This is a genomic window from Actinoplanes sp. NPDC004185 (assembly GCF_053603475.1).
The window spans coordinates 1-111,242 of sequence record NZ_JBSGFR010000031.1 but is presented as its reverse complement, the minus strand read 5'-3'; the positions used below and the strand labels follow the sequence as shown (position 1 = coordinate 111,242).

The following is a 111,242-nucleotide window of genomic DNA, read 5'->3' as shown; positions in this document are numbered from 1 at the left end:
CCGGCGTCGCGTTCGGCTTCGGCGTGCCGGTTCTGCAGGCTGTCGCGTCCGTGGGCGCGCCAGCCGCCGCCGTCGCGGATCCGGCCGATCTTCTTGACGTCGACGTGCAGGAGTTCGCCGGGCCGGTCGCGTTCGTAACGGCGGATCAGCTGGCCGGTGGGCCGATCCAGCCATGCCAGCCGGTGCAGATGATGGCGCGTCAGCACGGCATGGATGGTTGAGGCAGGCATGTCCAGCAGCGCGGCCAGCCGTCGTGGGCCTCGTTTGAGCTTGGTACGCAGAGCGCAGATCCGCGCCTCGACATCCGGCGGTGTTTTACCCGGTAACCGATGCGCGGTGCTGGGACGATCGATCAGACCGGCGTCGCCTTCGGCGCGCCACCGCGCCACCCATTTGTAGCCGGTCGCGCGGGAGCAGCCCAGTTCCTCGACGACATGCGCGACTGGGCGTCGTTGACCTATGACACGCTCGATGAGCAGGCGTCTGCCATGCAGGGTCAGCCGGGCATTACGGTGGGCCATGAAGACCTCCGGTCTCGGTGGAAGCGTCGCAACTCCCACCTCGCCGGAGGTTTTCTCACATTCCAAGCCGCCACGCCGTACTCAACAACGGTCATGGGCACTACACCTAGCGGGCGGACTCGACCGCCCGGCGCTCGGTGTTGATCCGGAGAAGTCCCTCGATCCCGCTGAGGAAGGTCTCGGCCACCAGTGCGGAGTCGAAGAGGCATCCGGCTGCCATCGCACCGTCGCGGAGCATGACGAAGTGGCGGGCGGCGGGATCCGCTGTTTCCTCGTGGACCTGCGCCATCAGCGTGGTCAGCGTGTCGAGGAACCATTGCCGGTGGGCGATGATCTCCCGGTGCACGGGGTGGGCGGTGTCGGGATACTCCGCCGCGGCGTTGAGGAAGGCGCATCCGCGGAAGTCGGGGGACTGGATGCCCTGCGCGATGGAGCCGGCGATGTCCATGAGTGGTTCGACCGGCGAGGCCGCGTCGGCGGCGACCGCCGCGTCGACCCGGCCGCGATCCATCTCGTGGACCTGGCGCAGGTAGGCCAGGATGAGGTCGTCCTTGCTGGGGAAGTGCCGGTAGAACGTTGCCCGGGTCACCTTGGCCTCGGCGATGATCCGGTCGACGCCGACGGAGTGGATGCCCTCCGCGTAGAAGATCCTGGTCGCCGTGTTGAGGAGCCGGAGTCGCGCCTCCGAGGGCCGGGATTCGATGTCGCCGCGCGTCATCCGGCCATTCTAGTGATAGAACGTTCGTTCTGCTTGGCTGGGCGGGTTGCCGAGCGTGAGCACAGCGCCCGGCGGTCGGATGTGATTCCCTCGGCAAGCGGGGGTACTCAGCGCCGCATGACGCCGGTGAAGGTAGGCCTGTGCGGGGCCAGTATGGCGCTGACGTCGTACGCACAACGCTTCCGCGTGCTTGAGGTGCAGCAGACGTTCTACGAGCCACCCCAGGAAGCGACGCTGCGCCGGTGGCGGGCCGGCGTTCCACCGGCGTTCGAGTTCACCATCAAGGCGTGGCAGTTGATCACGCACGAGGCGAAGAGCCCGACCTACCGGCGGTTGCGCACACCGTTGACCGCCGAGGAACGCACTGAGGTCGGCGGTTTCCGGTGGACGCCCGTCGTCGCGCGCGCCTGGGAGACCACACTCGGGTGCGCCGCGATCCTGGGGGCGACCGCGATCCTGCTCCAATGCCCGGCGAGCTTCCGGCCGACCGAGCCCGCGATCGCCCGGCTGCGCGAATTCATGTCCCGGGCCCGCCGGCCGGCCGGTGTCCGGCTGGTGTGGGAACCGCGCGGCCCGTGGCCGGACGAGGTGGTCCGGGGACTGTGCGAGGAACTGGATCTGACCCACGCCGCCGACCCGTTCCTGCGACCCAGCCTGACGCCGCTGGCCTACTACCGGCTGCACGGCATCACCGGTGCGCGCCATGTGTACACGGATGCTGAGCTGGCCCAGCTTGCCGGCCTCGTCGACGCCGGCCCGGCGTACGTGATGTTCAACAACCTGCCCCGCGCCGCCGACGCCGGCCGGTTCGATCGGCTGGTGCGTCCGGACGCAGACGACGCCCGGCCGGCGCCGGCGGGCGCAGACGTACTGCCGCTCTCATAGCTGCCCCCGAAGGGCTCTTGATGCCGCTGTCGTCATGCAATATATTGCACATCAGAGCGGGCGGGTGACGTCGGCGCCGACGGAAGGAAGTGCCTGATGAGCACCACCGATCGAGAGATCAAGAACGTCGTGCTGGTGCACGGTGCGTTCGCTGACGGGTCGGGCTGGCGGGGTGTGTACGACAAGCTGACGACGCTGGGCTACCGGGTCGCGATCGTGCAGATCCCTCTCACCTCGCTGGAGGACGACGTCGCGGCGACCACCAGGGTGCTCAACCGGCAGAGCGGCCCGGCGATCCTGGTCGGCCACTCCTGGGGCGGGACGGTCATCACCGAGGCGGGAGTGCACCCGAACGTCGCCGGGCTCGTCTACGTTTCCGCGCTGGCCCCCGATGCGGGCGAGACCACCGCCCAGCAGTACGACGGGTTCGCCCCGACGCCGGACTTCGTCATCGACGTCGGCGAGGACGGGTACGGGTTCCTCAACCACGACAAGTTCAAGGCCGGGTTCGCCGCGGACGCCAGTGACGCCGACGCCGCCTTCCTGCGGGACGCGCAGGTGCCGATCAACATGGCGGTCTTCGCGACGCCGGTGAAGAACGCCGCCTGGCGCGACAAGCCGACCTGGGCCGTCATCGCGACCGAGGACAAGGCCTTCGATCAGGCCATGCTGCAGCACATGGCCGGGCGCGCCGGCGCGGAGATCACCACCGTCCCGGCCAGCCACGCCCTGTTCACGACCCAGGCCGGCGTCGTGGCCGACGTGATCGTCACCGCAGCTTCGACGGGAACTCTCCCCAGCAGCAAGCGGAGTCTTTGACTTCCCCCTTTGTGCGGTGTGGAATATATTGCATGCCGATTCCTCCACGCGTGGGCGTGATCTCACGATCCCTGTTGCGGGAGAACGCCTACCGGTGGATCCGGGACGCGATCGTCGACGGCACGTTGGCGCCGGGGGAGCGACTCAACGACGCCGAGCTGGCGGAATGGCTCGGAGTGAGCCGCACCCCGGTGCGGGAGGCGCTGACCCGTCTCGAGGAGACGGGTCTGGTGCAGACCAAGCCCGGCCGCTACACCATGGTGAGTCCACTGGACGCCGGCGCCGCGCGGTCGGCGCAGTCGGTCACGGCCGCGATGCACGAGCTGGCCGTACGGGAAGCGGTTCCCCGCCTGACCGCCGACGAGATCGAGGCCATGCGGGCGGCCAACGGTCGTTTCGCGGCCGCGCTGCGGGCCGATGACGTCGATGCGGCCATCGCTGCCGACGACGAGTTCCACGGCGTAGCGGTGGGGGCCTCGGCCAACGCGGCGCTGCGTTCGGTGCTGGAGCAGTTCACCCCGGTGCTCCGACGGCTGGAGAGGTTGCGTTTCTCCTCCCTGAACGGGCGCACCTCGGTGGCCCTGCATGACCGCATCATTCAGTTGTGCGAGGCCCGCGACGTGGAGGGCGCCGCGGCGGCTGCCCGGGACAACTGGATGAGCCTCGACGAGGTCTTCACCCGGGAAGCGACGTTGCCGACGTGACAGGGACGCTTCTGCTCATCATCGGCCCGCCGGCCGTCGGCAAGATGACCGTGGGAGACGAGATCGCCGCCCGGACCGGTCTGCGGCTTTTTCACAACCACCTGGCGATCGAGCCGGTACTGCGCTTCTTCCCCTTCGGTAGCCCGCCGTTCGGACGGCTGGTCGATCGTTTCCGTCGTGACCTCATCGAAGAAGTGGCGGGCAGCGATCTACCCGGGCTGATCTTCACCTACGTCTGGGCGTTCGACCTGCCGGAGGACGAACGGGCAGTGGACAGCTTCGCGGAGCCGTTCAGGCGACGCGGTGGCCGGGTGCTCTTTCTGGAACTGGAGGCAAGCCAAGAGGCGCGGCTCCGGAGGAACCAAGGCCTTGCCCGCCGGCCGTGAGCCGCCCGCGGTGATCAGGGGGTCAGGGCGTGCCGGGTCCGGTCCCCGGTCCAGGCCGCCTCGAGGATCGCGGTCAGGCTGGCGGTGTCGGTCGGGCCCGGATGGTTCTGGATCAGGCGGGTGACGCCACCGGCCATCTCCGCGAACCGGGGGAGGTCGGCGCGGTCCACGCCGATGTCCGCCAGCGTCGCAGGGATGCCGATGTCGGCCAGGAGGCCGTCGAGCCAGGTGAGGAACGCGTCTGTGGCCTCGGCCTCCGAGGCGTCGGTAACGTCGAGCCCGCACACCCGGGCGAGGATGGCCAACCGGTCGCCGATGGCGTCCCGGGCCGCGTCCAGGGCGTAGGGGAGGAGCAGCCCGACGCCCAGGCCGTGCGGCGTGTGCGTGGCCGCGCCGATGGGGTACTGGAGGGCGTGCGGGGCCGCGTTGCCCGCGTGGGCGAAGGCGAGCCCGGCGAGCATGGACCCGTACGACATGTCCGCGCGCGCGGCCGTGTCGCCGCCGTCCCGGACGGCACGGCGCAAGCTGCGGGCGATGCGCTCCGCGGCCCTCAGCGCGTAGTGGTCGGTGACCGGGTTGCGGCCGAGGAAGACCTGCTCCACCGGGTCGCGGGGTCCGTGGGGCCGGGGTCGCGCGGTGTAGCTCTCCACCGCGTGGCAGAACGCATCGATGCCGGAGTGGGCGGTGACGGTCGCCGGGCAGGTGTAGGTGAGCTCGGGGTCGACGATGGCGAAGTCCGGCACGATGTGGACACTGGAGACGCCCACCTTCAGCTCGCGGTCCGGGTCGGTCAGCACGGAGACGGGTGTGAGCTCGGAGCCGGTGCCTGACGTCGTCGGGACCGCGACGAGGGGAATCGTCGGCCCCGGCACCTTCGACTCGCCGTAGTAGTCGCTCGGCGTCCCGCCGTGGCGCCGGATGACGCCGACGATCTTGGCCAGGTCGATCACCGTGCCACCCCCGATGGCGAGGATGACGTCGGCGTCCATATTGGCGGCGACCGCGACGGCCCGGGCGACGTCGGCGAGTGGCACGTCCGGAGTCGCGTCGGAGAACACCCCGACCACCTCGACCCTCCGCCGTACGGCGGCCACGATCGCGGCGACGCCCGGCTGCCCCAGGAGAACCCGGTCGGTGACGATGAGGACTCGCGTGCCGCTCTCGGCCACCACTCGTGGGATGTTCTGCGCGACTCCTTCGCCCACTATCAGCTGGCGTGGTCCGCGGACGGTCTCAAGCATGTCAGTGCCTTCCTGGAACGTCGGCGGGCGGCGCCGGCCGGGGCCGGTCAGGGCAGGTCGATCGCCGCATAGGTGAGGTCGAGGTACTCGTCGATGCCCTCGTGCGATCCCTCCTTGCCGATCCCGGACTGCTTCACGCCTCCGAACGGGGCCGACGGGTCCGAGATCAGGCCGCGGTTGATGCCGAGCATCCCGGTGTCCAGCCCTTCGGCGAACCGGAGCGCCCGCTGGAGGTCCCGGGTGAAGACGTATCCGACCAGGCCGTACTCGGTGTCGTTGGCCTTGGCCAGCACCTCGGCGTCGGACGTGAACGAGATGATGGGCGCCACCGGGCCGAAGATCTCCGTCGCCAGCATCCGCGCGTCCCCGGGCACGTCGACGAGGACCGTGGGCGGGTAGAAATGGCCCGGCCCGGCCGGACGTTCGCCGCCCACCACGACCCGGGCGCCGCGACCGACCGCGTCGGTGACCAGGTCGTCGAGCTTGGTGACCGAGGCTTCGTCGATCAACGCCCCGACGTCCACGCCGTCCTCGAGACCATGGCCCATCGACAGCGCGCCCATCCGTTCGGCGAAGCGCGCCGTGAACTCCTCGCGCACCGGTTCCTCGACGTAGATCCGGTTGGCCGCGATGCAGGACTCCCCGATGTTGCGCATCTTGGCCACCATGGCCCCGTCGACCGCGACGTCCAGGTCAGCGTCGGCACACACGATCAAGGCCGCGTTGCCGCCCAGTTCCATCGAGGTGCGCAGCACGTTGTCCGCGGCCTGGCGCAGCAGCACCCGCCCGACCTCGGTCGACCCGGTGAACGAGAGCTTGCGGGTCCGCCGGTCGGCCAGCAGCGCCGAGACCACCGCGCCGGCCCGCTGGGTGGTCACCACGTTCACGACGCCCGGGGGAACGCCGGCCTCCTCCATGATGAGGGCCAGGAACAGCATGGTGAGGGGGGTCTGGGATGCCGGCTTGGTGATCGTCGTGCAGCCCGCCGCCAGCGCGGGAGCGATCTTGCGGGCGCCCATGGCCAGCGGGAAGTTCCAGGGGGTCACGAAGACGCACGGTCCGACCGGCTTCGGCACGGTGAGGATGCGGTATCCGCCGGCCGGAGCGACGCTGTAGCGCCCCTCGACGCGTACCGCCTCCTCGGCGAACCAACGGAAGAACTCGGCGCCGTAGGCCACCTCAGCCCGGGCCTCGGCCAGCGGCTTGCCCATCTCGAGCGTTATCAGCCGGGCGACCTCCTCGGATCGCTCGATCAGGGCCCGGTACGTCGCGGTCAGCAGCTCCGACCGTCTCCGCGGTGGGGTCGCCGCCCACTCCGGCATCGCCTTGCTCGCCGCGTCCAGTGCGGTGAGCCCGTCGACGACGTCGGCGTCCGCCACCTCGGCGATGGTCTTGCCGGTGGCCGGGTCCTCGACGGCGAAGGTGGCTCCGCCGGCGGCGTCGCGCCAGGCGTCGCCGATCCGGAGCCGCCGGTGTTCGGTGGCCAGGACGTTCATCGGGTCACTCATGCGTCCCCTCCTGCGATGTGCTCGGTGCTGTCCGCGCCGGCCGGCGCGATCACCGCCCGGCGTCGGACAGCGCCAGCCCGGTGCCCGCATCGAACAGGTGCGCCCGGTCCAGATCGACCGAGACATGCAGCCGTTCGCCCGGTGTGCCGGTGACGGTGGGCCGGGCCTTGACCTTGAGGATCTCTGTCCCCACCCGGACGTCGACCACCGTCCGGTCACCGAGCGGCTCAAGGCCGTAGAGCTCACCCGGCAACGAGGCGTTCCCGCGCTGTTCGACGGACAGGTCTTCCGCGCGCAGGCCCAGCAGCAACGGACGACCGTCCTCAGCTGTGGTCCAGCGGGGCCGCGGAAGCGTCCAGCCGGCGGCACCGACCAGACGATCACCCTCGGCGTGGCAGGCGAGCAGGCTGATCGGGGGGCTCCCGACGAACCCGGCGACCCACTGGTTGGCCGGCCGCTCGTACACCTCGGCCGGTGTGCCGACCTGTTGCACCTTTCCCTCCCGGAGCACCGCGACCTGGTCGGCCATGGACAGGGCCTCGACCTGGTCGTTGGTCACATAGACGAAGGTCGCGCCCAGGCTTCGGTGGATGCGGGTGAGCTCGGTGCGCATCTCGACGCGGAGCTTGAGGTCGAGGTTCGTCAACGGCTCGTCCATCAGGAACGCGCGCGGCCGACGAACCAGCGCCCGGGCCAGGGCGACACGCTGCATCTCACCGCCCGACAATTGCGCGGGGCGACGCTGGAGCAGGCGTTCGATGTGCAGCAGGCTCGAGATCCGCTCGACGGCAGCGGCGATCTCGCTCGAGGACCAGCGGCGTGCCCGCAGCGGCGAAGCGATGTTCTCGTACACCGTGTGTCGCGGGTAGAGGGCGTAGCTCTGAAAGACCATGGCCAGATCCCGTGCGGCCGGGGCGTCACCGGTCGCGTCGTTCCCGTCCAGATGCACCGACCCGGCGTCGAGCTTCTCCAGGCCGGCGATCGCCCGCAGGGTCGTCGTCTTGCCGGCCCCGGAGGGCCCGAGCACGACGAAGAACGAACCGTCCGGCACGTCCAGCGTCACCCCGTCCAGGGCCCGGACCTTGCCGAAGGACTTGCACAGCCCGTGCGCTGCCACGGTTCCCATCAGGCCACCAGCTCTTCCGTGCTCACGTCATAGACCGCCGGGGCCCGGCCGCTGTGCCGCAGCCCGACCTTCGCGTCAGCGGCGAACCGGACAGTCGAGGGCATGCGCACCCGTACGTCGCGCCGGCCGCCGTGGTCGACCACGTAGATGATCTCGTCACCCAGCCACTCCGCCGAGACCACGCGGGCCGGTACCGAATGGTCCGCCCCCGGTGCCGCGACCTCCAGCGCCTCCGGCCGGACGCCGGCGACCAGGCGACGGTCGCGCGCCAGGCCCGGCGGTGCGGTGAGGGTCAGCCCGCCCTGACCGCGCAGCTTCCCGTCGGCCACCTCCACCTCGATCAGGTTCATCGGCGGTGAGCCGATGAACGCGGCGCAGAACAGACTCACCGGACGGTCGTAGACCTCCAGCGGCGTACCGATCTGCTCGACGCGGCCCTTGTTGAGGATGGCGATCCGGTGACCGAGCGACATCGCTTCGACCTGGTCGTGGGTGACGTAGACCATCGTCGTCCCCAGCTCTCCCTGCAGGTGCTTGATCTCCGTCCGCATGTCCGCCCTCAGCTCCGCGTCCAGGTTGGTGAGGGGCTCGTCCATCAGGAATGCGCGCGGTCGTCGCACCAGGGCGCGAGCGAGCGCGACACGCTGCTGCTCTCCGCCGGACAACTGGCGCGGTCGCCGGTTCAAGAGCGGAGCCAGCCGCATCAGCCGGGCGGCCTCGTCGACCCGCTCGCGTACCTCCGCCTTGGGCAGTCCCTCGGCCCGCAGCGGGAACGCCAGATTGTCGCGGGTCCTCAGATGCGGGTAGAGGGCGTAGAACTGGAACACCATGGCGATGTCGCGCTCGGCGGGCGGCAGGTCGTTGACCAGCGTGGTGCCGATGCGGATGTCGCCCGTCGTCTGCCTCTCCAGGCCGGCTATGGCCCGCAGCGTGGTCGTCTTGCCGCAACCCGAAGGGCCCAGCATCACGAACAGCTCCCCGTCAGCGATGGACAGGTCCACGTGCTCGACCGCGACGGTCCCGTCCGGGTATCGCTTGTGCAGCGCGGTCACCTCGATGCCGGCCATCAGCGTCGCACCGCCCCGAGCGTCACACCGGCGACGAGATGCTTGCGCACCAGAAAGGCGAAGACGAGCACCGGCAGGGCGAACACCACGGAGGAGGCGGCCACGAGACCCCAGTCCACAGTGGTGCCGCCGATCAGACCGGCGATGGCGGGTGGCGCCGTCCGCACCTCGTCGCTGGAGGTGAGGAAGATGGCGAACACGAACTCGTTCCACGAGAAGATGAGCGCGAAGACCGCCGTAGCGGCGATGCCGGGCACGAGCAAGGGCAGGGTGAACTTCCGGAACGCCTGCAAGCGGGTGTAGCCGTCGAGCATGGCGGCGTCCTCGTACTCCGCGGGCACCTCGTCGACGAATCCCTTCATCATCCAGATCGTGAACGGGACGTTGAACGCGGTGTAGATGAGGATCAGCCCGAGCGCGCTGTCGATGAGTCCGACCTGGCGGTACATGAGGAAGATCGGGATCACGACCACCACGGGCGGCATGAAGCGGGTGGACAGGATGAAGAACAGCTGATCCTTCTTGGCCCGTACCGCGAAGCGGGAGTAGGCCCAGGCCGCCGGGACCCCCAGCACGGTAGCCAGCACCGTGGAGACCCCGGCGACTATGACGGAGTTGAGGAACGAGACGGACAGGGACGAGCGACCGCCGCCGGAGGCGACGAACACATCTCTGTAGTGGTCCAGCGTGACCTTGAAGTCGAAGAACTTGGCCGGTACGGCATAGACGTCCCGGCTCTCCTTGATGGACGTCTCGATCATCCACAGCACCGGGAAGAGCATCACGACGGCCAGCACGGTCAGCAGCGCGATCTCCAGCACGGAGCGGCCCCGGCCGGCACGGCGGCGTGTGGGCGGCGTGTGGTCGCGGACCGGACCGGGGGAGACGGCCTCGTTGACGGAGACGGCCATCAGTCCTCCTTGAGCTTGTTCAGGTAGCGCAGGTAGAGCTGCGTCAGGACGATGACGACGAGGACCATGAGGATTCCGTACGCCGAGGCCGTTCCGGTGTTGAAGCCCAGGAACGCGACCTTGTAGACGTGGAACGACAACGTCTCGGTGGAGACCCCCGGGCCTCCGCTGGTGAGGATGTAGACGAGGTCGAACAGCCGGAAGGCCTCGATGGCCCGGAACAACACGGCGATGAGCAGCAGTGGCCACACCAGCGGGAGGGTGATGGTGCGGAACCGGAACCACTCGGACGCCCGGTCGATCGAGGCGGCTTCGTAGAGGTACCTGGGCACCGCGGTGAGGCCGGCGAGCGCGATGAGCATGATGAACGGCGTCCATTGCCAGGTGTCGACCACGATCAGGGAGATCAGCGCCGTCCGCTGCCGGGTGAGCCACTCGACCTGCCCGAGGCCGAGCGAGCCGAGCATGCTGTTGACCACGCCGAACTGCGCGTCGAGCATGAACCGCCAGAACAGCCCGACCACGACCGGGGACAGCATCATCGGGACCAGGAACAGAGTGGTCAGCAGTCCACGCCCGTGCCGGCGCCGTGAGATCAGGTAGGCGATGGTGAAGCCGAGCACGGTCTGCAGACCGACCGCGCCGACCACATAGACCAGCGTCGTCAAGGCCCTCAGGTGGACCTGGGCCGACGTCAGGATGGCGGTGTAGTTCCCGAACCCGACGAAGTTCGCGGGCCCTCCGCGGGTGGCCGAGTAGTCGGTGAAGGACAGGTACAACGCCCACAGCAACGGAAACACCGACATTGCGAGCAGCAGCAGCAGGGCCGGGGCGATGAAGGCCACGGCCAGCCCGCGGTCGCTCAACCGGCGGGACCGGCCCCGGGCAGGCGGCGCAGCCGCCGGCGCCACCTGCCCGGGGCGGTCGGTCGTCAAAGGGACGGTGTCACTCACAGTCCGCCGCCGCCCTTACGGCCGCTGGAGTCGAGCACGCTCTGCTGCTCCTTGGCGATGGCGTCGAGCGCGTCCTTCGGCTTCTTCGCGCCGTTGAGAGCCGCGTTCACGTTGGTGTTCTCGATGTCGACGAGACGCGCGTACTCGGGCACGTTCCACATGTCCCGCATCCGCGGCACCGAGTCGGCGTACACCTGGTTGAACGGCCCGGCATTGAGGAACTCGGGAGACTCAAGCGCGTCCGTACGCGATGGCACGCCGCCCGCCGCGGCCCACTTCTTCTGGATGTCCGCCCGCTCGAACCACTTCATGAAGTTGAGGGCCTCGGCCTGGTTCGCCTTGGCGGAGTAGGCCGACACGTGCATGCCCATGCCGCCCAGAGGTACCAGGTTCGTCTTCTGGCTCGGCAGGGTGGCGAAACCCAGCTTGTCGAGGATCTGCTTCCGCGTGGTGCCCAGCGTCGACTGCTTCGGGTCGAGCAGACCGCCGCTCGCGGCGATCCAGTTGAACGCGATGCAGGCCTTGCCCTGGGCGACCGTCGCGTTCACCTCGTCGATGAACCAGTTGCCGGAGCCCTTGGCGGTCAACGGCTTCATCTTGTTGACCAGGACGTCCATCGCCTCCTGGCCGGCGGGGTCGTTGAGGACGCCGTCGATCTTTTTCGTCTTGGCGTCCCAGAGGTTGCCGCCGTAGACGCCGTTGACCGTGTTGTAGGTGACGGCCGCGGCGTCGGAGCCGTTGGCCTGGTGGAAAGCCAGCCCGCTGACGCCGGGGTTGTCCGCCTGGCACTTCTCGGCGACTGAGAGCATCTCGTCCCAGGTCTGCGGTGGCTTGTCGCCGATCAGGTCCTTGCGGTAGATCATCGTCCAGGTGTCACCGAGCAGCGGGAGCCCGTACAGGCTGGCGTTCTCGTCGCGCTTGCCGGTCTCCGCCTGGGGGAACTGGCCGTAAGCCGCCAGGAGGTACGGGTTGTAGGCCTTGACGTCGATGTTCGCCTTGACGAAGTCGGTGAGGTCGACGATGTTGCCGTTCGTCACGGCCTCGCCGATGTGTTGCGAGTCCAGGATCGCGATGTCGAAGTCGGTCTTGCGCGCGGCGAACTGGGTGAACATCGCGTCGTGCCAGTTCGCGTTCGGTACGGTGTTGACCTTGATGGTCGCGTTGGGTCGCTCTTTCTTGTACTCGTCGTTCGCGAAGGCTTCCAGCGCTTGGGCGGGGGGCCACTCGAACCAGATGAAGCTCAGGGTCAGCGGGTCCTTGGTGAGTTCCGGGATGGTCGCCGGTGCCTTGGGAGCGCTCGCCTTCGCGGCGTCGTCCTGGCCGTCGCTGCAAGCCGCCGTGGTCATGGTCACCAGCAGCAGGGCCGCCGTCGCCAGCCGCGCCCTTCGACCGGGAACGGGCGGTCGTCCTGTTCGCTTCGGATACCGCATCTTCTTGCCTGCTTTCTGGGTAAGGACTTCTAGAGCCTCGCTAGGGGCATCGCTGAGCAGGTGCTGGGTTCCAGGGGTGTGGCGGGCTGTCGCGGGGGCCGGCCCGTGGACCGGGAGGGAGCTCCAGGCGATCGAAGTCAAGCGATGGCGGGCGGTTCCGCGCTGGCGAGCGACCGCCACGTTTCCTATACGATCCGGTGAGGGCGTCAGCATGTCGCAGCGTTGTGATCGATGTCAACAGGTTCGCCGGCACGTAAGAAAGGACCTCACGTCACGATGGACGACGAAGCGGTGGTCGCGCGCGACCGTGGCGCCATGACGAGCGGGATGCCGCCGGCCAGAGCTCATGGCCGACTGGCCGACGAGGTCTACGACACGCTGCTCGGGCAGCTGATGTCGCTCCGGATCGAGCCTGGTTCCCGCGTGACGATCGACGTCCTGGCGCGCGAGCTCGGGGTCTCGCAGACGCCGATCCGGGACGCGCTGAACCGGATGGAGGCCGAGGGCCTGGTCGTACGCGTGCCCCATGCCGGCTACCGCATCCCCCCGCAGATCACCCGGCACCGATTCGAGGACATGCTCGAGGTCCGCCTGCTCCTGGAGCCGGCAGCGGCGCGCAGATCCGCCGAGCGTGCGTCCCTGCAGCAGGTGGACGGTCTGCGACGAATGCTGGAGGAGATGGCCGAGCTGGAGGGCGGCAGCGGGCCCATGGCCTACGGCGCCTTCGGGCTCCGCGATGCCGCCTTCCACGATCTGGTCGCCCTGAGCGCGGAGAACCAGATCATCCGTGAAGCGCTCGCTCGCCTGCACAGCCACGTGCACCTCTTCCGGCTGCACCACGACACCCAGGTCACCCACCTGGCCATGGCCGAGCACGAGGAGGTCGTGGCCGCGATCGCCGCGCGTGACCCGGACGCGGCCGCCTACGCGATGCGTCGTCACATCCTGCGGTCCGGCGAGCGGTTCCGGCGTTTGTTCGACGAGGTCAAGGACGCGGACGGGATGACGGCAGAGGCTTGACGGGCTCGCCGGCCCGGACGATGCTGGCTCCACCGGATCGGATCGGATTGGATCTACCTCACACGCCCCACCCAGATGCGAGGAGAAGCAGGTGCCCAGAGCGCTGCTCCTGACCGGCGACGCCGCCGAGGAGCTCGACACCATGTATCCCTACTACCGCGTGCAGGAGGGCGGCTGGGACGTCGACGTCTCGTCACGGACGATGCGTGACGTGCAACTGGTCATCCACGAGTTCGACCCCAACTCCGACGCCTACGTGGAGAAGAACGGCAGGAAGCTGCCGGTCGACGTGCCCTGGGCCGACGTCGACGTCGAGCGCTATGACGCCCTGATCATCCCCGGGGGACGTGCTCCCGAGTGGATCCGGGTCGACGCCGACGTCAGGCGCATCACCGAGCACTTCTTCGCGCGCAACCTCCCCATCGCGCTGGTGTGCCACGGCGCCCAGGTGCCGGCGGTGTACGGGCTGCTGAAAGGCCGGAAGACGGCATGTTTTCCCCCCATCACAGGTGACATGGAGAACGCGGGCGCGACGGTCATCGATGCTCCCGACGTCGTGGACGGCAACCTCGTCTCCTGCCGCGGGTGGCCCGACATGCCGCAGTTCGGCCGGGCCATGATGGAGCTCTTCTCGAAGTCCGTAAACAACTGATCTGCGCCCGTGTCGATACATCAGACCGTCACAGTCGACGGATCTCCCGTTCACGTCCTGGAGAGCGGCACCGGGCCCGCGGTGCTGATGCTGCACGGCTCCGGACCCGGCACGACCGGGTCCGGCGCCTGGACGACAACCGCGCAGGCGCTGGGCCCGTCCTGGCACGTGGTTGCTCCTGACCAGGCGGGGTTCGGCCGTACGCCGATCCCGGCGGGCTTGCGGGGTGGGCTCCGGCTGTGGACGGAGCAGGCCGCCAGCCTGATGGACGCTCTCGGTCACGAGAGCTACGCCGTGGTGGGCCACTCCATGGGCGGCGCCGTGGCGCTGGCGCTGGCGGCCGCGCGCCCCCAGCACGTCACCCGGGTCGTGGCGGTCTCGACGATGGGCGCCCCCGGGGCGCCGCTGTCCGCCGGGCTCGACGCGATCTGGGCCGCCCCCGCCGGCCCGATCGGAGCACGAGACATGCTGGGTCGCCTCGTCCTCGACCAGGCGCTCGTGACCGATGCGGCCGTCGATGCCCGCGCGGCGGCGATGCGAGCGGGGGAAGCCGCATTCGCGTCGTTGTTCCCGCCGCCCCGGGCCCGGTGGGTCGACGACCTCACCCTCTCGGCGCGGACGCTGGCAGCGGTCCGCGCGCCCGTGCTGCTCGTTCACGGTGCCGACGACCGAGTGACCCCGCTCAGGACGGCAGCCCTGCCCTTGCTCGGACACCTGGCCGATGTCCGTCTGCACGTGCTCGGCCGATGTGGTCACGTGCCGGCGATCGAGCACCCGTACGAGTTCAGGCTTCTCCTGTCCTGCTTCCTCCGCGTGGCCGATTGAGCATGGACCGGCCCCCGTCCAGGGGCCGGTCCATGTCGATGCCGAGCGCTGTTACCGGCTGGGGTGCTACTCGACGATCCAGATGCCGTAGTCGCGGGTCGCGGTGCCGAAGTCCTGGAAGCCCAGGATGGTGTTGTTGCCGACGTAGGTGTAGTTGTTGATGCCCTTGGCGATCACTGTGCCGTTGGCGCCCGGACCGTAGACGGGCCCGCCGCTGTCGCCGCCGCGCACCGCCGGCTGGCCGTCGACCTGGCGGGCCTCGACGGCGTCGCCCGGGTCGGTGTTGTACTTCTCGACCCGCAGCCCGCACACGGGACCGCCGATGTCGCGGGCGGAGGAACCGCCACTCTGGCAGAGGTACTCGCCGGGGAACGTCCAGTCCCACCCGGCGACGGTGGCGACGGCGTTGCTGTCCAGCCCGCCGACGTACATGACGTTGTCCACGTTGCCCGGGGTGCTGATCAGGGCGATGTCGTGGCCGTCGTTGTCGGCGGTGAACGTACCGATGAATTCGCCGGCGCCGTCGCGGATCTGATTGCCGTTGCTCCCGCAGTGCCCGGCGGTCAGGATGAACCGTTCGTTGTTGCCGTTGCGCACGGGGAAGCCGGTCGTGCAGCGCGAATTACCGTTGATCTGATCGGCGCCGCTCTTCCAGGGCGCCCAGTCGTCGCGCCTGCTGGTCAGCACCTTCGCGCCCTGGTCGACGACTTCGACCGGTACCCCGACCTCCGGGGCCAGCCGGGTGGCGCCCGTCCGCACGCTCGTGGCGACGACGACTTTGCTGCCGTCCACGGCGTACTTGATCCGTGGCTGCTGTGCGGCGTACGCCGAGCGCAGTCTGGCGCCCGCGGCCCGCAGCTCCTGCAGGGAGTGCTCGGCCACGCCGATGCGTACGGGGGCGATCGACCGGGAGGTGGCGATCGTCTGCCTGATCCGGGTGGGCGGTGTGCCCTTCCACCACACGACGACCTGCTTGTCCTGAAGCTCGATCCCGGCGTATCCGGGGTAGGCGTTGCGCTCGATCTCCTGACGGATGGCGCCGGCCGCTTGAACGAGCGGAATCTGCCGGCGGGCGTTCTCGGGGAACGGGAAGGCGGTGGGGGAGGAGGCGGTGGCGGGGGCAGCTGCCAGGACGGTGGCCGCCAGAACGGCGACGCTGACAGCTGCGCCGAGGCGCTTGCTACGTGTCATCCGAGTGCCTTTCGCTGGGCACGCGTGCGGGACGCGCACCGGTGGGGATGGTGACGCCGAGGGATTGCGTCGACAGCGCTGGGGAAGAGACCTCCTCTTGTCGACCGAATGGGGGAAGGCGGCAAGAAACGCTGCGGGGCTTACTGCGATCCATTGACTGACATCGTTGTCAACGGTAGAGCGTCAGGGTGTTGTTAACAACCCTTTACATCGACATCGGCAAATGGAAGCGTGGGTGGGCCGATCGCGGTAGATCGGCCCACCCGCGTACGTGGTGACGGTCGTCAGGACAGGAAACCGGCGAACGGGCCGTTGAGGATGCCGTTCTTCTGGGTCTGGCTGAAGGTGCAGTTGGGGTAGTCGTAGAGCGAGGCCGACATGCAGGTGCCGTCGGTCGAGGTGGCGTCGGGCAGGCCGAAGGCGTGGCCCAGTTCGTGGACCATTCCGCCGTACCAGCGGTTGATCGGGCCGTTGACGCCCGCGGCGCCGTCGGCGTCGTGGCCGCTGAGCAGCACCCAGCCGTTGCCCCCACCGCCGCCGGACCGGTTCGTCTCCTCGGCGCTGACCTCTTCGACGTTGATCCATCGGCTGTCGGCGCCGAACCGCTGCTGCAGCTCGCGCTGACCGTTCTCGACCACGCACCAGTAGTGGTCACTGCCGGTGCAGTTGTTGGTGACGTACCAGTTCGTGTCGTGCAGGCCGTTGACCACCTCGACCACCGGGTCGTTCAGGGTGAACGTCTTGCCGAGCTGAGCCTTGAAGAACCGTTGCGCTTCCTTCATGACGCTGGTGATGCCGTCGGGGTACCGCTGGTCGAACGCCTTGTCGGTGGGCTTGAGCCAGTAGACCCGGACAGTCCGGGCCGGCGGCGTTCCGGTCGGCGGCTTCGTGGTCGGAGCGGTCGGCGGCGTCGTGGTCGGCTCGGCTGGAGGCGGAGTCGTCGCGGTGGTGCTGCCGGTGCAGGCGACGTTGTTCAGAGTGAAGCCGGTCGGTATCGGGTTCGACCCGGTCCAGGTTCCGTTGAAGCCGAACGACGCGCTCGCGCCGGTGGCCAGTGCCGCGTTGTAGCTCATGCCGGCCGCGGTGACCGCCGCCCCGGACTGGGTGACTGTGGCGTTCCACGCCTGGCCGACGGTCTGCCCGGCGTCGTACGACCAGCGCAGCGTCCACCCGTTGATCGGGTCACCGAGGTTGGTCACTGCCACGGAGGCGCCGAAACCGCCCTGCCATTGCGAACCGACCGTGTACGACACCCGGCAGCCGGCGGCGGCGGCGTGCGCCGTCATCGTCATGACCGAGAGTGTCGCGCCCAGGCCGACCGCGAGCACGACTGCCCAAAGGCGCCGAGTGCGTCCAGGTGCCATCTTGTTTCCTTCCTGATCGAGGCCAGTGCAGGGCTGGCGAAATCGTTTTCGGAAGGTAGCAGCTATCGACGCTTGTCGATAGGGTCTGGCGGGCATTCTGCTGGTTAGAGCCGATGCCAGTACGCCGAAAGTTTTCGGGACGCCTTGCCGCGCTCATGGTGGTGAGCTCCGGCCGGCGGCAAGCGAACCGGACCGGGTGGAAGGCGCTCAGCGGTTGATCCCCACGCCGGCCGACGACAGGGCTGTCCGGCGGGTGCCCGGGGTCTAGAGTGGACGCGTGCTGGGAGTCGTCGCGGCCGCACTTGGCGGTCCTGAGGTGTTGCAGGTGACCGAGCTCCCCGAGCCCGAGGCCGGGCCGGGGCAGGTTGTGGTCCGGATCTGTGCGGTCTGTGTGCACCCGGCTGACGTCGCTGCCACCACCGGAGAGATCCCTCTCGGGCCGGATGTGCCGCCGTTCTCGCCCGGGTGGGACATCGCCGGCGAGGTGGCCTCGGTCGGCCCCGGCACGGCTGAGTTCGGCGTCGGCGACCGTGTCGTCGGGATGATTCCGTGGTATTCGACCCGGGGTGCACCGGGTGGCTACGCCGAGTTGGTGGCGGCTGACACGGACTGGTTGGTGCGGTTGCCGGACGGGCTCGACTACGTGTCCGCAGCCACGGTGCCGCTCAACGCCCAGACCGCACACCAGGGGCTGTCCCTGGTGTCATTGGCCATGCTTCCGGCCGGCAGCAGCATTCTGGTCACCGGCGCCAGCGGCGGTGTCGGCGGCTTCGCCACCCAGCTTGCCGTTCAGAGCGGCTACCGTGTTCTGGCGCAGGCCAGCCACGAGGATGAGCGGTGGGTGCAAGGGCTCGGCGCTCACGAGGTGGTTCCCCGATCCGTCGACCTCGCCAAGGTGGGGCCGGTGGCCGCGGTGTTCGATGCCGTCCCGGTCGGCGAGGCGGCGGCCGCTGCCGTCGAGGACAGGGGAATCGTGGTCGTGACCCGGCCGACGCCGGCCATCGTTCCGGCGCGCGGGGTGCGCCAGGAGCTGCAACTCATCCGGCACGACCGCGAGCTGTTGGCCGACTTGGTGGGGCAGGTGGCGACGGGACGGCTGCGCACGCGCGTGGCGGTCACGATGCCGTTGACCGAAGCGGCCGACGCCCACCGGCGGGTGCTGGCCGGTGGCCTGCACGGAAAGCTCGTGCTGACGGTGGGCTGACGGGGGAGCGTGGCGGCCGTCAGCTCGCGCGCTCACCGGTCTGTGGAGGACTTCCGGTCCAGGTACGGATCGGCTTCGGCTCGCACCGTGAGACAGTTCGTGGGGATTGTGTCGACCATCGTGCCGGCGCCGTTCAGGCAGCGGTAACGAACCAGGGCCGCCCATTCGCAGGCACTCTCGACCACTCCCGCACGACGGGCGCCACTGCGGTGCACCCATACCGGGTCGCCTGGCCGGCACGCCACCGCCGCTCCCGGGCCGGTCAGACCCGGCAGGGATCCGGCGGTCACGGCCGGCTCGTACGTCTCGGTGTGGTGGTCGCTCTCCTTGGCCACAACCCAGGTGATACCGGCCTTGTCGGTGGTCTTCGCGTGCCGCTTGGCGCTGAACATCGCCTGGTCCGCGCGCCGCAGCAGATCGGCCAGGTCGGCGGAGCGGCCGGCCGGTACGACGCCGATCGAGGCGGTGACGGACAGGGTGTGGCCCTTCACGTCCATCGGGGGTGCGATCGCGGCGCTCAGCGAGCCGGCCACCTCCTGCCACCACGCCTCCGGGACGTCGGTACGCGGGGCGCGGGGCAGTGCGGCGAACTCGTCACCGCCGAACCGGGCCACCAGGTGATCGCCCAAGCAGGCGGCCATGCGCCGGGCGACCACGCGGAGGACTTCATCGCCGGCATCGTGCCCGTACGTGTCGTTGATCGGCTTGAAACCGTTGAGGTCGAGGATCAGGACGGCCGTCGAGCTGTCGGCGTCGCGCAGCAGCTCCGGGGCGAGCGCGTGGAAGAGGCGCCGGTTGGCGAGTCCGGTGAGCTCGTCGTGGTCGGCCATCCACTGCAGTGAGGCGCGCTCCCGCTCCAGCTGCTGGACGTGCGCCGCGAGCTGATCGATGCGGGCCTGGAGGCGGGCGGTTTCGGGCTTGGTCCGCGGCTGCGCGTCATCCGGCGGTGCACCGCTCGTGTCGGCGGCGGCAGAATCGAGGATCCGCATCGGCCGTCCTCTCCAGACTGCGGCGGACCAGCGGGAGCTGTCGAGTCGACGGCGAGGCCTCGCCGAGCGCCACAGGGGAATCATGGCAGTCGCCCGAGGCCCGTGCAAGATTTCACGGGGACAACTATCACGCTGACATGATGCATCCGTGGCGGGTTTCGGCTACTTTAGGTACGTGCTCTTTCGTGGTGAAAGAGCCGTTCCTGGGCCTGAAGCACCGTTTTCCCAGTTCAGACCGGTAATGGGAGGGGCGTCGGGCCGCTGGACCGGTGGCAAACCGATGACCCACCGTAAGCAACTCCAGAAGGAGGGGCACTGATGAGTGGCGAAACCGGCTGGATCATTTCCAGCAGGTCGACGGGCAACGGAGGCAGTTGCGTCGAGGCCCGCCGCCAGGACGACCTCATCGAGGTCCGCAACAGCAAGGCACGCGAGGCCGGCACCGTGGTGTTCACCCTCGAGGAGTGGGACTCGTTCCTGTTCGGTGCCAAGCGCGGGGAGTTCGACCAGCTGCTGACCGACTGATCGTCAGCGGAACTCTCCGACCGGTACGGAATCCTTGCTGATGAGCTCGAAGATCCGCCGGTATTCGTCGACCTCGACCTGCTCCTCCAGGTAGAGCGCGCCCACGTGGGATTCGAGGTAGACCACGTCCGGATCGTCCGGGTCGTCGAACTCCAGGATCCGGAAGGCGCCGGCCATCGCCGCGTGCGCTCCGACCGAGAACGGCAGCACCCGGACGTCGACCGTATCCTCCTGGGACAGCCGCCGCAGATGCTCGATCTGCCCCTTCATCACCTGCTCGCCGCCGACCGTCCGGGTCAATGCTCCCTCGCCGAGCACCGTCACGAGGCGGACCGGTGGTTGGCGGGCGAAGAGCGTCCTCTGCCGCTGCATGCGGAGATTGATGTGGCGCTCGGCGATCTCCGAGTCGACCGGCTGCTCGGCGCCGAAGACGGCTCGCGCGTACTCCGGGGTCTGCAGCTCGCCGGGGATCACCTCGCCGTCGTACCCGAACATGCGCGACGCGGACGCCTCCAGCCCGACGTACAGCTTGAACCATTCGGGGATGACCGGACTGGCGTCCCACCACTCCTGCTGTGAGGTGCCCAGCGCGAGGTCGGCCAGCGCGTCGGTGATGCTCTGGTCCGCGCCGTAGAGCCAGCAGAGCGCGCGTACGTTGGCCCCGGTGACCGGCACCTTGCCCGTCTCGATGCGGTGCAGCGTCGGCTCCGAGATGCCCAGCCGCGCCTCCACCACATCACGCCGGCTCATCCCGGACGCCGTGCGCAGCCGCGTCAACCGCCGCCCCAACGCCCGCCGCACGACGCGTTGGCCTGTGACCGGCACCCTTACCTCCGCCTTGCCAACCCGTGTGGACGGTGACGCCGACCACCGTACCCGCAACGCCGCGTTGTCAAAAGGCAACCCGTCGTTGCTCACCGAACGTGGCGGAGGCGACGAGCCCTTGATCGCGTTTATGCGCGCCGGTGCTCCGGGGCGGCCGCGTGCACAGGCCTGTGCGAGGTCACCCCGCGCGGATCGGTACGGCAGTGCATTGCGCGTCGACCCGGTCGATCAGCAGGTCCTCGGGTGTCCGGTAACGGCGGTTCAACGCGGCAACGGCGTGCTGGTGAGCCAGGCGGTCGTACGGCGTCTCCTGCATCTTGGCCACCGACTGCCGTACCACCGACAGGAAGGCGGCCGGCCACCGCACCCGGTGCACCGCCCGGACCACCCTGCTGTCCCGGTCGACCAGCGTGATCCGCACGCCGTGCGTGCCGTCGACGCCGGCCGGTCCCTCCTCGGCGGGGACCATGTGGGGGTGGAAGGTCACCTGCCCCCAGGGCAGCACCGGTCCGAGGCGGTACAACAGGACCCCCGCAGCACCGACGTCGATCCACGCGAACTGGGTCGGGGCCGCGGTGACCGCTTGCACCTCGAGGTCGTGCGGACGACGCAGCGCCAGCAGCAGCTCCACCGGCGCCCCGGTGACCATCGTCAGGCCGGCGTGCTCCGGGAGCTTGACGTCCGGATCCAACCGGCTGCCCTTGCTGAGGACGGTATGCACACCCTCAGGGTATGGGCTCGGGAGCGAGCGCGTGGGCGCTTGGCCGACCCGGTGCGACCCAAGGCCGCTGATCAGAGACCTTGTTCTCCCGTACGGGGCTACGCCGGCCGGGTGGCCGTGACCAGGGTCGAGCGCAGCCACGGGCCGCTCCACCAGAGCCGCCAGCCCAGCCCGCGCCGGGTGACGTCGCGCAGGCCGAGGTGACGCAGGCGCCGCTCGTAGCGGCGGGTGAACCGGATGTCCGCGATCAGCAGGCGGCCGCCGGGGCGCAGCATCCGCACCGCCTCGTCGATCGCCAGGTCGGCCCGGTCCCGGCCGACGTTGTGCAATGCGCTCATGGAGACCACCACGTCGAAGGAGCCGGCCGGGAACGGCAGGTCGGTCAGGTCACCGGTCTCCACGTCGACCCGGTCGGCGACACCTTCGAGGAAGGCGTTGCGCCGGGTCGCCCGGGCCGAGTTGCCCGACTGGTCCTGCGCCCGCCACAGGTCGACGCCGACGGCCCGGCCCCGCGGCAGCCGGTGGGCCGCGGTCATCAGCACCGCACCACGCCCGCAGCCGATGTCGAGCAGCCGCTCGTCGCCGCGCAGGGATCCGAGCAGTTCGTCCCAGACGACGAACTTGCCGCGCCTGGTGGCATGCACCGAAAGCCCGACACAGGCGAGGATCAGCCCCGCACCGACCAGGGGCCAGGCGGACTTGGTGATGATGACCTGCCACCAGGTGGACAGGACGAGCGCCGTCGGTACGGCGAGCAGGTACGGGGCGTCGATGCCGTAGGAACCGCGGTGGGGGGCGGGAGCGAGATCGTTCGTCATGCCTCTACTAGACCGTTGCCGAGGGTCCGACCGCATCGGTCCGGGGATCGGTCCTGCGGTCATCCCCGGGACGGAGGGAGAAGCCACTTGCCAGCAAGATAGTAAGCGCGCATACTAAATCCATGAAGACGATCGCCACCGCTCAGCTCACCTCCGACGTCCGGCCTCAGGCGTTCTTCGCCCGCTGGGCTGACATGGCCACTTGGCCGGAGTGGAACACCGACACCGAATGGGTACGCCTCGACGGGCCCTTCCGCACCGGCGCGACCGGGACGCTGAAGCCCAAGGGTGGTCCGGCCACCCGGTTCGTCGTGACCTCACTAGTGCCGGGCCGGGAGTTCACCGACGTGTCCCTGCTGTGGGGCGCGCGACTGACGTTCCAGCACCTGGTGACGGTGGACGCTGACGGCCGCACCACGATCTCGGTGCGCGTCACCCTGGCCGGCCCGCTCACCTTCTTCTGGAACGCCGTCCTGGGCAAGAACATCGCCAAAGGCCTGAGCGACGATCTCGCCCGCCTGGAAGTAGCCGCCCGTACGACCGAGGTGCCGGCATGAACCACTGGCTCGGTGTGGTGTGCCGTGACCACGTGCGGCGTGGCACCGAGCGCGGCATCGCCCAGCTCGGTCACGGCAAGCGGGACGGACTCGCCCGGCTCACGGCCGGCGACTGGCTCGTCTACTACTCGCCGCGGGCCAGCTTGCGCGGCGGCGAACCACTGCAGGCGTTCACCGCACTCGGCGTGGTCGCCGACGACGAGATCTGGCAGGCCCACGAAGGAGACTTCCATCCGTGGCGGCGCCGGGTCGACTACCTTCCGAACGTGGTCGAGACACCGATCCGGTCGCTGGGGCTGGCCTTCACCGCCCAGGCAGGCTGGGGTGTCCAGTTGCGTCGCGGCCTCGTCCAGCTCACCGATGACGACTTCAGCCGGATCCACCGGGCCATGCAGCAACATCCGGTGGCGGCATGAGCCTGGCCACTCGGCACGACAGCGCCGACGAGAGCCCGGGCCTGCTGTTGTGGCAGGTCACCAACCGGTGGCAGGCGGCGCAGCGGGCGGCGCTGAAACCCTTCGACATCACCCACGTGCAGTTCGTGCTGCTGGCGACGCTCACCTACCTGGAGACCTCCGGGCCCGTGACCCAGAAGGCTCTCGCCGGTATGGCGGCCACCGATCCGATGATGACGTCCCAGGTGCTCCGCACGCTGGAAAGCCGTGCCCTGGTGCACCGGCCCCCGCATCCCACCGACGGGCGAGCCCGGGCCGTAGCCGTCACGGAGGCCGGTCGTGACCTCGTCAACCAGGCTGTGGTCGCGGTCGAGGCATGCGATGCCGCCCTTTTCGCCGTCCTCGGCGCCGAGCTGCCGGCATTCACCAAGGCACTGCGGACCCTCCGCGAGTCCTGAGACCTGCGCTCCGAGGCGCCGCCACATCGGCCAGGCCCTCGCACGCCGCGAAACAACGATCAATCCCGATTTCGGTCTTCATGAACGTCCCGCCGGGGGAAGGCGGAGTGCCTCGTCGTCTTCAGTCGGCTGCCCTATGTGGACAGTAAGTTCCGCGTTGATCGTGCGGGGCTTTGGCCGCAGTCGGTGACTCTCCCGTGCGCCTCGACGGAGAGGCTGTGCTGCTGCACGGCGCCGGGTGCCGGGTCGCCGGCGGCCCTCAGTGGGGCGGACCCCTACACTTCGGCGATGGATGTGGTCTGGTCCGCGACGGAGCCTGGTTCGCGCCGTTTTGTCCCCGCACCGGTGCGGTCCGAGCCGGCTGAATTGGACGACCACTTCCGCCGGCTGCGCCGTCGTCGCGTCCGTGGCTACATCGAAGCCGAGGTTCCGGACGTCGAATCCCCCCGGCTGACCATCGGCTTCCGCGGCGAGTGCGCGGTCATTCATCTGCACGTCGCTGCGCCCGTAGCGCGGTCCTTCGTCCTCGCCGGGGACGACAGCGTGCCCGAGGAGGCGTACGTCAAGCTGCCGGTCATGGACGAACTGGCACGGTTCAACGGCGACGTCGTCCTGGGAGTCCATCGCGCGTGGGACCTGGTGCTGTCCTTCCTGCGGACCGGGCGGGCCGGTGAGCTCGGCGAGTGGCACGCGCTCCAGCCGTCTGATGCCGGTGGGATGCGGTCGCCCTCGTGAGGGCCTGCGGAATCATCGGTGGAGCGGATGGACTCAGGCGAGACCGAGGGGTCTAGTCCGGGGCGCGGTGGCGTCCACCGCCGCTGGGCTTGGCGGCGTCCGTGCCTCGTGGGCCAGGGGCTGGTGGGCTGTGCTCCACCGTCTGGTCGGTCTGCTCATCGACGGATTCGTCGGTGAGCCAGTCGGCCGGGGCGTTGGACGCTTCGGCGCGTAGATCCGACAGCCAGTGCTCCAGATCGTCGCTCGGTCGGTCCGGACCCACTGCCTCACTGCTTGAGTCGGGATCCTCTATGGCGCTCATCGCAGTGCATGCTCCGATCGGTCGGATACGGTCAGAGCGAGAGTACCGGGCTGGTGCGAGGCGCTGATGTCGCTCCATTTCCGTCCCGTGGCCGAGGTCATGCGCCGCAGGCCACCGGTATAGACCGCGGCGCCGGGATCGCTGATGCCCGTCATCGGTCCGGGGATGCGGTGGATGAGGTGCGGAGACGATGACGGACGAAGCGGCGTACCCGCGTGAGGCGACGTTTGAGCAGTTGGTGAGGCCACCGGCTCGGGTGCAGTTCGGTCGTGTCGACTTGAATGAGGCGTGCCGGCGTTACGAATCGGACGGCTATACCGTGACCCCGTGGCTGCGCGACTTCATAAGGCAGTACGGCGAGATAGTGGTGCGGTGGCCTGCCAAGCACGGCGCCGATGACAACATGCTCGCCACGACGGTCGAGGCCGCGCTGGAAGCACCGATTCACAACATTCGGATCTACTCCAAGCGGCTGGGCCGTCCGGTGCTGCGGGTAGGAATGGCCTTCGTCACCGAGGAGCGTGTCCTCCTGGCCGATAACGGCGATATTCTCCTCGGTGGCGACGCGGGGCTGCTGATGGTGGCGAACGGCCTCCAGAATGCCGTTCGAGCGCTACTCGCCGACGATCGGGACAAAACCGCCCTCTGGTGGTGGTGAGCCTTTTTCAACCTGATGGTGCAGGCCAGTCGCGGCAACAGCGGTCGCTGATTGAGGTGGGCGCCCGCGCCGTCAGCGGGGAGGCTCCGTCCGGGCCGCGAGAAAGTTGAGCAGCTTGAACCAGGCTTCCAAGCGGCCGAGGGCGTCCGCCTGCTGGGTACCGCCGACGTTGTCGTCGGGCGTGTTGACCCCTCCCGCGACCGGGATTCCGACGTAGTGGCCGGCGTCCGGCTCCTGCAGCTCGGCGTAGGGCCGCGCGCGCAGCCGGTCGCCGATCGCCCGGGTGAACGGGCAGCTCGCCATGACCGCGTCGTCTTGGCCGCAGAGCAGGAACACCGGGCCGCGTATGCGTTCCACCGGGATTCTGACCCGGTCATCGGCCGGTCGCGGGTTGTTCTTCTCGGTGTTGTCGACGTACGGGATCGGCCGCCCGTGCAAGGTCCAGGCCGGTCCGATCCCGCTCGGATAGCCGGCGTGCACGACCGAGCTGGGGGAGCCGGCGACGACCCCGTCGACCAGGCCGGGAAAGTCGACGGCGAGCAGGAGCGCGGCCTCCGAGCCGCGGGAGAAGCCGTAGACCTCGATCCGGTGCGGGTCCACTCCGGGCTGGCGGGCCAGCCACCGTGCGGCGGTGGCGAAGTATTCCAGCGGAATGTTCCTCAGGGTTTTCGGCTGCCCGGGAACGTCGAAGTAGCCGATACCCAGCGCCGGATAGCCCTTCGCAGCCAGTGCCCTGGCGACGAGGACTCCGTTGGCCGTTCCGCCTTCGGAGCCGCCGAAGGCGAGCACGGCCGGCCGGCGGACCGTGGTGTCGCGCGGGCTGAACAGGGTTCCGGCGAAGCCTTCCTGCGCCACGCGCGTCTCCCGCTCGGTGACCGAGGGCGGCTCCCATTCGCGGGTCAGCGACGCGGTCGCTACCGAGCGCCCGTCCAGCGAGGCGGCAAGGTGGACGGTGATCACCGGGGCGACGAGGGTGTGGACGCCGGGATCAGTCATCGACCACAGGAGTCCGGCGTCGTGCGCGCCGGTGTAGTCGCCGGCCATCGGGGCCGTCCGAGCCAGGTCGATCCGGCCGGACGAATCGGGACGGAACGTGGCGCTCGACCGCCACAGGCCGCCATGACTGTCGGTCGTGGACGCGGTGACGGTGATGAGCCTGCCCGGTGGCGCTCCGGTGACCGTGACACCGAGCGGCGCGTCGAACAACGCAGCCGGCGCCGCCACCATGATCCTGACGTGGTCGGCGTCCGGACTGCCGCATCCCGACGCGACCAGCAGCCCGGCCGCGGCAACGGCCAACCATCGACGCATGTCGCCCCCATGACGAGTCAGCGACCAGTCAACCAAACCCGATGGCGGCGGCGCCACCCGTACCCAAGGCGTGAAAAAGCCGCTGGAGCGAGACGGGGGGCGAGTCGGCGGACGGGTCAGGCGCCGGTGGGTGGCGTTGGCTGTTCATGCTCGGTGGTGCCCTGTTTGACGACGTGCAGGAGGCTCACGGTGATCAAGGGGCCGAGGTACCAGTAACCGGGCCCGAGCGCGCGGAGTGTGCCCTGCCCGAGGTGTGCGGCATATCTGCGGACGAATGGCGACGGGTCGGCGATGAACAGTCTGCCGCCGGGGCGGAGCACCCGGATCGCCTCGTCCAGCGCGCGGTGCCGCCCTTGCGTCGACGGGATGTTGTGAATGGCCATCGCGCTCGTCACGACATCGAACGAGTTGTCGGGGAAAGGCAGCGCCGTCATGTCGCCGCTCTGGACCTCGACCCGGTCGGCGACTCCGGCCGCCGCCGCGTTGGCGAGGGTGGCCTCGGGACGGTTGCCGCTCTGGTCCGCCGACCACAGGTCCACACCGAAGGACCGTCCCAGCGGGAGCCGGCGGGCTGCCGCGATCAGTACCGCGCCGCGTCCGCAGCCCAGGTCCAACACCTGCTCATCGCCCTTGAGGGCGGCCCGGTCGAGGATGTCGTCCCAGGCGCGCAGCTTGCCGCGCAACGTGGTGTGCAGATAGATACCCGTGGCGGTCAACAGGACCGCGCTGGTGACGGACAGGGCGGTACGGCCGGTTCGCCGGCCGGCGGCAGTCAGAGCGGAGGCGACGCCCGCCGCACCGAGCAGCGCCGGGATCGGTGGCGCGTCGATGCCGTAGAACGGGCGGCCGCGCGGGGGCTTGTCGGTCATGCCGAACTCCTTCGAAGTCAGCGGCGACATCCGCCGTATCTTTTACATGCTGTAAGTTTTATTGAAGTCTTACAGCGTGTCAAGGATGGCGGTCCAGGTAGCCTGCCAGGTGATGAGTGAGGTGCCAGAGACCCGTCGCCGCCGTTCCGACGCCCGGCGGAGCATCGACGCGATCCTCACCGCGGCCCGCACGCTGCTCGGCCAACAGCCCGACGCCAGCATGGAGGAGCTCGCCCACGCGGCCGGCGTCACCCGCCAGACCGTCTACGCCCACTTCTCATCGCGTGACGCGCTGATCGCGGCACTGATCGACGCCGCGGGAGCCGAGACCGTCGAGGCGATGAACGCCGCCGGCCTCGACACCGACCCGCCGGTCACGGCCCTGCGCAAATATCTCGACATCGGCTGGCAACTCATCCGCCGCTATCCGTACCTGCTCACCACGGCCCTCGCCCGCACTCCGCCGGGCAGCGAAACCAGCCACGCGGCCGGCACGGCCCAGCTCGAAGGCATCATCCGGCGCGGACAGCGCACCGGCGACTTCGACACTGCCCTGTCGGCCGGTTGGCTGGCTGTCGCCATCATCGGACTCGTCCACACCGCAGCCGACCAGGTCGCCGCGGGACACCTCACCCCCGATCAGGCGCACTCCGTCTTTGCCGAGAGCGCCCTACGGCTGTGCGGTGTGGCCGGCAAGACCGACGACAACGCCGACGCGCACCTCTAGTCGGGAGTCTGAGCGACACCAGCTGATGCCGGGGCGACCGGGTGCCGCTCAGCTGGTCTTGGCCGGTGTCCGGATGCGGCGCACCCGGGCTTTCCGCGTGGGCATTTCCTCAGGTCGCACGCCACAGCACCGATGGAGATCCTGGCCGCGGTGGTGGCCTCCGTGACGGAGAGGAACCGGTCGTGGTGTATCCGGTTGATGAGCGAGTCCTAACGGCACCGGCCGTTTCCCGTTCGATCAGTGTTGTCATCTGCAGCTATGCCGACTCGCGGTTCGGCGAGCTGCTGGACGCCTGTGCGTCGGTCCGGGCCCAGCTGGGCCCGGCTGACGAGCTGGTCGTGGTGATCGACCACAACGACGACCTGATGGCTCGGGTGCGGGCCGTACTGCCCTGGGCCCGGGTCGCCGGCAACGAGGGCCGGCGGGGTCTCTCCGACGCCCGCAACACCGGGGTCCGGCTCAGCCGCGGCGACGTGGTCGCCTTCCTCGACGACGACGCGGCGGCGCGGCCGGGGTGGCTGACCGGTCTGCGCGAGTCTTTCGCCAACGACGAGGTCGCGGTGGCCGGCACCGCGGTCGAGCCGCGCTGGGAGGGCGGCCGGCCGCCGAGCTGGTTCCCGCCCGAGTTCGGCTGGGTGGTCGGGTGCAGCTATCGCGGCCTGCCGGAGGTCAAGACGACGGTACGCAACCCGATCGGCGCCTCCATGGCGGTCCGGCGATCCGTGTTCGGGCAGGTGGGAGGCTTCTCGGGGGCGATCGGGCGGGTCGGCACGACCCCGGTCGGGTGCGAGGAGACCGAGTTCTGCATCCGGGTGGCTGCCCGGGACGGCAACATCGTGGTCTTCGACCCGGCGTCCGCGGTCGACCACTACGTCCCGGCTGTCCGGCAGACCATGCGGTACTTCGTGAGCCGGTGCTATCACGAGGGGCGGTCCAAGCGGATCGTGTCCATGCTCCAGGGCAGCCGCGCGGGTCTGGCCTCGGAACGGCGCTACGTCAAGGTCACGCTGCCGTCGGCGGTCCTGCTGGCCGTCACCGGCATGCGGCGCAACCCGGCGGGGCTGCTGCGGGGCGGCGTCGTCCTGGTCGGGCTGGGCAGCACCATTTTCGGCTACGTGGTCGAGTCGTTGCAGCATGGCGCGCTCACCTCAGCGAATCACTGATGGGAAACGCCATGGACGCGTCGTCCGTACTCTTCAGCATCATCATTCCCACCTTCGAGCGCCGGGACATCGTGCTGAACACCGTGTCGTCGGTGGTCGCCACCCGGCGGCCGTGGCCGTGCGAGCTGATCGTCGTGGTGGACGGCTCCCGGGACGGGACGGTGGAGGCCCTGCGGAGCCTCGACCTGCCGCTCCCGCTGACGGTCCACGAGCAGTCGAATCAGGGTTCCGCCGCGGCCCGCAACGCCGGCGCCGCCGCGGCCCGGGGCCGGTACCTGCTCTTCCTCGACGACGACATGACGGTGGAAGCCGACCTGCTGGTCGAGCACGAGAAGACCCTGGCGGCCGGGGCGGACGCGGTGGTCGGGCACATGGAGCTCGATCCGAGGTCGCCCCGCAACCTGCTGACCCGCGGTATCGAACGCTGGGCGGCTCAGCGCAAGGCGCGGCTCGACCGCTCCGAAGGCCGGCTCGGGGTCGGCGACTTCCTGAGCGGCCAGCTGTCGGTGCGGGCCGAGTGGTTCGCCCGGCTCGGCGGCTTCGACGCCGGCCTGACCGCCAACGGCACGTTCGGCGGCGAGGACACCGACCTGGTCTACCGGCTGCTGCAGGACGGCGCCCGCGTGCGGGCCAACCTGTCCGCGGTTTCGCACCAGCACTACGTCGTGTCCCCGGAGCAGAACATCCGGCAGTGGACGCAGGCCGGGCACGCCGACACCATGCTCGCGCGCAAGCATCCCGGCCTCGGCTCGATCCTGACCGCCAACCACGGCGGGCACACCGCCGCCGGCCGGCTCGTACGCGCCCTCGCGACGCTGCCGGACGGGCTGACCCGGGCGGCCGGCGAACTCGTGGTCCGGCGGGTCGGCCGGGGCCGCATGGACCTGCCCACCGAGTACCTGTTCGCGCGGTTCCGTGACTCGGTGTACTGGCGGGCCGTCCGGCAGAACGGCGGGCTCGACGTGGCGGCCGACGCCGGCCCGCGCATCCTGGCCTACCACGCGATCGCCGACGTCCCGGACAGCCGCGACCGGCAGTACGGCGTGCCTCCTGAGCTGTTCGCGGAACAGATCGCCGCGCTGCTCGAGGCCGGCCACCGCTTCATCGACGCCGACGATTTCCTCGACCACCTGGGCGGCCGGCCGCTCCCGCCCCGCAGTGTCCTGCTGACGTTCGACGACGCGTACTCCAGTGTGCTGACTGAGGCGGCGCCGGTCCTGGACCGGCTCGGGATCCGCGGGGTGGTCTGTGTCGTCGGCGACCAGATCGGCGGGTACAACGCCTGGGTCGCCGACCACGGCGGCGGGGCCCGGCTGCCGTTGCTGGACGCCGCTCAGCTCGCGGCGCTGCGGGCCGGCGGCTGGGAGATCGCGTCGCACAGCCGGCGGCACGCCCACCTCACCACGCTCGGCGCCGGCGAACTGCGCGCCGACATCCGCGCGTCGCGTGACGCTCTGGCCGCGGCCGGGCTCGGGACGCCACGGATCTTCGTCTATCCGTACGGGGAATACGATTCCCGCCTCCGTGGCCACGTCCGCCGGGCCGGTTTCGACGCCGCCTTCGCGGTCACCACCGATCACGCCCACCCCGGCCCGCGCAACCGGTACGCGCTGCCGCGGGTCGAGGTCAAGCGCGACACCACGCCGTCGGCGCTGCTCCGCATGGTCGCCGATCCGCCCCGGAACCGTCCCGGCGTCCGGGTCGGACGGGAGCTGCACGCCCTGGCCGCGGCTCTCGGCGTGCCGGCCACCTTGGCCCGCCTGCGCCGGGACGCGACCGTGCCCGGGGCGGACTCCCCGGCGGCGTGGTGCGGTGAGTTCGAGCTCTCCGGTGACTCGGCGCCCATCGGCGTCGTTGCGCCTCGGGATGAGACCACGATGCGGCTGCTCGTCCGTATGCACGGTGAGCCGCTGGGTTATCTGAGCCTGCCGCGGACCGGGACCGCCTCGGACGCGGTGGAGATCCGGGCCGCGGCCTGGCGCGAGTTCGGGGCCGCCCTCGAAGCGCACCTGGTCGCCGAGGGCGCCCCGATCCCGGCGGAGTCCGAGCGGCCCACGTGGCGTCCCGGCGCTGCGCCACCGGCCTGCCCCAACCGCGTCGACGCCGACGAGCTGTTCTCCGTCGTGGTCTGCACCCGCAACCGCAGTGAGTCGTTGCCCGCCTGTCTCGACCGGCTCGCGGCCCTCGACCACCCGGCGGTGGAATTCCTGATCGTCGACAACGCGCCGGATGACGCCTCGACCGAGCTGCTGGTCAAGTCGTACGCCGCGGCCGACGACCGGTTCCGCTACCTGTGCGAGCCCCGGCCCGGCCTGTCCCGCGCCCGCAACGCCGGCCTGGCCGCGGCGCGGGGACGCTACATCGCGTACACCGACGACGACGTCGCCGTCGACGCCGGCTGGCTCCGCGGCCTGGCCCGCGGTTTCCAGCGCCGCGCCGACGTCGTGTGCGTCACCGGCCTGGTCTGCACGGCGTCCATTTCCAACGACTCCGAGGCGTATTGCGACGCCCGGCTGCTGTCGTGGTCGACGCGCACCCGCCCGCAGTTGTTCGACATGTCGGCGAGCCGGCGCAACGACGCGCTGTACCCGTTCTCGGCGGGTATCTTCGGCACCGGGGCCAGCTTCGCGTTCGACCGGGAGCGGCTGGTCGGGCTCGGCGGGTTCGACGAGGCCCTCGGCGCCGGCACCCGCACCCGCGGCGGCGAGGACCTCGACGCCTTCGTCCGGGTGCTGCTCGGCGGCGGCGCCATCGCGTACGAGCCGTCCGCGGTCGTGTGGCACCACCACCGTGCGGACGAGGACTCGCTGCTGCAGCAGATGTACGGGTACGGGACCGGGCTGACCGCGTACCTCATGAAGCTGATGCTGCACGCCGACACCCGCATGCAGGTGCTGCGCCGGGTGCCCGCCGGCCTGGGCCGGATGGCGCAGATCAAGCGGCAGACCGACGAGCGGCTGGCCGCGTCGGTGACGGCGCCGCGCGGAGCCCTGCGCCGCGAGTTCACCGGCTACCTGGCCGGTCCCTGGCTGTACGCCGCGGCCCGCCGCGCGGCACGACGCTCGGAGGCCCGTACGTGACTGCCACCCTGTCGCACGTCGCTGCGCCGCGGGCTGCTGCCCCGGCCGAGGCGCCGCGGCCCGGCGACACCGCCCGGGCCCGGCTGGTCCTCTCGGCGATCAGCCTGGTCGCTCTGCTCATCGGCGTGGCCGGGCTGCTGACCGGCGCCGGGGACCTGCGGGCCGCCGGCATGCTCGGTTACCTGCTGATCGGGCTGGGCGCGGCGCCGTGGGCGCTCAGCCGGCGGATGGGCCTGGTCCAGCGCCTCGCGTTCACCGGGGGCACCTCGCTGGCTGTCCTGGTCGGGGTGTCGGCCGTGATGCTGCTGGGCCGGCTGTGGCAGCCGATGCTCTTCGCGGCGATCGTCTGCGTCGTCACCGCTCCGCTGCACGTCGCCGGGATCGCCGCCGCCGTCCGCGAACTCCCGGCGCGGTCCGCGTTCCCGCGGACGGCGCCTCCGCGGGCCCTGATGCTGGCGCTCGGCGGTGCGGCGCTCTGTGGCGTCGCGGCGCTCACCCACCGCCATCTCGAACCCGGGCTCTGGGGCTACCTGACCGACATCGGACCGCTGTGGTACCTGGGCCTGCTCCTCATCATCGCGGCGCTGGCCTCGGCCCGATCCGCCGACGAGGTCAGCCTGGGCGTCGGGGTGCTGCTCCTGATGCTGGTGATCACCGGTACGCCGGCCCTGGTCTACGACGGTCCGCGGATCCAGACCGCGGCCAAGCACCTCGAGTTCGTCCAGCAGATCCGCGACACCTTCCAGCTGCACACGCCGGTTGCCGTCTACAACGACTGGCCCGGTTTCTTCTCGGGCATGGCGTGGCTCAGCGACGTCGCCGGCCTCCGGGACCCGCTCGGTCTGGCCACCGCCTGGCCGGCGGTCATCGGTGTCGCCCGGGTGTTCGCGATGCGCTACTTCGCCGGTCAGCTGCTCGACGGCAGAACCCTGCCGTGGCTCGCCGCGGGACTCGGCGTCCTGGCCGACCCGCTCGGCCAGGACTACTTCTCGCCCCAGTCCGTCGGCCTCGTCCTCGGCCTGCTGATCCTGGGCGTCGCCCTGTCGTCCATGCGGGTCGCGGCCCGGGTGACGATCATGGTCCTGCTCGGTTCGGCCGTCACCGTGGCGCACCAGCTCAGCCCGTACATCATCGGAGGCACGCTCTGCGTGCTCGTGGTGTTCGGCCGCCTGCGCCCCTGGTGGATGCCGGCCGCCGTGCTGGTCCCGGTGTTCGTCTGGACCGGTGTGCACGCCGGTGACCTGGCGCAGTTCGTCTCGCTCGGCAGCGTCGGCGACGTCGGGAACTTCGGCGTCCCGCAGTCGTCGGTGACGCCGGGCCTGCACAAGCTGCCGATCGTCACGGTCACGCTGGTCGCCATGCTGGCCGGCGTCCTGCTGGTCGGCGTCCTCGCTCTGACGACCCTGATCCGGGGCCGCCGGCAGGTGCGGACCTGGGCCTTGGCGGTGTCGTCGGCGGTCGGGCTGGTGGCGGTCGCGATCAACCCGTACGGGAACGAGGGCATCTTCCGCGCCATCCTCTTCGCGCTGCCCTGGCTGGCCGTGCTCGCCGCCCCGGCCCTCGGCCGCGGCGCACCGGCGGCGGCCGGCCGCCGGACGCTGGCCGTCCTGCTGACCCTCTGCGCGACCTTCGCCGTCGCCGCGCACGGGCTGGACGCTTCGAACGTCCTGCGCAGACCGGACCAGGTGGCCCTGCACCGCTTCGTCGCGACCGGCTTGCGGCCGCCCGAGACCGGCTTCCTGCTCCTGCTGGGCCCGGCCGTCCTCGACCTGCCGATCGCCGCGCCGGAAGCGGGACAGACCCACGTCGTCCTCCGGCGCAGCGAGGTCGACCCGCAGGGCTTCGCACTCACCGGTACGTCCGCGGCGGCGAACCGGCAACACATCACCGATGAGTTCGTCCGCTACACCGCCGCCAGGTCACCGGCCGCACGCCGGTACGCCCTGTGGTCCCCGGCGTCGTCGGCCTACGGGTGGGAGTACGGGATGCACACCCGGCAGCAGTTCGAGGGACTGCGGGACTCGTTCGCCGCGTCACCGTCCTGGCGGGTCGTGTACTCGTCCGGCGGCACCGTCCTGTTCGAGTACACCGGCCCGTGACGGCGAAGGTGCGCGCCGAACCGGCGCCCGACGACCACGTGGCCCAGCTCTTCGGCCGCGACTCGCTGTACATGCTGATGTGGGCGGTGCAGATCGTCAGCGCGGCCGTGCTCACCCCGGTCACCACCCGCGTTCTCGGCCTGTCCTCGTTCGGCACGGTGACCTCGGCGAACGCCGTCATGCAGGTGCTCTTCGTCTTCGCCGGCCTGGGCCTGCAGACGGCGGTCCAGCGTGAGTACTCCGCCCGGGGCAACCCGCGGGGAGCCCGTCAACTGGTCCTGGCCGCCGTCGTGGTCATCGTGGCCATCTCGGCGCTGGCCTGGTGCACGATCGGCCTGTGGGCGGACGCCCTGCAGATGGCGGACGACGTGACCGCGCTGCGCCTGGCGGTGCTGTGGGCCGGCGCGTCGGCTCTGACCACCGTCTCCCTCGCGCTGCTGCGCAGCCAGGACAAGCTGGCCTTCTTCAGCGTGGTCGGCCTCGTGCAGTCGGTCGTCGCCGAGGCGCTGGCGCTGGGCCTGGTGAAGTTCTACCGGCCCACCGCCGAGGTCTTCCTCACCGGCCAGGTCGCCGCCGAGCTCCTGGCGGCTCTGCTGGGCCTGGCGCTGGCCCCACCGGCGCTCTTCCGGCTGAAGGACCGGGTGGTGCTGGCCCGGGCCCTGGCCTTCGCGCTGCCGCTGGTGCCGTCGGCGCTGAGCAGTTTCGTGCTGTCGACCTCCGACCGGCTGGTCATCGGGGCCGCGCTGGGCAGCGAGGAAGTGGCCCGCTACCAGGTCGCGTACAACATCGGGTCGATGCCGATGCTGCTGTTGTGGATCCTGCACTCGGCCTGGATGCCCCGGTTCTTCGCGATCACCAGCGACGCGGAACGGCGTACCGTGCTCGCCGAGAGCCGCGACGCCCTCTACCGGCTGCTGATCCCGATCGTGATCGGCTTCGCCTGCGGCGCTCCGCTGGTGCTGCGGGTCTGGGCGCCCTCGTCGTACCGGCCCGACAGCCTGCTCCTGCTGCTGTGCATCGTGCTGATCACGGTCATCCCGTCCGCCGGCCAGCTCGCGGCGACGAGGGCCCTGACGGCGGACGGCCGGACTGTGGTGATCGCCGTCATGACGATCCTCGCCGCGGCGCTCAACGTAGTGCTCAACCTCGTCCTGGTGCCCCGGCTGGGGCTGACCGGTTCCGCGCTGGCCACCCTGGCCGCGTACGCCTTCCTGCACGTCGCGCTGTCCATGGCCGGACGCGGCCGGCAGAAGGCTCCACCGCCGGCCCGGCTGTTGCAGCTGCAGCTCGCGGGAGTGGCCGTGTTCGCGGTGCTGTCGGCCGGCATCGCGGACACGCCGGTCGTGCTGGCCGTCCGCGTCGTCGCCGCCACCGGATGCGTCGTCTGGTTCCTGCGCGAGCTGATACGGATCGGGAAGAAGTCCGCCGACACGGTCCCGGCCGCCCCGGCGCCGCCGCAAGCGGCCGACGTGTCCGTTCGTCCGTGAAACCTGACCCGTGCGCCTGATCGCCAAGCTGGCAGCCGCAACCGCGTGGAGATCGCCATGTGGGCCTACGAGACCCGCCGGATCATCCCGGGACCCTGAGCTGGAGCTCCGGTGCGAAACCGGAGCTCCCTCGCTCATCGGCGTTTCTTGGGCAGGTCGAACTGGTCGGCGGCGCGGCAGTCCTTCTGGCCCCCGATCGCGGCGGGACCCAGGTCGGCGAGGGCTTCGCGGGCCCGTTGCCGGCCGAGGTTCCAGGCGTACCAGGGGTCGGGTTCCTTGAGGTCCTCGGCGATCCAGCTGAGCGTGCACCGGCGTACCGGATCGGGCAGTTCGGTCAGGGCCGGGGTCGCGTCGGCGGACAGCGCCCGCAGGTACCAGGCGTCGATCTTGCCGGAGCCCTCGTAGCGGGCCGCGTTGCGGCTGGCCACATAGCCCTCGGGGTCGAGGGCGGCGAGACCGAGCAGCATCAGCACGGCGAGACCGACGGTGGCTCCGGGAATCCAGCGGCCCCGCCACCTGAGGCCGGCCACCGCGATCAGCACGAAGATCACGCCGAGCAGCATCTCGGAGGCCATCACGAAGATCCGCTCACCGGTGAAGCTGTAGACCCGCTGGTACTCCCACATCCGGGACAGCGCGGACGCGACGATGATGACGCTCAGGGCGCAGAGCAGACCCAGCAGTACGCGGAGCAGCACCCGTTCCGCCGGCTGGTCCCGTTTCGCCCAGCGGGCCAGGCTCGCGATCAGCGCGAGGGACAACAGGGTGACCGCGACCAGCTGCCAGAAGCCGCTCCGGGCGTACTGCGAGTAGCTGAGCCCGGCCGTCTTCAGCACGTGCCGGCTGCCTCCGAACAGCACGGTGAACTGCACGGCGACGAAACCGCCGAAGAGCAGCACGAGCGCGGCGCCGGCCGGCGCCCACTCGAGCAGGCCGAACCTGCCCTTGCCCTCGGTGTCCAGGCTGGACGTCGACGGCGGTGCGGCCAGCGTGTAGATCCCGGATACGGCGAGCAGGGCACCGGCCCCGGCCAGGAAGATCCACTGGAAGACCGAGTCGATGCCCAGATCGGGGATGGCGTGGTCCAGCAGCTGGGAGAACGCGACGTCGGCGGACGACAGCAGCGCGCCGAAGACGAGCAGCACCACCGCGGTGAGGACGACCGAGAAGAAGATCCGCCGGGCGATGCCCGGATTGCGGCCCGCTTTCAGGTGGCTGCGGACCCACGGGATGCCGGCGAGTGCGGCGTACGGGGCAGCCACCAGGCTGAACAGGATCGATCTGATCTGTCGGCCGCCGACGATGGCCAGCGCGGTGCAGCCGATCGCGCCCAGCACACTGAACGTCACCAGCCACCACGCGTTGCGGAACGCCGGGACGAGCAGCAGGGCCAGCGCCGCCACAGCCCAGCCGGAGCGGATCAGCCGCTCGCGGCGCGGCAGATCGGCGGACTTCCGGACGGCGAATGCGACACCCAGTGTCAGGGCCAGCCAGCCGAGGAACCAGCCGATCCCCACCCGGTTCAGCGGCAGGAAGATCAGGAAGCCGAGGGCACCGGCGAGCACGCCGGCCGGGACGGCCCAGCCCAGCGTCTTCTTCGGTCCGGGCCAGTGCTTCTCGCGGAAGGTCTGCCACGCGCTCGGCGGCCGCTCGTACGTGCCGAGCGGGCGCGGCGGGTACAGGGGCGTATGGGGATGCGGACGCTGAGGAGCCGGTGGCAGAGGTTGCGGCGGGACGGCCGAGGGGGGTGTGGCCGGGCTCTTGACAGCTGCCGGAGCGGCCGCAGCCGGTGTGGTGACGGCCGGTGTGGTGACGGCCGGTGTGGTGACGGCCGGTGTGGTGACAGCCGGCGCCGCGACGGCCGGGGTGGTGACGGCCGGCGCCGTGACGGCCGGGGTGGTGACGGCTGGGGTGGTGACGGTCGGGGTTGGCGCGGGTTTCTGGGGTTGGTCGGCCGGTTTGGTGGGGGCCGGTCTGGCGGGGGCCGGGGCCGACGCCTGGGCCGGAACCATCGGCACGAAGATCGCATATCCCTGCGTACCGGGCGGCACCAGGACCGGTATCGCCCAGGCGGGTTGCCCCTCGGCCCCCGGCCAGGCCAGCGACGGGATCGCGTCGGTGGGCGGCATGACCAGCAGCTGAGGTGCCGGCGGCGGGGCCGCGGCGGCGGCCTTCGCCGCCTGGGGATCAGGCTGTTTCGGTGGCAGATCCGCCACTTCACCCTCCTCGGTGGTCAGTTCGGCCCGCGATGAGCCGATCGTGCGGCCTTTGTACGTTGGGACGGTCCCGTACCGCCGCGACGACCGGAGAGTAGCCTGCGGGAACAAGGACCGCCCGCACCGACGCTGGCATGGGTGTGATCAACGCCGATGTTCGTCTCTCGCTGCTGGACCGGTCACGCACCCGTAGCGGCGAGACGGACGGTGCGGCGCTCCGGGGCACCGTCACTCGCGCCATGCGGGCTGAGCAGCTCGGCTATCACCGCTTCTGGGTCGCGGAGCACCACGGCGTCCCCGGGATAGCCGGTGCCGCCCCGGCACCGCTGCTGACCGCCGTCGCCGGCGCCACGACGGTGATCCGGCTCGGCTCGGCCGGTGTCATGCTGCCGCACCACCAGCCGCTCGTCGTCGCCGAGCAGTTCGCCACGGTGTCCGCCTTCGCGCCGGGCCGCGTCGACCTCGGGCTGGGCCGGTCGCCGGGCTTCACCGCGCCGGTGCGCCGGGCCCTGCGGCAGGCCGACGGCGACTTCGCCGCCGACCTCGCCGAGCTGCGTGGCTTCCTCACCGGTACGGCGGAGATCACCCTGCACCCGCAGCCGGACGGCCCCATCCCGCTGTACGTGCTGGCCACCGGAACCGGCCTGCGGATCGCGGCACACCTGGGCCTGCCGGTGATCGCGGGCGGCCCGCTGCTCGGCGCCGACGGTGCCCAGGCGCTGGCCGACTACCGGCGTACCTTCGAACCCTCCGCCCAGCAACCCGAACCGTGGCTGGCCATCAGCCTGGACGTGCTGGTCGCCGACACCGACGCGGAAGCCACCGACCTGCTGCTTCCCGAGGCGTGGGCGATGGCCCGAAGCCGTACGACCGGGGTGTTCCCGCCGCTCGAACCGGTGGCTGCCGCCCGCGCCGCGGCCCGTACCCCGCGCCAGCAGCAGTACGTCGACCAGATCACCGCCGCGGCGATCACCGGCTCACCGGACCGGGTGCAACGCCGCCTCACCGAGATCCTCGACCGCACCGGAGCCGCCGAACTGGTCGCCACCGGCAGCACCTTCGACCGCGACGCTCTGCACGCCTCGGACGCCGCCCTGGCCGCGATGTTCCTGCGCCCCTGACGGCCGGGCGGGCTTCCCGTATTCTTCTCGGGCCATGAGCGACGACGCCCTGATCACCAGCCTCACCGCCGCCGTCGACGCGCGGCCCGACGACCTGACGCTGCGCTTGCATGTCGCCGGGGTGCTCATCGACCTCGGCCGGGCGGCCGACGCGGTGCCGCACGCCGGGCTGGTGCTCGCGCGGGATCCCGGCAACCAGGCCGCGCAGGAGCTCATGCGGCGCGCCCTCACCACGACCGCGCCGGGCGCGGGGACGCCCGCCGGGCAGCCGGGCCACGAGCCGGTCGCCCCGACCGCCGATCCGGGTGAGCGCCAGGACGACCTGCTGGGGGCGTACGAGCAGGAGCTGTCCGATGTCGTGCCGCCCCGCTACGTCACCGGGGAGAAACCGGCCGGTGCCTCGCCCGTACCCCATCCCGCGGGTGATCTGCCGGAACCGGTCCGCGGAGATGGCGACCGGCAGTTCGACGTCGAGTCGTCGAAGGTGCGGCTGGCCGACGTCGGCGGCATGGACGCCGTCAAGGAACGCCTGGAGCTCTCCTTCCTGGGCCCGCTGCGCGACCCGGAACTGCGCAAGTTGTACGGCAAGAGCCTGCGGGGCGGCCTGATGCTGTACGGCCCGCCCGGCTGCGGCAAGACGTTCCTGGCCCGGGCCGTCGCCGGTGAGATGGGCGCCCGGTTCATGTCGTTGTCCATCGTCGACGTCCTGGACATGTGGATCGGCAACTCCGAGCGCAACCTGCACGAGTTGTTCCAGACGGCGCGGCGCAACGCCCCGTGCGTGCTCTTCCTCGACGAGGTCGACGCCCTCGGCCAGAAGCGGTCCCAGACCCACTCCAGCGCGATGCGCACCGTGGGCAACCAGCTGCTCGCCGAGCTGGACGGCATCGACGCCGACAACGAGGGGGTGTTCGTGCTCGCCGCGACGAACACGCCCTGGCAGGTCGACCCGGCGCTGCGCCGTCCCGGCCGGCTCGACCGGATGGTGCTGGTGCTGCCGCCGGACGCGGCCGCCCGGGACGCGATCATCCAGCTCAGCCTGCGCGACCGCCCGATCGCCGGCATCGACCTGCCGCGGATCGTCGCGGCGACCGAGGACTTCTCCGGCGCCGATCTCACCCACCTGTGCGAGACCGCGGCCGAATACGCGATGGCCGACTCGATGCGCAGCGGCAAGGTCCGGATGATCGGCCAGCCCGACTTCGACCGGGCCCTGGGCGAGGTCCGGCCGTCCACCGGCCCGTGGTTCGCCACGGCCCGCAACGTCGCGATGTTCAGCAACGAAGGCGGCGCCTACGACGACCTCGTCGCGTACCTCAAGGCGCGGAAGATGCTGCGATAACCGCACCGACGCCGCTCGAGGAGATGGCGGCCCGGGCCCGGCACCTGCTGGCCGTGGGGCGCCCGGACGACGCCGCGCCGCTGGTCGAGCGGCACCTCGCCGAGCACCCGGACGACGTGGTCGCGCTCGTCCTGCTGAGCGTGTGCCGGCACGCCACCGGACGCCACGACGAGGCCATCGCGGTGGCTGCCCACGCTGTCGCACTGGCGCCGGAGCTCCCGTTCGCCCACCGGCAGCTCGCCGCCCTGCTGATGGAGACCGGGCGCGCCGGTGAGAGCCTCGCCGCGGCGCACACGGCCCGCGAGCTCGGTCCCGAGGACCACCGCAACGAGCTCGTGATGGTGTACGCGCTGCTCGCGGCCGGCGGCACCGGCAACATCGCGGCCGCCGACAAGGCCGCGGTACGGGCCCGGCGGCTCGCGCCGGAGGATCCGATGGTGCACGTGGCCGACGGTGATGTGCAGCGCCGCATGGCCCGGTTCGGCCCGGCCCGGACGGCGTACGAGCGGGCCTTGGCGCTGGCCCCCGATGACCCGGTCGCGTTGTCCTCGCTGGCGGAGCTGGACGCCGGCCGCGGGTACGCGCTGAGCGCCTCACCGCTGCTGGCCGCGTCTCTGGCTGCCGCGCCGACCGACGAGTCCGTCGTGCGTACGGCCACCCGCAGCGCCCGGGCGGCGCTCTGGCTGATCACCGACGTCGCCAGCCTGATCCTGGTGGTCACCTCGCTGGCCGCGTTCGCGCTGCGGACGCAGGTGGACGGCCCGGCCGGCGTCGGGGCGGCCGTGCTGACGGCCGGATGCGGTACAGCCGGCGCCGCGGCGTACGTGCGGTGGCGGCTGCGGGCGCTGTCCGGCCCGACCCGGGTGCTGATCCGCCAGAATCTGCGCCGGCCGACGTTCGCGGCGGCCATACTGCGGGTGGTGGTGACGGCGTTGGCCGCGGTGCTGTTCGCGGTCGACCCCGATCCCGAAGGGGCCGGTGGGGTCAAGGTGTTCGCCATGCCGGCGACCTCGCTGCCGTTCATCCTGCTGGTGCTTCGGGCCCGTAACTGGTTCGCCCGCGAGGTGTCGTGGCTGGTCCGCCGAGGCTGGTTCAGTGTGGCCGCGGGCCGCCGGGAAGCCGCGCCGCAGGACTGACGCCGGCTCGGTGGCCCTGCCGCGCTCCGGAGGGCGATCGTTCAGGCGGTCAGGAGCTCGCGACGCCGGCGTTCGGCCCGTTGCAGGTTGACCGAGAACTGGGTCGTGTCGAACCAGGTGGGGAAGGCCTTGGCCAGGCGGCTCGGCCCGAGGAACCGGGCGTGTCCGTTGGCGACCATGTCGCGGAAGGGCACTATTCCGACGAGCCAGCGGTGCATCTGGGCGGTGTCGGCTTCGAGGGCGAGATCGACGGGCAGGCCCTGGTCGTCCTTGCAGACCGTGATGCCGGGACGCTGGATGTCCAGCCAGCCCTGGGCGCCACCGGCCCCGGTGAGCACGACGTGCACCACGGTGCGGGTCTCGGGAAGCTTGGCGGGGATGGCGACCTGGTGCGTGCGCCAGATCAGCGTCAGGCCATCGCATTCCTCGTCGGTCGGATCGCCGAACATCCATTCAGCGGCCCAGGCGCCCATCGCCCACACGATGGGGGTCAGCGCCTGACCGGCCGCCGTCAGGGCATAGACGCCCGGCAGGCCGGCCCGGCTCGCCTCGTGCGTCAGCAAGCCCCGTCGCTGAAGCTCGCGCAGCCGCTGCGCGAGCAGGGTGCGGCTCATCCGGGGAAGCCCACGATGGATCTCGTTGAAGCCGCGGGCACCGACCATCACCTCGCGAATGATCAACGGGGTCCAGCGGTCTCCCAGCACCTCGGCGCCGGCCGCGATCGGGCAGTACTCCCGGCGATTCATCTGGCCATCGTGCTCGCTCACGGCGCCACCCGGTAGTACGGATCCTGTACCGCCGGGACCCTGCCGGCCGGTGGCCCGGCCGGGCCACCGGTCCGGTTCGTCGCCTTCGCCCGGCGATCGGAGCCCACCTGCGGCGGTACGACATCGTCACTGGTCGCCCTGGTCGCCGGACCCCCATCCTCGGTGACAGGCATTCAGCCAGGTCCGTCGTGGACCTGGGCCGAGGAGCGGAGACACGAAATGACTGCGACCGACATCCGGCCGATCGATCAGGGAAAACTCGAGGCGTTCGTCGGGCAGGCGGTCCTCGACATGGGCGCGGCCATCTCGGGGCTGCTGCTGCACCTCGGCGATCGGCTGGGCCTCTACAAGGCGATGGCCGGCGCCGGGCCGATCACGTCGGCCACGCTGGCCCACCGGACCGGCACCACCGAGCGGTACGTCCGGGAATGGCTGGGCAACCAGGCCGCCGGCGGCTATGTCGTCTTCCACCCGGGGGACGGCACCTACGAGCTGCCTCCGGAGCAGGCCATGGTGGTCGCGAACGAGGACAGTCCGGTCTTCCTCGGCGGCGCGTTCGAGACCATCGCCTCCTGTTACGCCGACCACGACGCGTTCGTGAACGCGTTCCGCACCGGGGCGGGAGTCGGCTGGCACGAGCACGACGACCGGCTGTTCTCCGGCGTGCTGCGGTTCTTCCGCCCCGGCTACGCCGCCCACCTGGTCGGGCAGTGGCTGCCGGCCCTGGACGGAGTGGTGGACAAGCTGCGCTCGGGGGCGAGGGTCGCCGACGTCGGGTGCGGGCTCGGCGCGTCGACCATCATCATGGCCCAGGCGTTCGAACGCTCGTCGTTCGTGGGCATCGACCTGCACCAGCCGTCGATCGATGCCGCCCGCGAGGCGGCGGTCCGGGCCGGCGTGAGCGGGCGGGTGCGGTTCGACCTTGCGCCGGCGAAGGACCTGCCGGGCCACGGGTACGACCTGGTGTGCCTGTTCGACACCCTGCACGACATGGGCGACCCGGTCGGGAGCGCACGTCGCATCCGGCAGGCCCTGGCCCCGGACGGCACCCTGCTGCTGGTCGAGCCGGCGGCCGGCGACGCGGTCGAGGACAACCTGAACCCGGTGGGGCGGGCCTACTACGGCCTGTCCACGGTCATCTGTACCCCGGGCTCGCTGGCTCAGGACGTCGGGCTGGGACTGGGAGCACAGGCCGGTGAACAGCGGTTGACGGCGGTGCTGCACGAGGCCGGCTTCACCCAGGTGCGCCGGGCGACCGAAACCCCGTTCAACATCATCCTGGAGGCCAGGATGTGACTATCGCTCCATGGAGCATCATGGCGACGTCGCAACGGACGGAGAACGGCAGTGAGCGCCGATGACAACACGTATGTACGCGATCAGAATGCCCGGGTCGACCCGATCTTCACTCTCGGGATGATGACCGTCGCGGGTCTGCGGGACATCCTCGCTGATCTGCCCGACGATGCCGTGGTGGTCGTCGCGAGGGACGGAGCCGGTGGGGACGAGTGCTCGCCGCTGGCCGACGTGGAGGAGGGCTGGTACTTCCCGGCAGCCGGTGATTCCGCTCCGCTCGGGCGCGACGGCGACGGCAATGTCCACGAGCCCGGCTCCGGCGACCTGTACGCCGTGCTGCTCCGTCCCACCCGCTGACCCTCACCGCGTGCGGAGGTAGACCGCCTCGACGCCGCGGGCGGGCCCGGGCACCAGGTTCGTCGCCATCGACACGAAGGCGACGCGGTGGCCGTGCGCATCGATCGCCGGGTCGTTGCTGTCGCTGTCGGACTGTCCGCCCGTTGCCGGCATGCTCACCCGGGTGTTGCGCCCGGTGCGCAGGTCCCGGACGAACACGTCGGCGAGCTCATTGGTGTCGCCCGCCACGATGGTGGGGTCCGGCGACACGAAGGCGGCGTAGCGTCCGGTCTCGCTCAGTGCGGCCTGGCCGCTGCCCATGCTCAGCTGGCCACCGGTACGCGAAACGCTCACCCGGCGGGTCGTGCCGTACCGGCGGTCCCGCAGGAACACGTCCGAAACGTCGTTGACGTCCCCGGGGACCAGGTTCGCTCCGGTCGACGCGAACAGGACGTACCGGCCACCGGCGCTGACCCCGCCGAGGTTGCTCTCCCCGTCGGCCGGTACGCCCTCGCTCGACCGGCTGACCATCGTGGTCGTACGGGTCCGCAGGTCACGCAGGTAGACCTCCCACAGTCCGGTCGCGTCGACGGCGAGGTTGCCGGAATCCGAGGTGAAAGCCACGTACCGGCCGTCGGCGCTGACAGCCGGCTGGTAGCTCTCGGCGTTGCCGCGGTGGCCCTGGCTGGACACGCTGACCTGCTCGATGCGCGCGGTGCCGCGACGCCAGACGAAGACGTCGGCCGTGTCGTTGGTGTCGCCGGGCAGAACGGGGTTGCGACTGCTGAAAGCGATCACGCGGCCGTCGCGGCTGATCGACGGGCTGTCCGCGTACGGTGCGTACGACGCTCCTTCGCCGGCCGGCGGGATGCGTACCGTGCTGCCGGCCCGCCGGTCGTGCAGGAAGAGGTTGCCCGTCGGGTTGGGATCGCCGGCGGTCACGTTCGTGGCCCAGGACACGAAGGCGATGTAGCGACCGTCGCCGCTGATGGTGGGCTGGTAGCTCGCTCCGTCGAGTTGCCGGCCGGTGTCGGACAGGCTGACCCGGCTGATGACGCCCTTGCGGAGGTCGCGGACGAACACGTCCCAGCTTCGGTTGGTGTCCCCGCGGACCAGGTCGGAGGCGGCGGAGGTGAACGCCACGTACCGGCCGTTCGCGGAGATGGCCGGTTCGTTGCTGAAGTTGCCGGGTGGTCCGCCGGTCAGAGACTCGCTGACCCGGATCGTCGTCGCCCGGGGGGAGGGCCGACGCGGGCGTGCCCCAGGCGCCGGCGCTGAGCGAAACGACTGCGGTGGCGGCGGCGAGGGCCCGAGAAACCATGGTCATATCCCTCTGTCCGAGGACGCGGCGACCTGCCCTTCAGACTGTCCACCCTCGTGCCGTCGACGGGCAATAGCCGAGGGTCCGCTACAGCACGACCTCGAATCCGCCGCCGAAAAAATCTATGTCCAGATCACTAGACAAGCTCGGTCGGCTTGGCTAACGTTGTGCGGGTTGACAGCAGAGATCGCCGGAAAACGCAGACGATCTGACCGAGCGTTACGCAGGGCCCGGATGTTCTCGTGGCTCGCTCGGCCCGGCGGTGAGCTCATGTCACCGCAGCAGTGAGCAAGGCAAGTGCACCGCAAGACCCCGGCGTAAGTCCAGGTCGGGGCACATCAGGCGGGGCCGAGGCTGGTTCAGGGTTCCGCTTGGGAAATCGTCCGTCGCACGTGTGCGAGGCCGTGAAGTCGCGTGGGGCTTCGACACCGGCGGACAGCTCGACAGTACGACAGCAGTGGATTTGGAAGCAGAGGAAAGGGAGGGCCGAGCACCGTTGGATCGCCCGCCACAGCCGGTCAGTTCAGTGCTGGGGTGGACACCGCAGTTTCCATCGAACGAGAGGTGGTCTCCGGTCACGCTTATGCGATCCTCGCACCCGAAACCGTCACTGGCGGTAGGTGCGGATACGACAAACCGACGTACCTGTCGGTAGATGGTGTTTCTGACCCGTAACCCTGGGCCCCGGCGCGAACTGCGCCGGGGCCCTCGTCATGCAGGTGGGTGTATGGCCGCGGCGGTGTCGGGGGATCCCGGAGCGGTGCGGGACGCGGACACGCGCACCGCCCACCGTTCGCCAAGAAGATCGACAGAAGATCATGTGCTACGGTTGCCCAGTTGCAGTTTTGATTTCCGTAGACGTTTCCCGGCGCCTGATGGGTTATCCAAACCCACTTGGGCGCTTTCGTTGTTTCGTGTCGTTTCGACGCGGGTGATCAACGCAGCGGCGTCGGAGTCCGCATAGTGCGGTCTCTACAGCCTGCGAAGGAGCAGACATGACTACAGGTACCGTGAAGTGGTTCAACGCCGACAAGGGCTTCGGCTTCATCACCCCGGACGACGGCGGCGCTGACGTCTTCGCCCACTTCTCCGCCATCGCGACGAGCGGCTACCGCAGCCTCGACGAGAACCAGAAGGTGGAGTTCGACATCACCCAGGGCCAGAAGGGCCCGCAGGCGGAGAACATCCGCCCGCTCTGACCTCTGCTCTGCGAACGGCGGCCCTGTGGTTCAGCGGGCCGCCGTTCGACGTTTCACCGCTGGGCCGCACGGCGTTTCCTCCTGAAGGTTGATGACAATGACGACGACGTACTCGGGCCCGGCGAGGCTGATCCTGGCTGACGGCGCATGCATTTCCGGTATGGCCTCCCTCAGCACCAACCAGCGCGGCGGACTCGACGGATGGGGCGGCACGTTCCGCCCGGACGAGATCACCACCGACCTTCGCGACGCGGTCGAGGGTCTGCAACTCGAACTGCCCTACGACCGGGTGGGGGCAGTAGCGGTCACCGGCATGCGCAAGCTGCTCGCCACGCAGTTGCTGATGTCGCTGTCCGGACGTGGACCGGCGCCGTTCTGACCCTGTGAGGGTCGTGCCGACGCGTCACGGCAAGGTCGTCGTCGCTGACGACTGCGGCAGCTCCGCGACGAGCCTGGCGCCGCTCGTGGAGTCGGCCGCGTGCAGGCTGCCGCCGTGGCGTACCGCGATGTCCCGGGCAATCGCCAGGCCCAGACCAGCGCCGCCGTGGCGGCGATCGCGGGCCTGGCCGACACGCGCGAACCGTTCGAAGACCAGTTCCCGATCGGCTTCCGGGATGCCCGGTCCGTCGTCGCGGACCTCCACCCGAACGATGCCGGGAGCGGATTCCGCGACCGTCACGGTGATGCGGTCGCGTGCGTGCCGGGACGCGTTGTCCAGAAGGTTCCTCAGCATTCTGCCCAGTTCCTCCTCGCGCCCGATCACCTGTGCGGGCCCCCCGGCCACCACGACGAACCGCTCGTCCGGCGGCACCCGGTAGCGGCGCTCCTCGACCAGTTCCTCCGCGATCGCGGCGACGTCGACCGGCTTGCCCCGAGCCGGTGCAGCCCGTTCCAGACGCGCGAGCAGCAGCAGGTCGTCGATGAGCCGCTGCAACCGCTCGGTGCCGGTTCGCAGCACCTCCGGGTCGACAGCACCGCCGTGCGTGGCGGCGACCTCGACGGTGTTGCGCAAGCCGGCCAGAGGGCTCCGCAGCTCGTGTGCCGCGTCGGCGACGAACCGGCGCTGCCGTTCGGCCGCGTCGGCGATCCGGTCGAGGGTTTCGTTCATGGTGACGGCCAGCCGGGCGATCTCGTCGCCGGTGCGCGGCTGGGGCACCCGGCTGCTCATGTCCGCGGCGGTGATGCGGGCCAGCTCGGCGCGCATCCGCTCGACCGGGCGCAGCGCGCGTCCGGCAGCCCACCAGGCAACCGCGGCGACGAACAGGATGGCGGCGGGCAGACCACGCCGGAGCCAACGGTCGACCGGAGCCACGGCTGCCTCCGCGTCGAGCGGAGAGATGAGCACGTAGACGATCGCGCCCGAAGGGCTGACGTTGTAAGCCACCAGGGTGACCTCGCGACCGTCGAGCTGTCTCTCGGCGCCGCTGCCGGCCGGTCGTAGGTGAACGTCGACGCGGCCGAAGAATTCCTCGTTCCACTGCGGCGGGACGGCCGGGAAGGTCAGGCCGCTTTCCCGTACGTAATGAGCCAGCTGATTCTTGATCAGCAGCACTTCGCCGTGGTCGTCGACCACCGCGAAGCTGATCTCCGTGCCGAAGTACGGGAACTCGTACCACGTGTCGTACGGGCACTGCGCGGCATCACTCTCACCAGCGCAGTCCACCGCCAGCGTGCCTCCGTCGGCGTTGATTCTGGCCGCGGGCGTTTCGTAGGTCGAGGCGATGGCGCGGGCCTGTGACTGCGCGGTCGCGACAGACCCCGCCACGCTGTTCTCGTAGATCACCTGGCGCAGCCAGAGCGCCCCGCCGCCGAGGCACAATGCGGCCGCCAGCGCCGCCGCGGCCGCCGCCCGGACCCGTACCGGTAGCTGGGGCCTAGGCACTCGCGTCGACCAGCCGGTAGCCGGCGCCGCGGATCGTCTCGATGCTCAGCAGCCCGAACGGCACGTCGATCCGGCGACGCAGGGCCCGGATGTAGACCTCGACGATGTTCAGGTCGCCGTCGTAGGCCGCATCCCATACCTCGTCCAGGATCTCCGCCTTGCTCACCACCGTGTTCGCCCGGCGGGCCAGGCAGGCCAGGACCGAGAACTGCTTAGCCGTCAACGTGATCGGCGTCGACCCCCGTGAACAGGCCCGCCGCGCCTGGTCGACGACCAGATCACCGACTTTCAGCAACGCCGGCCGGGGCTCACCACCGCGGCGCAGCAGGGCTCGCACCCGGGCCAGCAGGACGACGTACGAAAAGGGCTTCGTCAGATAGTCATCGGCCCCTGTGTCCAGGGCCTCGGCCTCGTCGTACTCGCCGTCCTTGGCGGTCAGGACCAGTATCGGCGTGCTCACTCGCAGCTGCCGCAGTCGGGCGCACACCTGATAACCGTTCAGATGCGGCAGCATCAAGTCCAGAATGACCGCTTGATAGCCCTCGCTCGAGGCGAGTTCGAGCCCGGCGTTTCCATCGTGAGCCACATCGACGGTGTAACCCTCCGCAATCAGGCCGCGGCGCAAGGACTCGGCCAGTTCGCGCTCGTCTTCTACAATCAGCAGCCGCACCGGGCCATCCTGCCAGCTCACGGCCCCACGAACCTGAAACTCGTTTCAGCTCGCCCGGGCAGGGTGCGGGTGAAGAGCAGGACCCCGCCGTCGGAGGTCACCCTCCGATAGCCGGGCACCGCGTCCAGGGGGCGGAGGAGGGCCACCCACTCGGGCTGGACCACGGCGTTCGGGTAGAACGGGAACAGGTAGACCTCGCAGCGGGCGGTGAGCTGCGGCGCCAGCCGCTGGTCGGCCGCCACGACCGCACCGTCGGGGATCCGCTTCAGCGCCGACCGGATCGCCGCTGCCGCCGGGTCCCGCCGCCAGGTGGCCGGATCGGCCAGGGCGTTGAGCGGCAGCACCGCCGACGCGGACATCGCGACGGCCAGGCAGGCGGCCGGCAGCCACCGGCGGCACCGGTCGAGCAGAGCCGACGGCGCGTCCAGCATCGCCGCGAAGACGATCGGCATCAGCACCGCGCTGTAGTGGTACTTCGTTCCCCAGTAGTGCGGGTTGTCCGCCCAGAACCGCCAGGTCAGCGTGGGCAGGGTCAGAAACAGCAGCGGTGAGCGTACGGCGAGAAAGCCGGTCGGAAGCAGCAGCAGGACCACCGTCAGCAGTTTGACCGGCACCCCGGTCAGCAGGGCACTGCCGGAGGTGTAGGTGTACGCGTCGGCCTGGTTGAACGCCGGGATGAGGACCCGGACGATGAGCAGGCCGGCGGCGACCGCACCGCCGACGGTCGCGAGGCCGAGACGCCACCGGCCGCACAGGACGAGGTAGGCGCCGATCGCCGCGACGGTCAGCGGCAGATCCTCCTTGACCAGCAGCAGGGGCGCCGCCCAGGCCACCGCCATGCCCCACCGCCGCCGCACCAGGCCCTCGAGGCTGAACGCCAGGAGCGGGACGGCGAAGCAGATCTCGTGGAAGTCGAAGCCGGCCGCCTGCTGGATGCCCCAGGACAGCCCGTAGGCGGCGCCGATCGCCAGGCCACCACGGGTCCCGAACCGCGCGACGGCCAGCCGGGTCACCGGCACCGCGGACAGTGCCAGCAGCGCGGCCTGCACGATCAACAGAGTGATCGGGCTCGGAAACACCCGGTAGATCGGCGCGAGCAGCATCAGGATCGGATGAAAATGGTCGCCGAGCAGGTGGACGCCGGGCCCTTTCAGCGGCGCCAGCGGAGCGCCCAGACCGGCGTAACCGCGCACCCCCTGTTCGAAAATGCCAAGGTCGAAGCCATTGGTGCGCACCCTGAGGTGCTTCGTGACCGCCACCATGGCGTACGCCGAGAAGAGCGCCACCGCCAGCGGACCGACTCGTTTCCACACGCGGCGATGATCGGTACCGCCACCTGAACCGACCCTGAAGCAGGCTGAAGATCACTTCAGCCGGCCTCCCGCCCTTGGTGGGCGGACGGAAACGGCCCCCCGGCCTTCGCCGGGGGGCCGTTTCGCCGCCGTCAGGAAACGATGCAGTTCCTGCCGTTGGCGCCGGAGCCGGTCTTGGTCGGCTCGGCGCCGGTGTTGTTGCCGGTGTACAGCCAGCAGGTGGGGATGCTGCCGATGTTGTTGCCCTTCAGCGTCGCGACGTCGCCGTAGTTGGTGTTGACGCCGGCGATCACCTTGCCGCTGGTCGCGGTGATGTTCTGGATGGTCACCTTGCGGGCGGCCTGGGTGGAGCAGTTACCGCAGGAGCGGTAGAGCTTGCCGAAGTTGGAGACCTTGAAGTTCTTGATGGTCACCGACCCGCCGGAGCCGCGGTTGTCCTGGAACACCTTGTCCGACGCGCTCGCCGCGCTGCCGCCGTCGATCACGACCGTCGCGTTGGTGCCGCGGAAGGTGGCGGCGTCCTCACCGACGTCCTGCCAGACGACGTTGGTGAGGTTGCAGCTGCCGGCGCAGTGGACGCCGTCGGCCGACGGGGCGCCCAGGATGACGTTCTTCAGGGTGGCCCCGGCGGCCAGGTCGAAGATCGGGTCCTGGCCCTCGTCCTGGCCACCGCTGCCGAGCGCGCCGGAGCCGATGTAGCGCTTCCCGCCACCGTCGAAGGTGCCGGTCACCTTGATCGAAGCGGTGACCTTCACATCCGTGGCGGCTGACGCCAGACCCACCGTCGCAACAGAGCCGGCCATGGCCGCGACCAGAACTGCGGCGCCGATGAGTACGCGTGGTCTTTTCATGTGGGGACCTTTCTCAGAGCCTCCTGCCTTCGATGAAGGCAGGACGGAACCGGCGACGTCATCGCAGCGTGCGGTCCCTGCGGATGACTCCGGCGGTATTGGGGGAGGACCTCTCCAACCTGACACGCGTATCGATGTAGGTCAATGAATATGGTTTGCAGCTTTGTTGCAGGATTGCCGTGATTGCCGACCCTTCACGCACGCGGCAATCTGTAGTGGTTCACCGGCGGCGAAAGGTTGCCCGATGAAGCAGACCGATGGCGGCGAGATTCCAGCGCCGCCGATTACTCATCCACTGCTTCGTCGGATTTCGGCTCGGTGGTGCCCGGTCGCGGCGCGATCTCGGGGGCATCCGCCTCGGCCAGCGAGTCCGCAGCGTCGCGGAGGGCAGCCGCCGCGGCGTCAGCGGCTGCCTGCTCGACCGGCAGGCTCTCGCCGGCTGCCCGCTTACCGGGACGGGCAGCCCGTGGATCGGGATTGGCCAGATGCGCTGCCGCCTCCGTCGCGGCCTCCGCGGCGACGTCGATCACCCGCCGGACTGCCTGCCGGGACCGGTCGGTGACCAGTGGCAGGGTTTGTTCGGCGGCTCCCACGACTCGCCGCGCGGCCCGTCGTGGGCCCTCGGTCAGTGACGGTGGGCGCCACGGCTCGGCGGCCGGGCGGACCGCCGCTTCGATCTCGACCCGCAGCCGGTCCACCGCGGTGAGCAGCGCGCCGTGTTGCTGCCAGGCCGCGGCGTCGGCGTGCGGGTCGATCAGCAGCAGCCGGCCCAGCAACTCGCGTCGCTGGTGCAGTTCGTCCAGGTGCGTCGCGACGCGGGCGCGGGCGGCCTCGACCGGCTCGCTGCCGGCGGCGACGGCGGCCACGCCGTCCAGAGCGCCGGCGGCGGCGTCGAGCACGTCGGCCAGGGCCAGGCGGGCGGCTGGGGGATAGACCTGCGCCTCCAGGTCCGGTGGCAGGTAGTACGTGCGGTCGAAGATCTCCCGGCACAGGGTCCGGATGACGATGGTGCAGTACTCGATCGCGGTCAGGGCCGTACGCAGGCGCGGTTGGGCCAGGCGGACCTGGCCGCCGCGCGGGTTGAGCACGGCGCTCTGTTCCGCCCGGAGCAGTGAGGTGTCGGCTGCCAGCACGGATGCGCTCAGGCCTCGCGCCGCGGTGAGCCAGTCCTGCGCGGCGTCACGCGACCAACCGTCGCGTAGGTGGGTGGCCAGTGATCGCAGGAAATCTGCCAGGCGGGTGGTCAGGCCGGCGACCGCCGAGCCGGCCGATTCCACGTGCACCGGAGGCGCGATCGTGAGGTTCACCGCGATGCCGATCGCCGCGCCGATGAGTGTCTCGTACACCCGGCCGGCCGCGGCCTGCGGCGCGGCGACGCCGCCGACCGCCAGCACGAGCATCGCGCTGATCGGTACCTCCAGGGTGTGTGGGCCCAGGCGCAGGACCTGCCCGAGGACCAGAGTCACGGCTACCACGGCGCCCAGGCTCCACCAGCTCAGCCCGACGACGGTGGCGAGCCCGACCGCGACCAGGACACCGGCGAGCACACTCAGGACGCGCTGCAGTCCTTCGGCGACCGTCTGGTACACGGTCAGTTGCACCACCAGGATGGCGGTCAGCGGCGCGAGAATCGGTGACGCCGTGGTGTTCAGCAGATCGGCCGCGACGTAGGACAACACCGCCGCCAGCGTGACTTTGGCGGTGCGGAGCCCGGGGATACGACCCCAGCGGGCGAGTGCCGTCGTCCAGGGGTGGCGCAGATAGGTGGTCAGCCGCATCGCTTCTCGTACCCGTCAGTTGTGTGAGGGCGGGGGCGAGTAGCTACGGAGATCGGGATCCGGGAAGTCGTCGATGTCGTCGTCGACGAACGACTCCGTGAGCGGATCGACGACGGTGGCCGGCCGTTCGCCGACCTCGATCGGGACGTCCTCGACCAGATCCTGGACGTCGACCCGGCCGCTCCTGATGGCCAGCAGGGTGACGATCTCGCGTTTGGTCTGCCGCAGCAGCGGGTTGGGCTGATCGGGACGATCCCGGAGAGCCTGCAGCACCTGGTCCAGCAGGGTCATCGCCTCGTCCAGCCAGGCCGGGGCATTCAGCATCCGCAGCGTGACCGCCAGGTTGTACTTGGTGGCGAGGGTCGAGTCGTGGTCCACCGCGAGTTCCTGCAGCTGGGCGTCCAGCACGGCGATGAACACCTCGCGCGCCTGGTGGAGCACGTGCGGCGAGTTGTGCGGGGACTGGTGCTGAGACCGCAGACTGAGCGCCAGGTTGTGCCGGGTGGTCAGGGTGCGAGGATGTCTCTCGCCCAGCAGGCGGACCCGATCTTCGTACAACGTGCGGAAACGGTGTTCCGCGCGGTGGTAGTGGCCCTCCTCGTAGGTGAGCCACCCGAGGTTGCCTCGGGTCGTCTGGGTGTCCGGGTGCAGGATGCCGAGCCTGGCCGTACGGACCTTGAGCACCTGGGTGAAGATGCGCCTGGACAGCGTGAACCGTCGCCGCAGCAGCAGGACCCAGGCCAGGTTGGCGGCCACGGCGACGGTGTGCGGATGCAGTTTCCCCAGTCGTCGGAGCTGGATCGCCAGCACCGACCGGAAACCGTCCTCGGCCCGCGCGAGATGCCCGCGGGCGTGGTCCAGCCAGGCGACGTTGTGCTCGGTGATCAGTGTGTCCGGGTGGGTGGCCCCGAGCATCGCCCTCCGCGCGCCGAGCACGTCGCCGAAACCGTCCTCGGCAGCCTGCAGCCAGTCGGAGCCACCGGCCGCCTGCCGGGCGTACGCCAGGCTGTGCCGGAACGACAGCACTTCGGCCGGGGTGAGGTCCAGGTGCCGGTCCGGATCGGCGAGCACCTCGTCCAGCATCTGCTGCGCCTCGGCGGCGTCGCCGGCCGCCTGCAGAACGGAGGCCAGCGCCTGCCGCGTGGCCAGCGTGTCGGCGTGGTAGTCACCGAGCACCCGCCGGCGAGCGGTGAACACCTGCTGGAACAGACGTCCGGACTCGGTGAGGTGGCCCCGCTCGTGCAGGATCGCTGCCAGGCAATGGCCGGCCTCCATCGCTTCCGGGTCGTCCGGGTGGCACGCCCGCCGCGTCCGCAGGGCGACCTCGTTGATGTCATGGAACGCGCGTTCCAGGTCGTTCTGGACGCCCGGTCTGGGCAGCGTGACGAGCGCGCGGGCCTGTAACGCGAGCCCGTGGTCGAGCAGCGCCGTCCGCCGGATCGGCTCGTCGCGTTCGGTGAGCCCGGACGCGCGTTCGACGGCCGTCACGGCCAGCTCTGCCGCCGAGTGGTGCATGCCCCGCTGCAGCAGGTGGCGGACGGTGCGGTGGGCCGCGCGCAGCGCCGCGGTGGTGCCGCCGGATGCCGGGTTGTCGAGCAGATGGTTGACGTGCGGAAGCAGCAGCCGCCACAGGGGCCAGGCGTCGGCGCCCGGCTCGACGTAGGCAGCCGTGCCGTTCTCCAGCGCCGCGGTGACGGCGTCGAGGAGTTCGGCACCACGTCCGGGGAGAGCCCGCACCCCGTCGACGTACTCCGCGGTACGGGCGATCAGCGGGTGCACCACCGCGACCGGCAGGTTGTCGCTGGTGAACACCTCGATGACCCCGGTCGTCCGCAGCAACCGGAGGCTGCGTTCGGTCAGGGGCTCGTTCGTGCCGAGCAGGGCGCCGAGCGGGAACGGCTGGCCGGGAGCGCCGGCAGCCAGCAGGCCCAGGAGACGCAGGGCGCAGCGCCGCTCCTCCGGCCCCATCGCGGCCAAGGTCAGGTTCAGGACAGGCAGCAGGGCGTATGCCGGGTCGCCGGGGTGCAGCCCGGGACGCAGCGCCGGCGCCCGCCCGAGCTCGGTGACATAGCCGGCCAGGCTGTGCCGCACGAGCGGACTACCCAGGTACGAACCGGCGACGTGCAGGACGAGGGGAACGCCCTCGAGCAGCTCGGCCGTGGTGCGCGCGTGCGGCAGCTCCACCCGGCGCCGGGCCTCGTCCATCTCCGGTATGCGGTCCAGGAGCAGGTCGGCGCCGTCCCGGACCGGCAGGGCATCGACCTCGATCGGGACGGCACCACCCCGGGCCCGGGGCCGGGCGGGCCTGACGCGCGTCGTGACGATGACGCGCCACCCCGTCTGGACGAGGGCTGTGGCCTGACCGACGATCTCGGCGGCGAGCGCGGGATCGTCGGCATTGTCGATGACCAGCGCGCATCCCGGGCCGGTGCCCGCCCCCGGCCGGCCGTCGAGAAGTCCCCAGGCCGCCGTCGTCGAGGCCTCCTCCCGGACGCGCATGATGTCGATGTCATCGACCTGGAGCGCCTTGGCGACCGCGGCCATACCCTCCACGAAGGCACCGTGATGATGGGCCGCGACCCAGTGGACGGAACAGCTGCCGGCCAGCTCGCGGGCCGCCGCCAAGGCGACGGTGCTCTTGCCGCTTCCGGCCGGGCCCGTCAGCACGGCCACGCGCCCGTCGACGGCCTGCACTTCGCCGACGGTTTTCCGGCGCCCGCGCACCTTCTCCGGCCCCCGGCCGATCGGCGGATCGGACACGCCCACCGCCACCGGTGACTCCGTCAGGCGCAGGTCGGCGGCGGAGACGATCGGCACGTTGGCGTGCACGTGCCGGGGCGTGACAACCGACGTCATGGGAGTGTCCGGACGCGACGGCGGGGGACGCTCATTCCCGTACGTTACCGTCGGGTCACGCTGATCGGCATCCATCGATCACCGGTCGTATTCCCGCCGTCGGAAGGATGGGGGCACGACATTGACCACCCTGACCATGGTCCTCGGTCAGCTGCACGCGTCGCCGGCCCCGCCCGCCGACCCGTTCTGGCAACGCTTCATGACGTCGGCCGGCTTCGGGGGCCTCATGGCCCTGGCCGCGGCGCTGGTGGCCGCCCGCATAGCGGCGGCGCAGCTGCGGCACACGAAGTCGCAGCAGCAGCTCGAGCGCTGGTGGAGCACCCTGACCTGGGTCTACGACCGGGCGATCGTGGAGCAGGACAAACGGGCCGCGCTGCCGGATCACGTGACCTTCGCGATGCTGTCCCAGCTGGCCGAGCGCGTTCAGACGCCGCCCGGAGACGGACTGCAGCAGAGCACCATCCGATCGATCCTGTCGATGTTCGAGGCGGCCGGGGACGGCGCCCGTCCGGGCGCGGACGACGCCGTCCGGCAGGTGTCCGATCCGACCGCCGTGGCGTTGCTGGACGAGCTGCGTGACCGGTTGAGCAGTGACACCGAACTGGCCGCACTGCGGTACCTGCATGCCGCGAAGCTGGTCGTGGAGCGCGGAGCGGCCGCTCTCGGCGCGACGACGAACGACCGTGGCCACGGCGAACTGACCGCGACCTGGGACGGCCGGAGCGTCCTGATCAGGATCCGTCATGCCGCGAGTCAGATGCCCAACGCCGCGGTCTTCCTCGCGGTCGAGCAGCTGGAGACCGGCATCGCGGCCGACCGGCTCACCGTCGGTGGGCTGCTCGTGCTGAACAGCCCACCGGACCGGCCCGCGCTCGACGCGTTCCTGGCCAACAAGCACCGTCCGGGCCTGGAGGTCGTGGTCTGGCGCGAGGAAGCCGACGACCGGGCCGTGCAGGACGCGCTGCGGCGGCTCCGGCCGCCGTGAGACGGCGTCGCCCGTGCTCACTTGTGCTGACAGGTCCTCTCGTACGGCACCTCGGGCACGTAGCGCTCCCATTCGTCCCGGGTCAGGCCGCCGCGGACAGCACAGGTGCGCTCGATCGCCTGACGGCGGACGTCGTTGAGGTGCGCCAGGTCCCACACACCGGCGGAGCTGCGCAAGCCGGCCGCCAGGCGGTTTCCGTCGGCACTGAACGCCACCGTCGACGTCGAGCTGAGCTCACCGTCGAGCTGGGTCAGGCGGCGGGGGTTGCCGCGGTCGGTCAGGTCCCACAGCAGGGTGGTGCCGTCCGGACCGCTGGTGACGAGGGTACGGCCATCCGGGCTGAGCGTCATCGCGTCGGTCGACACGAAGTCACCGACGACCTGGGCGACCTGACGCGGACGCCGGCGATCGGTCGTGTCCCACAGCAGCACGACCCCGTACGAGCCGGACGCGGCGAACGTCCGTCCGTCGGCACTCAGCGCCAGTTCGTCCAGGGCGCCGGTGGAATCGCTGAGCAGCGCCGCCTTGCGCGGCGCGGCGGGCCTGGTCAGGTCCCACAGCTGGACGTTCATGCCGTTGCCGGCGGCCAGGGTCTTCCCGTCGGCGCTGAGGGCCAGCGTCTCCAACCCGGTCCGGACTCCCTCGAAGCGGGCCAGTCGTCGCGGTGCGCGGCGGTCGGTCGTGTCCCACAGTTCGACCGTTCCGTCGGCGAGGCCCACGGCGACGAGCCGGCCGTCCCGGCTGAGCCCCGCCGCGGCCACCGAATTCGTTCCCCCGTGCATCGAGACGACGGGGCGGCTGATCGAGAGGTCGGCGGTGTCCCACAGCCGTACGACGTCGGTGCTGCTGGTGATGACGGTGCGTCCGTCCGCGCTGAGGCCGACCGCGTCCAGCGAGTCGAGGTGGCCCTCCAGCCGGCCCAGCAGGCGGGGAGCGGCGGGCCGGGACAGGTTCCACACCTGCGCGGTGCCGTCGTAGCTGCCCGTGACGAAGGTCCGTCCGTCGGCGCTGAGGGCAACGCCGCTCACCTCGTCGTGGTGGCCGGTGACCTCGGCGATGCGTCGCGGGCCGGTGCCGTCGGTCAGATCCCACAGCTGCTCGGTGTAGTTGCGGCCCTCCATGGCCAGTGTCTGTCCGTCGGCGCTGACGGCGATCGAGTTCACCGACCCCGAGTAATTGGTGAGCTGGGCGATGCGCACGGGCCGGCCCGGACGGGTCAGGTCCCACCCCAGGACGGCGCGGTTCACGTAGCTGGCCACGAGGGTGTGCCCGTCGGCGCTGAGCGCGGTCGCGGTCACCCATCCGGTGCCGTCGGTGAGCTGGACCACGCGGCGGACCTCGGCGCGGTCGCTGAGATCCCACACCGAGACGGGACTGTCCTGCTGGCTGACGGCGAGCGTACGCCCGTCCGCGCTGAGCGTCAGGTCGACCGACGAGCGCGTGAGCTCGTCCAACGTGTCGAGACGCTGGGGATCGCCGCGTTCGCTGAGGTCCCACACCACGGTGCCGTTCCAGCTGGTCGTCACCAGGGTGTGCCCGTCGGCGCTGAGGGCCACGTCCCCGATCTGCGCGTCGTCCTCGGCGAGATGGGCCAGGCGGCGCGGCTGACGGCGATCGGTCAGGTCGTACACCAGCGTGGAGCCGTCCCAACTGCCGCTGACCAGGGTGCGCCCGTCGGCGCTGAGCGCGACCGCGGTGACGGCGTCGGTGTGCTCGGCGAGCCGGGCCAGCCGGCGGGGGTGACGGCGGTCGCTGAGGTCCCACAGCAGGACGGTCCCGTCCTGGCTGCCCGTGGCCAGGACCGTGGCGTCCCCGCTGAGCGCGACGCTGTCCACCGAGCCGGTGTGGCCGGTGAGCTGGGCCAGGCTCCGCGGGGTGGCGCGGTCGGGCAGGCCCCACAGCCGTACGGTCCGGTCGGCGCTCCCGGTCACCAGGAGACGCCGGTCGGCGCTGAACGCCGACGCCGTCAAGGATCCTGTGTGGCCGGCCAGGGTCCCCGCATAGCGGGTGCCGACCAACGTGTTGACCAGCCCGGCCTCGGCCCGGTCGCCCGGGTGGAGCTGCGCCGCCGCCAGACCGAGCTGCATCGCCGTACGCGGATCTTGCTGCCGGACCGCGTCGGCCTGGCTGATCAGACGCTGGCTGATGCCGATCCTCTGCTGGGTCCGGGCCGCATGCTCCTGCCGTCGCGCCTCGGCGCCGGCCTCCGCGGCCTTGCGCCGCTGCTCGGCGGCGAGGGACCGCTGGCGTTCGGCCTCGGCCGCGGCCCGGTCGGCCCGGGTCTGCTGCTGGCGTGCCTCGGCGGCGGCCTGCGCGGCACTGTCCTCCTGCTGGCGTGCTTCGGCCGCGGCCTTGCCTGCCTTGCCTTGTTGCCGGCGGGCGTCCGCGGTCGCCTCCTGAGCGCGGCGCTGCTCGTCCCCGGCGATCTGCTGCTGACGTCGCGCCTCAGCCGCGTAGGCCGTAGCGGAGTCGCGCTGCCGGTCGGCCAGCTGCTGCTGCCGCGACGCCTCGACCGCCGACGCGGCCGCGGTACGCGCGTTGCGTACCGCAAGGGCGCCGGTGCCCCCGGCCAGCAGGACGAGTACGCCCACGACCGCGAGCACGCTGCGGCGCAGCCGGATCATCCCGCGGTGGCGGGCGACGTCCTCGCTGTCCAGGTCCTCTTTGCTCACGCCGTGGATGGACGCGGCCAGTTCGGCGACAGCGTCGCGGAACCGGCCGTGGCGCAGGTCGAGTTCGCTCTCCGAGCGGGCCCAGCGCAGGTCCAGGTGACGCGGCTCCTCACGGAACACCCCGCGCAGAGCGGGCGGTACGGCCGTTGACCGCTCCCAGTCGAAGTCACCCCGGTCGGCGTCCCACACCCACTCACCGGACGTCACGACCGGCAGGAGCCGGTCCACCGGGTGTTCCGCCAGCCAGGCTTCGACCTCCTGGTTGACCCACCGGGAGTCCGCTGCCTCCGGGCAGGCCAGCAGGACGAAGTACCGCGATCCGGCGAGGGCCTGCTGGATGGACGACCACAGTGCCGGGCTGGTGCCGAGGCCGGTCTGGTCGCGGAACACCTCCAGCGCCCGTCGCCGGTGCCACGGCCGCGCCAGGCGTTGCAGACCACGCTGCAGCCCCGGCGCCAGTGCCCCGTCGGCCGCATGACTGTAGGAGATGAAAGCGTCGTAAGCCATTTCCGGGCCCTCCCCGTCGCAAGGTCGCGCCAGATTGTGCCGCACCACGACGGCGTACGTCGATGCCAGATCACGGCAGGCCGGAGCCCCTCAGCCGCTGCCGGACGGCCGCCGGTCACCGGCTGCCGGAGTCAGCGGGCGGCCGGCTCCGTGGTGTCCGTTGCGGAGGGCCCGCGTCGCCAGGCGCCGGCCCAGGTCCAGAGGGCGAAACCCGCAGCCATGGCGATCATGGTCTGCACCCCTCGGGGCGAGAAGATGTGGCTGTCGATGAAGGACCAGCCGGCGGCGAGCAGCACCACGGTGCCGGGAAGCACTCGGACGCCGTGCCTGCTGCCCAGCACGACCGTCGTGGTCAGCGTGGCGGCGAGGAAGGCGTACACGCCGACGGCGCCGAGCCCGTCTCCTGTCTCGTAGAGTGCCAGCACCAATCGTCGCAGCTCAGCGGGGTCTCCGGGCTGCCCGGCGACCGTGCCCGCGCCGATTCCCGCCACCGCGTCCAGACCGGTGTATCCGACGGCGTAGACCGCCGCGCAGATCCAGGCGATCATCCGGGCCACCCGGGGAGCGCCCGCGCGGGGCCGTTCCCGCAACAGCACCACGAATCCCAGCGCGAGCAGCGGAAAGACCGGCAACAGGACGATGTGCAGCCACACCCAGCGATGGGCCGTCGCGGCGGACAGCCCGCTCGGGTGGACGAGTCCGGCCAGTGCCAGCAGCACCGGCCCCAGCATCACGAGCACGAGCGTCACCGTCAGCCCGCCGCGGGTGCTCAACCCGACCGCCGGCAGTCCGTTCGCCGCGGGGCCGTACCCCTGCTGCCGGGAGCTCATCGGCGTCCGAACTGCGGCCGGCTGCGGGCACCCGCGAAGCGCAGCGTCGCGAAGACACCTACGCCCTGACCGGCGATCAGCGCGAGCAGCGCGACGGGAAGGCTCGTCGACATCGGGCTCCGGCCGACGGCCGGCTGGGGCCCGGCAGCGGTCGCCGGCGTCGGGGCACCGGCAGTTGCGGGGTCCGGCGCGGTCGGCAGGGCGGCGAAGTCCACAATCCCGCTGCTCTCCAGCAGCGTCATGTGCGTCACCACGAACTGGTTCGCCTGCTGCGCCGGCTTGCGGACGGTGTCGTTGCGCGTCGTCGCCCGCACCGTACCGATCGCCGGGAAGATCTTTTCGTGCGCCGCGCGGAGCCGGCCTTGTCAGCCGCCGAGAGGGTGCCCTCGCCCTCGTCGGGGATCAGCTCACTGGGAGGCACCGGAACATCGGGCTCGGCGTGCGCCGCCACGGGACTGAGCAGGAGCAGCCCGATGGAGCAGGCCACGGTGGCGCACAGCCGGCACCACCTGGTCGAACCGATTCCCTGCATACGAACCCTCCAGACATCCGCGTGTCGCCCGACGAGCCGGAGAAGGCCGGCGACACGTCTTCCCGAGGAGGGGTACGCGGCTTGAGCAGCGAAGGATGAAGCCGCAATGGTTTCGTAAGATCTTCCCGGCTGAACACTCTTCCCGGCTCCGGCGAAGTAAGGGTGTGATGCACCCTGTGGAACAACCGGGCACCACGGGCTTGGATGCCGGCGCTCACCTCATCGAGCGGGACTTCACGGCGATCTTCGACCGGCACTATCGCACCATCTACGCGTACGTGGCGCGGCGGCTCGGCCCCGATCTGGCCGAGGACGTGGCGTCGGAGACGTTCCTGACCGCGTTCGACCGCCGGCACACGTTCGACCCGGCCCGCGGCGACGCGCGGCCCTGGCTGTTCGGGATCGCCTCCAACCTGGTCGCCCGGCACACCCGGGCCGAACTGCGGCGCTACCGGGCGCTGGCCCGGGCCGGTGGGCAGGACGCCGGCGAGGCCGACAGCCACGCCGACGCGGTCGCGGGACGGCTCGACGCGGCGGCCGTGCGGGGCCGGCTCGCCGAGGCCCTGCGGCGGCTGCCGGAACCGGTACGAGCCGTCCTGCTGCTGGTCGCCTGGGCCGGGCTCACCCAGCAGGAGGCGGCCGAGGCGCTGGGCATACCCGCGGGCACGGCCAGGTCCCGGCTGCACCGGGCACGACAGGACATGCGGCAGGCGCTGGGCGCCGAGATCGAGGTGGACGGATGATGGACGAGATCAGCATTCTGCGGGAGACCTTCGGCCCGGACCCGGAGCCTTCCCCGGGCGCCGAGCAGCGCGCCCGGGACGCCCTGCGCAGCCGGATGGCGCCCCGGACCCAGACCTCGTGGCGACTCCGGGTCCCGCTGGTCGCCGGTGTCGCCACGGCGGCGGCGGTCGTCGCGGCGGTGGCGATCGGCAACGTCGGCGGGACCCGGGTGACACCGCCGTTGTCGCAGCGGCCGGCTCGCACCGAGGCAGTCGCGAGGGTGCCGTATCTGCGCCCGGTCAACGCGGCACAGGTGCTGGAGAATGCCGCGTGGACGGTCGAGCAGGAGAAGTGGACGGATCCGGCGCCGACCCAGTTCATGTACGTCGAGACCCAGGAGATGCGCAACCCGCCGGCATACGAGCACGAGGCACCGAACGGGGCGCTGCGACCCGGCCAGGCCACATACCGCAAGATCCAGATGTGGCACCGGATCGACGGCCAGGTGCAGGCGTCGATGCGGGACGGCAAGCTGCAGGTGATGCGCCAGGGCCAGGACGGCGCGTATTTCGCCTTCGTCCCGTGGTCGCAGATCGTCAAGCTGACGACTCCCGAGGCGATCGCCGCGTACCTCGAGCATCCGGAGGGCGGGGTGATGGCGGTGCCCGACGCGCTGGCCGGCCAGTACGTGCTGCCGCCCGAGGTCAAGGCGGCCATCTTCCGCTACCTCGCCCAGCAGCCGGGCATGACGATCAACCCGGACGCGGTGAACCTCGACGGGCATCCGGCGATCGGGCTGGGCCGGGTGATGGAGGGCTACCTGTCGCAGGAGCTGCTCTTCGACAAGCAGACGTACACGCTGATCGGCGAGCGTCTGGTCGCGGTCAAGGACGAGCGGGGCGCCGGCGACGGGCGCAAGGGCGACCTGTACCGCCAGGTGATCTATCGCAAGATGGCCATCGTGGACCGCCCGGGGGAGACCGGTTGACCCCGGCGCCCGGCCGTGCCGGCGGCCGGGCGCGGGGCTCAGCCGACGTCGGTGACGGTCAGCCGGCCGTCCGTCGTGCCGCAGATCAGGGTGTCCGTGACGGCCGTGCAGCCCTGGGGGCCGGCGGCCTCGACGATGCCGCGCAGCTGCAACCCGCCGGTCGCCAGGTCGATCCGGCCGGCCGCCACGCGGCGTCCGTCCGGGGCGACCGGACGCAGGTAGTACCCCGGGACGGAGCGGAGGGCATCCCGTACGGCGGTGCCCGTGCCGAGGGACAGCACGACGGTGCCCGTGGCGGTGTCGATCAGCGCATACCCGCCGAGGTCGCCGCGGCGGGCCAGCACCCGGTTCTGCCCGGTGACCGGTACGGCGTCGACGAAGCCGGCCGCACGCCAGCGGGCGGTGCCGGTGTCCGGATCAAGCCCGACGGTCGCGGTGCCGTCGGCGAAGCACAGCACGATGCCGCACGCGCGGGCCGCCGGCCCGGTCACGATCTCGTCGGTCGCCGACTGCGCGTACCGCCAGCGCTCCCGCAGCGTGTCCAGGTCGTACGCGGTCACCACCGCCCGGTCCGCCTCCATCCGGTTGACGAACAGCAGGCCGGACTCGGCCACGACGCCGTTACGGACGGGTGCGCCGCTGCCGTTCTCCACGCGACCCTCGGACAGCAGGGCACCGTCGCTCAGGCGCAGCACCCGGATCCGGCCGTCCGGGGTGGCGGCCACGATCCGCTGCCGCTCGGGACCGACGACCGCCCAGGACTCGTCACCCTCGATCGCCCGCGACCAGATCCGGCTGCCGTCGGCCATCCGTACCAGGATCAGCGTCCGGTCCGGCTGCCTGAGCAGGGCGGTCCCGGGCGTCGCGGACACGATGTCGCCGGGCCGCCGCCACATCTCCGCCCCCGTACGCGGATCGAGCGCGACCGTCCCCTGCAGCAGGATCGGGACCAGCACCGCACCGGGCACCCGCGCCGTCATCCGGCCGCGCGGCATCGGCAGCCCCTTCGACCAGCGGACCGCCCCGCTGTCCAGCTCGTACGCCGTGACCTGCGAGCCCACGTTGATGGACTGCACGAACACGGTGTCGCGGGCCGCGTCGGCGAGGCTGGTCGCACTGAAAGCGACGCTCCACCGGGGCCGGATCACGGCAGATCCGGACACGGCCGAGCCGGTGAGCGTCACCCCACAGAGCGCCGCCACGGCGGCCGCGGCCCAGCGCATGACGGCACGGCGCTCGGGACGGCGTGGTGCGGATCCCGGCGCCGACGCGGCGGAGCCGGGATCACCCAGCTCGATGATGGTCATACGGAGTTCATCGAATCACACAGAGCGGCGTTGCTCGTGCGCGTCGGTGGCGTCACTTTCCAGCGGGGCGGAGGTGGGGTCGTCGCTGCGGTCGACCACGGGCATGTGCTGCTCGATGACGTCGGCCTCGGCCGCCTCCATCGGTACGGCGTCAAGGTCGAGGTTCGCCGCGCTCATGGTCGGTGATGCGTCGGTCGAGCTGGGCGCCGCGGTGCTGGTGGCAGCTTTCGGGCGTCGGTTCCGCGGCCGGCGCGGCTTGTCACTGGTGACCGCCGGCGCTGGTCGTTCGACGGGGGTCTCGTCGGCCGGCGGCACGGCTACGCCGGCATCCGGCTCAGTCAGACCTGGTGGCTTCTGCTCGGCTGACGGCCCGCCGGAGCGGGCGCTCACGGTACGGACCGTGGCGGCGATCCGTTCGTACTGCTCCCGCCCGGCCCGCGCACCCAGCACGTACCCCGTGGCCAGGCCGGCGGCCAGTTTCATGATTCTCATGGGAAGGTTTCTCCATCTACTCGGTGGGTCGGGCTGTCGGCCCGTTGCTGTGCGGGTGCGGCCCGCTGCGGCGCGGTGCCGCCCTGCGGTTCGGTGGCTTGCATGAGTTTCGCGATGGCCGACCGGTCGGTCTCCGACGGCAGACCCCAGCCGGGCTCATAGCCGTACACCTGGTCCAGGCCGGTGGCTGCGGTGCGGCCGTCGAGAATCTCCACGGAGCCGGTGTCGATCAGCCCGGGATGTTCGACACCACACGCTTCGGCAACTTTGAGCAGGTCACGGCGCAGGGTCTTGAGGTAGTTGGCGGCGCGCACGCTCTTGAGCGCGGGGTCCAGCCCGCGGGTGAGCCAGGGGTTCTGAGTGGCGACACCGGTGGGGCACGTGTCGGTGTGGCACTTCTGCGCCTGGATGCAGCCGATGGCCAGCATGGCCTCCCGGGCCACGTTGACCATGTCGCAGCCGAGCGCGAACGCGACCACGGCATTGTCGGGCAGCCCGAGCTTCCCGGCGCCGATGAAGACCACCTGCTCGTGCAGGCCGCGCTGGGCGAACATGGCGTACACCCGGGCGAAGCCGATCTGGAACGGCAGTGACACCGTGTCGGTGAAGATCAGCGGCGCCGCCCCGGTGCCACCCTCGCCGCCGTCGATCGTCACGAAGTCGACGCCGCGCCCGGTCGTGGCCATCAGGGAGGTGAGCTCGTCCCAGAAGCCGAGGTCGCCGACCGCCGACTTGATGCCGACCGGCAGGCCGGTCTCCGCGGCCAGCAGTTCCACCCAGTCGAGCAGGCTGTCGGTGTCGGAGAACTCGGCGTGCCGCGACGGGCTCACACAGTCGACGCCCTGAGCGATGCCGCGGGTGGCGGCGATCTTCGCCGACACCTTCGCGGCCGGCAGCAGGCCGCCGAGGCTCGGCTTGGCACCCTGGCTGAGCTTGATCTCGAGGGCGCGCACCGGGGCGCCGGCCACCAGGTCCTTGAGCCGCTGCAGGTCGAAGCGGCCGTGCTCGTCGCGGCAGCCGAAGTACGCGGTGCCGATCTGGAAGACGAGGTCGCCGCCCTGCCGGTGGTGCGGCGACAGCCCACCCTCGCCGGTGTTCTGCAGGCAGCCGGCCAGAGCGGCACCTTTGTTCAGCGCTTCGATCGCGTTGCCGGACAGCGAGCCGTAGCTCATGCCGGAGATGTTCACCACCGAGCTCGGCCGGAACGCCCGCGCTCTGCCGCGTGCGGCCCCGAGGACCTTGGCACACGGTACGGAAGCCTCATATCCGGCGGCCGGCGCGGACCGGGGCACCGCCCGCCCGAACGTGCGGTGCTTGATGATCGGATATCCACGCGTGTACTCGATGTCGTTGTCGGTACCGAAGCCGAAGTAGTTGTTCTCCTTCTTCGCCGACGCGTAGACCCAGCGCCGCTGGTCGCGGGTGAACGGCCGCTCCTCGTTGTTGCCGGCCACCACGTACTGCCGCAGCTCGGGACCGATGGCTTCGATGAGGTACCGGCCGTGGCCGATGATCGGGAAGTTGCGCAGCAGGGCGTGGTCACGCTGCAGGAGGTCGCGGACGGCGACCGCCGCCAACGCTGACACTGCGGCCGCCGCGGCGCCGATGCCCACCTTCATGCCGGATCATGTTGCCCCCAGCCGGGCTGCTAAACAGCCCGGGGCCAACCACGTTGAGCGGCCCGGCGGGTGGTGAGGACGTCGCGGGTCCCGGCGTGGTCCATGGTCATCGATTGGTCATGCTCTCGGCCTGCTCCGAGTACCGGCCGCCCTGGATGTCGACCTGCGCGGTGGCGGCGTCGATCTCGGCGAGGTCGTCGCTGGTGAGGTCCACGTCGGCGGCGCCGAGGTTCTCCTCCAGACGTTCGAGGCGGCGGGTGCCGGGGATCGGGACGATCCACGGCTGCTGGGCGAGCAGCCAGGCCAGGGCGATCTGCGCGAGGGTGGCGTTCTTGCGGGCGGCGATGGTGCCGAGCAGCTCGACCAGGGCCTGGTTGGCCTTGCGGGCGTCGGCGTCGAAGCGGGGGATGGTGGTGCGGATGTCGCCGGGCGTGAAGGCGGTGTCGGTGGTGACGGTGCCGGTGAGGAAGCCCTTGCCGAGCGGGCTGTAGGGGACCAGGCCGATGCCGAGCTCGGCGCAGAGCGGGATGATCTCGGCCTCGGGCCGCTTCCACCACAGCGAGTACTCGTTCTGCAGGGCGGTCACCGGCTGCACGGCGTGCGCGCGGCGCACCGTCGCGGCGGCCGCCTCGGACATGCCGAAGTGCCGGACCTTGCCGGCCGCGATGAGCTCCTTGACGGCGCCGGCGACGTCCTCGATGGGCACGTCGGGGTTGACGCGGTGCTGGTAGAACAGGTCGATGTGGTCGGTGCGGAGTCGCTTGAGGGAGGCGTCGGCAACCTGCTTGATGTGCTCGGGGCGGCTGGACAGACCCGTCTGCTTGCCGTCGGCGTCGAACGCGAACCCGAACTTGGTGGCGATGACGACGTGGTCGCGGACGGGCTGCAACGCCTCGCCGACGAGCTCTTCGTTGACGAACGGGCCGTAGACCTCGGCGGTGTCGAAGAACGTGACGCCGCGCTCGACCGCGGCCCGCAGCAGGGCGATGTTGGCCTCGCGGTCGGGGCCGGGGCCGTAGCTCTGGCTCATGCCCATCGCGCCGAAGCCGATGGCCGAAACCTCGAGGCCGGTACCGAGTGTGCGGTTCTGCATGAGTGGCTCCTTCAGGTGTCGTCGAGCAACGGTAGAGCCAACCGGAGCAGGCCTGACAGGTTCTGGTATTACCTGTCTGCGGCGGCGTGGCCGCGTCATCGCTCGTCGGTGCAGCAGCCGTCGTCGCAGTCCCCGGCCTTGCCGGCAGCGGTCGAGGGCAGCGGGCCGGATGCGCAGCAGGCGTCACCACGCCAGGCCTCACGGCCTTCCTTGACGGCGACGGCGGCGATGATCAGCGCGGCGATCGGATCGGCCCAGCTCCAGCCGAACAGGCTGTTGAGCAGGAGCCCGGCGAGCAGGACCGCGGACAGGTAGGTGCAGAGCAGGGTCTGCCGGGAATCGGCGACCGCGGTGCGGGAGCCGAGCTCCCGCCCGGCGCGGCGCTGGGCGTAGGACAGACCGGGCATGACCGCGAGGGAGACCGCGGCCAGGGCGATGCCGACGGGGGAGTGCCCGGCCTCGGCCCCGCCGAGCAGGGTTCGCACCGACTCGACCGTGACGTAGGCGGCGAGGCCGAAGAACGAGAACGCGATGATCCGTAGTGCGGTCTTCTCCCGGGCTTCGGGGTCGTGGCCGGCGAACTGCCAGGCGACCGCGGCGGCGGAGGAGACCTCGATGACCGAGTCGAGGCCGAAGCCGATCAGCGCGGCGGAGTCCGCGGCCCGGCCGGCGCTGATCGCGATGACGGCCTCGATCACGTTGTAGGTGATGGTGGCGGCGACCAGCAGCCGGATGCGGCGGGCCAGCACGCCCCGGCGCCGCGAGTCCGGAAACACCGGGGTGAGCGGCAGGCTCATCAGCAGCAGTCCTTGCCGGTGGTGTCGGGGCAGGCGGCCGGGTCGACGGCCAGGACCAGGCCGAGCAGGTCGCCCAGGGCGTGCCGGATACGGGGGTCGGCGAGTTCGTAGCGGGTGCGCCGGCCCTCGGGAACGGCGACGACCAGGCCGCAGCCCCGCAGGCAGGCGAGATGGTTGGACAGGTTCTGCCGGGTGGTCCCGAGCAGGTCGGCCAGCTCCGCCGGGTAGCCGGGACCGTCGCGCAGCGCGAGCAGCAGCCGGGCCCGGGTCGGATCCGACAGGGCGTGGCCGAAGCGGGCGAGCACTTCGCCGTGGGTCACCGTCTCCATGCCGCCGACCATACAGCCACCGCTGTATTCAGCAGAAGATGTACCAAGCGATGTCGTACGATCTCGGCGTGCTGCTGACCGACCATGTCATCACGGTTCCGCTCGACCACGATCACCCTGACGGGCGAACCATCGAGGTGTACGCGCGGGAGATCGTGGCCGCGGACGGGCACGATCTGCCGTATCTGGTCTACCTGCAGGGCGGACCGGGCCACGAAGCGCCAAGACCGTCGTCCCGGCCGATGTCGCCGTCCTGGCTCGAGCGGGCACTGCGGAGTTTCCGGGTCGTCATGCTCGACCAGCGGGGCACCGGACGGTCGACGCCCTATGGTGCTCCCGGTCCGGACGCGGCAGCGGACGCCGAACGGCTGACCCACTTCCGGGCGGATGCGATCGTGCGGGACGCTGAATGCCTGCGGGAGCATCTGGGTGCCCGGCGATGGAGTCTGCTCGGCCAGTCCTTCGGCGGATTCTGCTCGCTGCACTATCTGTGCCACGCGCCGGACAGCCTTCGCGAGGTGTTCTTCACCGGCGGCCTGCCGCCGGTCGGGCGTCCGGTCGACGAGATCTACTCGGCCACCTTCGACACGATGCGCATGCTGAACCGTCGCTACCATCGCCGGTTCCCGCAGGACGCCGCCCGGCTCCGAGAGCTGCTCGACCGCTGCGACGCGGGCGAGGTACGGGCTCCCGACGGTGCCCCGATCTCCCGGCGCCTGATCCGCACGATCGGCCACCACCTGGGCATGGACGGCGGCGCGGACAAGGTCCATCAGGTGCTCGAGCTGGACTTCGCTTCCTCCGCGTTCCGGCATGATGTCGCCGCGATGCTGCCGTTCGACTCCCGCAACCCGCTGTACGCGGTCCTGCACGAGTCGAGTTATGCCGACGGCGGTGCCACCCGGTGGTCCGCCGAACGAGTCCAACCCGACGACTTCGCCGGCGAGTCCCTGCTGCTCACCGCCGAGCACCTCTACTCGTGGCATTTCGACGACACGCCCGGCCTGCGGCCGTACCGCGACGTCGCCGCGATCGTCGCGGAGCATGAGTGGCCCCGTCTCTACGACGCCGAGCTGCTGGCGCAGGTCGACGTACCGTGCGCTGCCGTGATCTACGGGGACGACCCGTACGTGCTCCGGCAGTACTCCGAGGAGACGGCCGACCTCCTGCCCGGCATGCATCGGTGGCTCACTGACGAGTACCTGCACAACGGGCTGCGCACCGACGGCAGTCGCGTGCTCGACCGACTGCTCACGCTGACCCGGGACAGTCCCCGAGGTCGATGACGACCTTGCCGTGCACGTGCCGTCCGGCCTGAAGCTCGATCGCGGCGCGGATCTGCTCGACCGGGAAGGTCGCGGCCACGGGTACGCGGAGCCGGCCGGTCGCGACGAGTTGAGCGATCTCCTCGATGGCGCCCGGGGCGGCGTGGGCGCCGTTGGCCGCCGTGATGCCGTTGACCTGAGCGGCGATGGTGGTGATGCGCTGGTCCGGCACGCCCAGTGCTCGTGCCGCCTGTGCTGTCTGCGTACCGTGCAGGTCGATGGCCGCCGTGACGCCGCCGGGAGCGAGGGCACGGACCCGGTCGATCAGGCCGTCGCCGTAGGTGACCGGCTCGGCCCCGAGGGCCCGCAGGGCCTCGGCCGACGCCGCCGATCCGGTTCCGATCACCCGGGCGCCCGCGAGGCGAGCCAGCTGTACGGCGAACACGCCGACCCCGCCTCCCGCGCCGCCGATGAGCACTGTGTCGCCGAGGCCCGGGGTGATGACGGCGAGCGCGGCGGCCGCCGTGCAGCCGGCAATGGCGAGGGTGGCCGCGGTGCGGTCGTCGACGCCGTCGGGCGTGTGGTGCGCGTCGCCGCCCACCGCGATGGTCCCGGCCGCGTCGATCATGACGTGGTCGGCGACCGCGCGGGAGAGGGCGCCGCCGAACACCCGGTCGCCGGTCGCGAATCCGGTCACGCCGGCACCGACCTGGTCGACGACTCCGGCGTAGTCGGTGCCGAATCCGCACGGCAGGCTCAGGCCGAACCGGGTGGCGGTCGGGGCGTCGGAGGTCATGAACCAGTCCATCGGGTTCAGGCCGGCCGCGGTGACCCGTACGCGGATCTGCCCCGCACCGGCGTGCGGCGCCGGGACCTCGCGGATGGTCAGGTTCTCGGGGCCACCGAATGCTTCGTAACACAACCGGAGCGTGATCCGTTTTGGCTGGAGCAGAGAGCCGTAGACCACGGTCGGACGCGAGCCGCAATCGCGACCAGTTGCTGGCCGTGGCCACCCGATCCTTCGCCACGGCCGGCACCGAGCCGTCGATGCGCGCCATCGCCCAGGAGGCCGGGGTCGGCATCGCCACGCTCTACCGGCACTTCCCGACGCGCGAGGCACTGGTCGACGCGGTCTACCGGGACCAGGTAGCGCGGCTCACCGACGGCGCCCGCGAGCTGCTCGCCGAGCTGCCACCGCCCGCGGCGCTACGACGCTGGGCCGAGCTGTTCGGGGACTGGATCGCCACCAAGAACGGCATGCTCGACACGCTGCTCGCCATGATCGAGTCGGGCGAGATCGCCCACGCCCGGACCCAGACCGAACTGTTCGCGGCCATCGACGCGATCCTCGAGGCCGGCCGGGAGACGGGCGAACTCCGCGCCGACGTCACGGCCGAGGACGTCGCGGCCGGCCTCATCGGCATCTTCACCGTGGCCCACCCGCACCAGCACGAAGCGAGAGCGGCCCGCCTGCTGACCATCCTGATGGACGGCCTCCGGCATACCCCCTGAACCGCGCGGTCCGAGACTTCTGTTCGTCCTCGGCCACTGGGCGCAGCCGGACAGAAGGCTCGCTCACGGTGCCTCCGGCCATTCAGCGACCGTGCCGTACGTCGTTGGGCGGGTGCTCTCGCACATAGTCATCAAGCCGCCCGCCGCGCAGTGCGGCGAACAGTTCGCGGCAGCGTGCCGAGTCGGGCACCATCACCGAGCCGATTCCCGGTACGTCCCGGTTCTCCGCGATCGGCAGCGTCATGAACGTGAGGTCCTGGGCGTGCAGGTGGCGAAGCGTGAACGCGAGGCGTTGCACCGGCATCCGCCGGTCCACGATGAGCATGCCCGCCGCGGTACGCACCAGCCGGTCCAGCTTCCGCGGGTCGGTGAGCAGGTCCTGGCCGGCCGTCTTCTCGGCCAGCGCCCGCAGGTACTGCTGGTGTCGCCGGGACCGGTCGAGGTCGTCGCTGGGCAGGCCGCGGCGCTGTCGTACGTAGTACTCGGCGAGTTTGCCGTCGAGGTGCACCTTGCCGGCGGGGAAGGCGACGCAGTGCCGGGCCCGGCCCTGTGGGTCGGTGCACGGTGCCGACGGGTACGGGCTGTTCTCGGGCAGGAAGCGGTAGGAGTCGACGCTCTTCTTGTCGATGGTGACGTCGACGCCACCGACCAGATCAGTGATCTTGCGTATGCCGGCGAAGTCCACGATGACCGGCCAGTCGATGGTCATACCGCCGAATATGTTGAGGGTCTGGACGAGCCGGGGCGCGCCACCCCAGGCGAAGGCCGCGTTGACCTTGTTCCGGGACCCGCGCTCGCCGTCGGCGGTGGCGATCGGCAGGTACGTGTCGCGCGGGATGGAGATCACGTACGCCTTGCCGGCCTTCGCGGGGATGTGGACGAGGATGACGACGTCGCTGCGCCCGTCACCGGGTTCGCCTTTCGTGCGGCTGTCCGAACCGATGAGCAGCAGGTTCAGCGGTCCCCGGACCTTGGGTGGCTCGGTCGGGGCGCCCGCCGAGGGAGCCGGTGCGGGAGGCAGCAGGTCGGCGCGGCCGACCGCGTCCTCGTAGCGGCTGGAGATCGTCCGCATCCCGATCACGCCGGCCACCGATCCGGCGACGAGCACGGCAAGTACGGCGGCGAGCACCAGGCCCCAGCGACGTCGCGGAGAAAGTCGTCCGGCCATGGCTCACACCCCCACGAATCGGTAGCCGCCATCGATGAGAACAGGCAGGACGCTGCGCAGCGCCCGTACGGTCTGCGACCGGTCGCCGCCGCCGTCGTGGGTGAGCACGATCGACCGGTTGCCGACCTGGTCCAGGATTTTCGCCCGGATTCGGCCCGCACCGGGATTGTCCCAGTCACGCGGGTCGACGTCCCACGCGATCGAGGTCTGCCCGAGGGTCGCGCACACCTCGAAGACCGTGCGCGACCAACTTCCGTACGGGGCCCGGAAGAGCGTGGGTATCCGGCCCACCGTCGTGGCCACGGTGTCCACGGCCCGTCCGACCTCGGTCCGGACGCGTCCGGCGGTCAACCGGCTGACGTCCGCGTGCGACCAGGTGTGCGTACCGATCGTGTGCCCGTCGTCGACGATGGACCGCACCAGGCCGGGGTGAGCGGAGGCCTGCTGCCCGATCACGAAGAAGGTGGCCTTGACGTGGTGCTTGCGCAGGAGCCGGAGGACCTGCGGTGTGTACGCCGGATCCGGGCCGTCGTCGAAGGTGAGCGCCACGACGCGCGAGCCCTTGTCCGCCGACCTGACCGGTACGACGTACCGGGGTTTTTTCTGAACCGGAGTGCGAGGCAGTCCCGTCGCGGAGGGTGCTGGTGGTTCCGGCGATGGCCGAACCGCGACCGGAGGGAGCGCGGGCGGTTCCGGCTGGGGCTCGGCGCACGCGCTGAGCAGGGACAGGCCGCCCAGGGCGAGAAACAACCGCCTGCTGGTCATCCGTTGTTGCGTCATCGACATCACCTCCGCCCGCGCGGTCGCCGCAGTGGAAGCGGCGGTTCGATCGCGGAGTATCAAAGTGTGCTGACGAGATGTCAGGAACTGATGAGGGGACGAACATCCGGTTCGCACCGGTTGCCCGGCGCCCTCGACGAGATCGGGCGTTCGCTCGCGGCATTCTCCGGACGCGCGTACGCGACGATCTGACCGCCGTGACGCTGCACTCGATGGTGCAGTACGGCATCGAGACAGCAGCGCAGGACGATTCTGCGATCTTCCTGCGAGAGTTCAGCTGACGCGGTACGGGTCGTCCGGTGGCACCCAGGCGTCGGGGCTGTCGAGGCCGCACCCGTCCACCGAGCGGGTCAGCGCCGCGACGAGTGCTCGCACCGCGGTTCGCTGTTCGGTGCGGCGGGAGACCAGCGACCACGTCCAGTACGGCGCCGGCCGCGTGATGGGGCGGGCGACCAGGTCGGCCGGCACCGGGGTGGTCTGGCCCTTGGGGCAGTTCACCACCGGCCGGCGCAGGCGGCGGACGTGGTCGAAGAACGCCGGACCGGTGACGCCGCCGTCCGAGATGGCCACCGCCCGGGCGCCGGTCTCCTCGGCCAGCGCCTCGGCCCAGCGGTTCCACGACGACCAGCTGACCTCGTCGGCGTCGATGAGCACCACGGTGTCGCGGGCCCGGACCGGTTCGGCCGAGGTGCCGGTGCTCACCGCGTACAGGCGGTCGGCGCCGAGGAGGCGGGCGTCGAGGTCGTCGTCGCGCACCGTCGTGCTGGGCACCCAGCAGATCGCGAGGTCGATGCTGCCGTCGACGACCCGGGCCGCCTGCGCGTGGGACGGCAGGACCCAGGCGTCGACCAGCAGCTGGGCGGTGCCGGCGGCGCGTTGTTCCAGGTCGGGTGGACGCCAGTTGACGTAGCCGAGGCGCACCGGCTCGGACGATGACAATCCTGACGCCGTACGCCTGAGGTCGTCGGCCTGCTCGAGCAGCGCCCGGGTCCGGGGGAGCAGCACCGTGCCCGCCGCGGTCAGCGCGACCGAGCGCCGGTCGCGGTCGAAGAGCCGCGTGCCCAGGTCGCGCTCCAGCGCCTTGATCTGCTGCGACAGCGACGGCCCGGCGATCCGCAACCGGTCCGCGGCCCGGGCGAAGCTGAGCTCCTCGGCGACCGCGACGAAGTAGCGAAGCTGACGAAGCTCCATCCGCGCAGCATAAACGCCTGATAGGCGGAGCCTCCCAGCCGGGAGGAAGTCAGTCGTGGCAACCGGCGGATCCCGACCGATGCTTCAGCCAGATCCGGTTCACCGGAGCCGGATCAGGTTCACCTCAGCCTGAAGGAGCATCATGACCAAGGTTGCTGTCGTCACCGGAGCCTCGCAGGGCATCGGCGCCGCCACCGTCTCCGCCTACCGCAAGCTCGGCTACCACGTGGTCGCCAACTCACGCGGGATCACGCCGTCCGGTGATCCGGGGGTGCTCACCGTGCCGGGCGACATCGCCGATCCGGCGGTCGGCGCCCGGGTCGTCGAGGCCGGCCTGGCCGAGTTCGGCCGCATCGACACGCTGGTCAACAACGCCGGCATCTTCATCGCCAAGCCGTTCGCCGACTACACGGCCGACGACTTCGACCAGGTCACCGGGATCAACCTGCGGGGCTTCGTCGCCGTCACCCAGGCAGCCGTCGCGGCGATGCTGGACCAGGGCGGTGGGCACGTGGTCACGGTCACCACCAGCCTGACCGACCACGCCAACAGCAGCCTGCCGGCCGCACTCGCCTCGCTCACCAAGGGCGGCCTCAACTCCGCGACCAAGGCGCTGGCCATCGAGTACGCGACCCGCGGCATCCGCTTCAACGCGGTCTCGCCCGGCGTCATCGCGACCCCCATGCACCCGGCCGAGACCCACGAGTTCCTGGCCGGCCTGCACCCCGTCGGCCGGCTCGGCGAGATCAGCGACGTCACCGACGCCATCGTCTTCCTCGAGAACGCCCCGTTCGTCACCGGCGAGATCCTGCACGTCGACGGCGGCCAGAGTGCGGGGCACTGACATGACGATCCTGTCGAACCTGCTCGACGCCTGGCAGCAGGCGATCGACGGCCACCACCCCGAGCGGGTGGCCGACCTCTTCGCCGAGGACGCCGTCTTCCAGGGCCTGCACCCGTACAGCATCGGGCGGGCCGGGGTGAAGGAGTACTACGCCGCGCAGCCGGCCGGGATGACCGTGGCCTACCGGATCCGGCAGACCCGCGAGCTCGCCGACGACGTCGTGCTGGGCTGGGTCGCGGCCGACTTCACGTTCGTCGACCGGCCGCCGATCGCGGTCGATCTCACCGTCGTGGCGCGCCGGGTCGACGGCGCCTGGCGGTTCGCCCACTACCACGTCTCACCACGGATTCCCGCCAAGGAGGGCACCCCGTCATGACCCGCATCGGCATCATCCTCGGCAGCACCCGCCCCAACCGCAACGGCGAGCAGGTCGCCCGCTGGGTGCTCGACGTCGCCAAGCAGCGCACCGACGCCGAGTTCGAACTGGTCGACCTGCGCGACTTCCCGCTGCCGCACCTCGACGAGCCGGTCCCGCCGTCGATGGGCCAGTACCGCAACGACCACACCAAGGAGTGGGCCGCGAAGATCGCCTCGTTCGACGGCTTCGTCTTCGTCACGCCGGAGTACAACCACAGCACCTCGGGCGTGCTGAAGAACGCCATCGACTACCTGTACGCCGAGTGGAACAACAAAGCCGCCGGCTTTGTCTCCTACGGCTCGGTCGGCGGCGCCCGGGCCGCGGAACAGCTGCGGCTCATCGCCGGCGAGCTGCAGATCGCCGACGTACGCCAGCAGGTCGCCCTCTCCCTGTCCACCGAGTTCGAGAACTACACAGTCTTCAAGCCCCGGCCCAACCAGGAGCCCCAGCTCACCACCTTGCTGGATCAGGTGGTGGCCTGGAGCACTGCCCTCGAGCCGCTGCGCAAGTAAGGCAGAGCCGGTCCTTGTCACAGTGCCGCGACGCGCGGCACTGTGACGGGCCGGCGGTCACGGCGCCGATCGGAGCTGCGGCCGGTGTCTACTGTGTTGAAGGTCTGCGGCAGAGCGATCCGGACAAAGGGAGCATCGCGGCCAACGGGGAGGACGCCTTGACCATTGCGCCGGATGACCGCCGGCCGCGCCGTGCGCTGGTGGCGCCGGCGTGGGCGGCCGGAAATCTCGTGATCGGCTACCTCATGATCCTGCCGCTCGGGATCGCCGACACCCTCACCTATTACGTGCGGGCGGTCCGCGGCGATGAGGTCGTCGCGCCGTACGGGTCGGACGGGGCGACCTTCGCAGTGGCCGAGATTGTGGTGCTGGCCGGGATTCTGCTGACGATCTCGTTCTTCTTCAACCGCAGGCAATGGCGGCGGTTCCGGGCGGCCCAGGGGCTGCCGCTGCGGCGCAAGGCCGCGTTCCTCACTGCGATGGTGCTGGGCGCCGCGGCCCTGTACGGTCTGCCGTTCCTCCTGTTCATGACCGCTACGGACCGGACCGCCCCACCACTTTTCCCCGGCTCCTGGTCCTGACGCAGAAATCAAGCTGGGGAGTGTCGGATCGGCCGGAGGCCGTTCGTGGGGTAGGCAGATACGGACGTCGGGTCCGGACGATCTGAGGGAGCGAACATGCCTGAATACCTCATCTACTTCAATCAGCAGTGGGTGGGTGACCACACCGAGGAGTGGTTCCGCGCGCGCGGTCCACTCGCCCGGGCGGTTGTCGATGAGACCAAGGCGGCCGGGGCGTTCGTCTTCGCCGGGGGCCTGGAGGAAGAGGACGGCCCGGTCTTCAGCGCCGACGCCACCAGCGGTGAGGTGGTCTTCGCCGACGGGCCTTATGTCGAGAGCAAGGAGTTCCTGGGCGGCCTGACCATCGTGGATGTGCCGGATGAGGCGACCGCCCGGATGTGGGCCGGCAAGATCGCGGAGGCCTGTGGCTGGCCGCAAGAGGTTCGCCGGTTCAAGCCGCCGCGCGTCTTGCAGGGATGAGTTCGTCACTCGCCGGCTGAGGTTCACGCCGAGAGGTGGTCGGCGGCGGCGAGGGCGGCCAGCTTCGGTTATCGGGGTGTGGCGTGTCGGGGGCTGGGGCCGGTGAGCGGGCGGGGGTGGGTTCCGGCGGCAGCGACCGGGCCGGTGTCGGTGCCGCAGAGGGCGTGCCGGACGAGTTGGTTGTTGCTGGCGATGGCCTTGTCGGCGAAGACCGGGTCGGTGAACGTGTTCGTGGATGAGGCGACCATGGCGCTGCGCCGGCCGTCGGGGGTGACGCCGTTGGTGTCGGAGTAGCCGATCACGTCGCCGCCGTGGTGCCAGTAGAACCCGCCGCAGGGCAGATCCGTGCGGAAGATGCCGAGGCCGTAGGCGGCGCCGGGCCAGATGGCCTCGTAAGCCTTACCCATCGGCACGGTGGTCGTCATGGCGGTCAGTTGCCTCGGGTCGAGGAGTTTGCCGGTCATGAGGGCGCGCAGGAACGTGTTGATGTCGTGCGGCGTGGAGATCAGCGAGCCGGCGGAGCCACCCCAGGTCATGTTGTGCTGGGTGGTGTCGGTGTAGACGCCGTCGGTGCCGTACAGCTGGTAGCCGTTGGGTGCCGGGGCCGGCATCGCCGGGTCGGTGCCCGGCTCGCTGGTCCCGGTCAGCCGCAGCGGTGTGATGATCCGCTTGCGGATCTGGGCGGCCCACGGTTCGCCGGTGACGGCCTCGATGATCAGACCGGCCAGGATGAAGTTGGTGTTGGAGTATTCCCAGCGCGCGCCGGCGGCGAAGTTGGGGGCATGGTTCATGGCCAGAGCGACGAGCTGTTTTGCGGTGTAGGTGTCGAAGCGGTGCTGGGCGAAGGCCTCCGGGGTCATCAGCGAGCCGAAGAAGGCGTCGTCCTCGGTGTAGTCGTACAGGCCCGAGGTGTGTTGCAGAAGGTGGCGCACGGTGATGCTGTCGCCGTTGTTGCCTCGGCCTTGAACCAGTCCCGGCAGCCACCGGTCGACCGTGTCGGTCAGCGACAGCCGGCCCTCGGCGGTCAGTTGCAGGACAACGGTCGAGACGAATGTCTTGGTGGTGCTGCCGATCCGGAAGTGGGAGTTCCAGTCCACCGGGGTGGTCGTGCCGAGCCGGGCGACGCCGGCCCGGGCCCGGGTGACGGTGGTGTCGGCGATGGTCTCGGCGAGAACGCCGCTGGTGCCGATGGCCTGGATCAGGTCGACATCGCGCTGCACCACATCCGCCGGTCCGGCATCGGTGACGGTGCGTGCGGGGGAGGCGGTGGCCGGTGGGGCGTGGGTGGCCAACGCCGTTACGACGGCCAGGCCTGCTCCGAGCAGGCGGGGAAGGTACCAGGATCCAGCGCTGTTCATGGTCGTCCCCCGTGATGGATACCGGAGGGCGGTCGCTCTCCGTATACCGAACGCTACGGAACAGCCCAGGTCACCGTGGTTCAACTCGGCATGTGACTGAAGTTCATGCCGTAGACGCCGCCGATCGGGGGGCCGCGGCCGGGCCGCGCTTGGCCCGTTGAATCTGCTCGTAGACGTGGGTTCGCAGCTGGGTGAACCGCGGCAGGGCCCGCGTGGTGAGCTGATCCCGCTCCGCCGGGAGGTCGATCACGAGGTCCTCCTGCACCCGGGTCGGTGAGTTCGACAGGACGAGGACGCGCCGGCCCAGATACACCGACTCGTCGATGTCGTGCGTCACGAAGACCGTCGAGATCCCGCGGGTCGCGTGCAGTTCGCGGACGAGATCCTCCAGGTCGGCCCGGGTCTGGGCATCCACCGCCGCGAAGGGCTCGTCCATGATCAGCACTTCGGGCTGGTACGCGATGGCCCGGGCGATCGCCACGCGTTGCTGCATTCCGCCGGAGAGCTGCCACGGATGGCTCCGCGTCGCCTCCGGCAGCCCGACCGCCTCGAGGGCGTCGGTGACTATCCGGTCGCGTGCGGCCCGGGCGAGCTTCTTGTGGCGCAACGGAAGTTCGACGTTGCCCCGGACCGTCAGCCACGGGTAGAGGCTGCGGCCGTACTCCTGAAAGACCACGGCCATGGCCGGGCTCGGACCCGTCACCGGCGATCCGTCCATCTCCACGAGGCCGCTCGTCGGCCGGAGCAATCCGGCCAGGCATTTCAGGAGCGTGGTCTTTCCGCACCCGGAGGGCCCGACGATGCACACCAGCTCGCCGTGCCCCATCGTGAAACTGAGATCCCCGATCGCCTCGACGTCGCCCGTGGCGGTGGCATAGACCTTCCGCAGGTGCTCGACCCTCAGCAGGGGGCTCCGGTCAGGCACGGGTGATCTCCTTCATTCCGTGGTACCAGCGCAGGAGGTGGCGCTCGGCGAGACCGAAGAGCACGGCGAGGGCGAGGCCGATGAGACCGAGCAGGAGGATGCCGCTCCACATCTCGGCGATGAGGTAGTTCCGCTGGAAGTAGGCGATCCGGTAACCGAGACCGGAGGACGACGCGAACATCTCCGAGATGACCATGAGGATCAGGGCCACCGAGAGCGCTTGCCGGACGCCGGTCATGATGCGCGGACCGGCCGCCGGGAGCACCAGCAACCACAGACGTTCCCAGCGGGCGATCCGGAACGAGTCCGCGGTTTCCACCATCACGCTGTCGATCGCCCGGACGCCCTCGACGGTGTTCAACAGGATCGGCCAGACCGCACCGGACACGATGACGACCACCTTCATCGTGTCGGTGATGCCGAGCAGGAGCATCGCCACCGGAATGAGCACCGGCGGCGGAATCGCCCGGAAGAACTCCAGCAGTGGCTCGAGGGTTTCGCGCAGCCGGCGGAACCGGCCGATCGTGATGCCGGCGGCGACGCCCAGAACGATCGATGCCACGATGCCGAGGGCGAGCCGGTACAGGCTCGGCAGGACGTCGTCGACGAACGCCGGGCCGATCCAGACCTGCCGGAACGCGTCGAGGATCGGGCGTGGGCCGACGAAGAACCGGTTCGTCGAGGTGGTGGACCAGATTCCCCAGAGCACCACGGTCAGGAAGGGAAGCCCGAGGGCGAACAGGAGGTTCGCGGCGGTCCTGGCCCCGGGGCCGCGGGGACGTATGGTCATCGGATCTCCTCCGAGCGCACCGACTGGTGCCAGGTCAGCGATCGGCGTTCGACGAAGCGGAACACGACGTTCACCAGGAGACCCAGCATCCCGGTGACCACGACCAGGCCGTACAGGCCGACAGCGTCTCCCGCGGAGCGGGAGAGCTCGATCGAGCGCCCGATGCCGGGATTGCCGATCACCATCTCCGCGGTGACGGCCAGGATGAGGGCCACCGCCGCGGCGAGGCGCAGGCCGGTCATCAGGTACGGCAGAGCGGTCGGCAGGATCAGGTAGCGCAGCCGCTCGCGACGGGTGAGGCCGAAACTCCGGGCGGTGTCCCGCGCCACGGTGTCGACGTCGGCGACACCGTGGATCACCTGCACGAAAACCTGCCAGAACGCGGCGTAGACGATGATGACGAGGGCGGCGCGCATCTGCAGGCCGAACATCAGGACGGCCAGGGGGATCAGCGCGACCGACGGTACGGGCCGCAGGAACTCGACCATCGTGTGCGTCGCGCGACGCAGGAACGGCACCATCCCGACCGCCGTGCCCAGGACGACCGCGGCGAGCGTCGCCACCGCCAGACCGACCGCCCACGACGTCATGGTGAGTCTGAGCCGCCGCCAGAACGCCAGGTCACGGAGCTCCTCGAACAGCCAGGCGACCACGTCGGTGGGGTACGGCAGGTACTGCGGATCCACCAGTCCCAGCGCCGGGATCAGGTGCCAGACGACGGCGAACCCGAGCAGGCCGAGGGCGCCCAGCAGAACCTTGCGCACGGCCGGCTACTGCTGCTGGATGAGGCGGTCGAAGTCGGGCTGCCGTTCGAGTACGCCGTACTTGCGGGCCAGGGTCGCCAGTTGCTCCAGGCCGGCCCGGTCGAGCTGCCAGCCGAAGGCCGGCAGCCGTACCGAATCCGCGACCACGTCCGGCAGCTTGAGGTTGTCCTTGACGGCCTGGCGAAGGCTCGCCTCGTTGGCCGGGTCACCGGCCCAGGTGAGCGTTTCCTTCATGGCCGTGGAGAACTTCGCGACCAGCGCGGCGTCGGAATCTCGCAGCTTGCTCGACGTGATCGTGGTGAGGGTCGCGAGGCCGGGGATCGTCGCCTGGTACGGCGCGACCACAAGCTTGTCGCCGCGCTTGCGGAGCTGGGTGATGAACGGTTCGGTCACCCACGCGGCGTCGATGGTGCCGGCCTCGAGCTGGGCCGGGGCGTCCGGGAAAGCAACCTCGACGAATTTGACCTTGGCCGGGTCGCCGCCGTCCTCCTCGACGGCGGCCATGATCGTGACATCGCCGGCCGCGCCGAGGCTGTTGACGGAAACCTTGCGTCCCGCGAGCTGAGCCGGTCGGGTGATGCCGGATTTCGCCGACGCCATCACCGCATTGATGTCATCACCGTCGGCATAGGACGATGCGTAGTTGCCGACGATCACGACACCGAGGTTCTGCAGATCGGCCCGGAACGGTCCGAACGGCTGACCGATGGCGAAATCGATGTCCCCGTTGATCAGCGCCGGAATGGCCTGCGCGCCACCCTGGGCGGGCAGGACCTCCACGTCGAGTCCTTGTTTGCGGAAGGTGCCGGCCTTGATGCCGGCCCACAGCGCGGCGGTCTCACTGATGGGCAGGGCCGCCACGCGGACCTTGCGCAGTCCGGCGCCGGCGTCGGAAGGCGGAGTGGTGGCATCGGAATCCGTGCACCCGGTCAGGGCGATCACGATGCCGGCGAGGGCAGCGAGGGCGGTGATCTTCTTCATGACGGGCCCTTCCGTGGGCGACGTTGGCACACCCGGAGAAGTCGACGTGGCCGGCGCGGCGCTGGCGCCGGGGGGCTCGCGCTGATCAGCGTCAGGCAGAAGGCATCGATTGTCAAGAATGTATTTCGGTCCTCGGCATGGTGATTACGGGAGCGCCGAATTTGTTGCGGGAAACCCTTGACGCGGCGACACTTTTGTCACAAAACTGTGCCATTGGTGGGTGTGGCGAAAGGAGCGACGACGTGGCGATCGTGATCGCGGGCGCCGGGATCGGTGGCCTCACCGCCGCGCTCAGCCTGCACCGGGCCGGATTCCGCGACATCGCCGTCTATGAGCGCGCGGCCGCGCTGGGCCCGCTCGGCGTCGGGATCAACCTGCTTCCGCACGCCGTCCGTGAGCTCACCGAGCTGGGCCTGGGCGAACGCGTGGAAAGGCTGGGCGTCGCGCCCGGCACGCTGGCCTACTACAACCGGCACGGCCAGCCCATCTGGAGCGAGCCGCGCGGCCTGGCCGCCGGATATCGCTGGCCGCAGCTTTCCGTGCACCGCGGCCGGTTCCAGATGGAACTTCTCGCGGTGGTGCGGGAACGGCTGGGGGGCGACGCGGTGCGCACCGGGCACCGGCTCGTCAGCGTCAGCAACGGCGTCGCGCGTTTCGAGACGGCAGCCGGAGAGGTGGGCGTCGAGGGCGATCTGATCGTCGGGGCGGACGGCATCCACTCGGCGCTGCGCCGGCACCATCAGCCCGGCGAGGGAGCGCCGGTCTGGAACGGGCTCACCCTGTGGCGCGGGACGGCACGGGCGCCCGGATTCCTGGACGGGCGAACCATGATCATGGCAGGGGACGGGGACCAGAAGTTCGTCGCGTACCCGATCGGTCCTGATCTGATCAATGTCGTCGCGGAGCGACGTGGTCCCGGTTTCGCCGGCACGGACGCTGACTGGAATCAGCCGGTCGATCCCGCACCGGTCATCTCGCTCTTCCAGGGGTGGCGTTTCCCCTGGCTCGATGTGCCGGCACTGCTGGGCGCCACCGACGAGATCCTCGAATACCCCATGGTGGACCGGGATCCGATAGACAGGTGGACCCACGACAACACGACGCTCCTGGGGGACGCGGCGCATCCGATGTATCCGAACGGCTCCAACGGAGCATCGCAGGCGATCCTGGACGCCCGGACACTCGCCTTCCACCTCGCCACCGCGCCGACGGTCCGGCAGGCGCTCGACGCCTACGAGGCCGACCGGCGTCCGGCGACCACCGCGCTGGTGCTGAGCAACCGGCGACAAGGCCCGGAGCACGTGATGGTGCTCGCCCACGAGCGCGCGCCGGCCGGCTTCGGCCACATCCACGACGTCATCCCGCCGGACGAGCTCACCGAGATCGCCACCGGGTACAAGAAAGCGGCGGGCTTTCTCCCCTCGGCCCTCAACGAACGCGCCTCCCTGACGCCGACAGTGTTCTCGGGCATTCTGCCGTGACCTCCCAGGAAGCAATCGAGCTGGACGCGGCCCGGCTGGCGTCGGTGATCTCGCCGCTGCGCCGGACGCTGCTCGCCGCCGCCCGGGCCGCGGAGCACCTGCCGGAGATCCCGGACGCGCAGATCGAGATCATCCGGGCGCTGCCCCGGGGCGCGGTGGCCGCTCCCGGCGAACTCGCCGAACGACTCCGGCTGAGCCGCTCGACGGTCAGCAATCTCCTCACCGCCATGGAGGCCAACGGTCTCGTCGAGCGCCGCCCCCGTCCCGGCAGCAACCGTCACGTCGACGTCGTCGCCACCGCGAAGGCTCTCGACCTGTTCGACCGCTTCGACCTGGCCAGCGGAAACCTGGTCGCCCGCGCGGTGGCCACCCTGCCGGAAGGAGACCGGGCAGCCCTGGCCGCCGCCGTGCCCGCGTTGGAACGCCTGCGCGACGCCCTCACGCAGACCGGGGACGTGCCGTGAGGGCGCCGGCGGTTCCCGGTCTGGAGCCCGCGTTCGAGGTCGAGGCCCAGCTCGGCGCGCTGGAGGACCACGGGGTGACCCGCGCCGGGCACCGGCGGGTCGTGCCGATCACCGGCGGCCGGGTCACCGGCCTCTTCGCGGCCGACATCCTGCCCGGCGGCGCCGACTGGCAGCTGGTCCGCCCCGACGGGACGATCGAGATCGACACCCGCTATTCGGCGCGCACCGCCGACGGCGGCCACGTCTACATCCGTACGTTCGGCGTCCGCAGCGGGCGTCCGGAGATCCTCGAAGCGTTGCTGCGGGGCGACGCGGTCGACCCGTCCGACTACTACTTCCGCCTGTGCGTGCGACTGGAGACCTCGGTACCGGAGCTGGGCGCCCTGGAGCAGAGCGTCTTCGTCGCGTCCGCGATCCGCGAGGCCGACCGGGTGCGGTACGCCGCCTACCGCGTCTCGTAGCGCACGGCCAGGGACAGCTGGTGTACGCGGCGGCCGGTGCCCTGGCGACCACCACCGAGCGGGGGACATGGGTGGCACCGGCCAGCCGGGTCACCTGGACGCCACCGGGTTTCCGGCACGCTCACCGCATCTACGGCGAGACCGACGTGCGTCTCGTCGCGATCCCGGTCGAGCTGTGCGGGGAGCTGGTGGCCCAGCCCAGCGTGTTCACTGTCAGTGCCGTGCTCCGTGAGGTCCTGCTGGCCCTGACCGACCGGCCGGAGACCCGCCCGGGCGCGTACGACCGGTTGCGCGCCGTGGCCATCGATGAACTCGTCGACATCCCCGAGCAGTCCCTGCACCTGCCCCAACCGGACGACGACCGGCTGCGCGCCGTCACCGACCGCCTGCACGCCGACCCCGGCCACAATGCCATTTTGGCCAAGCTGGGCCGAGCCGTGGGCGCGAGCGAGCGCACCCTCAGCCGCCTGTTCCACGCCCAGCTCGGCATGAGCTTCCACCGGTGGCGCACCATCCTGCGGATCCACCACGGACTGATCCATCTCACCGGCGGCCGCTCGGTCACCGAGACCGCCATCGCCTGCGGATGGTCGAACCCGACCAGCTTCATCGAGGCGTTCACCGAGGTCGTCGGCCAGACCCCGGGCCGATATCAGGCAGACCTGCGCCGCGGGATCAGGTGAACCGGATCCGGTGGTCCTGCAGCGACAGGTCCTCGACCAGCGTGCCGAAGTCGGTGAAGTCGCCGGGCCCGGCCTGCCCGTCGTCGTCGTGATTGCGGTCGTTGAGCTCCCGCGCGGCCGCCTGGTTGCGGAGCACATACTCACGGACCTCGTCCTCGTAGCGGGCGACGCCCGCGGCCAGGTCGGCGCCCGCGGCGGCGATCTCGCCGGCCAGCACGTACGCGCCGGCCATCGCCATCGACGCCCCCTGGCCGGTGGTGAGCGAGACCGCGTAGCCGGCGTCGCCGACCAGGGCGACCCGTCCCTTCGTCCAGTGCTCCATGATCACCTGGATGCGGGCGTCGAAGTGGAAGCCCGACGCGTCGTCGCGCATGTGCTCCACGATCTGCGGGACCACCCAGCCCAGCCCGGCGACCCGCTCGGCCAGCAACTGCTTCTGGGCGTCCTCGTCGCGGTGGTCGTACTCGACCGGTTCCTCGCTCTCGAACCCGAGGTAGGCGCGGGCCGTTCCGCTGTCGTCCAGGCCGATGATGCCGGCGCCGGCGTCACCGCTGCCCATCAGGAACGTCTGCCAGCGGTCCAGGCCGAGGAAGTTCGGAACGGTCATGACCGCCACGTAGCCACCCATGTATCGCAGGAAGGGCTGCTCCGGGCCGAACACCAGCCGGCGGGTGCCCGAGTGCGCGCCGTCAGCGCCGATCACGACGTCGTACCGTGCCGGCGCGTCGTCGACCATCGACATGCCACGCACCCGCGTGGTCCGCTTGCGCAACTCCTCCAGCACGCCCATGCGCCGCGCCACCTCCAGGGCCGGACCGCGTACATCCAGCCTTCAACCATGGAGCCACTATCAGCGCACAGCAGGCCGGGTACCACCGGTGATCGACGACCGGATACCGGAAACCCGCCAAGGTCGCCGGAGCTGAGCCCTCCGGCTACAGGTAAGTTGACGCAATGCCTCGGTGGGAGCACGGCAGTGAGGAGCGGATGAAAGAGGCCGCGATGGAACTGTTCGAAGAACAAGGGTTCGAGAACACCACCGCCGTGCAGATCGCGAAACGCGCCCGTGTCACCACCCGGACCTTCTTCCGCTACTTCCCGGACAAGGAAGAGGTTCTCTTCGCCGACGCGGACGCGCTCAACGAGGCCCTCGTCCGGGAGCTCCTCGAGATTCCCGACATCTCGCGACCGCTCGAGGCGGTGACCGGGACCTTGGCCGGCTACGACTGGGCGAAGCTCGGATCGCGGGAGCTGCTGCGTCGGCGGAGCCGGATGATCGCGTCGGATCCCCGGCTGCTGGAACGCGACCTGATCAAGCAACACCAGATGGCGGACGGGTTCCGCCGGGCGCTCGGCGAGCGCGGAGTGGATCCCGACATCGCCGAGCTCGCCGCCGGTGCGGGAAGCCAGATCTTCCGTACGGCGTATCGGAAGTGGCTGGAAAACGACCACGACACCGACCTGGCGACCGTCACCGCGTCCGTGATGTCTCTTCTGGTGACCATCGTGCCCGGGGCCGGGTCGCCGCGAGGGCGGCGCAAGGCTCCGGCCGTACCACTCGTCTGATCATCGCGGCCGGCGCCCCGGCCCACCGGCGCCGGACGAGGACGCCGGTGGGGATCCGCTCCGGTCAGGCGACGACGCGGGTGTGCTGGACGGCGGCGGGCCCGGCGACGTATCGGCCGATTGCCGCGCGCCACTTGGCGAACTGCTCGGTGCTGCGGTACTGCTCGTGCGCGGCGAGGTCGGTCCATTCCACGAGAAGGACGAAGTTCGTCGGGGTCTCGACCCCCTGGGTGAGGCGGGCCGAGAGCATTCCTTCGGTCGGCCCGTAGACCTCGATGGCCGCGGCGTGTGCTTCCGCGAGGTCCTTCTCGCTGCCCGGCTTCGCGGTCAGCTCGGCGATTTCGAGAATCATGGTCATCGCTCCAATGCGGGAGGTTCCGGCGTCCGATGTCCTGAACCCTACCCGATGATGTCGCGGCGCGACATCACTTGTGATGCGCAGCGCTGATGGACGACTGTCGATGTCTGGGGTACTTTGGCTGGTACGCCAACAAAGAAGTCCCACGTTAAAGCCTTCCAGAATGTACGAGAGGGATGTCCATGAGTTCGAAAGCAAGGAAGGCCGGGCTCGCACTCCTTGCCGCCACCCTGGCCTTCGCCGGCACGGTGTACGGAGTGACGAGGCCCGCCTCGGCCGACGTCGTGGCCCAGCTGAACGGCTCGCAACTGGTCGCCGACATGGGTGCCGGCTGGAACCTGGGCAACGCGCTCGAGGCCAACAACAACGGCATCCCCAGCGAGACGGCATGGGGGAACCCGGTCGTGACGCAGGCCCTCATCGACCGGGTACGGGCCTCGGGTTTCAAGACGATCCGGATCCCGGTCTCCTATCTCGGACACATCGGGACCGGCCCCGGCTACACGGTCAACGCCGCCTGGCTGAACCGCATCAAGGAGGTCGTCGACTACGCCCACAGCCGGGGCCTCTACGTGCTGATCAACATGCACGGCGACGGGTACAAGTCCGTCACCGGGTCCTGGCTGATCTGCGATGCGGCCGACCAGACCACGATCAAGGACAAGTACCAGAAGGTCTGGCAGCAGATCGCGACCAAGTTCCAGAGCTACAACGACCACCTGATCTTCGAGTCCATGAACGAGAACTTCGACGGGCAGTACGGCAACCCGACCCAGCCGTGCTACTCGAACATCAACGCCTACAACCAGATCTTCGTGGACACCGTGCGCCGTACCGGCGGGACCAACGCGTCGCGGTGGCTGCTGGTGCCCGGCTGGAACACCAACATCGACCACACCGTGGGCAGCGGCTTCGTCCTTCCCACCGACCAGAACCGGTCGTCGTCCGTCCCGGCCGGTGAGCAGCGCATCATGATCTCGGTGCACTACTACGACCCGTGGGACTTCGCAGGCCAGGAGGACGGCACCATCACGCAGTGGGGCGTGGGCGCGACGAACCCCGCCAAGAAGTCGACCTGGGGACAGGAAGACTTCTTGGACGGACAGATGAAGAAGGTGTACGACAAGTTCGTCACCCGCGGATATCCGGTGTTCGTCGGTGAGTACGGCTCGATCGACAAGACGACGTACGACTCGACGAACAACCGCTACCGGGCGGACTACGCCCGCGCCGTGGTGGCGACCGCCAAGAAGTACGGCGCGGCCACCGCCTACTGGGACAACGGCTGGAACGGCCAGCACGGCTTCGGCCTGTTCGACCGCAGCTCCGCCACGGTGACCCAGCAGGGCATCATCGACGCCATCATGAGCGCCGTCGGCGGCAGCCAGCCCACCACCCCGCCGACGACCCCGCCCACCTCCACCCCGCCCACCACGCCGCCCGCCACCCCGCCGACCACCAGCCCGGGTGGCACCGGCGCGTGCCGGGTCAGCAGCACGGTCAACGCGTGGAACACCGGTCTGACCACGAGCATCACCGTCACCAACACCGGGACCACCGCCATCAACGGCTGGACCCTGGCCTTCACCCTGGCCGCCGGGCAGAGCATCGTCTCCGGCTGGAGCGCGAGCTACTCCCCGGCCACCGGCCGGGTGACCGCGACCAACGCCGGCTACAACGGCACCCTGGCCCCGGGGGCCTCGGCCTCCATCGGCTTCCAGGCCGGCCACACCGGCAACGCCGCCGCCCCGACCGGCTTCACCCTCAACGGCACCACCTGCAGCTGACCCGCCACCACGGGCCGGCGCCGCTCCGGCGGCCCGGCCCGTCGTGCCGCGTGAGGCCGAACGAGGACCGGCCCCGTCGCGCGCTCCTCGCCTTTCGGCGAACTGCACAACGGCTTTCGCTCGCGGCAGCCCGGCGCCTTCGGCGTCGGGCTGCCGCATATTGTGGCTCAGTTTCTCGTGGTGGCCGTGGCGTGCGGCGCCACTGCTCCACGGCGGTCTCCCGATTTCTTCCGCCGGCCGACCGGTTCGGAGTATTCGCCGGCACGGCACTACGGCAAACGGTACTAATGCGTATAGGTAAAGCGACACCGTACGAAACTCGTTTGGTATCGTCGCGCATCGCCCTGGCGGCATGAAGCCTGTCCGGTGTTCGGCCCGGACGGGAACTTCGCAGCACCAACCGGGTGGAGACCCGTTCACGTGCCCGCCGCCGAAGAAAGGAACGGCCCCGATGCTCCTGCGCAATCTTTTACCCCTGGTCAAGGACGTGGAGAGGGTAATAGACGCCTCTGCGGGCAAGCAGGACCTGCGCCGTCATCTGATGGTTCCGGATGATCTGCCGTTCTCGGCCGCCACCACCGAGTGGCGCGGCGGCGGAGCGGGCACTCTCGTGGTCTGCATGCTCGGCCCGGAAGCGGGCAGCCACACGCCGCCCGCCGAGCTCGCGCGGAAGCTGAGCGCGATGCCGGTCGGCGTCACCGTGCTGATTCTGGCCGGATGGCCGGCTGAGACCGTCCCCGTGCCCGTGGTGCTGCAGACGCTGGCCGACGGGCATTGCCAGCTGACCGATGCAGTGTCATTGAGCTCGACCGAGCGGTACGGCATGCATGTCGCCCTGCTCGCCGAGCGAGTGGAGACGGTCCAGCCGCGCACGGCCCGTCTGTCCAGTGTTCCCCCCGGTGAGCCGGCGCCCTTGCCGGACGCTCGGCTGCCGGCGCAGTTGTGGGTGGTCAATCAGCCGGTGCTGGGCGAGCTGGCCGTCGCACCGTTGCGCGAGCAGGTGCGGACGCTCGAGGAGCGGATCACCCAGCTGTCGGAGGAGCTGACCGCCGCGCGCGAGGAAACCGACGAGGCGCGGACCGCGGTTCAGGCCCGGACCAGGCAATTGGCCAAGTCCCGCAAGGCCCGCGCGGCGCTGGAGGCGTCGGCGTCGTTCCGGCTGGGGAAGTCGCTCGTCGACGGCGTGCAGCACCCGGGCAAGGGCATGGTGGCTGTGCCGAGGACCATGGCGGACATCTGGCGGGCTCGCAGGGCCCGGGCCGGCAAGGCTCCCGACCCGTTACCGGCGCCGGCGCCGGTGGCCGTCCGGGACACTCACCGGGTGGTGTCCATCCCGGTGCCGGGCACGCCGGGACGCGCGATGACGATGACGGCCCCGGTCGAGTTGCTGGTGCCGCGCAAGCTCGCGCAGAGCGGGCTGGCCGCTTACGAGTCGTCCTCGATCCCGTGCTTCCTGGCCGCCATCGAGACCACCGCGACCGCGACTTCGACCCCGCTCAGGGCCGCGGGTCCGGGGGCAGTGTTCGACATCGGTGCGAACGTCGGGCTGTACGCCGCCCTGGCCGCGGCCGTTTCCGACCGGGACGTGGTGGCGTTCGAGCCGTTTCCGACGCTCGCGGAGGTGGCCGAGCGGGTCGCCGCCGACAACGATCTGAAGATCCGGGTCGAGCGCGTCGCCCTGAGCGACCACTCCGGCACGGCCACTTTCTATCTGTCGGACTCCTCGGACTCCTCCAACTCGCTGGCGGCCGGCTTCCGCAAGTCCTCGCGGCAGATCGAGGTCGCGGTCGAGACGCTGGACGAGTACGTGACGAGGACCGGGACCATCCCGGCCGTCCTCAAGGTGGATACCGAGACCACCGAGCCGGATGTTCTCCTCGGAGCCGCAGAGACGTTGCGCAAGTATCGGCCATGGGTGCTCTGCGAGGTGCTGCGCGGGCGCGGCGAGGACCGTCTGATGGAGGCGCTGGCCCCGCACGGCTACCACTGGTACCACATCGTCGACGAGGTCCCGTACCGCGAGGCGCGGACCGTCGAGGGTGACTCCACGTACCAGGATCTGATGTGGCTCTTCGCGCCGGAGCTGCCGGACGAGTCGTTCTGGGCGGCGGTGCGGGCGCAACGCGCGGCTGTCGAGGCGGCCGGGTAGCTGCGGCCGGCGTCGTCGCGTTGAGGACGTCCGCGGGCCGGGTTCCGCGTGTGCCAGTCTGGTGCGATGCGAGACGACAAGCGGTGGCCGCGGCTGCGGGTGGGGGACTGGACCGATACCCGGGACACGCTGCACATGTGGCTGCAGATCGTGGGAAAGATCCGGATGGCGCACGCGCCGGCGGTCAACCACTGGTGGCACGTCACGCTGTACCCGAGCGCCCGCGGGCTGACCACGTCGCTGGTGCCGTACCGGGACGGCGGTTTCGAGATCGAGTTCGACTTCCTCGACCACCGGCTGCACCTGCGCACCACCGACGGCCGATACCGGGCCGTCGCCCTGGAGCCGAAATCCGTCGCCGTGTTCTACCGCGAGACCATGGGGGCGCTGGCCGAGCTGGACGTGGCGACGACCATCCACGCCGTGCCCAATGAGGTCGAGCGGGCCATCCCCTTCGCCGAGGACGAGGTGCACGACGCGTACGACCGGGAGGCCGCGCAGCTGTTCTGGCGGCAGTTGCTGCAGGCCGAGCGTGTCCTGGGACGGTTCCGGTCCGGGTTCGTCGGCAAGGCGAGCCCGGTGCACTTCTTCTGGGGCGCGATGGACCTCGCGTACACGCGTTTCTCCGGCCGGATCGCCCCGCCGCACCCGGGCGGAGCGCCGAACTGCCCGCCGTCGGTGATGCGGGAGGGCTACTCGCACGAGCTGGCCAGCTTCGGCTTCTGGCCCGGCGGCGGCGAGGAGGGCGCCTTCTACTCGTACGCCTACGTCGAGCCGGCCGGTTACGCCGAGCGGCCGGTCCGCCCGGAGGCCGCGTACTACGACCGCGGCTTGCAGGAGCTGCTGCTGCCGTACGAGGCTGTGGCCGGTGCGCAGGACCCGGACGCGGTGCTCACCGACTTCCTGCGCTCCTCCTACGCGGCCGCCGCCGACCTCGGCGGCTGGGACCGCCGGGCGCTCGACGGGCCCGGCTCGACGTCATGAGCGGGCGCTCGCGGCCAGCACGGAGCGGATCAGCAGCAAGTAGATCGCCGCCAGGATCACCTCGCCGATCAGCAGCGACCAGCCGGCCCAGATCAAGCCGCGTCCGACCAGCAGGTACGCGCCGAGCAGGGCGGCGGCGGAGGCCGCGGCCGACAGGGCGCAGAGCAGTCGCAACCGCCCGAGCACCATCAGGACAGTGCTGCCCACGTACCCCACGGATGTCAACGCCTGGGTGACCGCCAGCACGACCAGCAGCGGGTACGCCGCGGCGTACTGCCGGCCGAAGAGGCTCAACGCGAAGTGGCCGCCGAGCAGCAGGCCGAGCAGCATGGGAAGCTCCACCGCGAGGGTGAGCCGGACCACCCGGCCCAGCGAGGTGCGCATCCGGGTGCGGTCGCGCTCGGCCTCGGCGAAGAAACTACGGCTCGTGGCCTGGGGCACGAACGCCAGCGTGCCGGCCAGCAGCGCGGCGACGTAGTAGTAGGCGGCTGCCGCCGGACCGGCCTGCTCGGCGACGAGGATGGGCATGAGCAGGGCCGGGAGCATGAGGATGACGGTCGCCAGGTAGTTCCACGCGGAGTACCGCCACATGGCGGCGAGGCGGTCCCGGCGCAGCCGCAGCCGGCTCGGCAGGCCGAGCACCCGCCGGAGGGCGAACAGATACACCACCAGGGCGGCGACCATCGCCCCCTGGTAGGCGGTGAAGATGCCCAGGGCCCCCAGGCCGAGGCAGGCCAGGGGCAACAGCAGCCGGAGCACGACGACCACCGTGTTGCGGCCCAGCACGAATCCGCTGCGGCGAGCGGCCACGAACACGTTGTCGCCGACCATGTTGACCGCGTAGCCGCTGGTCAGCAGGACGAACAGGGTCGCGTTGAGCGGGTGTCGCAGCAGGCCGGCGAGCTCAGGGGCGACGGCCGGCGCCAGCGCGACAAAAGCGAGCGCGCCGGCCGTCGCGGCCACCAGCACCGTCGTCAGCGCGGTGTCGACCGTGGCCGCATCGTCCTCCCAGACGCGCAGGTAGCGGATGACGGCGTTGTGCATGCCCAGGAGCGCACAGCTGCCGATCAGCACGGACGCCGAGATCAGGGCGCCCGCCCGGCCCACCTCCGCCGCGGGGAACAGGTGGGCGACCACCTGCCAGAACAGGAAGCCGCCGGCGGCCAGTTCCACGGTCGCGAGCAGCAGGAAGGCGGAATTGCGGAACAGGCTGTCGGCGGTCGCCACCCGCAGGCGGGCCAGGGGACCGGTGGCCGGTTTCGTGAGCGTCGAGTCGGTCATCGGCCGGGCACCGTGGCCGGGGCCGCCGGGCGGGTGGTCCGGTTCGCGGCACCGGCGTCCTGGTACGCGGCGTACATCGCTCGGGCGTACGCGGTCAGCGTGAGCTGGTCGGCCAGCCGCGTCGCGGCCGCGGCCAGCCGGGCCCGCAGCGCTGGATCGGCCAGCAAGGTCAGGACGGCCGCGGCCAGGGCGGGTGCGTCACCCGGCGGCACCAGCAGGCCGGTCTCGCCGGGCCGGACGAGGTCGGGGAGCCCGCCGGAGTCGGCCGCGACGACGGCGCAGCCGGCGGCCAGCGCCTCCAGGGCGGTCAGCCCGAACGATTCCGGCCAGATCGACGGCACCACCGCGATGTCGGCGGCCGCCAGGGCGGCGGCCATCGTGGCCGGTGGCGACCAGCCGCTCCAGCTCACCGCCGGCCCGACGCCGAGTTGGCCGGCCAGCCGCCGCAGGCGGTCGTCCATGGAGCCGGTGCCGAGCACCGTCAGCCGGGCTCCGGGGTACGCGGCGAGGATCGCCGGCATCGCGGCGAGCAGCACCTGGACACCCTTGACGTCCTCCAACCGCCCGGCCGTCACCAGCCGCGGGCCAGTCCCCGGCGGGCCGGCCGGCCGCGCGCGGACCGCTGCCCGAAAGCCTTCGTCCAGGCCGTTGCGGATGATCCTGGCCGGCCCGAGCGATCGTGCCACCAGCTCGGCCATGTAGGAGCTGGGCGCGGTGAAGACGTCGACGTGCCGGCGCAGGAGCCGCCGGGACAGGCCCCCCGAGACCACACCGCCCCAGACGTACGCGGCGGCTCCGCGGGCGTTCAGCCGGCCGTCCACCCGGTCGGCTCCACGGAAGGAGGCCGCCGGCAGGCAGTGCCGGACGGTGCCGCCGATGAAGTACTCCGGGCCGTGCACCGTCATCACCGTGGGCGTGCCGCGCAGCAGCGGTAACGCGCCGGCGGACAGCAGCCCGATCGTGTGCAGGTGTACGACCTCCGGGGCGAACCGGCCCAGCAGCTCGCGCAGCGCCGCCCGGGCGCCCTGGTTGAAGTAGAAATTGCGGACCCGGGCCGGACCGCGTGCCGTCAGTACCGGCCACGTGCTGTCGGCGAACCACTCGCCGGGCCCGGGGCGGTCGCCGGCCAGCACGTGGACGTCGTGGCCGCCGGCGCGTTGTGAGCGCACCAGGTCCGCGGTGAGCCTCTCGGCCCCGCCGCAGGTGCTTCCGTTGTTGATGACGTGCAGGATCCGCATCGCCCATTCACCTCATGTCGGCCCGTAGACGAGATGCCCGTCCCGGGCGTAGAGCAGCGGCCGCCCGGCGGCCACGCACTGCAGCGGAAAGCTGATGGTCAGGATCCGGTCGTCCGCCACCAGGACGGTCTGCGCCCGGCCGTCTCCGTCGGCGTCGACGCGCAGATAGGCACCGGCCGGCACGATGCCGGGGGCCACGCCCTCGCGGGGATCGAACCGTGTGCTCGCCCGCAGCAGCGCGGTGTCCGCACTGTCGGCGGCGACGACTGCACCGGCCGGTACGGAGGCGTCCAGCCAGCTGGCCGTCGTCACGTCCTCGGCCGAGGCGTACCAGGCCCGGTAGTAGGCACCCGCGTTGTTCAGGTTCAGCTGGGGTGGGTAGCCGCCGAGGAACTGCGGCAGGAGCCCCGAGGTGCTGACGAAGCAGGCCGTGACGACCGCCGCGGCGCCGGCTGCGGGCAGCCGCCGGCGGAACCCGCCCAGGGCCGTGGTCAGCAGGATGACCACCATCGGGGCCAGCAGGATCAGGAACTGCTGGAACAGCCGTAGCAGTCCGTAGTTCAGCGAGAGCTCGGGGAGAACGACCGTGGCCGCGAGCAGGCCCAGTGCCGCCAGGCCGAGTGCGGTGAGGACGCGCGCCGGGCCGAGCGAGCGCCGGGTGGCCCACCACAGCAGCACCAGACCGAGAATCGCGCCGAGCTGGAACAGCGCCACGGCGGCGACCCTGGAAGCTGCCGTGACCGTGGCCGGCGGGATCCCTGCGGCCCTGAGGCCCCGGCCGGCCGGGGTTTCCGGCAGGGTGTCCGGCGGCACCAGCCGGACGGGGCAGGTGGTGGCCGGCCTGCCGGGATCCGCCGGGGCACCCCGGGCGGCCAGATAGTCGCGGAGTACCTGCTCATCGGTGCGGGCCGGAGTATGACCGAAGAAGCTGTACCGGACCGCGTCGGCCGACTGGCTGTTGCTGCGCTGGACCGCCGCCATCGAGTCCTGCACCGTCCGGACCAGGCCGCCGCCGCTGCCCGTGCCCACGCTCCAGGCCACCGAGAAGACCACGAGCAACAGGACCAGGCGTGGGCCGAGCAGCGGCGGCGGAACCGGGTGCGCTCCCCGCCAACCGGGCAGGCCGGCGACGATCCGCGCCGGCCATCGGACCGGTCGCGGTCCGGACCGTTCCGGGTGGCCGGCGCGCCGGCGGACGGCGACGGCCAGTGCGGGCATCCGCAGCACCAGCCATCCCAGGAACAGCAGGCCGATGGTGACGTACGTGGTCGAGTAGTGGGAGACCGTCAGGCCGGCTGCCATGACGGCGAACGTCACCAGCCGATGGCGCCGGGACCCTCGATCGTCCAGCAGCGCGAGCATGGCGACGACGAAGAAGATCAGCGCCAGTTCCTGGCGGTTGAGCATCGGCATGTCGTTGACGAAGGCCGGGAAGGCCACGAACAGCCCGGCCGCCGCAACCGCCGCGCCGGTGGGGAGCAGGCGCCGGGCGAGGAGGAACACGCCGACGCCGACGCCGGCGAAGAGCACCTGGTAGCAGACCCGGAAGACGTCCAACGGCGCGACGCCGAGCAGGTGGTGCAGGAACGCGGGCAACGTGGTGATGCTCAGGCACGCGGTGTAGTCCGGTGCCATACCGCCGGGCTCCCATCGGCCGGCGGTCAGTGTGGCCTGCAGCGCGTGCATCTCGATCTTGATGTCGTGGCCGGTCACCCCCGTCCCGCGTAGCGAAGTGGCCAGCAGCACCGCCAGCCCGAGCAGGAACACGGTCGTGGCTGCGGCCTGGTCCCGGGCTCGCGCGCCGCGGGCGCCAGGCGCGCTGTCGCCGGGCAGCGAGGCGCCGAACAGGGCCATCGCACCCGCGGTCAGGGCCAGCGCGGTGAGGGTGCCGCTGCCGCCCGCGTTCAGCCGGGCGGCGCCGGCCACGGCCAGGACGACTGCCAGCGCCGCGAGCGCGACCGAGGCAAGATCCGCGGGCCTGAGCGGGAGTCGCGGCCGTCCCCGTACGGGCTCGTCGACTTCGGTGGGACCGGCACGAGGGGCGGCGCGCACCGCTGCCACGCTCAGCAACGCGCCCATGGCCAGGTCGAAGCCGATCAGGCACCCGACGGGCGACAACGCACCGGCGATGGGCACCACCGCCACGGCGAGGCTGACCGCCAGCAGGAAGCACAGGCCGAAGGCGACCACGTGCAGCACCGCGTCCCAGCCGGCCGGCCGGCGCAGGCCGATCACCCGCATGACCCACGCGCCCGGCACCAGAACCACCACGGGCAGCACCAGGGCGGCGCGTACCGGTGCCGGCGTTCCGGCCAAGACCAGTACGTTCACCATGACCAGCAGTGCGACGGTGACCCGGCCCGCGGGGACCCCCCGCCGCGTCCCGGCCGGGGACGCCCCGGCCGCGGCTGCGGTCGCCGACCCGGCCGTCACCGGCCGAGCACCTCCGCGTACAGACCCTCGACGGACGCGGTCACGGCCGGCCACGCGTGGGCCTGGGCCCGGACCGTCGCCGCGGCGGCGAGCCGGGTTCGCAGGGGTACGTCATCGAGCACGCGGCCCAGGGCTGCGGCGAGCGCGCCGGGCGCGGTGACATCGACGGTCAGCACCGCGTCGCCGCCCACTTCGACGATCTCCGGAAGCGCTGCCGCCACGACCGGGATCCCCGCGGCCATCGCTTCCAGCAGTACCAGCGGCATGCCCTCGTGAGTGGAGGGCAGCACCAGTGCGGTCGCCCGCGCGTACGCGGTCCGGATCGCGGCCCGGTCGCGGCGCCCCTCGAACGCGACGGTACCGCCCAGAGCGAGCCGGTCGGTCAGGTCCTGCAGCCGCCGGCGTTCCGGGCCGTCGCCGATGATCCGGACCCGCACGTCGCGCCCCTCCGCGCGGAGGGCGGCCGCCGCGTGCAGCAGGGCGCCGATGTTCTTCTGCACGGCCAGGCGCCCGACGAACAGCAGTTCGTCCGTGCGCCGCCGGTGCGCCGCGGGGACTCCGGTGGTGTCCACGCCGTTGGCGATGACCGCCACCCGGGCCGGGGTCACCCCGAACGTGTGCACCACCTCGTCCCGCATCGCGGCGGTCAGGCAGATGACCCGGTCGGCGCGGCGGAGGACCGGTCCGAGCACCAGCCGGAAGTACGCCGGCAGCAACAGCCGGCCCAGCCGGCCGGAGGGGCGCAGCACGAGGTGCTGGTGGGCCACGTAACGGGTACGTCGCAAGGTGGCCGCCAACGCGACGATCTCGGGGACGAACGCCTGACCGGTGTGGACGTGGATGACATCCGGTCGCGGGGTGTGCGTGAGCAGGCGTACCACCAGGCCCGGCATCACCGGTGTGTTCGCCAGCCAGGCGGCAGGCAGCCGCACCACCCGCAGCGACCCCGCACGGCCGGAACGGTCCTGGGTCCGAGGCTGTCCCGCGGCTCCGACATCCGAGGTGTACACCGTGACGCGGTGGCGCTGAGCCTGCCGCGTGGCGAGCTGCTCGACGACCGCCTCCTGCCCGCCGAGATGGGGTGGGTACAGCGCCACCACCTGAACGATCTCCATCAGCGCCCGTGGTTCCGCTGCCGCGGGCGGTGCTGGACCAGCGTGCCGTGCACCGCGGCCGCGACCTCGTCCCAGTCGCGCAGGTGACCGGCCCGTTCGGCGGCCGACCGGGGGTCCAGGTGGGGGGCCGCGTCGAGCGCCGCGGCGAGCCCACGGGCGAGGTCGGCGGCGTCGACGTTGGCCAGGTAGCCGTTGTGCCCGGAGGCGATCAGGTGCCGGGCGGCATTGTCCGGATGGTTCACGGTGACCACCGGGACGCCGCACGCGTTGGCTTCGACCACGACACACCCGAATCCCTCGCGTACCGACGGCAGGGCCAGCACCGACGTGCTTTTCATGACGCTGTAGATCTCGTCGTCCGGCACGAAGCCGGAGAACTCCACCGCGCCGGCCAGGCTCAGCTCGTCGCGCAGCGCGATCAGCCGGGGCAGTTCCGGGCCCGCGCCGACGATCCGGCAGCGGATGCCGGGACGTTGCCGCCGCAGCAACGCCACGGCCCGCAACAACAGGTCGACGTTCTTGTTGGCCAGCAGCCGGCCCGCGAACAGCACGTCGACGCGGGGCTCCGCCGCCGGCTGGGCATCCACGTCGGACAAGGAGACCCCGGGCACGATCGTGTGCACGGGCACCCGTACGCCCAGTTCCCGGACCAGGCGATCGGAGGTCTGGGCCGAGACCGAGACGATCTCGTCGGGCAGGCGGGCGGCCCAGCGCTCGATGAGCGTGCCGAACGGTGCGAGCCGGCCGAGGTACTGCCGCCAGCCGGCCGCTCCCCAGACCTCGTGCCAGGTCGCGACCAGGCGGCGGCGCCGCACCGAACACACCACCCGCGCCGTGAACAGCGGGAAGTACGGCATGTGGTCGACGTCGAGGACGTCGAAGCGGGCACCCAGCAGCCGGATGGTGGCCACACCGAACACCAGGGCCTGCCGGATCGAGCGCCGCTCGCCCTGGTACAGGGAATGCTGCTTGCCGACCGCGTGCAGGTGCACGCCGTCGAGCACGAGGGTGCGGGGCCCCGGCCACCACTTCATCGTGTACACATGGACCTCGACCCCGGCGGCAGCGAGCCGGCGGGTGATCTCGTACAGCCGCCGCTCCTTGCCGCCGGTGTTGAACGGCCAGACGGAGTCGCTGAGGAACGCCACCCGGGCCGGGCGGCTCCCGGCGGAGGTGTACGGCGTCGGCTCCGCCGTGGTGACCGTGTCGCGCGCCCCGGCCGTCACCGGAACCTCGCGGGTGGCCGGTCGGCGCTGCGGTCGGCGGCGGCGAGGTACAGCACTCGTTTCATCGCGCGCTGGTTCCGGCTGACCGAGTCCAGCACCACGCCGGCGTTGAGCAGGCCGAAGCTCAGCACCGCGCAGATGATCACGACCTGCTTGCCGGTGCCGAAAGCGCCGGCCGCGTCCCAGGGCCGCAGCAGGGACGCGGTTGCGGCACCCACGACGAGGGCGGCGAGCAGCGCCCCGAAGAAGCGTGCGGGCCGGTACTCCTTGCACAGCAGCACGATGCAGGCGAGGATCCGCAGCCCGTCGGGGACCGTACGCAGCTTGCTCGCCGAGTGCGGGGGACGGGCCCGGTACGTGGTGGGGACCTCACCGAAGGGCACGCACAGGTCGAGCGCGTGCACCGTCATCTCGGTCTCGATCTCGAAGCCCCGGGAGGCGGCCGGGAACGACCGTACGTACCGGCGGGACAGGGCGCGGTAGCCGGAGAGCATGTCCTCGGGCCCGCTGCCGAAGATCCATCGCACAGCGGAGGTGAACAGGTGGTTGCCGAAGCGGTGGCCGTAGCGGTACGTCTCGGCGACCTCCGCCGCATCGACGCGCCGTCCCACCACCATGTCCAGCTTGCGCTCCCACAGGGCGGCGACGAGTGCCGGCGCGGCGGCGGCGTCGTAGGTGCCGTCGCCGTCGGCCATGAGATAGACGTCGGCGTCGATGTCGGCGAACATCTGCCGCAGGACGTTGCCCTTGCCCGGGCGTGGCACGTGGGCCACGACGGCACCCGCCCGCCGCGCCTGGGCGTCGGTGCGGTCGGTGGAGGCGTTGTCGTAGACGTACACGGTTGCGTCCGGTAGCGCGCGCCGGAAGTCCGCGACCACGTCGGCGATGGTGGTCTCCTCGTTCCGGCACGGCAGCAGCACCGCGACCCGTGGCCGGCCGGGCAGCGCCGGCGCCGGGTGCATCCGGCCGTTCGCGTGTCCGTCGATCGGCTCGGCGCGGGCGGCACCACCGTTGTACGAAGCAGCCATGAGTATCTTCCCTATCGGCCCGGGGAGCAGCGGAGACCACTCCGGCGCCGGGCGGGACGTGACAAATGGCCGGCGACGACGGCGGCCAGATGATCGTCAAGAAAGTGGATGATCAGATTGTTTCGTTTCTCCCGGAGCCGGCGTGAATAGCGCACGCGTTCGGCTCCGGCACCCTGATGCCGGTCCATGGAAGCATCACAGAGTGGCGGACGTCAATGACTTGCGCTCTTTCATCGTTGTCATCCGGCAAGCGAGCATGGGGCACCGGAAATTGTGAACGCCGTATCGCGATCATGGCCTTCTGCTGATAAGGACACCGGTCGCCGAGCGCTCGGAGTCCGGCATCGCGCTGTCGCAGGCGCGGAAATTTAACAACCCATGAACAGATCATGGCGGATAATCGCGGCGGATCAACCGGACCTGCCGTCGGGGAGCAGATGCGAATTGTATTCACGAGGATGAATCCGTTATGCCCGGAAGCCACGGCAAGTCGGCGGGTCGCCTAGTGGCGGGTGAACCGCTCGGCCAGGGCCGGGTATGTCGGCTTGGCCGAGCCGTCGTGGCGCAGCAGGCCGAAGTGCTGTTCGTCGTCGCTGCGGTCGGTGCCTGTGTCACGCGCCGAATACCAGAACAGCGGACCGACGAACGGGTGCGAATACCACAGATCCACGGCCGTATCCACATAGGTCGCCAGTCGCTGCTCGGATGTCGAGTGCGGTCCCGCGGTCGGATATCCGTACTCCGTGGCCCAGATCAGCTTCGCGGCGTCGCCGTGCGCCCGCATGACCTCGTACACGCGCTCGACGAATCCGCCGAGGTGGTCGCTCGTGGCCGGGGCGAGCGGCCGGGTGTACGGGTGCACCGAAACGGTGTCGAACAGCGGCCCGCCACCCGCGCGGTACACGTCGGCGAGAAAGCGCACCGGATCGGCGGGGCCGGTGCCGCCGGGCACCACCGAGCCCAGGACCACGTTGACCCGCACATTGAGTCGCCGGGCGGCATTGCGCACGCCCACCGCGCATGGTTGCAGCAACTGGCGCACGTACGCCGGACCGCTGGGGCGCGTCCAGCCGGGATGCGGCAGGTTCACCTCGTTGCCGATCTCGAAGTCCCGCACGCCCCGGGGGATGTACCGCTCGGCGGTGCGCCGGCAGTACTCGCGCAGCCACCGCAGGTCCCGCGGTGGCGAGTAGGCGCCGGCCCCGTGGTTGGCCCACGCCGGCACGGTGTGCAGGATGGCCAGGTGGCGCAGGCCTTCGGCGTGCGCGTCGGCGACGACCGCGTCGTACCGGCTGAAGTCCCAGCGGCCGGGCGACTCCTCCACGGCACGCCAGTCGATGTCGCTGCGCACCCAGGTCGCGTTCATCGCCCGCAGCGCCGCATAGTCGGCGCGACGACGGGGGTTCGCCGGTTCGCCGCTGCCGAGCGCCACGCCGCCGACGTGCCGGGTCTGCGCCGGCACGTCCGGGATGACGGGCTGCACGGTCGCCCCGCCGGTGTTGTCGGTGACGGCCTCCCCGCCGTACGCCACCGCTGCGGCGATGAGGGCGGCGGCCAGCACGGCGACCACCCGCCGCGGCGTGGTCCGCACGGCTCAGCGCCGGCCGGGGCCGGCGACCGCGGCCAGCAGGTCGATCATCCGGCGGGCCTGGGTCGGCCAGGTGAATTCCGCGGCCACCCGCCGTCGGCCGTTCTCGCCGAGGGCGCGGGCCCGATCGGCGTCGGTCAGCACCCCGTGCAGGACCCGGGCCAGATCGTCCGGATCGCCGGCCCGGGCCAGCGCCCCGGTCCTGCCCTCCTCGACGAGGGAGGGCAGGGCTCCGATCGCGGTGGCCACGACCGGCACGCCCTGGGCCCAGGCCTCCAGCAGCACCGTCGGAAAGGCGTCGTTGGCGGTGGTGGGGCAGGCGACCAGGGCCCGGACCCCGCGCAGCACCCGGTCGCGTTCGGCCGGGGGCAGTCGGCCCGTGAACGTCACCGCGGCGGTGAGGCCGAGCTCGAGCACCCGCCGCTCGTACCGGGGCCGGTCGTCGCCCTCGCCGATCACCGTCAGCCGGGGCGCGCTGCCGCCGTATCGGCGGCGGTACCGTTCCAGCGCGTCAAGGAGCAGGTCGAGTCCTTTCCAGGAGTGGGTGCGCTGCAGGCCGGCGACGAAGGCCAGGCCGTCGCCGGCCGCCTCCGGCGGGGCCGCGGCCACCGCGGGGACCGCGTTGGGCACCACGTGCAGCTTGTCCGCCCACCGGCGTAACCCGTCGCGGACGTAGGGGGAGACCGCGACGACGGCGTCGGCTCGCCCCAGCGTCAGCCGCTGGACCGCCCGGTAGGCCAGGGTCGTCGCGCGCATCGCCAGGCCATCGGGTTTGTCCAGGGTGGCGGCGTGGTACGTCACGACGAGCGGAACGCGGCCCACCGCCAGAGCGGCGGCGTCCACCATGAACACGACCGGGGTGTGGGCGTTGACCACGTCCGGGCGCTCGGCGCGCAGGATCCGCCGCAGCAGCCAGGGCCAGGCCGGGTGCACAGGTGTGTTGGACACCGTCCGCCAGATCGGCAACCGGTAGACGACGAGCCCGTCGAGGTGCTCACGCCGCACCGCCGGAACGTCGTCGCCGCAGACCACGACGACTTCCGCGCCGGCCGCCCGGAGACCTTGGGCGAGGTGCCAGGCGTAGGTCTCCATGCCTCCGGTGCGGGGTGCGAAGTACGGGGCAGCGAGAAGAATTTTCACGGCGACAATCCCCCTTCCGCATGCGACCGACTACGGTGCGTGGCATAGAAGGGTATCGCTATGGGGGGCAACCATGTTGCGCAGGTTCAAGACGTTTCTGGTCGCGGTCGCCGCGGTGACGGTTGGCGTGATCGTGCCGGCGGCTCCGGCGCCCGCCGTGCCCGCGCCCGCGGCCGCGCCGCAGGATCTGCATCCGCTGTACATGCAGGTGGTGGCCCATCCCGACGACGAACTCTTCTTCATGAACCCGGACATCGACCGCTCGATCAACACCGCTCTGCCGGCGATCACTGTGTACCTGACCGCCGGCGAACTGACCGGGAACGGCTCGACCCCGGCCGAACGGGCCCGGAACCGGCAGCGCGGCCTGCAGAACGCGTACGCCGAGATGGCCGGGGTCGCCGACGCCGACGATGCCACCCAGTCGGAATGGGAAGGTACCCCGTTCCCGGTCGCGGGCCGGGTGGTGGAGATGTACTTCCTGCGCGCCCGCCCGGACGTGCACCTGTTGTTCCTCGACCTGCCCGACGGGCAGTTGCGCAACCTCGACACCGGCGGTTCGTTCGGCTCGGTGGTGCCGGCCGGAGGCCTGACCGTTTCCTCGTCGCGATACGGCCGCACCGACGTGCTGGCAGTGCTGCGCTCGCTGATGGACATCTACCGGCCGACCGTGCTGCGCTCGCTCGACCCGGAGCCGGACCGCCGCGCCGGGTACACCGAGGACCACGCCGACCACGTCACGGCCGCCCGTTTCGCGCGGGAGGCGGCCGCCGGGTACGCGGGCCCCCTGCAGGAGGTCAACTATCGCGGTTACAACATCGGCGATGTCCCATCGAACCTGTCTGCCGAGCAGACCGCCCGCAAGGGCCGGATCCTCGAGAAGTACTACCGCTACGACCGCGCGTTCGGCGACTCGCACGGCGGTGACCGTTGGCTGTCCCGCATGTACCACCGGTGGCCTCGCGGTGCCGGCTGGGTGGCCCGCGACGGCCGCGAAACCGTGCGGGCGTTCGTGGTCAGCAACGGCGTGCCGAAGGTCTACTCCCAGCTGGCCGCCGGGATCTGGGGCCCCGGGCTTCCGCTGGCGAACCCCGGTGGCCGGCTGACCCCCGGCCTCGCCGTCGGGCGTACGCGGGACGGACGGTTGACGGTGGTCGGCCGCCGTTCCACCGACCATCACCTGGTCACCTCCGTGCAGGCTCCCGACGGCTCGTTCGCCGGGGGCTGGGCCGATCTGGGCAATCCCAACGCCGGCCTGGGCGACGAGGACCAGGTCGGCACGCCGGCGCTGGCGGTCAACGCCGACGGCCGGCTGCAGGTGTTCGTCAAGAACGGCGGCGGTGGGATCAGCACGCAGGCACAGGGCTCCGAAGGCGGGTGGAGCGGGCGCTGGGACGACCTGGGCGGCCACGACCTGCAGGACGGCGTCGCCGCCGTGACCGGTCCGCAGGGACGGATCGAGATCTTCGCCGGCAGTCGCACTGAGATCCAGCACTGGTCACAGCCCGAGCCGAACGCGGCGGTGGAGCGCCAGGAGTCTCTTCGGAGCGGGGCGCCGGCGAGCCCGCCGCAGGTGAGCGTGGACGCGCAAGGACGGCTCTCGGTCAGCTACCGCGAGGAGGGCACCGGGCGGGTGCTGCTGCTGACCCGGTCGGCTGCCGGCACCTGGCCGGAGGAGCCGGCCGACCTCGGTGGTGTCGGCCTGGGCCAGCCCACCACCGTGCTCCCGGCGTCCGGGGGAGAGCTGATCTTCGCGCGGAATGCGGCCAACGGGGTGAGCGTCACCCGGCGGCCCGCCGGCGGCGAGACCTTCGGCCCGTGGTCCGACCTGGGTGGCACGTTGCTCGGTGAGCCGGCGGCGGCGATCGACGCTTCCGGACTGCCCACGTTGTTCACGATCGAACCGTCGGGGGTGTCGGTATGGCGGCAGGCCGGAACCGGCTCGCAACAGCAGTTCGTCCACCAGAGCCTGGGCATGTAGCCGCCCGGGGTATCGGCTTGCTATTCGTGGCCGTCCCGGCGTAACGGCGCGGCCGTCGACCTGGTGATGATGATGCTGTTCGGCTGGGTGGCGCTGTTGACCAGGATGCCGTCACACTCCGGGTCGTCGGCGGCCATCCGCAGCAGAACCTCGCCGGGCAGACCCGCATTGAACCGGGAGCCCAGAGTGCGCAGGGCGACGTCGGGGTCCGCGTACGCGAGCACCCGCGACCGACCGTCGCCGTACGTGGTTCTGCCCGCGCCCAGCGAGCCGTCATCCGCCGGGCTGTCCGGTGTATCCGGCGCCGGTTCTCCGACGGCCACGATGCCGACGGTCGAGATCCGGAACAGCTCAAGGAAACGGAGCTGATCGCGACCATGGTCGAGATGGCCCCGGGCGGCCGGCCCGGCCGCCGGGAGCAGGTGCGGCTGGTGGCCGACGGCCTGCGCGAGCGGTTCCGCCCGCCCGTGCGCCGCCCCTTCGCGCTGGTGCTGGCCGTGCTGACGCTGCTGATCGGGGGCGCCCTGGGTGCGGGCGTCGGATCCTGGGCCGGCACCTTCGGATACCCGGCGCTGTCGGCGGCTCAGCGGATCCTGCCGGCGGGCGAGATCCATGCCGATCGCACCAGCCGCTACGTGTTCGCGGGGGAGACCCTGCCGGACGGCGCGGCGGTGCGACGGGCGGTCGAGGACAGCCATCGGCAGCTGGTCGCCGAGGGCTGGCAGGCCACCCCGGTGTACTTCGGCGGCCTGGTCACCGGTTACAGCTACACGGCGACCAAGGACGGCGTACGGTTCGACGTCCACTCGGCGTCCGATCCCGCCCAGGGCGAGGTCTACATCGGCGTCGGCGGCTGGCCGCTGCGGCCCGCCGCCTACCTGCCGCTGACCATCGCCGGCATCCTGCTGGGCCTGACGGCCGGCTGGCTGATCGGCGTCGCCCTGGCCCATCGGATCCGGGTCTCCCGGCGTCCGGCGACCAGCGGGGCCCTCGCGGTGACCGGCCTGGTGCTGGCGATCCCGTCCGCGGCCGGCTTCGTCGTCTCGCTGATCAGCTACCTGACCGCCGCCGAGCCGACGCCCATCAGCGGCGCGATGATGCACGAGGAGGGCTTCTCCTTCGGGCCGACCGCCGAAACGCTGCTCGCGCTGCAGGTCCTGGATTGGCCGCTGGTCTCGGTCCAGAGCCTGCAGCTGCTGTGGATCTGGGGCTTCGCGGTGGTCGCGGTGGCTGCCGTGCTCGCCCGCCGGGGCGTCGAACGGGAAAAGCTGATGCCCACGGCCGGGTGATGCTCCGAAGCGCGGCAGCCGGGCGGGTGATGGCCGTGAGACCGTGCCAGCATGATCACAGTCCCGGCGGGCAGCACGCTCCTGCTGCGGTGCCCCGGCGAAGAGCCGTTGGCGTTGATCGTGCCGGCCGAGGTGAGCGCGGCTTTCGTCGCCGAGCTGCCGCCGATCCCGGTGCTCAGCCCCGACGGCCCGGGCGTCCGCCGCTTCGGCGTCCTCGAGCTGGTCAGCAACGCCGGCGTCACCTGGGTCGAGGCGGAGCTGCGCGACGGCGTTCTCACGCATTCCGGTGAGGCACCCACCGGCGTGGTCCAGCGCCGCGGTGCCGCGCGGCGCCCCGGCGCGTACGCCGCCACCGGCACCGCCCAGCTCGACTCCGAGCCGGGCCGGCGGCTGGTGGCGGTGTCGGGCCAGGTCGAGGACGTGTCCACCAGCGGCCTGCTGCTGCGCGCGACGCCCGCCGACAGCGTTCACCTGCCGCCCGGCATCGTGCGGAGCCTGCTGCACATCAGCATGCCCTGGGGCGACATGGCGGTCACGGTAGCGACGATCGACCAGCGGGCCGACCAGCTGCGCGGCACGTACGAATGGATGTCCGCGGCCGATGAGGAGGCCCTGCGGGCTTTCTGCTCGGCGCGCTGAGGACCGGGCGGGGCTACTCGTCGCCCGGCACGACCAGGCCGGATTCATAGGCGAAGACGACAGCCTGGGCGCGGTCGCGCAGGCCCAGCTTCGTCAGCAGGTTGCTCACGTGGGTCTTGACGGTGTGCCCGCTGACCACCAGTTCCGCCGCTATCTCGGAGTTCGACCGGCCCCGCGCGAGCAACCGCAGCGTCGCCGTCTCCCGACTGGTCAACTCGCCCAGGCGCTGCTGCAGACCGGGCCGGATGCGTCCCCGGCCCATGAATTCCGCGATCAGCCGCTGGGTGACAGCCGGGGCCAGCAACGACTGTCCTTCGGCGACCAGGCGGACCGCGCGGATGAGGTCGTCGCGTCGTACGTCCTTGAGCAGGAAGCCGCTCGCGCCCGCGCGCAGAGCGTCGTAGACGTACTCGTCGACGTCGTGCATGGTCAGGACCAGCACCTTCGCCTCGGTCCGGCGGCACACCTCCGCTGTCGCCTGCACGCCGTCCACGCCCGGCATCCGGATGTCCATGAGCACCAGATCCGGCCGCAACTCGACCGCTTTCGCGATGGCCTCGGCGCCGTCGGTCGCCTCGCCGACGACGGTGATGTCCTCGCCGGCCTCGAGGATCATCGCGAAGCCGCAGCGGAACAGTTCCTGGTCGTCGGCGACGAGCACCCGGAGCATCCCGGTCAGCCGATCGGCAGGATCGCGGTGACGGTGAAACCGGGACTCCCCGGCTGGATGGTCAGCCGGCCACCGCAGGCCGCGACCCGCTCGCGCATGCCGATCATGCCGTACCCTTCCCGCACGTCGTCCGCGCCCCGGCCGTCGTCCGCGACGTCGATCCGCAGAGAGTCGTCGTTCCAGTGGAGACAGACACTGACGTTCCTCGCGCGGGCGTGCCGGATCGTGTTGGTCAACGACTCCTGGACCACCCGGTACGCGGCCGTATCGAGGTCGGCGGAGAGGTCGCGCGCTGTGCCGCGTACCTCGGTGGAGGCGTCCAGGCCGGCCCGGCGGGCGTTGTCCACCAGGCCGTGCAGGGCGCCGATCCCGGGCTGCGACCCGAGGGGCGCATCGATGAGGCTGCCTGATTCGCGCAGCGTCCCGAGCATCAGGCGAAGCTGCCCGACCGCGTCACGGCCCGCGGCGGCGATCGACTCGAAGACCGCCTCGGCCTTCTCCGGATGGTGCCGCAGGACCAGGGGACCGGTCTCGGCCTGGATCAGGATCAGCCCGACGGAGTGCGTCACGATGTCGTGCATGTCGCGGGCGATCCGGGTGCGCTCTCGGGCGACCGCGGCGGCGCGCTCTTCCCGGATACGACCTTCGCGCTCCCGCACGGCGTCCCTTCTCGCCCGCCGGGCCCGTGCGCCGACCCCGAGGGCGTAGGCGGCGACGATGACCGTGACCAGGTAACGGTAGGTCTCGAGATCCTCCTGCGGGACGATCAGCGACACCGCCACGCCCACGGCCAGGCCCGCTGTGCCCACGGCGCGCCGGGTCCGCGAGAGGTCCGCCGCTGCGAAGGTGTAGGTGCACACGAGCACGCCGTACGGCAGCAGGAGCACGGATCGCGGCAGAGACTGGGCCGTGATCGCCAGGATTGTGGTTGCGCTGCCGACGAGCGCCCCGGTCGACAGGATGGCGCGGCGCCGCCACAGCACGGGGACCGACATCAGCACGGCGAGTGACACGAACCACCACGGCCGCACGTGGGGAACCAGCGAAGGGGTCACCGTCAGCGCGACGACGGCCGCCGCGACCGCGACGTCGGTCCGCCGAACCCTGAGGATGTCCGCCCGCATCACCGCTCCCGATTCCGGCCGAGACCGCGGCCAGCCTATTCGATCGCCACCTGCCGTTACTACGCCCGCCGGACCGATGACGGTCTCACTCGCAGGGGTGAGATCCGTCAGTCCGTACGCGCGCCATGCGGACCGCTCCCGTCGGCGATGTGCTTCCGGCCCGGTTCCCGGACAGTGGGGCACCTGGACACGGGAGGCACCACGATGAACTCATCAATGCAGCGTCTTGCCGTGGCGGTCGCCGCCACGGTGGCGTCGGCGACGCTGTTCATGGTCGGTACCGGGCTCACCCCGATACCCTGGCTCACCTGGCTCGCACCGTTTCCGGTGCTCCTCGCCGCCCCTCGCCTCAGCGCCCGGGTGGCGTTCCTGGCGGCGTCGGCCGCGTGGCTGGGCGGCGAGACGCCGATGTGGAGCTACTTCCTGAAGACAGTACAGATCCCACCGCCGATGGCCGTCTCGATCGTCGTCGGGTCCGCGCTGCTGTTCGGCCTGGTCGTGCTGCTCGCGCGCGGGCTCATCCGGCGAGGTCACCCGCTGGTGGCGGTCGCCGCGACGCCGGCCGCCTGGGTCGTCGTCGAGTACGCGATGTCGGTGCTGTCCCCGAACGGGGCCTGGTGGAGCCTCGCCTACACCCAGGCCGACATCCTCGCCGTCCTGCAGGCCGCCTCCGTCACCGGACCATGGGGAATCACCTTCCTGCTCCTCGCGGTGCCCACGGCCGCCGCGGCCTTCCTCGCACCACAGGCGGTAGGCCGGGCCGGCGTGGCAGTCACCGCCGCGTTGCTACTGGCCCTGACGGCGGGGTACGGCGCGTGGCAGCTGCACTCGCCGGACAGCGGCGGATCACAGCAGGTGGCGCTGCTCGCGACCGACCGCCTTTCCGGCATCACTCCGGTCGGGACGCCGGAGGGACGCAACCTGCTTGCCGAGTACGGGGCCCACATCACCGAAGCCGCCGCCCGCGGCGCTCGCGTCGTCGTCATGCCGGAGAAGGTGTTCGCCGCTGACGACACGACGTTCCCCCTTCTGGCGACCCCTCTGGCGCGGCTCGCCGCCGACCACGACGTGGAGGTCATCGTCGGGTTGGTCCTCGAACAGCACGGTGCACTCCGTAACGCGGCCGTCGACCTCCCCGCGGACGGCGGCCGACCGGTCGTGTACTTCAAGCACCATCTCATCCCAGGGCTGGAAAGCGACTTCGCACCCGGTGACCAGCTGGCGTTCGCGGCGGATTCCGGTACGCGCTGGGGGATCGCCATCTGCTTCGATCTGGACCTGCCCGGCCTGGTCCGCGACTACCGTCGACGGGGCGCCACCACTCTCTTCGTGCCCGCCTGGGATTTCCACCGCGACGGATGGCTGCACGGCCGGATGGCGGTCACCCGAGGTGTCGAAAGCGGGCTCACCGTGGCCCGTGCGGCACGGAACGGCGACCTGGTCGTGAGCGACGCGCACGGCCGGATCCTGGCCGAGGCGCACAGTACGGACGCGCCCTTCGTATCTGTCGTCACCGCGTTCCCCGACAGCTCGGCAACAACGATGTACGCGAAGTTCGGTGACTGGTTCGCGTGGACCTGCATGCTGCTGCTCCTGGCCGGACTCATTGTCGTGAAACGCCCAGCCAAGATGACGGAGTGCTGCTCGGCCGGCGCCTGGTCGGCACCGATGCGCCTCTGGTCGCCGGCTCCATGACCGACGACCGGGTCTAGCTGTTGCGACCCGACACGTTGTTTCAGGCGGTGAGGCGGCTGATCGGTGGGTGTCCCCCGAGTGCTGAGTGGCTGCGGGCAGTGTTGTAGTACTCC

The 111,242-nt window shown here is 70.8% G+C and carries 106 protein-coding genes; 48 read left to right on the top strand and 58 right to left on the bottom strand.

Annotated elements, in window-relative coordinates; translation table 11 throughout:
- Together ACWEOZ_RS28980 and ACWEOZ_RS28975 are read right to left on the bottom strand one after the other, a co-directional pair.
- Positions 1-521: leucine zipper domain-containing protein (locus tag ACWEOZ_RS28980; protein ID WP_451913824.1), on the bottom strand; the 521-nt coding region annotated here is incomplete at its 3' end.
- Between the two features lie 106 nt (positions 522-627).
- Positions 628-1,239 carry a TetR/AcrR family transcriptional regulator gene (locus ACWEOZ_RS28975; protein ID WP_451913823.1) on the bottom strand — a complete coding sequence of 204 codons (612 nt, stop codon included), beginning with the start codon at positions 1,237-1,239 and terminating at the stop codon, positions 628-630.
- Positions 1,240-1,356: 117 nt separating this feature from the next.
- Here ACWEOZ_RS28975 and ACWEOZ_RS28970 point away from each other — a divergent pair, with 117 nt between their 5' ends.
- The 4 genes from ACWEOZ_RS28970 to ACWEOZ_RS28955 all read left to right on the top strand — a co-directional run bounded on the left by ACWEOZ_RS28970 (position 1,357) and on the right by ACWEOZ_RS28955 (position 4,033).
- Positions 1,357-2,124, top strand: a complete 768-nt coding sequence (locus ACWEOZ_RS28970; RefSeq protein WP_451913822.1) for a DUF72 domain-containing protein — start codon at positions 1,357-1,359, stop codon at positions 2,122-2,124.
- A gap of 96 nt (positions 2,125-2,220) precedes the next feature.
- The gene (locus tag ACWEOZ_RS28965) at positions 2,221-2,943 is read left to right on the top strand and encodes an alpha/beta fold hydrolase (protein ID WP_451913821.1); all 723 of its coding nucleotides are present in this window, start codon (positions 2,221-2,223) and stop codon (positions 2,941-2,943) included.
- A gap of 32 nt (positions 2,944-2,975) precedes the next feature.
- The gene (locus ACWEOZ_RS28960; RefSeq protein WP_451913820.1) at positions 2,976-3,647 is read left to right on the top strand and encodes a GntR family transcriptional regulator; all 672 of its coding nucleotides are present in this window, start codon (positions 2,976-2,978) and stop codon (positions 3,645-3,647) included.
- Positions 3,644-4,033, top strand: a complete 390-nt coding sequence (locus tag ACWEOZ_RS28955) for an AAA family ATPase (protein WP_451913819.1) — start codon at positions 3,644-3,646, stop codon at positions 4,031-4,033. The genes ACWEOZ_RS28960 and ACWEOZ_RS28955 overlap by 4 nt, the downstream gene beginning before the upstream one ends.
- A gap of 14 nt (positions 4,034-4,047) precedes the next feature.
- Here the strand turns inward: ACWEOZ_RS28955 and ACWEOZ_RS28950 are convergent, their stop codons facing one another.
- The 7 genes from ACWEOZ_RS28950 to ACWEOZ_RS28920 are packed head-to-tail and all read right to left on the bottom strand — an operon-like array spanning position 4,048 to position 12,185.
- On the bottom strand, positions 4,048-5,274 hold the full coding sequence (locus ACWEOZ_RS28950) for an iron-containing alcohol dehydrogenase (RefSeq protein ID WP_451913818.1): 1,227 nt from the start codon (positions 5,272-5,274) through the stop codon (positions 4,048-4,050).
- A 47-nt stretch (positions 5,275-5,321) separates the two neighbouring features.
- Entirely contained in the window at positions 5,322-6,782 is a 1,461-nt protein-coding gene (locus ACWEOZ_RS28945) for an NAD-dependent succinate-semialdehyde dehydrogenase (RefSeq protein WP_451913817.1), read from the bottom strand.
- Between the two features lie 49 nt (positions 6,783-6,831).
- A complete protein-coding gene (locus tag ACWEOZ_RS28940) occupies positions 6,832-7,908 on the bottom strand; it encodes an ABC transporter ATP-binding protein (protein WP_451913816.1) in 1,077 nt (358 codons plus the stop codon).
- Positions 7,908-8,975 (bottom strand): ABC transporter ATP-binding protein, encoded by a 1,068-nt coding sequence (locus tag ACWEOZ_RS28935; RefSeq protein ID WP_451913815.1) that lies wholly within the window; start codon positions 8,973-8,975, stop codon positions 7,908-7,910. Before ACWEOZ_RS28935 ends, ACWEOZ_RS28940 begins: the two co-directional genes overlap by 1 nt.
- Positions 8,975-9,886 carry a carbohydrate ABC transporter permease gene (locus tag ACWEOZ_RS28930; RefSeq protein ID WP_451913814.1) on the bottom strand — a complete coding sequence of 304 codons (912 nt, stop codon included), beginning with the start codon at positions 9,884-9,886 and terminating at the stop codon, positions 8,975-8,977. The genes ACWEOZ_RS28935 and ACWEOZ_RS28930 overlap by 1 nt, the downstream gene beginning before the upstream one ends.
- The gene (locus ACWEOZ_RS28925) at positions 9,886-10,821 is read right to left on the bottom strand and encodes a carbohydrate ABC transporter permease (RefSeq protein WP_451913813.1); all 936 of its coding nucleotides are present in this window, start codon (positions 10,819-10,821) and stop codon (positions 9,886-9,888) included. Before ACWEOZ_RS28925 ends, ACWEOZ_RS28930 begins: the two co-directional genes overlap by 1 nt.
- A 14-nt stretch (positions 10,822-10,835) precedes the next feature.
- Positions 10,836-12,185: an extracellular solute-binding protein gene (locus ACWEOZ_RS28920; RefSeq protein WP_451913812.1), complete on the bottom strand. Its 1,350-nt coding sequence runs from the start codon at positions 12,183-12,185 to the stop codon at positions 10,836-10,838.
- Between the two features lie 360 nt (positions 12,186-12,545).
- Here ACWEOZ_RS28920 and ACWEOZ_RS28915 point away from each other — a divergent pair, with 360 nt between their 5' ends.
- The 3 genes from ACWEOZ_RS28915 to ACWEOZ_RS28905 all read left to right on the top strand — a co-directional run bounded on the left by ACWEOZ_RS28915 (position 12,546) and on the right by ACWEOZ_RS28905 (position 14,766).
- Positions 12,546-13,289: a GntR family transcriptional regulator gene (locus ACWEOZ_RS28915; protein ID WP_451913811.1), complete on the top strand. Its 744-nt coding sequence runs from the start codon at positions 12,546-12,548 to the stop codon at positions 13,287-13,289.
- 91 nt (positions 13,290-13,380) lie between these two features.
- Entirely contained in the window at positions 13,381-13,941 is a 561-nt protein-coding gene (locus ACWEOZ_RS28910; RefSeq protein WP_451913810.1) for a DJ-1/PfpI family protein, read from the top strand.
- Between the two features lie 9 nt (positions 13,942-13,950).
- Positions 13,951-14,766: an alpha/beta fold hydrolase gene (locus ACWEOZ_RS28905; protein WP_451913809.1), complete on the top strand. Its 816-nt coding sequence runs from the start codon at positions 13,951-13,953 to the stop codon at positions 14,764-14,766.
- 66 nt (positions 14,767-14,832) lie between these two features.
- Here the strand turns inward: ACWEOZ_RS28905 and ACWEOZ_RS28900 are convergent, their stop codons facing one another.
- Together ACWEOZ_RS28900 and ACWEOZ_RS28895 are read right to left on the bottom strand one after the other, a co-directional pair.
- The gene (locus ACWEOZ_RS28900) at positions 14,833-15,957 is read right to left on the bottom strand and encodes a trypsin-like serine protease (protein ID WP_451913808.1); all 1,125 of its coding nucleotides are present in this window, start codon (positions 15,955-15,957) and stop codon (positions 14,833-14,835) included.
- 284 nt (positions 15,958-16,241) lie between these two features.
- Positions 16,242-17,249 (bottom strand): cellulose-binding domain-containing protein, encoded by a 1,008-nt coding sequence (locus tag ACWEOZ_RS28895; RefSeq protein WP_451913807.1) that lies wholly within the window; start codon positions 17,247-17,249, stop codon positions 16,242-16,244.
- A gap of 349 nt (positions 17,250-17,598) precedes the next feature.
- Between ACWEOZ_RS28895 and ACWEOZ_RS28890 the strand changes: the two genes are divergently transcribed.
- A complete protein-coding gene (locus ACWEOZ_RS28890; RefSeq protein WP_451913806.1) occupies positions 17,599-18,525 on the top strand; it encodes an NADP-dependent oxidoreductase in 927 nt (308 codons plus the stop codon).
- Positions 18,526-18,557: 32 nt separating this feature from the next.
- Here the strand turns inward: ACWEOZ_RS28890 and ACWEOZ_RS28885 are convergent, their stop codons facing one another.
- Entirely contained in the window at positions 18,558-19,514 is a 957-nt protein-coding gene (locus ACWEOZ_RS28885) for a GGDEF domain-containing protein (RefSeq protein WP_451913805.1), read from the bottom strand.
- Positions 19,515-19,832: 318 nt separating this feature from the next.
- On the opposite strand from ACWEOZ_RS28885, the gene ACWEOZ_RS28880 reads away from it, so the two are divergent.
- On the top strand, positions 19,833-20,039 hold the full coding sequence (locus ACWEOZ_RS28880) for a DUF397 domain-containing protein (RefSeq protein ID WP_451913804.1): 207 nt from the start codon (positions 19,833-19,835) through the stop codon (positions 20,037-20,039).
- Between the two features lie 3 nt (positions 20,040-20,042).
- Here ACWEOZ_RS28880 and ACWEOZ_RS28875 read toward each other — a convergent pair whose 3' ends face one another.
- The 3 genes from ACWEOZ_RS28875 to ACWEOZ_RS28865 form a co-directional block, all read right to left on the bottom strand.
- On the bottom strand, positions 20,043-20,840 hold the full coding sequence (locus tag ACWEOZ_RS28875; RefSeq protein WP_451913826.1) for a helix-turn-helix domain-containing protein: 798 nt from the start codon (positions 20,838-20,840) through the stop codon (positions 20,043-20,045).
- 202 nt (positions 20,841-21,042) lie between these two features.
- Positions 21,043-21,585 carry a hypothetical protein gene (locus tag ACWEOZ_RS28870; protein WP_451913803.1) on the bottom strand — a complete coding sequence of 181 codons (543 nt, stop codon included), beginning with the start codon at positions 21,583-21,585 and terminating at the stop codon, positions 21,043-21,045.
- Between the two features lie 98 nt (positions 21,586-21,683).
- Positions 21,684-22,403 carry an SAM-dependent methyltransferase gene (locus ACWEOZ_RS28865; RefSeq protein ID WP_451913802.1) on the bottom strand — a complete coding sequence of 240 codons (720 nt, stop codon included), beginning with the start codon at positions 22,401-22,403 and terminating at the stop codon, positions 21,684-21,686.
- 122 nt (positions 22,404-22,525) lie between these two features.
- On the opposite strand from ACWEOZ_RS28865, the gene ACWEOZ_RS28860 reads away from it, so the two are divergent.
- The 4 genes from ACWEOZ_RS28860 (at position 22,526) to ACWEOZ_RS28845 (ending at position 24,548) form a co-directional block, all read left to right on the top strand.
- Positions 22,526-22,960: an SRPBCC family protein gene (locus ACWEOZ_RS28860; RefSeq protein WP_451913801.1), complete on the top strand. Its 435-nt coding sequence runs from the start codon at positions 22,526-22,528 to the stop codon at positions 22,958-22,960.
- Entirely contained in the window at positions 22,957-23,376 is a 420-nt protein-coding gene (locus tag ACWEOZ_RS28855) for an EVE domain-containing protein (protein ID WP_451913800.1), read from the top strand. The genes ACWEOZ_RS28860 and ACWEOZ_RS28855 overlap by 4 nt, the downstream gene beginning before the upstream one ends.
- Positions 23,373-23,813 carry a MarR family winged helix-turn-helix transcriptional regulator gene (locus tag ACWEOZ_RS28850; RefSeq protein ID WP_451913799.1) on the top strand — a complete coding sequence of 147 codons (441 nt, stop codon included), beginning with the start codon at positions 23,373-23,375 and terminating at the stop codon, positions 23,811-23,813. Before ACWEOZ_RS28855 ends, ACWEOZ_RS28850 begins: the two co-directional genes overlap by 4 nt.
- Before the next feature lie 288 nt (positions 23,814-24,101).
- Positions 24,102-24,548 (top strand): hypothetical protein, encoded by a 447-nt coding sequence (locus tag ACWEOZ_RS28845; protein WP_451913798.1) that lies wholly within the window; start codon positions 24,102-24,104, stop codon positions 24,546-24,548.
- 52 nt (positions 24,549-24,600) lie between these two features.
- Here ACWEOZ_RS28845 and ACWEOZ_RS28840 read toward each other — a convergent pair whose 3' ends face one another.
- Positions 24,601-24,810, bottom strand: a complete 210-nt coding sequence (locus ACWEOZ_RS28840; RefSeq protein ID WP_451913797.1) for a hypothetical protein — start codon at positions 24,808-24,810, stop codon at positions 24,601-24,603.
- A 229-nt stretch (positions 24,811-25,039) separates the two neighbouring features.
- On the opposite strand from ACWEOZ_RS28840, the gene ACWEOZ_RS28835 reads away from it, so the two are divergent.
- Positions 25,040-25,507 carry an SUKH-3 domain-containing protein gene (locus tag ACWEOZ_RS28835; RefSeq protein ID WP_451913796.1) on the top strand — a complete coding sequence of 156 codons (468 nt, stop codon included), beginning with the start codon at positions 25,040-25,042 and terminating at the stop codon, positions 25,505-25,507.
- Between the two features lie 72 nt (positions 25,508-25,579).
- On the opposite strand, the gene ACWEOZ_RS28830 is transcribed toward ACWEOZ_RS28835, so the two are convergent.
- A complete protein-coding gene (locus tag ACWEOZ_RS28830) occupies positions 25,580-26,818 on the bottom strand; it encodes an acyl-CoA thioesterase/BAAT N-terminal domain-containing protein (RefSeq protein WP_451913795.1) in 1,239 nt (412 codons plus the stop codon).
- Positions 26,819-26,934: 116 nt separating this feature from the next.
- On the bottom strand, positions 26,935-27,687 hold the full coding sequence (locus ACWEOZ_RS28825; protein WP_451913794.1) for a class I SAM-dependent methyltransferase: 753 nt from the start codon (positions 27,685-27,687) through the stop codon (positions 26,935-26,937).
- Positions 27,688-27,799: 112 nt separating this feature from the next.
- Here ACWEOZ_RS28825 and ACWEOZ_RS28820 point away from each other — a divergent pair, with 112 nt between their 5' ends.
- The 5 genes from ACWEOZ_RS28820 to ACWEOZ_RS28800 all read left to right on the top strand — a co-directional run bounded on the left by ACWEOZ_RS28820 (position 27,800) and on the right by ACWEOZ_RS28800 (position 36,243).
- The gene (locus ACWEOZ_RS28820) at positions 27,800-28,414 is read left to right on the top strand and encodes a TetR/AcrR family transcriptional regulator (protein ID WP_451913793.1); all 615 of its coding nucleotides are present in this window, start codon (positions 27,800-27,802) and stop codon (positions 28,412-28,414) included.
- 182 nt (positions 28,415-28,596) lie between these two features.
- Positions 28,597-29,577: a glycosyltransferase family 2 protein gene (locus ACWEOZ_RS28815; protein ID WP_451913792.1), complete on the top strand. Its 981-nt coding sequence runs from the start codon at positions 28,597-28,599 to the stop codon at positions 29,575-29,577.
- A complete protein-coding gene (locus ACWEOZ_RS28810) occupies positions 29,577-32,657 on the top strand; it encodes a glycosyltransferase (protein ID WP_451913791.1) in 3,081 nt (1,026 codons plus the stop codon). The genes ACWEOZ_RS28815 and ACWEOZ_RS28810 overlap by 1 nt, the downstream gene beginning before the upstream one ends.
- Positions 32,654-34,756 carry a hypothetical protein gene (locus ACWEOZ_RS28805; RefSeq protein ID WP_451913790.1) on the top strand — a complete coding sequence of 701 codons (2,103 nt, stop codon included), beginning with the start codon at positions 32,654-32,656 and terminating at the stop codon, positions 34,754-34,756. Before ACWEOZ_RS28810 ends, ACWEOZ_RS28805 begins: the two co-directional genes overlap by 4 nt.
- Positions 34,753-36,243 carry a lipopolysaccharide biosynthesis protein gene (locus tag ACWEOZ_RS28800; protein WP_451913789.1) on the top strand — a complete coding sequence of 497 codons (1,491 nt, stop codon included), beginning with the start codon at positions 34,753-34,755 and terminating at the stop codon, positions 36,241-36,243. The genes ACWEOZ_RS28805 and ACWEOZ_RS28800 overlap by 4 nt, the downstream gene beginning before the upstream one ends.
- A gap of 134 nt (positions 36,244-36,377) precedes the next feature.
- Here ACWEOZ_RS28800 and ACWEOZ_RS28795 read toward each other — a convergent pair whose 3' ends face one another.
- On the bottom strand, positions 36,378-38,459 hold the full coding sequence (locus tag ACWEOZ_RS28795) for a DUF4153 domain-containing protein (RefSeq protein ID WP_451913788.1): 2,082 nt from the start codon (positions 38,457-38,459) through the stop codon (positions 36,378-36,380).
- Positions 38,460-38,593: 134 nt separating this feature from the next.
- On the opposite strand from ACWEOZ_RS28795, the gene ACWEOZ_RS28790 reads away from it, so the two are divergent.
- Genes ACWEOZ_RS28790 through ACWEOZ_RS28780 form a run of 3 tightly spaced genes read left to right on the top strand, consistent with a single transcriptional unit; the run spans position 38,594 to position 42,058 of the window.
- Entirely contained in the window at positions 38,594-39,580 is a 987-nt protein-coding gene (locus tag ACWEOZ_RS28790; protein ID WP_451913787.1) for an MsnO8 family LLM class oxidoreductase, read from the top strand.
- A 34-nt stretch (positions 39,581-39,614) separates the two neighbouring features.
- Positions 39,615-40,922, top strand: a complete 1,308-nt coding sequence (locus tag ACWEOZ_RS28785) for an AAA family ATPase (RefSeq protein ID WP_451913786.1) — start codon at positions 39,615-39,617, stop codon at positions 40,920-40,922.
- Between the two features lie 23 nt (positions 40,923-40,945).
- Positions 40,946-42,058 (top strand): tetratricopeptide repeat protein, encoded by a 1,113-nt coding sequence (locus tag ACWEOZ_RS28780; protein ID WP_451913785.1) that lies wholly within the window; start codon positions 40,946-40,948, stop codon positions 42,056-42,058.
- Positions 42,059-42,099: 41 nt separating this feature from the next.
- Here the strand turns inward: ACWEOZ_RS28780 and ACWEOZ_RS28775 are convergent, their stop codons facing one another.
- Positions 42,100-42,804, bottom strand: a complete 705-nt coding sequence (locus ACWEOZ_RS28775; protein WP_451913784.1) for a winged helix-turn-helix transcriptional regulator — start codon at positions 42,802-42,804, stop codon at positions 42,100-42,102.
- A 240-nt stretch (positions 42,805-43,044) separates the two neighbouring features.
- On the opposite strand from ACWEOZ_RS28775, the gene ACWEOZ_RS28770 reads away from it, so the two are divergent.
- Both ACWEOZ_RS28770 and ACWEOZ_RS28765 read left to right on the top strand, forming a co-directional pair.
- On the top strand, positions 43,045-44,121 hold the full coding sequence (locus tag ACWEOZ_RS28770) for a class I SAM-dependent methyltransferase (protein ID WP_451913783.1): 1,077 nt from the start codon (positions 43,045-43,047) through the stop codon (positions 44,119-44,121).
- A gap of 51 nt (positions 44,122-44,172) precedes the next feature.
- A complete protein-coding gene (locus ACWEOZ_RS28765; protein ID WP_451913782.1) occupies positions 44,173-44,478 on the top strand; it encodes a hypothetical protein in 306 nt (101 codons plus the stop codon).
- A gap of 3 nt (positions 44,479-44,481) precedes the next feature.
- Here the strand turns inward: ACWEOZ_RS28765 and ACWEOZ_RS28760 are convergent, their stop codons facing one another.
- On the bottom strand, positions 44,482-45,600 hold the full coding sequence (locus ACWEOZ_RS28760; RefSeq protein ID WP_451913781.1) for a TolB family protein: 1,119 nt from the start codon (positions 45,598-45,600) through the stop codon (positions 44,482-44,484).
- Positions 45,601-46,773: 1,173 nt separating this feature from the next.
- Between ACWEOZ_RS28760 and cspE the strand changes: the two genes are divergently transcribed.
- Both cspE and ACWEOZ_RS28750 read left to right on the top strand, forming a co-directional pair.
- Positions 46,774-46,977 carry a transcription antiterminator/RNA stability regulator CspE gene (cspE, locus tag ACWEOZ_RS28755; protein WP_184995226.1) on the top strand — a complete coding sequence of 68 codons (204 nt, stop codon included), beginning with the start codon at positions 46,774-46,776 and terminating at the stop codon, positions 46,975-46,977.
- Positions 46,978-47,137: 160 nt separating this feature from the next.
- Positions 47,138-47,356 carry a hypothetical protein gene (locus ACWEOZ_RS28750; RefSeq protein ID WP_451913780.1) on the top strand — a complete coding sequence of 73 codons (219 nt, stop codon included), beginning with the start codon at positions 47,138-47,140 and terminating at the stop codon, positions 47,354-47,356.
- A 24-nt stretch (positions 47,357-47,380) separates the two neighbouring features.
- Here ACWEOZ_RS28750 and ACWEOZ_RS28745 read toward each other — a convergent pair whose 3' ends face one another.
- The 6 genes from ACWEOZ_RS28745 to ACWEOZ_RS28720 all read right to left on the bottom strand — a co-directional run bounded on the left by ACWEOZ_RS28745 (position 47,381) and on the right by ACWEOZ_RS28720 (position 56,327).
- Positions 47,381-48,859 (bottom strand): sensor histidine kinase, encoded by a 1,479-nt coding sequence (locus ACWEOZ_RS28745; protein ID WP_451913779.1) that lies wholly within the window; start codon positions 48,857-48,859, stop codon positions 47,381-47,383.
- Positions 48,852-49,529 carry a response regulator transcription factor gene (locus ACWEOZ_RS28740; RefSeq protein WP_451913778.1) on the bottom strand — a complete coding sequence of 226 codons (678 nt, stop codon included), beginning with the start codon at positions 49,527-49,529 and terminating at the stop codon, positions 48,852-48,854. The genes ACWEOZ_RS28745 and ACWEOZ_RS28740 overlap by 8 nt, the downstream gene beginning before the upstream one ends.
- Positions 49,530-49,546: 17 nt before the next feature.
- Positions 49,547-50,842: a DUF2079 domain-containing protein gene (locus ACWEOZ_RS28735; protein ID WP_451913777.1), complete on the bottom strand. Its 1,296-nt coding sequence runs from the start codon at positions 50,840-50,842 to the stop codon at positions 49,547-49,549.
- 131 nt (positions 50,843-50,973) lie between these two features.
- Positions 50,974-51,693, bottom strand: coding sequence for a pectate lyase (locus tag ACWEOZ_RS28730; RefSeq protein WP_451913776.1), 720 nt, complete (start codon positions 51,691-51,693; stop codon positions 50,974-50,976).
- A 284-nt stretch (positions 51,694-51,977) separates the two neighbouring features.
- Positions 51,978-53,471 carry an FUSC family protein gene (locus ACWEOZ_RS28725; protein WP_451913775.1) on the bottom strand — a complete coding sequence of 498 codons (1,494 nt, stop codon included), beginning with the start codon at positions 53,469-53,471 and terminating at the stop codon, positions 51,978-51,980.
- A 15-nt stretch (positions 53,472-53,486) separates the two neighbouring features.
- Positions 53,487-56,327 carry a tetratricopeptide repeat protein gene (locus ACWEOZ_RS28720; protein WP_451913774.1) on the bottom strand — a complete coding sequence of 947 codons (2,841 nt, stop codon included), beginning with the start codon at positions 56,325-56,327 and terminating at the stop codon, positions 53,487-53,489.
- 121 nt (positions 56,328-56,448) lie between these two features.
- Between ACWEOZ_RS28720 and ACWEOZ_RS28715 the strand changes: the two genes are divergently transcribed.
- Positions 56,449-57,312, top strand: coding sequence for a hypothetical protein (locus ACWEOZ_RS28715; protein WP_451913773.1), 864 nt, complete (start codon positions 56,449-56,451; stop codon positions 57,310-57,312).
- A gap of 17 nt (positions 57,313-57,329) precedes the next feature.
- Here the strand turns inward: ACWEOZ_RS28715 and ACWEOZ_RS28710 are convergent, their stop codons facing one another.
- The 3 genes from ACWEOZ_RS28710 to ACWEOZ_RS28700 form a co-directional block, all read right to left on the bottom strand.
- The gene (locus tag ACWEOZ_RS28710) at positions 57,330-60,491 is read right to left on the bottom strand and encodes a TIR domain-containing protein (protein WP_451913772.1); all 3,162 of its coding nucleotides are present in this window, start codon (positions 60,489-60,491) and stop codon (positions 57,330-57,332) included.
- A gap of 131 nt (positions 60,492-60,622) precedes the next feature.
- Positions 60,623-61,321 carry a hypothetical protein gene (locus ACWEOZ_RS28705; RefSeq protein WP_451913771.1) on the bottom strand — a complete coding sequence of 233 codons (699 nt, stop codon included), beginning with the start codon at positions 61,319-61,321 and terminating at the stop codon, positions 60,623-60,625.
- The gene (locus ACWEOZ_RS28700; protein WP_451913770.1) at positions 61,318-61,635 is read right to left on the bottom strand and encodes a hypothetical protein; all 318 of its coding nucleotides are present in this window, start codon (positions 61,633-61,635) and stop codon (positions 61,318-61,320) included. Before ACWEOZ_RS28700 ends, ACWEOZ_RS28705 begins: the two co-directional genes overlap by 4 nt.
- A 385-nt stretch (positions 61,636-62,020) precedes the next feature.
- On the opposite strand from ACWEOZ_RS28700, the gene ACWEOZ_RS28695 reads away from it, so the two are divergent.
- Positions 62,021-62,596, top strand: a complete 576-nt coding sequence (locus ACWEOZ_RS28695; protein ID WP_451913769.1) for an RNA polymerase sigma factor — start codon at positions 62,021-62,023, stop codon at positions 62,594-62,596.
- Entirely contained in the window at positions 62,593-63,564 is a 972-nt protein-coding gene (locus tag ACWEOZ_RS28690) for a hypothetical protein (protein ID WP_451913768.1), read from the top strand. The genes ACWEOZ_RS28695 and ACWEOZ_RS28690 overlap by 4 nt, the downstream gene beginning before the upstream one ends.
- 38 nt (positions 63,565-63,602) lie before the next feature.
- On the opposite strand, the gene ACWEOZ_RS28685 is transcribed toward ACWEOZ_RS28690, so the two are convergent.
- From ACWEOZ_RS28685 to ACWEOZ_RS28660, 6 genes are all read right to left on the bottom strand, one after another.
- A complete protein-coding gene (locus tag ACWEOZ_RS28685; protein ID WP_451913767.1) occupies positions 63,603-64,871 on the bottom strand; it encodes an outer membrane protein assembly factor BamB family protein in 1,269 nt (422 codons plus the stop codon).
- A gap of 15 nt (positions 64,872-64,886) precedes the next feature.
- The gene (locus ACWEOZ_RS28680; protein ID WP_451913766.1) at positions 64,887-65,363 is read right to left on the bottom strand and encodes a hypothetical protein; all 477 of its coding nucleotides are present in this window, start codon (positions 65,361-65,363) and stop codon (positions 64,887-64,889) included.
- Positions 65,360-66,982, bottom strand: coding sequence for an FMN-binding glutamate synthase family protein (locus ACWEOZ_RS28675; protein WP_451913765.1), 1,623 nt, complete (start codon positions 66,980-66,982; stop codon positions 65,360-65,362). The genes ACWEOZ_RS28680 and ACWEOZ_RS28675 overlap by 4 nt, the downstream gene beginning before the upstream one ends.
- A 106-nt stretch (positions 66,983-67,088) precedes the next feature.
- Positions 67,089-68,075, bottom strand: a complete 987-nt coding sequence (locus tag ACWEOZ_RS28670; protein WP_451913764.1) for an aldo/keto reductase — start codon at positions 68,073-68,075, stop codon at positions 67,089-67,091.
- Between the two features lie 95 nt (positions 68,076-68,170).
- On the bottom strand, positions 68,171-68,872 hold the full coding sequence (locus tag ACWEOZ_RS28665; RefSeq protein WP_451913763.1) for a cation transporter: 702 nt from the start codon (positions 68,870-68,872) through the stop codon (positions 68,171-68,173).
- Positions 68,872-69,201 carry an ArsR/SmtB family transcription factor gene (locus ACWEOZ_RS28660; protein WP_451913762.1) on the bottom strand — a complete coding sequence of 110 codons (330 nt, stop codon included), beginning with the start codon at positions 69,199-69,201 and terminating at the stop codon, positions 68,872-68,874. The genes ACWEOZ_RS28665 and ACWEOZ_RS28660 overlap by 1 nt, the downstream gene beginning before the upstream one ends.
- Before the next feature lie 50 nt (positions 69,202-69,251).
- Here ACWEOZ_RS28660 and ACWEOZ_RS28655 point away from each other — a divergent pair, with 50 nt between their 5' ends.
- Positions 69,252-70,487 carry an alpha/beta fold hydrolase gene (locus ACWEOZ_RS28655; RefSeq protein ID WP_451913761.1) on the top strand — a complete coding sequence of 412 codons (1,236 nt, stop codon included), beginning with the start codon at positions 69,252-69,254 and terminating at the stop codon, positions 70,485-70,487.
- Here the strand turns inward: ACWEOZ_RS28655 and ACWEOZ_RS28650 are convergent.
- Entirely contained in the window at positions 70,453-71,388 is a 936-nt protein-coding gene (locus ACWEOZ_RS28650; RefSeq protein WP_451913760.1) for an NADP-dependent oxidoreductase, read from the bottom strand. The two genes, ACWEOZ_RS28655 and ACWEOZ_RS28650, sit on opposite strands and share 35 nt — an antisense overlap.
- 83 nt (positions 71,389-71,471) lie before the next feature.
- Between ACWEOZ_RS28650 and ACWEOZ_RS28645 the strand changes: the two genes are divergently transcribed.
- Positions 71,472-71,978 (top strand): TetR/AcrR family transcriptional regulator, encoded by a 507-nt coding sequence (locus ACWEOZ_RS28645; RefSeq protein WP_451913759.1) that lies wholly within the window; start codon positions 71,472-71,474, stop codon positions 71,976-71,978.
- Positions 71,979-72,060: 82 nt separating this feature from the next.
- On the opposite strand, the gene ACWEOZ_RS28640 is transcribed toward ACWEOZ_RS28645, so the two are convergent.
- The 3 genes from ACWEOZ_RS28640 to ACWEOZ_RS28630 form a co-directional block, all read right to left on the bottom strand.
- Positions 72,061-73,146: an LCP family protein gene (locus ACWEOZ_RS28640; protein ID WP_451913758.1), complete on the bottom strand. Its 1,086-nt coding sequence runs from the start codon at positions 73,144-73,146 to the stop codon at positions 72,061-72,063.
- 3 nt (positions 73,147-73,149) lie between these two features.
- Positions 73,150-73,911: a polysaccharide deacetylase family protein gene (locus tag ACWEOZ_RS28635; RefSeq protein WP_451913825.1), complete on the bottom strand. Its 762-nt coding sequence runs from the start codon at positions 73,909-73,911 to the stop codon at positions 73,150-73,152.
- A 288-nt stretch (positions 73,912-74,199) separates the two neighbouring features.
- The gene (locus ACWEOZ_RS28630; protein WP_451913757.1) at positions 74,200-75,117 is read right to left on the bottom strand and encodes a LysR family transcriptional regulator; all 918 of its coding nucleotides are present in this window, start codon (positions 75,115-75,117) and stop codon (positions 74,200-74,202) included.
- 142 nt (positions 75,118-75,259) lie between these two features.
- Here ACWEOZ_RS28630 and ACWEOZ_RS28625 point away from each other — a divergent pair, with 142 nt between their 5' ends.
- From ACWEOZ_RS28625 to ACWEOZ_RS28605, 5 genes are all read left to right on the top strand, one after another.
- Positions 75,260-75,961 carry an SDR family NAD(P)-dependent oxidoreductase gene (locus ACWEOZ_RS28625; protein ID WP_451913756.1) on the top strand — a complete coding sequence of 234 codons (702 nt, stop codon included), beginning with the start codon at positions 75,260-75,262 and terminating at the stop codon, positions 75,959-75,961.
- Position 75,962: 1 nt separating this feature from the next.
- Entirely contained in the window at positions 75,963-76,337 is a 375-nt protein-coding gene (locus ACWEOZ_RS28620; RefSeq protein WP_451913755.1) for an SgcJ/EcaC family oxidoreductase, read from the top strand.
- Positions 76,334-76,891 carry an NADPH-dependent FMN reductase gene (locus ACWEOZ_RS28615; protein ID WP_451913754.1) on the top strand — a complete coding sequence of 186 codons (558 nt, stop codon included), beginning with the start codon at positions 76,334-76,336 and terminating at the stop codon, positions 76,889-76,891. The genes ACWEOZ_RS28620 and ACWEOZ_RS28615 overlap by 4 nt, the downstream gene beginning before the upstream one ends.
- Positions 76,892-77,049: 158 nt before the next feature.
- Positions 77,050-77,472: a hypothetical protein gene (locus ACWEOZ_RS28610; protein ID WP_451913753.1), complete on the top strand. Its 423-nt coding sequence runs from the start codon at positions 77,050-77,052 to the stop codon at positions 77,470-77,472.
- A gap of 96 nt (positions 77,473-77,568) precedes the next feature.
- Entirely contained in the window at positions 77,569-77,931 is a 363-nt protein-coding gene (locus tag ACWEOZ_RS28605; protein WP_451913752.1) for a YciI family protein, read from the top strand.
- A gap of 68 nt (positions 77,932-77,999) precedes the next feature.
- Here ACWEOZ_RS28605 and ACWEOZ_RS28600 read toward each other — a convergent pair whose 3' ends face one another.
- The 5 genes from ACWEOZ_RS28600 to ACWEOZ_RS28580 all read right to left on the bottom strand — a co-directional run bounded on the left by ACWEOZ_RS28600 (position 78,000) and on the right by ACWEOZ_RS28580 (position 82,749).
- On the bottom strand, positions 78,000-79,289 hold the full coding sequence (locus ACWEOZ_RS28600; RefSeq protein WP_451913751.1) for a serine hydrolase domain-containing protein: 1,290 nt from the start codon (positions 79,287-79,289) through the stop codon (positions 78,000-78,002).
- A gap of 103 nt (positions 79,290-79,392) precedes the next feature.
- Positions 79,393-80,214 (bottom strand): ABC transporter ATP-binding protein, encoded by an 822-nt coding sequence (locus ACWEOZ_RS28595; protein ID WP_451913750.1) that lies wholly within the window; start codon positions 80,212-80,214, stop codon positions 79,393-79,395.
- Entirely contained in the window at positions 80,207-81,004 is a 798-nt protein-coding gene (locus ACWEOZ_RS28590; protein ID WP_451913749.1) for an ABC transporter permease, read from the bottom strand. Before ACWEOZ_RS28590 ends, ACWEOZ_RS28595 begins: the two co-directional genes overlap by 8 nt.
- A complete protein-coding gene (locus tag ACWEOZ_RS28585; protein WP_451913748.1) occupies positions 81,001-81,768 on the bottom strand; it encodes an ABC transporter permease in 768 nt (255 codons plus the stop codon). The genes ACWEOZ_RS28590 and ACWEOZ_RS28585 overlap by 4 nt, the downstream gene beginning before the upstream one ends.
- A gap of 6 nt (positions 81,769-81,774) precedes the next feature.
- Positions 81,775-82,749 carry an ABC transporter substrate-binding protein gene (locus ACWEOZ_RS28580; RefSeq protein ID WP_451913747.1) on the bottom strand — a complete coding sequence of 325 codons (975 nt, stop codon included), beginning with the start codon at positions 82,747-82,749 and terminating at the stop codon, positions 81,775-81,777.
- A gap of 23 nt (positions 82,750-82,772) precedes the next feature.
- Here ACWEOZ_RS28580 and ACWEOZ_RS28575 point away from each other — a divergent pair, with 23 nt between their 5' ends.
- From ACWEOZ_RS28575 to ACWEOZ_RS28560, 4 genes are read left to right on the top strand one after another with little or no spacing between them, the layout of a single operon-like run.
- The gene (locus ACWEOZ_RS28575; RefSeq protein WP_451913746.1) at positions 82,773-84,230 is read left to right on the top strand and encodes a flavin-dependent oxidoreductase; all 1,458 of its coding nucleotides are present in this window, start codon (positions 82,773-82,775) and stop codon (positions 84,228-84,230) included.
- A complete protein-coding gene (locus ACWEOZ_RS28570) occupies positions 84,227-84,694 on the top strand; it encodes a MarR family winged helix-turn-helix transcriptional regulator (RefSeq protein WP_451913745.1) in 468 nt (155 codons plus the stop codon). The genes ACWEOZ_RS28575 and ACWEOZ_RS28570 overlap by 4 nt, the downstream gene beginning before the upstream one ends.
- Positions 84,691-85,155: a DUF3237 domain-containing protein gene (locus ACWEOZ_RS28565; protein WP_451913744.1), complete on the top strand. Its 465-nt coding sequence runs from the start codon at positions 84,691-84,693 to the stop codon at positions 85,153-85,155. Before ACWEOZ_RS28570 ends, ACWEOZ_RS28565 begins: the two co-directional genes overlap by 4 nt.
- A gap of 20 nt (positions 85,156-85,175) precedes the next feature.
- Positions 85,176-85,838 (top strand): AraC family transcriptional regulator, encoded by a 663-nt coding sequence (locus ACWEOZ_RS28560; protein ID WP_451913743.1) that lies wholly within the window; start codon positions 85,176-85,178, stop codon positions 85,836-85,838.
- Here the strand turns inward: ACWEOZ_RS28560 and ACWEOZ_RS28555 are convergent.
- The gene (locus tag ACWEOZ_RS28555) at positions 85,831-86,628 is read right to left on the bottom strand and encodes an FAD-dependent monooxygenase (RefSeq protein ID WP_451913742.1); all 798 of its coding nucleotides are present in this window, start codon (positions 86,626-86,628) and stop codon (positions 85,831-85,833) included. The genes ACWEOZ_RS28560 and ACWEOZ_RS28555 overlap by 8 nt on opposite strands.
- Before the next feature lie 212 nt (positions 86,629-86,840).
- Here ACWEOZ_RS28555 and ACWEOZ_RS28550 point away from each other — a divergent pair, with 212 nt between their 5' ends.
- Complete coding sequence (locus ACWEOZ_RS28550) at positions 86,841-87,404, top strand: TetR/AcrR family transcriptional regulator (RefSeq protein WP_451913741.1); 564 nt, start codon at positions 86,841-86,843, stop codon at positions 87,402-87,404.
- A gap of 64 nt (positions 87,405-87,468) precedes the next feature.
- On the opposite strand, the gene ACWEOZ_RS28545 is transcribed toward ACWEOZ_RS28550, so the two are convergent.
- On the bottom strand, positions 87,469-87,756 hold the full coding sequence (locus tag ACWEOZ_RS28545) for a putative quinol monooxygenase (protein ID WP_451913740.1): 288 nt from the start codon (positions 87,754-87,756) through the stop codon (positions 87,469-87,471).
- A gap of 188 nt (positions 87,757-87,944) precedes the next feature.
- On the opposite strand from ACWEOZ_RS28545, the gene ACWEOZ_RS28540 reads away from it, so the two are divergent.
- The 3 genes from ACWEOZ_RS28540 (at position 87,945) to ACWEOZ_RS28530 (ending at position 92,682) form a co-directional block, all read left to right on the top strand.
- Positions 87,945-89,549 (top strand): cellulase family glycosylhydrolase, encoded by a 1,605-nt coding sequence (locus tag ACWEOZ_RS28540; RefSeq protein WP_451913739.1) that lies wholly within the window; start codon positions 87,945-87,947, stop codon positions 89,547-89,549.
- A gap of 451 nt (positions 89,550-90,000) precedes the next feature.
- A complete protein-coding gene (locus tag ACWEOZ_RS28535) occupies positions 90,001-91,698 on the top strand; it encodes an FkbM family methyltransferase (RefSeq protein ID WP_451913738.1) in 1,698 nt (565 codons plus the stop codon).
- A gap of 66 nt (positions 91,699-91,764) precedes the next feature.
- Positions 91,765-92,682, top strand: a complete 918-nt coding sequence (locus ACWEOZ_RS28530; RefSeq protein WP_451913737.1) for a DUF5996 family protein — start codon at positions 91,765-91,767, stop codon at positions 92,680-92,682.
- On the opposite strand, the gene ACWEOZ_RS28525 is transcribed toward ACWEOZ_RS28530, so the two are convergent.
- From ACWEOZ_RS28525 to ACWEOZ_RS28490, 8 genes are all read right to left on the bottom strand, one after another.
- Positions 92,677-93,963, bottom strand: a complete 1,287-nt coding sequence (locus ACWEOZ_RS28525) for a lipopolysaccharide biosynthesis protein (protein ID WP_451913736.1) — start codon at positions 93,961-93,963, stop codon at positions 92,677-92,679. The two genes, ACWEOZ_RS28530 and ACWEOZ_RS28525, sit on opposite strands and share 6 nt — an antisense overlap.
- A complete protein-coding gene (locus tag ACWEOZ_RS28520; protein WP_451913735.1) occupies positions 93,960-95,201 on the bottom strand; it encodes a glycosyltransferase family 4 protein in 1,242 nt (413 codons plus the stop codon). The genes ACWEOZ_RS28525 and ACWEOZ_RS28520 overlap by 4 nt, the downstream gene beginning before the upstream one ends.
- A gap of 12 nt (positions 95,202-95,213) precedes the next feature.
- Positions 95,214-97,634 (bottom strand): hypothetical protein, encoded by a 2,421-nt coding sequence (locus ACWEOZ_RS28515; RefSeq protein WP_451913734.1) that lies wholly within the window; start codon positions 97,632-97,634, stop codon positions 95,214-95,216.
- The gene (locus ACWEOZ_RS28510; protein ID WP_451913733.1) at positions 97,631-98,749 is read right to left on the bottom strand and encodes a glycosyltransferase family 4 protein; all 1,119 of its coding nucleotides are present in this window, start codon (positions 98,747-98,749) and stop codon (positions 97,631-97,633) included. The genes ACWEOZ_RS28515 and ACWEOZ_RS28510 overlap by 4 nt, the downstream gene beginning before the upstream one ends.
- A complete protein-coding gene (locus ACWEOZ_RS28505; RefSeq protein ID WP_451913732.1) occupies positions 98,749-99,975 on the bottom strand; it encodes a glycosyltransferase family 4 protein in 1,227 nt (408 codons plus the stop codon). Before ACWEOZ_RS28505 ends, ACWEOZ_RS28510 begins: the two co-directional genes overlap by 1 nt.
- Positions 99,972-101,003 carry a glycosyltransferase gene (locus ACWEOZ_RS28500; protein ID WP_451913731.1) on the bottom strand — a complete coding sequence of 344 codons (1,032 nt, stop codon included), beginning with the start codon at positions 101,001-101,003 and terminating at the stop codon, positions 99,972-99,974. The genes ACWEOZ_RS28505 and ACWEOZ_RS28500 overlap by 4 nt, the downstream gene beginning before the upstream one ends.
- 502 nt (positions 101,004-101,505) lie before the next feature.
- Complete coding sequence (locus ACWEOZ_RS28495; protein WP_451913730.1) at positions 101,506-102,594, bottom strand: glycosyl hydrolase; 1,089 nt, start codon at positions 102,592-102,594, stop codon at positions 101,506-101,508.
- A 3-nt stretch (positions 102,595-102,597) separates the two neighbouring features.
- Positions 102,598-103,731 carry a glycosyltransferase family 4 protein gene (locus ACWEOZ_RS28490; RefSeq protein WP_451913729.1) on the bottom strand — a complete coding sequence of 378 codons (1,134 nt, stop codon included), beginning with the start codon at positions 103,729-103,731 and terminating at the stop codon, positions 102,598-102,600.
- A gap of 73 nt (positions 103,732-103,804) precedes the next feature.
- Here ACWEOZ_RS28490 and ACWEOZ_RS28485 point away from each other — a divergent pair, with 73 nt between their 5' ends.
- On the top strand, positions 103,805-105,712 hold the full coding sequence (locus ACWEOZ_RS28485; protein WP_451913728.1) for a PIG-L family deacetylase: 1,908 nt from the start codon (positions 103,805-103,807) through the stop codon (positions 105,710-105,712).
- Positions 105,713-105,732: 20 nt separating this feature from the next.
- Here ACWEOZ_RS28485 and ACWEOZ_RS28480 read toward each other — a convergent pair whose 3' ends face one another.
- Positions 105,733-106,035 (bottom strand): hypothetical protein, encoded by a 303-nt coding sequence (locus ACWEOZ_RS28480; protein WP_451913727.1) that lies wholly within the window; start codon positions 106,033-106,035, stop codon positions 105,733-105,735.
- A gap of 54 nt (positions 106,036-106,089) precedes the next feature.
- On the opposite strand from ACWEOZ_RS28480, the gene ACWEOZ_RS28475 reads away from it, so the two are divergent.
- Both ACWEOZ_RS28475 and ACWEOZ_RS28470 read left to right on the top strand, forming a co-directional pair.
- Positions 106,090-107,001 (top strand): hypothetical protein, encoded by a 912-nt coding sequence (locus ACWEOZ_RS28475; protein ID WP_451913726.1) that lies wholly within the window; start codon positions 106,090-106,092, stop codon positions 106,999-107,001.
- A gap of 51 nt (positions 107,002-107,052) precedes the next feature.
- Positions 107,053-107,640 (top strand): hypothetical protein, encoded by a 588-nt coding sequence (locus ACWEOZ_RS28470; RefSeq protein ID WP_451913725.1) that lies wholly within the window; start codon positions 107,053-107,055, stop codon positions 107,638-107,640.
- Positions 107,641-107,653: 13 nt separating this feature from the next.
- Here the strand turns inward: ACWEOZ_RS28470 and ACWEOZ_RS28465 are convergent, their stop codons facing one another.
- Positions 107,654-108,310, bottom strand: coding sequence for a response regulator (locus ACWEOZ_RS28465; RefSeq protein WP_451913724.1), 657 nt, complete (start codon positions 108,308-108,310; stop codon positions 107,654-107,656).
- 5 nt (positions 108,311-108,315) lie between these two features.
- Complete coding sequence (locus ACWEOZ_RS28460; RefSeq protein ID WP_451913723.1) at positions 108,316-109,434, bottom strand: sensor histidine kinase; 1,119 nt, start codon at positions 109,432-109,434, stop codon at positions 108,316-108,318.
- A 216-nt stretch (positions 109,435-109,650) separates the two neighbouring features.
- Here ACWEOZ_RS28460 and ACWEOZ_RS28455 point away from each other — a divergent pair, with 216 nt between their 5' ends.
- On the top strand, positions 109,651-111,129 hold the full coding sequence (locus ACWEOZ_RS28455) for a nitrilase-related carbon-nitrogen hydrolase (protein ID WP_451913722.1): 1,479 nt from the start codon (positions 109,651-109,653) through the stop codon (positions 111,127-111,129).
- Positions 111,130-111,242 lie beyond the last annotated feature (113 nt).

What these genes read in the sequence shown, in the direction of transcription:
- ACWEOZ_RS28660 (WP_451913762.1), bottom strand. Translation starts at nt 69,201, where the DNA reads ATGGAGACGGTGACCCACGGCGAAGTGCTCGCCCGCTTCGGCCACGCC.
- ACWEOZ_RS28970 (WP_451913822.1), top strand. Translation starts at nt 1,357, where the DNA reads ATGACGCCGGTGAAGGTAGGCCTGTGCGGGGCCAGTATGGCGCTGACG.
- ACWEOZ_RS28615 (WP_451913754.1), top strand. Translation starts at nt 76,334, where the DNA reads ATGACCCGCATCGGCATCATCCTCGGCAGCACCCGCCCCAACCGCAAC.
- ACWEOZ_RS28850 (WP_451913799.1), top strand. Translation starts at nt 23,373, where the DNA reads ATGAGCCTGGCCACTCGGCACGACAGCGCCGACGAGAGCCCGGGCCTG.
- ACWEOZ_RS28465 (WP_451913724.1), bottom strand. Translation starts at nt 108,310, where the DNA reads ATGCTCCGGGTGCTCGTCGCCGACGACCAGGAACTGTTCCGCTGCGGC.
- ACWEOZ_RS28960 (WP_451913820.1), top strand. Translation starts at nt 2,976, where the DNA reads ATGCCGATTCCTCCACGCGTGGGCGTGATCTCACGATCCCTGTTGCGG.
- ACWEOZ_RS28730 (WP_451913776.1), bottom strand. Translation starts at nt 51,693, where the DNA reads ATGAAAAGACCACGCGTACTCATCGGCGCCGCAGTTCTGGTCGCGGCC.
- ACWEOZ_RS28535 (WP_451913738.1), top strand. Translation starts at nt 90,001, where the DNA reads ATGCTCCTGCGCAATCTTTTACCCCTGGTCAAGGACGTGGAGAGGGTA.
- ACWEOZ_RS28720 (WP_451913774.1), bottom strand. Translation starts at nt 56,327, where the DNA reads ATGACGTCGGTTGTCACGCCCCGGCACGTGCACGCCAACGTGCCGATC.
- ACWEOZ_RS28835 (WP_451913796.1), top strand. Translation starts at nt 25,040, where the DNA reads ATGACGGACGAAGCGGCGTACCCGCGTGAGGCGACGTTTGAGCAGTTG.
- ACWEOZ_RS28460 (WP_451913723.1), bottom strand. Translation starts at nt 109,434, where the DNA reads ATGCGGGCGGACATCCTCAGGGTTCGGCGGACCGACGTCGCGGTCGCG.
- ACWEOZ_RS28555 (WP_451913742.1), bottom strand. Translation starts at nt 86,628, where the DNA reads ATGGGCGTGCTGGAGGAGTTGCGCAAGCGGACCACGCGGGTGCGTGGC.
- ACWEOZ_RS28520 (WP_451913735.1), bottom strand. Translation starts at nt 95,201, where the DNA reads ATGCGGATCCTGCACGTCATCAACAACGGAAGCACCTGCGGCGGGGCC.
- ACWEOZ_RS28510 (WP_451913733.1), bottom strand. Translation starts at nt 98,749, where the DNA reads ATGGAGATCGTTCAGGTGGTGGCGCTGTACCCACCCCATCTCGGCGGG.
- ACWEOZ_RS28865 (WP_451913802.1), bottom strand. Translation starts at nt 22,403, where the DNA reads ATGACGAACGATCTCGCTCCCGCCCCCCACCGCGGTTCCTACGGCATC.
- ACWEOZ_RS28900 (WP_451913808.1), bottom strand. Translation starts at nt 15,957, where the DNA reads ATGACACGTAGCAAGCGCCTCGGCGCAGCTGTCAGCGTCGCCGTTCTG.
- ACWEOZ_RS28685 (WP_451913767.1), bottom strand. Translation starts at nt 64,871, where the DNA reads ATGACCATCATCGAGCTGGGTGATCCCGGCTCCGCCGCGTCGGCGCCG.
- ACWEOZ_RS28880 (WP_451913804.1), top strand. Translation starts at nt 19,833, where the DNA reads ATGAGTGGCGAAACCGGCTGGATCATTTCCAGCAGGTCGACGGGCAAC.
- ACWEOZ_RS28975 (WP_451913823.1), bottom strand. Translation starts at nt 1,239, where the DNA reads ATGACGCGCGGCGACATCGAATCCCGGCCCTCGGAGGCGCGACTCCGG.
- ACWEOZ_RS28600 (WP_451913751.1), bottom strand. Translation starts at nt 79,289, where the DNA reads ATGAACAGCGCTGGATCCTGGTACCTTCCCCGCCTGCTCGGAGCAGGC.
- ACWEOZ_RS28655 (WP_451913761.1), top strand. Translation starts at nt 69,252, where the DNA reads ATGTCGTACGATCTCGGCGTGCTGCTGACCGACCATGTCATCACGGTT.
- ACWEOZ_RS28500 (WP_451913731.1), bottom strand. Translation starts at nt 101,003, where the DNA reads ATGGCTGCTTCGTACAACGGTGGTGCCGCCCGCGCCGAGCCGATCGAC.
- ACWEOZ_RS28550 (WP_451913741.1), top strand. Translation starts at nt 86,841, where the DNA reads ATGGAACTGTTCGAAGAACAAGGGTTCGAGAACACCACCGCCGTGCAG.
- ACWEOZ_RS28920 (WP_451913812.1), bottom strand. Translation starts at nt 12,185, where the DNA reads ATGACCACGGCGGCTTGCAGCGACGGCCAGGACGACGCCGCGAAGGCG.
- ACWEOZ_RS28540 (WP_451913739.1), top strand. Translation starts at nt 87,945, where the DNA reads ATGAGTTCGAAAGCAAGGAAGGCCGGGCTCGCACTCCTTGCCGCCACC.
- ACWEOZ_RS28750 (WP_451913780.1), top strand. Translation starts at nt 47,138, where the DNA reads ATGGCCTCCCTCAGCACCAACCAGCGCGGCGGACTCGACGGATGGGGC.
- ACWEOZ_RS28860 (WP_451913801.1), top strand. Translation starts at nt 22,526, where the DNA reads ATGAAGACGATCGCCACCGCTCAGCTCACCTCCGACGTCCGGCCTCAG.
- ACWEOZ_RS28845 (WP_451913798.1), top strand. Translation starts at nt 24,102, where the DNA reads ATGGATGTGGTCTGGTCCGCGACGGAGCCTGGTTCGCGCCGTTTTGTC.
- ACWEOZ_RS28530 (WP_451913737.1), top strand. Translation starts at nt 91,765, where the DNA reads ATGCGAGACGACAAGCGGTGGCCGCGGCTGCGGGTGGGGGACTGGACC.
- ACWEOZ_RS28640 (WP_451913758.1), bottom strand. Translation starts at nt 73,146, where the DNA reads ATGGCCGGACGACTTTCTCCGCGACGTCGCTGGGGCCTGGTGCTCGCC.
- ACWEOZ_RS28790 (WP_451913787.1), top strand. Translation starts at nt 38,594, where the DNA reads ATGGGTGTGATCAACGCCGATGTTCGTCTCTCGCTGCTGGACCGGTCA.
- ACWEOZ_RS28785 (WP_451913786.1), top strand. Translation starts at nt 39,615, where the DNA reads ATGAGCGACGACGCCCTGATCACCAGCCTCACCGCCGCCGTCGACGCG.
- ACWEOZ_RS28710 (WP_451913772.1), bottom strand. Translation starts at nt 60,491, where the DNA reads ATGGCTTACGACGCTTTCATCTCCTACAGTCATGCGGCCGACGGGGCA.
- ACWEOZ_RS28690 (WP_451913768.1), top strand. Translation starts at nt 62,593, where the DNA reads ATGATGGACGAGATCAGCATTCTGCGGGAGACCTTCGGCCCGGACCCG.
- ACWEOZ_RS28855 (WP_451913800.1), top strand. Translation starts at nt 22,957, where the DNA reads ATGAACCACTGGCTCGGTGTGGTGTGCCGTGACCACGTGCGGCGTGGC.
- ACWEOZ_RS28965 (WP_451913821.1), top strand. Translation starts at nt 2,221, where the DNA reads ATGAGCACCACCGATCGAGAGATCAAGAACGTCGTGCTGGTGCACGGT.
- ACWEOZ_RS28780 (WP_451913785.1), top strand. Translation starts at nt 40,946, where the DNA reads ATGGCGGCCCGGGCCCGGCACCTGCTGGCCGTGGGGCGCCCGGACGAC.
- ACWEOZ_RS28675 (WP_451913765.1), bottom strand. Translation starts at nt 66,982, where the DNA reads ATGAAGGTGGGCATCGGCGCCGCGGCGGCCGCAGTGTCAGCGTTGGCG.
- ACWEOZ_RS28670 (WP_451913764.1), bottom strand. Translation starts at nt 68,075, where the DNA reads ATGCAGAACCGCACACTCGGTACCGGCCTCGAGGTTTCGGCCATCGGC.
- ACWEOZ_RS28950 (WP_451913818.1), bottom strand. Translation starts at nt 5,274, where the DNA reads ATGCTTGAGACCGTCCGCGGACCACGCCAGCTGATAGTGGGCGAAGGA.
- ACWEOZ_RS28935 (WP_451913815.1), bottom strand. Translation starts at nt 8,975, where the DNA reads ATGGCCGGCATCGAGGTGACCGCGCTGCACAAGCGATACCCGGACGGG.
- ACWEOZ_RS28770 (WP_451913783.1), top strand. Translation starts at nt 43,045, where the DNA reads ATGACTGCGACCGACATCCGGCCGATCGATCAGGGAAAACTCGAGGCG.
- ACWEOZ_RS28705 (WP_451913771.1), bottom strand. Translation starts at nt 61,321, where the DNA reads ATGAGCTCCCGGCAGCAGGGGTACGGCCCCGCGGCGAACGGACTGCCG.
- ACWEOZ_RS28945 (WP_451913817.1), bottom strand. Translation starts at nt 6,782, where the DNA reads ATGAGTGACCCGATGAACGTCCTGGCCACCGAACACCGGCGGCTCCGG.
- ACWEOZ_RS28620 (WP_451913755.1), top strand. Translation starts at nt 75,963, where the DNA reads ATGACGATCCTGTCGAACCTGCTCGACGCCTGGCAGCAGGCGATCGAC.
- ACWEOZ_RS28605 (WP_451913752.1), top strand. Translation starts at nt 77,569, where the DNA reads ATGCCTGAATACCTCATCTACTTCAATCAGCAGTGGGTGGGTGACCAC.
- ACWEOZ_RS28580 (WP_451913747.1), bottom strand. Translation starts at nt 82,749, where the DNA reads ATGAAGAAGATCACCGCCCTCGCTGCCCTCGCCGGCATCGTGATCGCC.
- ACWEOZ_RS28810 (WP_451913791.1), top strand. Translation starts at nt 29,577, where the DNA reads ATGGGAAACGCCATGGACGCGTCGTCCGTACTCTTCAGCATCATCATT.
- ACWEOZ_RS28635 (WP_451913825.1), bottom strand. Translation starts at nt 73,911, where the DNA reads ATGACCAGCAGGCGGTTGTTTCTCGCCCTGGGCGGCCTGTCCCTGCTC.
- ACWEOZ_RS28630 (WP_451913757.1), bottom strand. Translation starts at nt 75,117, where the DNA reads ATGGAGCTTCGTCAGCTTCGCTACTTCGTCGCGGTCGCCGAGGAGCTC.
- ACWEOZ_RS28830 (WP_451913795.1), bottom strand. Translation starts at nt 26,818, where the DNA reads ATGCGTCGATGGTTGGCCGTTGCCGCGGCCGGGCTGCTGGTCGCGTCG.
- ACWEOZ_RS28525 (WP_451913736.1), bottom strand. Translation starts at nt 93,963, where the DNA reads ATGACCGACTCGACGCTCACGAAACCGGCCACCGGTCCCCTGGCCCGC.
- ACWEOZ_RS28825 (WP_451913794.1), bottom strand. Translation starts at nt 27,687, where the DNA reads ATGACCGACAAGCCCCCGCGCGGCCGCCCGTTCTACGGCATCGACGCG.
- ACWEOZ_RS28940 (WP_451913816.1), bottom strand. Translation starts at nt 7,908, where the DNA reads ATGGGAACCGTGGCAGCGCACGGGCTGTGCAAGTCCTTCGGCAAGGTC.
- ACWEOZ_RS28455 (WP_451913722.1), top strand. Translation starts at nt 109,651, where the DNA reads ATGCAGCGTCTTGCCGTGGCGGTCGCCGCCACGGTGGCGTCGGCGACG.
- ACWEOZ_RS28725 (WP_451913775.1), bottom strand. Translation starts at nt 53,471, where the DNA reads ATGCGGCTGACCACCTATCTGCGCCACCCCTGGACGACGGCACTCGCC.
- ACWEOZ_RS28485 (WP_451913728.1), top strand. Translation starts at nt 103,805, where the DNA reads ATGTTGCGCAGGTTCAAGACGTTTCTGGTCGCGGTCGCCGCGGTGACG.
- ACWEOZ_RS28695 (WP_451913769.1), top strand. Translation starts at nt 62,021, where the DNA reads ATGCACCCTGTGGAACAACCGGGCACCACGGGCTTGGATGCCGGCGCT.
- ACWEOZ_RS28545 (WP_451913740.1), bottom strand. Translation starts at nt 87,756, where the DNA reads ATGATTCTCGAAATCGCCGAGCTGACCGCGAAGCCGGGCAGCGAGAAG.
- ACWEOZ_RS28775 (WP_451913784.1), bottom strand. Translation starts at nt 42,804, where the DNA reads ATGAATCGCCGGGAGTACTGCCCGATCGCGGCCGGCGCCGAGGTGCTG.
- ACWEOZ_RS28930 (WP_451913814.1), bottom strand. Translation starts at nt 9,886, where the DNA reads ATGGCCGTCTCCGTCAACGAGGCCGTCTCCCCCGGTCCGGTCCGCGAC.
- ACWEOZ_RS28475 (WP_451913726.1), top strand. Translation starts at nt 106,090, where the DNA reads ATGGTCGAGATGGCCCCGGGCGGCCGGCCCGGCCGCCGGGAGCAGGTG.
- ACWEOZ_RS28885 (WP_451913805.1), bottom strand. Translation starts at nt 19,514, where the DNA reads ATGCGGATCCTCGATTCTGCCGCCGCCGACACGAGCGGTGCACCGCCG.
- ACWEOZ_RS28680 (WP_451913766.1), bottom strand. Translation starts at nt 65,363, where the DNA reads ATGAGAATCATGAAACTGGCCGCCGGCCTGGCCACGGGGTACGTGCTG.
- ACWEOZ_RS28590 (WP_451913749.1), bottom strand. Translation starts at nt 81,004, where the DNA reads ATGACCATACGTCCCCGCGGCCCCGGGGCCAGGACCGCCGCGAACCTC.
- ACWEOZ_RS28915 (WP_451913811.1), top strand. Translation starts at nt 12,546, where the DNA reads ATGGACGACGAAGCGGTGGTCGCGCGCGACCGTGGCGCCATGACGAGC.
- ACWEOZ_RS28665 (WP_451913763.1), bottom strand. Translation starts at nt 68,872, where the DNA reads ATGAGCCTGCCGCTCACCCCGGTGTTTCCGGACTCGCGGCGCCGGGGC.
- ACWEOZ_RS28470 (WP_451913725.1), top strand. Translation starts at nt 107,053, where the DNA reads ATGATCACAGTCCCGGCGGGCAGCACGCTCCTGCTGCGGTGCCCCGGC.
- ACWEOZ_RS28625 (WP_451913756.1), top strand. Translation starts at nt 75,260, where the DNA reads ATGACCAAGGTTGCTGTCGTCACCGGAGCCTCGCAGGGCATCGGCGCC.
- ACWEOZ_RS28895 (WP_451913807.1), bottom strand. Translation starts at nt 17,249, where the DNA reads ATGACGATGACGGCGCACGCCGCCGCCGCCGGCTGCCGGGTGTCGTAC.
- cspE (WP_184995226.1), top strand. Translation starts at nt 46,774, where the DNA reads ATGACTACAGGTACCGTGAAGTGGTTCAACGCCGACAAGGGCTTCGGC.
- ACWEOZ_RS28820 (WP_451913793.1), top strand. Translation starts at nt 27,800, where the DNA reads ATGAGTGAGGTGCCAGAGACCCGTCGCCGCCGTTCCGACGCCCGGCGG.